This window comes from Acinetobacter gandensis, from assembly GCF_001678755.1.
GTDB lineage: Bacteria > Pseudomonadota > Gammaproteobacteria > Pseudomonadales > Moraxellaceae > Acinetobacter > Acinetobacter gandensis.
Window position 1 is genome coordinate 115,343 of record NZ_LZDS01000028.1, and the last position, 115,343, is coordinate 230,685.

Consider the following 115,343-nt stretch of genomic DNA (forward strand, 5'->3'; position numbering starts at 1 on the left):
TTTTAAATTTTTACAATCACCGTTTGGATACCATAGATAATACTCACCGGCGGTATTTACACTTTCTTTGATGTAAGGATAGATTTGGAGATATTCATTTCCATTCCAAGAAGATGGGCTATCAATTAATGGTAATAAGGCAATTTTATCTTTATGTAATTTGAATGGGTCGGCTATACCTATTTCCCAATTACACCATCTTGATGCCAATGCTTCATTTGTTGCTAACAAAATAAATTTATCATTTAAACAAACAATCTGATTTTTGATCTTTGTTGCTGTAATTCCATTTGTCTGTTCAGGCATTGTTTCATCTGCCCAATCTACATATATGCTCATTCCTAAATTTTCAAAAAATACTTTTGCGACTTGTACAAATTCTTTGTCTTTATGTGAATGGGATAAAAAAATACTCGTCGTAGAGTCAGATTTAGTAAACTTTCTGCTTTCATTCAAGAATTCTGAATCCAACATACCTGATTGATTACGAGTTACGGTTTTAAATCTATTTTTGGTGAACATATTATGATTGATTTTTAAGAATTTATTTTATCCATTTTATACAAATTTTATGATGAATTAAATTAAGAATGAAAGATTTTTCTAACAAAAAGACTAAATAACAGATCTTTTAAAAGGTCTCTAAATTGGTTATCATTTAGCTATTGTTTGCATATCTAGGACATTGACCAATATGAACAATATTATTCATTCACGCTTTGTCGCAAGTGTTTCCGACCTTAAAAAGAATCCCATGGAAGTCGTAAACAATGGCTTTGGCGAAGCAGTTGCCATCTTAAATCGTAACAATCCAGCATTCTATTGTGTCCCCGCGGACATGTATGAACGCTTAATGGATTTAATTGAAGACAAAGAACTGCTTAAACTTGCTGAAGAAGCGCAAACAGAAGAAACCGTAAAGGTAAGCCTAAATGACCTACGAGCTCGAGTTCACAAAAACCGCGCTTAAAAATTTGAAAGTGCAAATTTTAAACTTAAAATCATGTTTTTAAACATTACTTAGCACTTTATGTGGTTTTGTTTGAGACGCAAAAGCTTTCTCCAAAACATGCCGATGGATAAAACGTAGCTTATCTTTAACTTTTTCACTGAGTTTAAATGGATAGGCATCTTCCAGCCCCATACTGCGGTTTAGAGCATTTAAATTAAAAGTCAGTGTTTGCCAATTTTCTAAAATATGCTCAAAGTCGCTGCCACCAATGGGGCATTCTTTAAAGTCCATCGAATTTAAAGTTGTACCATTACCTTCAACACGCAAACCTGCATAGTAAGCGGTTTCTAAAGTATCCATCATGTGTAAATAATGCGACCAAGTTTCAGCCCAATCTTCCCAAGGGTGTGTTGTGGCATAACTGCTGATAAATGAATCTTGCCAATGATCGGGTGGGCCTTCTTCATAGTGTTTTTTTAAAGCCATGCCATAGTCTTGACGTTCATCACCAAAGTAGGCGCGAAATTCATCTAAAAGTTCAGGATGCAACTGCGACATAATGTCGAAATAATGATGCCCACTTTCATGACGAAAATGCCCTAAAAGTGTACGATAGTTTTCACCCATTTTGACCCGAGTCGTTTCTCTATAGACCACATCGGCTTCACTGGCATTCAAAGTAATAATGCCCTTGGTATGCCCCGTCATCACAGGTTTACCGTCAATTGGCATTAAAAAATCATAACGCAGTCCAAATCTGTCTTGAGCATCCCGTTTGGGCAGCGGCATCATATTCATGCGTTGTGCTAAATATAAAAAACGGCGTTTGGCTTTTTCTATGCGACGCCAATAAATTAAATTTTCTTCTATATCCAACTGTGGAATGGTGTGCGTGAGCTGGCAAGACTCACAATAATCTTCAGGATCATCGGCAGCCAACACCCAATTACATGCATCAAAATGTGTATGGTTATAACAAGGCTTATAAAGCTGAGGTGTGACGTCAAGTGCTAAAGAACATTGTGGGGAAATGGCTTGCCATAAATGGCTTTCGATGGGTTTAAAGCAGAGCATATTTCTTAAAGAAGATACATAACCGAGCAACGCATGGCAGTGTTCACATTCGCTGTGCTCAAAAAATATCTGATGATCGCAGTTCGCACATGTAAAGTATTTCATGGTCAATCCTTCGATTTTTTAAGAATGTGCATCACGTTTAAATTTTGCGCTGTCTCAGCGTGCTTCGCAATATAGCATAGGTGTTCAAATTGTTAAGCCTGAATATTTGGCTAGCTAAACATCTGCATGGATGACTAGTTCATGGATGAATAGAAACTACGAATACTTTTAGCGCCAATACAGCGCATCAAATGTAAATTCGCACATTTATTCAGCATAAAAATTCCATTTAAAAAGATAAAGCACTGATTTTTACCTTTCTCATGTTGGCACGCATTCTGCATTTTATTGTCTAGGTAATACAAATTTTAAGATTCGTATTATTTCAATACATGAAATAGGAGATGCACATGAACGCTGCTCATAACAAACAAAAAGCATTGCATCCGTTTAAACGGTTCCTGATTGAACTTTTTAGCGTGCGTGCAGGTCTATACATCAAACAGGATCACAAATTCGGAGAATAAACGTGCCTAAACAAAAATTGGCACGAATCAGTGTGACGGTGCCAGAAATCACTTTAAGTGCTTTGGATCAAAAAATTGTTGATCAACATTATGAGAGTCGTTCACAGGCCATTGTTGACATGATTAATAAGCATTTAATTGCGGAGCAGGCCATTTTAAACGAAGTCATGGTTGGCACATTAACACTGCTATACGACGCAGCATTTAAGCCCCTACGAACGCATTTACTCGATTTACAGCAGCAGTTTCTAACTCAAGTCATTAGCTCCTTACATATCCAACTAGCTGATAACAAAGTCATGGAAGTCATGCTGATGCAAGGGAAAAGCACAGAACTCAGACAGATTAGTCAGCAATTTATTGTGCTTAAAGGCGTGATTAAAGGGCATTTAGAAATGATGGATGCCGTCATGCCGCCCATTCAACAGAATAACCAATGAAATACAGGAGTTGCCTGATGACAAAGCAATGGACGATTCAGGACTGGCGAGAAGCCTATCAATCGGGTCAGATTCAATTAGATGATCTTAAAGCCTATGTTGCAGAGTTGCCGAATGATGATCATGCATGGATCAGTATTGCGTCGGTTGAACAAATTCAAGAGCAAATAGTGGCTTTAAAAGTCCTTAATAATGAAGATTTGCCTTTATACGGTATTCCTTTCGCCGTGAAAGATAATATTGATGTTGCTGGCTTTTATACCACGGCAGCATGTAAAGAAGCCGAATATTTAGCCCAAAATGATGCAACAGTAGTTGAGAAACTTAAAGCCGCAGGTGCCATTGTTGTCGGTAAAACCAATCTTGATCAATTTGCGACGGGCTTGGTGGGAGTCCGTTCACCCTTTGGCGCAGTCAAAAACAGTTTTAATCCTGAATATATCAGTGGCGGTTCGAGTTCAGGATCTGCTGTAAGTGTGGCCAATGGTCAAGTGCCATTTTCACTTGGCACAGATACGGCAGGCTCTGGTCGCGTACCCGCAGGACATAACAATATTGTCGGTTTGAAACCAACAAAAGGTTGGTTTTCCACGACGGGGTTAATCCCTGCATGTCGAACTTTAGATGTTATTTCTATATTCGCCTTAAACGTGTCAGACGCATGGCAAGTTGCTCAAATTATGCAAGGTTTTGATACAATTGATGACTATTCACGGCAGCATCCGCGTACTGTGCCGACACAATTTTCTAAAGGCAAAATTGCAATACCGAAGCAACTCGAATTTTATGGTGATACAGCATCAGCTGATGCTTTTGCCTTAGCTATCTCACGCTTGGAAGAATTAGGTTATAGCGTTGAAGCCATTGATTTTAGTGCGTTTAATGAATTGGCAGCAGCTTTGTACAATGATGCGTGGGTGGCGGAGCGAACTCATGCGGTTGAAAGAATAGTAAAGCGTGAACATACGCATCCGGTTATAGCGAAAATTATTGCTCAAGCAGATGGTTTTGATGCTGTAGATACCATGCAAGCAGAATATAAGCGTGCAAATTTGGCACGAGTGATTAATCAATACTTAGCCCCATATGATGCCTTGATGGTGCCAACTGCGCCAACGATTTATAAAATTGCAGATGTTGAAGCTGATCCTTTGGTTAAAAATAGCCATATGGGGGCGTATACCAACTTTGTAAATTTTGCAGATTTATCAGCAATTGCAGTTCCGAATACGATACGTGACGATGGCTTACCAAGTGGCGTGACCTTTATTGCGTCAGCCTGGATGGATCAGGCTTTGGCGAATTTCGCACAAACTTGGCAAGCTGAAGTGAATTTACCTTTAGGCACATCCAATAAAAAAATTGAAATCCAGTCTCCACGTTCTGACATTTTGAGTTCATCAAATACTGTAAAGCTAGCGGTTGTTGGTGCGCATTTAACTGGTATGCCACTGAATTTTCAGCTTACAACACGCGGTGGAACATTATTAGAAAAGACCAAAACTGCTGCACATTACAAACTTTTTGCACTTAAAAACACCATACCACCAAAACCGGGCTTACAACGAATAGCCAAAGGTGGTCAAGCAATTGAAGTTGAAGTTTGGGATATCCCTGCGGCATGTTTCGGTGACATTGTTGCGGAAGTTCCAGCACCTCTAGGTATAGGCAATGTAGAACTTGCTGACGGTACTTGGGTGAAAGGCTTTATTTGCGAAGCTTATGCCTTAGAAAATGCCACAGATATTAGCCACTTTGGTAGTTGGCGCGACTATATCAAATCAATTCAAAGTACCAATACAAAATTCAAATGCAACTGCATAGGGGAAGTTATTCAATGATTAAGAAAGCCTGTTTATCAGCATCAATATGCTGCGCTATTTTCTTGAGTGGATGTGACAATACGGCCAAGATTCCTGAGCCAAGTGATAAAGCACAGGGGAGTCTGAATACTAAGCCGATTACTATTGGGTATAGTGATTGGCCGGGTTGGGTGGCTTGGCAAGTGGCAATTGAAAAAGGCTTTTTAAAAGAAGCAGGTGTCAACGTCGATTTTAAATGGTTCGATTATTCTGCCTCAATCAATGCTTTTTCAGCAAATCAGCTGGATGCAGTGTCTGTTTCGAACGGAGATAACTTGGTGATTGCTTCTGGTGGCACTAAAGGTATCATGATTATGGCAACCGATTATTCTGCCGGTAATGATGTGATTATTGCTAAAAATGGCATTAACTCTGTGGCGGATTTGAAAGGTAAATCGATTGCGGTTGAAAAAGGTTTGGTGGATCATTTGCTCTTAGCGACAGCTTTAGATGATGCCAAAATTCCTGCATCGGATGTGACGCTAGTCAACTCAATGACCAATGAACTTCCACAAGTTTTTAACAGTCCAGATGTAGCAGCAGTTGCTGTGTGGCAACCCGTGGCTAATCAAGCACTCAAAGCGGTGGCCGGTTCTAAAATTATTTATAGTTCAAAAGATAAGCCGGGGCTGATTTACGATACTTTGACCGTCAATATGACACATTTATCGACACATAAAGAAGAATGGAAAAAGATCATTCAAGTGTGGGATAAAACCGTGAAATTTATTAATGATCCTGCAACGCATGATGAAGCCGTCAAAATTATGGCCAACAAAGTCGGGGTTGATCCAAAAGCCTACGAGCAATTTATAGGTGGGACGCATTTATTAGATTTAGAAGCAAATAAAAAGGCTTTTACCAAAGGTACGGGCTTTGATTCTATTTATGGCTCAAGCTACCACGTCAATGAGTTCAACTTTAAAAATGGTGTTTACACCAACAAGGTGGATGTCGATGGTGTGATCTATCCTGAATTAGTATCAACTTTACCATAATGTTTTGAAGGCTTTTCCATGTGAAAAGCCTTTTTTTGTTTAGGGGGCCTGTATGTTTAAAAAATTATCTCTTTCTGTTTTGATTGCTTCAAGTTTATTACTGGTGGGTTGTAGTAAATCTTCAGACTCCACATCTGAAGCCAATACAACAAGTCAAAGTTCTGCACCAATTCGCATCGCTTATAGCGAATGGCCAGGTTCCCTGGCTTGGGAAGTTGCCAAATCCAAAGGTTGGTTTGAAGATGCAGGGCTTAATGTCCAACTTGAATGGTTCTCAGACTATAATGCATCCATTCAAGCCTTCTTAGCAGGCAAAATTGATGGAGCAAGTGTCGCAAATGGCGATAACTTTATGCTGTCATCGCAGGGGGTAAATGGCAGTATTATTTTGGTCAACAGTATGTCGACAGGTAATGACATTATCATTGCCAAGCCGGGGATTGAATCAGTTAAAGATCTTGCAGGCAAAACCGTTGCCTTTGAAAAAGGTTTGGTGAGTGAATTGTTCTTTACCACAGCCATGGAAAATGAAGGACAAGACCCTAGTAAAGTTAAAGTTGTGAATGCTGTAACCCAAGAACTGTCGCAAGTATTCAATACTCCAGGGATTGATGCGATTACGCTGTGGCATCCTTTCGGTTTACAAGCACTTAAAGCTGTTCCCGGTTCTAAAGTGATTTATGACTCGAGTAAAACACCGGGCCTTATTTATGATGTGTTGTCTGTAAACTTACCAAATATTGAAAAACGTAAAGATGATTGGACCAAATTGGTGGTGGTTTGGGACAAAGTCGTGAAATACCTTGAAGACCCTGCAACCCGTGCCGATGGCATTAAAATCATGGCAAATCGTGCTGATATTCAACCTGAACAGCTCGAAAATTTAATGGCCGGTACAACCTTACTTGATTTAGAGGATAACAAAAAAGTATTTACCAAAGGTGACGGTTTCGATTCACTGTATGGTTCATCTTATAACGTGAATGAATTTAATATGCGTGTCGGGATTTATTCAGACAGCCCTAAGGTTGAAAATACCATCTATCCACATTTAGTGAACAATGCCAAAGCTGAATAAATCTTTAATATAAAAAATGTAAAATAAAAAAGGGCTATTAAAGCCCTTTTTTATTGTGTTTAGTTTTTGGTAATGTTCTTAGGCTTTAATCACCCACATTTTTTCAACATCATGTGCGCTAATCCATAAGTGTTCACCGCATTGCGTCACAGCACCACTTCCAGTATCTGCGTCTGCAGTGATCTGTCTTATAATTTTACCCGAAATATAATCAATTTCGATTAAAAGTAAATGTGTCGTTCTTACCCACAGCCGATGATTCGAAGCAAAAATATCGCCACCATCACCACACGCTAATTCAGGTAGTTGAATCGTTTGGACACATTTACAGGTCACAGCATCAATTTTTGAGACTGTTCCATTTTTTTGATTCAAACTAAATACATATTGATTATTTGCAGTAATAAACCAAGGTGTTTCATCCACAGTTATGCAATGGGTCACTTGATTTAAAATGGGGTCGATACTCTGAATAGAAGCATGTTGGGTATTGCTCAGCCAAATTAAACCTGCGCCAAAACAGACATTGTATGAACCGGGTAAGACTTCAATATGCGTTTCAATACGACCGCTACAAGGGCTAATTTTGGTCAGTAAACCTTCTGCTGACATCACCCAAATGGCATCGTGAGAAGCGGCCAAACTAAATTCACCCGTTAAGTCAGCAAGTCCTGTCGGTATAATTGCTAAAATTTCATTACTGATTTGATCTATTTTATAAATGGACTGATTTTCAAGACTCGCCACCCAAACAGCTGAAAATGCACATACAGGAATGCCTGCAGCTTTAGGCACTGAAATTTCAGCCACGACGGCTTCATGCTGTGCACAGTATTTTTGCAAGACATCTTGATTGGTTGCCCAAATATAACGTCCATTACTGGCCATAAAATCCACAAAACCCGCAACTTGGCGGGTTTGTAAGGCAACCTGTTTTATGGAAAATTTATTAGAACCAATGACAGCAGCATTATTCATACATGTAGCTCCTGCATATTGAGCACTGCACGATAGCGCAGTTCGCCTTGACGTAATTTTTCAATTGCATCGTTGACTTTAGATACCGGAAACTCCTCAACCCAAGGTTGAATATGATGCCGTGCACAGAAATCGAGCAGTTGGTGCATCGCCAAAGGCGTACCTGTCGGTGAACCCGTAAGGCTAATTTGCTGGTCAATCAACTGAAAGCTTGAGATTTGAATTGGTGCTTCAACCAAACCGATCACATGAAATTTTCCTTCGGGTGCGAGCAAACGAATATAAGCTTCCCAATCTAAGGTTTGATTTACAGTATTGACAATAAGGTCAAAGGATTGCGGGGCGATGTCATTTAAATGGATTGAAGACAGAACTTGATCCGCGCCTAGTTTTTTTAATTCCTCAAACTTTGCAGGGTTTGAGCTAAATGCCGTGACTTTACAACCCCACGCCTTATAAAGTTGAACTGCAATATGGCCCAAACCACCAATACCAATCACTGCAACATGATGAATGCCTTGAATGCCATGTTGTAATAAGGGGCTAAATACAGTAAGTCCACCACAGAGCAAAGGACCTGCAGTTTTTAAATCCAGATCTTCAGGAATAGGAATGACCCAAGGGGCTTGTGCACGTACATGACTGGCAAAACCACCATGACGTCCAACAATGGTCGCTTCAGATTGTTTACAAAGATGTGACTTGGCAGATAAACAAGGATGACAGGTTTGACAATTGCCTGATTGCCAGCCTAAACCCACGGTTTGTCCTAATGTTAAATGTGTAACAGTAGAACCAAGTTTTGAAATACGTCCAATCACTTCATGACCGGGTACAAAAGGATATTGTGTTTGTTGCCAATCATTATCCAACATCGAAAGGTCTGAGTGGCATAAACCACAGTAAATCACCTCAATTTCAATCTCATCTGCTTTAAGTTCTTCAAACTCAAACTGATAAGGCTGAAGTGCTTGTTTAGGCGAATATGCTGCATAAGCAGAAACAGGCATTTATTATTCTCCCAAGTCATCGTAATTATGTTTCCCAAAATGAACATTGGGACCTGTGAGTTGAATCTCGCCACGTTTGACCATTTCACGCATATAGACAAAGCCTTGCGCACTGACCTCAAATAAATGTTGTCCTGCAATCACGGGTGGGTATTTTTCTAATGCTTCAGCTGTTGCAAATTGAGGGAGTGGTTTAATTTCCACATCATAGTCACAGGCAAAGAACAGTGGAAATGAATAACGCTCATCACGAACTTTACGGACACGGTGTGACGTTGCTGTAAAACGACCACCACTTAAGGCTTCAATCATGTCGCCAATATTCACCACAAAAGTATCTTCAATCGGTGGTGCATCAATCCATTCACCTTTTGAGTTTACGACTTCAAGCCCAGGTGCGGTTGGTAGTAAAATGGTAAACAGCTCCATGTCTGTATGTGCGCCAAATCCCAAAATGTCTTCAGCGTCGAGATCATGTGGATAATGCATTAAACGTAATTGGGAGGTTGGGCGAGTCACTAAACGATTTAGCGCATCGGGTTCAAGTTGCAGTGCCAGCTCAAAACCACGCAATAGCACACGTCCGAGTGCAATTACATCGGCATAATAAGTACTAATATCTTCTTTAAAATTCGGTAAGTCTGCCCAAACGTTTGAACCATGCATGGGTTTATTGGCAATCACATCGGGGTCGTTATCAGGTAAATCCCAACTCAGATCAAAGGCTTCTTTATTGTCTGTTTTGTTTGGAAGATCAGCTAAATCAGGACGGTCGATTGCTTCCACACGCTCTTCACCCGGTGGCACATAACCACGGTGTTTAATACCGAACTTGCCTGCGTAATATTGCATTTTTTCTTCAAGTGGTAAGGCAAAAAATGCTTTGGCTTGCGCTTGTAATGCTTCAATATGTGCTTTGGGAATTCGATGACCTTTAATATATAAGAAACCTACATGCTCGGCTGCTTTGCCAAGCACATGCGCGACACGTTGTTGATTATTAGGGTCAGCACTATATAACCCTGAAATATCAATCACAGGAATTTCACTAAAATCTTTCTCAATACTTTGAATGCTCATATTACCCCCAAATATAGACACACCTGTTGTGGAAAATTTCGCGTGCCTAAGGACTTAAATTAATTCATGTTAAATTTCGGTACTGTTTGAAAATACATTAATAATGATGATGCCTAGCACCATAAAGGACAGGCCAATCAAGGCAGCATTATCAAGTTGCTGTTTATAGAAAACCCAACCAATACATGAAATTAGAATGATGCCTGCACCAGACCAAAGGGCATAGGTAATGCCTACGGGAATGGTTTTCATAGTCAATGCCAAAAAGTAGATGGCAACCAAATAACCCAATACTGTGATGCTAGATGGAATCCACTGGGTAAAACCATTCGATGCCTTTAATGCTGAAGTTGCAATGACTTCAGCAACAATCGCAATCATCAAGTACATATATGCCATATTGTCCTCTTATTTTTGTGAGCTGACTTTGGTCATACGCGGAATGACTGGTAATTCTGCCAGTGCAGGATCTAGTTCGTCTTCATCAGCATGGACTAAATAATCCACACGCTGACGCAGTTTCTTAAACTCGGGTGTCAACATCACCTCAGCATCACGCGGGCGGGGTAAATCAACTTCAATAATTTCTTTAATTTCGCCGGGATTGGCTTTTAAGGCAACAATACGGTCTGCTAGCAAAATGGCTTCATCCATATCGTGGGTGACAAAAATAATCGTGATATCAATGTTTTGCCAAAGGTCCATTAAGTGGCGCTGCATTTTTTGGCGCGTATGTGGATCAAGTGCACCAAATGGTTCATCCATCAATAGAATTTTGGGTTCATTCACTAAAGCACGCGCAATCGCAACTCGTTGCTTCATCCCGCCCGAAAGTTCATGCGGATATTGATTTTCGTATTTTTCCAAACCAATAATATTGATCCATTCACGTGCATGGGCTTCGGCAGAGGCGTGACTTTGACCTTTCATTTTAGGCCCAAACATCACGTTGTCTTTCACTGTTTTCCATGGAAATAATGTATAGCCCTGAAACACCATGCCACGTTCTGGACTCGGCCCTAAAATGGGCTGACCGTCCACTAAAATTTCACCACTGGTATAAGGGTCTAGTCCTGCAACCACACGGCTAAATGTCGATTTACCACATCCAGATGGGCCTATGACACAAATAAACTCACGTTTATGAATTTTTAAATTTATAGCGTTCAAAATGGTGCGTTCAGTTTTGCCATGTTTAAACGATTGTGTGAGTTGTTTGGCTTCTAAAATGACAGAGCGTTGATAAATATTGTCAAAATATTCACGAGCATTAAATTCTGCGTTTTGAGAGTTGTTTTGCATTAGTTTGCTCCCGCTTTCCATCTAAATAGACGTTGACCTAGTTTCATTAAAATCACATCGCAAATTAAACCAATCACACCAATAATGAGGATGGCTGCGAACACATTGTCAAAGTGCTGATAACGCGCTTGTTGAGTAATAAACCATGTAATGCCTGAGGTACTGCCGATCAGTTCAGCGACAATTAAATATGTCCATGCCCAACCTAAAAGCACTCGCAAATTACGGTAAATTTCAGGCAACGCCGCAGGAATAACCACGTGAAATAGGCTTTTTAGTTTATTGGTACCGAGGGTAAAACCAGCTTCAATCAGACTGTGGTCAACCAAGCGTGTGGTATTTGCAATAATCAGGATCTGTTGGAACAGCGTACCAATCACAATAATGGCTATCTTCGGTGCATCATTAATACCCAAAATCGCCACGGCAAGTGCGCCAAAAGCTGGGGCAGGTAAGTAACGAAAAAACTCTACGAAGGGCTCAACTAATTGAGAAATTTTATTGGAGAAACCACATAGAATACCTAAAGGTAAACCCACAATTGATGAGATAAAAAAAGCAGTAAATACCAATTTAATACTGTGCCAAAGACTCTCATGAAACCAAGGTGCATTGGCTTGAACAGGTGCAGTGGTAAATGCAGTGACTAAAGCTTTTGCAACTTCATGCGGTGCAGGTAAATAAATTGGATTAACCAAAATGCCTTGCGGTGGTGCTTGACCTGTATCGACAGCATTTTGTGCTTCAGCATAAAAAGTGGCTTTATCTACGCGACTGTCGACTTGTAAAAAAGGCACACTACCTGAATCTGTGATTTTAACCTGGGGATGCCAAATAAATGGTAAATAGCTGACAGCACACCAAATGAAGATGGGAATTAAAAAAGACCCTAAGCCAAGCAACACTTTGTTTTTTGGACTAAGTTCGCGTGCAACGTAGCTCATATATGCCGCCCCTCAATATTACAATTTATATAAAACGTAATACTGTTTAAGCAAAATGAATGCCAAAGATGCAGAGGCGATAATTAATAATTTTAATTTTATTAATTAAAACAATCTCTTATTTTTTGAATGTCATTGAATTTAAAATACTGAAGGAAACGACCCTCCCTAAAAAATAGCAAACTCGCAATCAGACAGTGCAAGACCGCTTCAATATGTTAGTGCCTTCTAAGAAAAGCGTGATGGCTTAGTTTCTCTTGACTCAAAAGCAGTTCTTGTTTCATCCAATCAACAAATTTAAGCATCATTGGAGAAACATCTTGGCTAGAGTGAATTAAGTAATATTTACGTGCACCTTCTAGGGGCTGCGTTGATGCCAATACCAATTCATTTTTTTGCAGTTCAGACTCAATTAACATTTTGGGAATGAGTGCCATACCCATGGCATGGGTAGCAGCAACAGCCAACATTGAAAACAATTCATGTCGTTGACCTAAGTAAGATTTTTCATGCTGAATTTTTTGCGCTTGAAACCATTCTTGCCAAATGGTTGGTCGTGTTGTTTGTTGCAATAAGGGTAATTGTACCAATTGTTCAGGCGTAAGTTGATAGGCATTGTTTGAAACAGGTTTTGCTTCAGGGAAATAGCGTTGAATTAACTTTGGAGAACACACAGGCACAATACTTTCATTCATTAAAAAATGTGCTTGTATGCCAGGCCAATGTTGAATTTGCTGTTCAGTACCTGCAAATATTGCGGCATCATAAATATTGTCATTAAACAAAAAAGGCTTGGTACTGGTTTCTAAATGTAAGGTAATTTCTGGGTATTGCTCATTTAAACGATTAAGTTTGGGAAGAAGCCAACGGGTCGCAAAAGTAGGGACGACCCCAATTTTAAGTGTACCGCCCAAACCTTTATGTGCCATCACATCACTGGTGCATTTTTCTAAACCTGTAAGGTATGGCTTAATGCTTTTTACGTATTGTTTACCTGCTTCCGTGAGCTCTACGCCATGTCGAGCGCGGTTAAATACGCTTAAACCTAAAAAATCTTCGAGTTGTTGAATTTGTCGTGATACTGCACTTTGGGTCATGAACAGTTCTTGTGCTGCGTGCGTATAGCTCAGATGACGTGCGGATGCCTCAAAACAAAGCAGACTTTGTAAACTCGGTATATTTCTGCGCACGAAATCAATCCTGTGGTTTTATTGATCTCTTTACATTGCCATAGCGTACATCTACGCATATTCGACCATGGTCTTAATATATGCGAATACTACATTTTAGGGTGTGTAAAAGTTGATTTTAGTCACTTTTTTGAACCTAGTTATGCGTAATGTGCATATCTGTATGCAAATTACTCGTTTGATTGATTCCATTTTCAGCCCTAGCATCGAGTAAAACAAACAGAACTCATTCATGCAGAGGAAGCTATGAATCAAATGGTAAATACGAAAAAAGTGACAAAAGCACAATTTAACTGGAAAGATCCATTTCTGTTGGAATTACAATTAAGCGAAGAAGAACGCATGATTCGCGATACAGCGCATGCGTATTGCCAAGACCGTTTACAACCACGTGTACTTGATCAATTCCGTCATGAAAAAACTGATCCTGCTATTTTCCGTGAAATGGGCGAACTTGGCTTACTGGGTCCAACAATTCCTGAGCAATATGGTGGTGCAGGATTAAATTATGTTAGTTATGGTTTAGTGGCACGTGAAATTGAATATGTTGATTCAGGCTATCGCTCAATGGCAAGCGTACAAAGTTCTTTGGTGATGGTACCAATTAATGAATTTGGTTCAGAAGAACAAAAACAAAAATATTTACCAAAATTAGCGACAGGTGAATACATTGGTTGCTTTGGTTTAACAGAACCTGATCATGGCTCTGACCCCGGTAGTATGATTAGTCGTGCTAAAAAGGTCGATGGCGGCTATCGCTTAACAGGCGCAAAAATGTGGATTACCAATAGCCCAATTGCGGATGTATTTGTGGTGTGGGCTAAAGAAGTTTCCGCGGAAGGTAATGTTGGTGATATTCGTGGCTTTATTTTAGAAAAAGGCTGGGAAGGGCTATCTGCACCTGCGATACACGGTAAAGTTGGCTTACGCGCATCTATTACTGGTGAAATCGTTATGGACAATGTATTTGTCCCTGAAGAAAACGCTTTCCCTGAAGTACGTGGTTTAAAAGGGCCATTTACCTGTTTAAACAGCGCACGTTATGGCATTGCTTGGGGTGCAATGGGGGCTGCAGAATTTTGCTGGCACACTGCACATCAATACACCATGGACCGTAAACAATTTGGCCGCCCATTAGCTGCAAATCAATTGATTCAAAAGAAATTGGCAGATATGCAAACTGAAATTGCGCTGGGTTTACAGGCAGCTTTACGCTTCGGTCGTATGAAAGATGAAGGTATTGCAGCTGTTGAAGGCACTTCACTGATTAAACGTAATAATTGCGGTAAAGCCTTGGATATTGCGCGTGTGGCACGAGACATGATGGGCGGTAATGGCATTTCAGACGAATTTGGTGTGGCACGTCATTTGGTCAATCTTGAAGTCGTAAACACCTATGAAGGTACGCATGATGTGCATGCTTTAATCTTAGGGCGCGCTCAAACTGGAATTGCCGCATTTGGTAATTAATCCAGCTTTATAACCCATAAGTCATATTGAAATGAGTGCTCATATCAGAGCACTCTCGGCAAATATTGCTTGAAAATTATATTAATCGATAAAGGATTCATCGTGAAACACTCTTGTAAAGCTGTGCAGTAGGCCTCTGAGTTGAGATAAAAATAAGAAAATTAGGCAAATGTGCAGACATAGGAATGCCGATGACTCATTTGGGAAAATGAGGAACAAGGAACATGAATAACGATATGCAACACGGAGCAGGAACGCTCAAATTGCCGTCTAACGTCGGCACAATGCATCGTATTACCAGTAATACATGGAAAATGGCTTTTATTTTTGCCTTTATTTCCTTAGTGATTGATGGCGTGGATATTATGTTGCTGTCTTTTAGTCTTACAAGTCTAAAAGCAGAATTTGGTTTATCTACTTTTCAAGCAGGTATGCTTGGTAGTTCATCACTTGCTGGTATGGCTTTAGGTGGTATTTCAGGTGGTTGGGCCTGTGATAAATATGGTCGGGTAAAAACGATTGCATGGTCAGTGGTGTTTTTCTCCATCATGACGTGTATTTTGGGTTTCACTCAAAGTTATGAACAGTTTTTAATTCTCCGTTTTATTGGTGCTTTTGGTCTGGGTTCACTGTATATGGCGTGTAATACCCTGATGGCTGAATATGTACCAACCAAGTACCGTACAACCGTATTGGGTACACTTCAAACGGGGCAAACCGTTGGTTATATCGTGGCGACCTTAATGGCAGGTGCGATTATTCCAGATCATGGCTGGCGCATGTTGTTTTATGTGACCATTATTCCTGCGGCATTTGCGCTGTTCTTCATGCGTTTTGTCCCAGAGCCGAAGTCATGGCAAGAAGCGAAAATTGAGCAAATTAAACGTCGTGAACTTGGTGCTGAAACCTTGCAAACTGATCAGACTACAGTTAGCCAAGCACCTTCAGAGAGTATTTATAAGCGAATTTTTGGTCATACTAATCACCGTAAAATGTTCTTATTGTGGATGTCGACAGCTGCATTTTTACAGTTTGGCTATTATGGCGTAAACAATTGGATGCCGACCTATTTAGAAACCGAACTGAGCATGAACTTTAAAGCCATGACCGGTTATATGGTCGGTGCATATACCGCAATGATTTTGGGTAAAATCCTAGCAGGTTATGCCGCGGATAAATTTGGACGCCGTATTACCTTTGTATTTGGTACTGTGGCAACGGCAGCATTTTTACCAATCATCATTTTCTATAACACGCCAAGTAACATTGCATATTTATTGGTGACCTTTGGCTTCTTGTACGGCATTCCATACGGTGTCAATGCAACCTATATGGCAGAAAGCTTCTCAACAGATGTTCGTGGTACTGCAATTGGCGGTGCATATAACATGGGACGCTTGGGCGCAGCCATTGCACCAGCAACCATTGGTTTCATTGCGGCAGGTGGATCATTCACCATGGCATTTATTGTGATGGGCGCAGCGTACTTTATTGCTGGTGTAATCCCAGGCTTCTTTATCCGTGAACGTCAGTTCGATCCGCAGCAGGCAACACTTTCATCTGATGCTGAAAAAGAAAAACTGGCAGCAATGGATGTTAATGCCACTGAAAGTGATGCTAAAGAAGCAAAACCAGCCACCGCGAAATAAAAAAATAATGAAGTAATCAGTATGTGCCATCGCAGCTCAGTGATGGCACAGAAGGAGTAGAAAATGGGTGCATTAAAAGGAATACGTGTACTAGATTTAAGCCGTGTATTAGCAGGGCCATGGTGCGGGCAAATATTGGCGGATTTAGGTGCTGAAGTTATTAAAATTGAACGCCCCCAAGTCGGTGATGATACACGTATGTGGGGCCCACCTTGGATGCCAAATCAGCAAGGACAGGCAACAAAAGAATCGGGCTACTATCAATGTGCGAATCGGAACAAATATTCTGTAGCGATTGATATTGCCAGCGATGAAGGACAAGCCTTAGTTCGGGAAATTGCAATGACTGCAGATGTAGTCATTGAAAACTACAAAGCAGGATCATTAGTAAAATATGGTTTGGATTATGCGTCACTGAGTGCGCTAAATCCAAATTTGGTTTATTGTTCGATTACAGGCTTTGGTCAAGATGGTCCACGTGCCGAAGAACCAGGCTATGATTTTATTATTCAAGGTATGTCAGGTTTAATGAGTATCACAGGTGAATCTGACGATGTGGTTGGCGGTGGTGCACAAAAGGTGGGCGTTGCTGTCGTTGATATTCAAACAGGTTTATATTCTACTATCGCGATTCAAGCAGCGTTATTGGCAAGACAGCATACTGGACGTGGGCAGTATATTGATATGTCATTGCTAGATGTACAGGTCGCAGCTTTGGCCAATCAAGGTATGAATTATTTAACCTCTGGCCACTCGCCAAAACGAATGGGTAATAAACACCCCAATATTGTGCCTTATCAAACATTTAAAGCCAAAGATAAAGAATTTATTATTGCTTGCGGGAACGACAAACAGTTTAAGGATCTCTGCATTGCAATTGGCTATGCTGAATTATTAGAAGATACACGTTTTCTACGCAATCAAGACCGAGTTAAACATCGAGAGATACTAATACCGTTACTCTCCAACTTTTTCTTGCAGAAAAATGCTCAGGACTGGGTCAGTGCAATACATGCTGTGAAAGTACCTGTTGGTGTAATCAACTCAATAGAAGATGCACTGGCAGAACCACAAATTCAGCATCGTGAAATGGTGGTGAATATTCCACATGCACTTAACCCTGAATTTAAAGTGATTGGTTCACCGATGAAACTCTCAGATACACCGGTTGAATATCGTCATGCTCCGCCGCAGTTGGGTGAACATACTACGCAAATTTTATCGCGTTATCGCAATGCACATGAATTAGATGCTTTAAGAGTTAAGGGTATTATCGATATGCATGTTGCTTAAATATGTTCACTATTTAAAATATTGCTAACTTAAATATTGCATTGTGAAGCTTATGTCTCAGTTTTGACCGAAGGACTCCAATACTTCGGTCTTTTTTTAATTCTAAGATTTAAACGAAAATGCGATTTATGCTGCAAGCAGGTCTTTTGCTGCCTGACGGTGTTTTACCAATAGTTCTTCTAAATCAAGATTGACCAATTGCTGAGCTTTTACGACCCATTTTCCGTTGACCATGACATGTTCAGCTCGGTCTGCACCACAAAGCAACAACGCCGCAATTGGATCATGTGTACCAGAGAAACGGATATCATCTAAACGGTACATTGCGAGGTCAGCTTGAAAGCCTTCTGCGATTTGACCTAAATGTTTCTCACGGCCTAATAATTGTGCTGAGCCTTGGGTCGCCCATTTTAAGGCCAGTTCAGGCGTGATAACTTCTGCACCATATTTCAAGCGTTGCAAATACATGGCTTGGCGTGCTTCTAATATTAAGTTTGATGCGTCACCTGAGGCTGAACCATCGACACCTAAGCCAATAGTACTGCCAGCATGCATTAAATCTAATGTTGGGCAGATCCCTGAAGCAAGACGCATATTGGAATGTGGGCAGTGACAAATACCAACCTGTGCCTGACCTAATCGTTGAATTTCATCTGCATTAAAATGAATACCATGCGCAAGCCAAGTTCGTGAATTTAGCCAGCCTACGCTTTCTAAATAATCAACGGTACGCATACCAAACATTTCTAAGCAAAAATTTTCTTCATCTAGTGTTTCTGCCAAATGTGTATGTAGTCGAACATCCAGTTCATCAGCCAATTTTGCACTTTCACGCATAATGTTAGGTGTGACTGAAAAAGGGGAACATGGCGCGAGTGCAATATTGATCATCGCATCATCAGTCCGTTGATGATAGCGATGAATGAGACGTTCAGAATCTTTCAAAATGCTATCCATATCTTGCACGGTATGCTGTGGCGGAAGCCCACCAGCATCTTCACCTAAACTCATCGAGCCTCGAGTGAGCATGACACGTAGACCTAGATCTTTTGATGCTTCAACTTGTACGTCAATGGCATGGCTTAATTGGTTCGGAAAGAGATAATGATGATCGGCAGCAAAGGTACAGCCTGAGAGCAGTAATTCTGACAATGCAACTTGCGTGGCCAAATGCAACTGTTCAGGGTTCAGTTTTGCCCAAACGGGATACAAAGTTTTTAACCACGGAAATAATGGTGCATTTACCACAGGTGCCCAAGCACGGGTAAGGGTTTGATAAAAATGATGATGGCTGTTGATCAGGCCTGGCAATATTACTAAATCTTTTGCATCAAAAACTTCGTCATAGGGTAGAGTTGGCAAAGCATTGAGAGCAACTAGTTCTATAATTTTGCCATCTGATATGAGTATGCCACCACGGGCATCATGTTCATTTGCGGTAAATACCGCCAGTGGATTTTTAATCCAAATACAACGCATAACTGTCTCTTTATGTTCAATATCCATCGTATTTGAGCAATATCCATACCATGCAAAACTATATAAAGCTTTTTTGCAAAATTTAGCAGAGTTTTAATTCTTATAAAGATGTTATTAAACAATAACTTATATTTGGCACTATGTAGGTGTTCTAATTTTTAGAAAAAACAATACAAAACTAAGCAATAGACGAAACAGTTAAATCCGCCTATTTATTGATTATCAGGCGAATACTGATTAGGCACTTATTTAGAGGTATGAGATCAATATTAAAGAATATAGATAATATTTCTATAAAATAATATCTTCTTTTACGTAATTAAATTGTGTTTAGTTGTTATATAAAGGTTTTTCTTTAAATATTTCATTTAAATAACGCGTATTTAATATGATTTAAATTATCAAACTTTGCATATATGAAATGGTTTAAATTGATATTACTGTGGGGAATAAAATGAGTTTTAAATTAAATAAATTTGTCAAAACACTTCTAGTATTTTCTACAGTGAGTTTTGTTGGGATTAGTTCATCCTATGCCGTCGAAAAAGCAGCCTTTGTTTATTTAGGGCCTACTAGTGATCACGGTTGGTCATACTCACACGAACAAGGTCGTATCAAGGCGGATAAAGCTTTGGCAGGCAAATTTAAAACCTCTTATCTTGAAAATGTACCTGAAACTGCTGATGCAGAACGCGTCATTCGTAACTTGGCACAGCAAGGTAATAAAGTGATTTTTGGTACGTCTTTTGGCTATATGAACTCGATGGAAAAAGTAGCCAAACAATTTCCAAATACTGTTTTTATGCATGCTACAGGCTATAAGCAAGGTAAAAACTTAGGGGTATATGAACTGCGAACGTATGAAGGTGCATACATGTTGGGTGTGGTCGCAGGTCAAAAAACCAAGACCAATACCATTGGGGTCGTGGCTTCATTTCCAATCCCAGAAGTTGTGCGTAACATCAATGCCTATACCTTGGGTGCACAAAGTGTAAATCCTAAAATTAAAACCAAAGTCATTTGGGCAAATACATGGTTTAACCCGGGCAAAGAGCGTGAAGCAGCAATGGCGCTGATTGCACAAAAAGCGGATGTATTAATGCAAAATACAGACTCACCAGCAGTCGTCCAAGCTGCTGAACAAAAAGGGGTTTATGCTTTTGGTTGGAACTCAGATATGAGTAAATTTGGACCCAAAGCTCATTTAGCCGCAGCTGTTTTACACTGGGAAAAAATCTATGAACCTGTAATGAAACAGGTTAATGCAAAAACGTGGAAACCCTCAGCGATTAAATACGGTGTAAAACAAAGTGCAGTCAATATTGAAAACTTTGGGCCAAGTAGTACTGCGGCAATGAAGAGCAAAGCGCTATCCGTTCGAGATGCATTGCATAAAGGGACAATTCATCCATTTGCAGGCCCAATTTATAAACAAGATGGTAGTTTATTGGTAGCTAAGGGCAAAACTTTGACCGATATAGATCTGTCTAAAATGAACTATTACGTAAAAGGTGTCGAAGGTGCTTTACCTAAGTAATCACTATTTTTTAACTCACTATTCAATATGATTCACCATGAGTTTTATGCAGTATCAGCATAAAACTCTCTCATAAATATAGACTAAGGTTTAGCGGTGTTATGAGTATTCCAGTTATTGATTTAGCCACAGCATTGGCACCAGAATCCAAAAATATTCAAGCGGTTGTGCATCAACTCCATCAAGCTGCAACCAGCTCTGGATTTTTTTATGTTAAGAACCATGGCATAGCAAAAGAAATTATTGAACGACAATTTGCGCTTGCTGAAGAAATTTTTAACTTACCTCTGAGTACTAAACTCAAATACGATCAGAGCTTGAATGCTAGCCATCTTGGTTTTGAACAATTGGCAGCTCAGAAATCTGACTACATCGGCAAGCCCGATATTAAAGAAGGTTTTTACTGCGGCAAAAATTATCCTAAAGATCATCCCTATGTTTTAGCGAAATATCAAGGCTATGGTATTAACCAGTGGCCGAGTGCAGAAGTTCCTGCGATGGAACAATATTGTCAGGAATATATCGAGCAATTCAGTGGTTTAGCACAGCGCATCATGCAATTACTGGCGTTGTCATTGTCACTAGATGAACAATATTTTGATGAATGCTGCCATGATCCGATGATCACACTAAAAATGCTCTGTTACCCGCCACATCCAGTCGATGCAGATGAATATAGCTACGGTGTTGGTGCACATACCGATTGGGGATCAATCACAATTTTAGCGCAAGACACATGTGGTGGATTGGAAGTCTGCTTACCTGATGGGACTTGGGTAGCAGCGCCACCCATTGATGGCACGTTTATTGTGAATTTAGGCGATCTGATTCCGCGTTGGAGCAATGATTTATTTAAATCTAATCCACATCGTGTTCGTAATTTATTTTCTAAAGGTCAGTCTAGGTATTCGATTCCATTCTTTTTTGGTCCGAACTATATGACGCCAATTAATGCGCTTCCCGGCACTGTAAAAGTAGGCGAACAGTATCGCTATACGCCTTGCACTGCTGGCGAGCATATGGAGCAAATGTACCAACGCGCTTATGACTTAAGCCAAGAAGAGCAAAAAGGTGTCGAGGCTTTGACAGTTTGAAATGAATTTTAAGTTACCTTTTATAGGCCCTACATTAAGCTCGGTAGGGCTTTTTTTATTTCAAATAAATAGAAAAAATGATCCAAAATAAAGCAATTTTTATTTAAATATGCACACCAATAAAACTCTTTAATCAAATAAAAATAATCTAAGAATTAAAATTAGATAATGATAAAAAGTTTAATAATGAAAATAACTAAATAGCGATAAAATAATTTAAAAAACATTTTAAATGCATGATGTTCTAATTTTTTATAAAGATTGGAATGAAACTTGCTAATCCATAGAAAGCGTTAAAGAAATTAAACCAGTATTCCTATTTTATTTAAAGTGATTAATAGAAATGCAAGATTGCAAGTGGAGCAATAATATGCAAAAGAAAACCAATCTCGTGACTCAATTAAAAAAGATTGCGGTTGTACTGAGTACAGTCGGTCTATTTGGTGCGGGTTTAGTATCGACGACTCAAGCCGCAGATAAAGCAGCATTTGTCTATATTGGTCCAACAAGTGACCATGGTTGGACTTATTCACATGATCAGGGGCGTATCAAAGCAGAAAAAGCTTTGGCTGGAAAATATAAGACTTCACATATTGAAAATGTACCTGAAACTGCCGATGCAGAGCGTGTGATTCGTAATTTAGCGCAGCAAGGGAACAAAGTTATTTTCGGTACTTCTTTCGGTTATATGAACCAAATGGAAAAAGTCGCGAAGCAATTTCCCAATACCGTATTCATGCATGCAACTGGGTATAAGCAGGGTAAAAACTTAGGTGTATATGACGTTCGAACTTATGAAGGTGCTTATATGCTCGGAGTTGTTGCAGGTCAACAAACCAAGAGCAATACGCTTGGCGTAGTTGGTTCGTTCCCAATTCCAGAAGTGATCCGAAACATTAATGCCTATACTCGCGGTGCGCAAAGTGTAAATCCAAAGATTAAAACCAAAGTTATTTGGGTCAATTCATGGTTTAACCCTGGTAAAGAACGTGATGCAGCACTGGCATTAATTTCACAAAAAGCGGATGTGTTAATGCAGAACACCGATTCACCCGCTGTTGTCCAAGCCGCTCAGCAAAAAGGCGTCTGGGCCTTTGGTTGGGACTCAGACATGAGTAAATTTGGACCGAAAGCACAGCTGGCTGCTTCAGTACTACATTGGGAAAAAATTTACACTCCTGTAATGCAGCAAGTGGTCAATAAAACTTGGAAACCAAGTGCAATTTGGTACGGGGTCAAACAAGACGCTGTAAAAATTGAAGCATTTGCACCATTTCTAGCACCAGCAGTGAAACAAAAAGCTATCAACGTACAAACTGCAATTCATAAAGGAACATTGCACCCATTTACTGGGCCTGTATACAAACAAGATGGGAGTTTAGCTTTAGCTCAAGGGAAAACCATGTCGGATGCAGACTTAAGCAAAATGAATTACTACGTTAAAGGCGTAGAGGGCTCGCTGCCTAAATAATTTTAGTCAAATCATCTATCTGGCTAAGGCCTAAAAGGGCTTTAGCTATTCATCCTAGTTTTAGTTGAAGAGAGCTTAAGTTATGAATGCATTTCAAGAACACGCAAACGAACTGGAACGAGCGGGGCTAAGCCCTAGTATTCCACGTCTTGAGCTTGTCAATATTTGCAAAAGTTATAACTCACTAAAAGCCAATCACCAAATACATTTGAAAGTCCATCCGGGGCAAATACACGCCATTTTAGGTGAAAATGGTGCAGGCAAAAGTACCTTAATGAAGATCATTTATGGTGCGACCAAGTCAGATGAAGGTCAAATGATTTGGAATGGAAAAGAAGTACAAATCGACAGTCCATCTTCTGCACGCAAACTAGGCATCGGGATGGTATATCAGCATTTTTCTTTATTTGAAACCTTAACTGTCGCAGAAAATATTTTATTAGGTCTAGACGAAAAAGTTGATTTAAAGCAGTTACATGAACGAATCATTCAAGTTTCAGAACAATATGGTTTAAGTGTAGATCCACGTCGTGAAGTATTTTCTTTGTCGGTAGGTGAAAGACAACGCGTTGAGATTATTCGCTGCCTACTGCAAAACCCCTCACTATTAATTTTGGATGAACCGACCTCCGTACTCACTCCGCAAGCCGTCCAGCAACTTTTTAAGACCCTCAGATTATTGGCTTCACAAGGTGTTTCAATTTTATATATCAGCCATAAATTACATGAAATTAAGTCTCTATGTGATGAAGCAACTATTTTGCGAAATGGCGAAGTCACTGGACATGTATATCCGAAAGAGCAATCCACCAGTGATTTAGCACGATTGATGATTGGCCGTGAGTTACCAACTTATGTACACGCAGACTTTAACGGAAATAAAGAAAAATTATTGAGTGTTGAACATTTAGATTTTCATTCAGACGATCCATTTGGTGTATCGCTAAGTGATATTCAACTGGATTTATATGGTGGTGAAATTGTCGGTATTGCAGGTATTTCAGGGAATGGTCAAGCAGAGTTGCTGTCTTTACTTTCAGGTGAAGAAGCGACTAAACAGGGTGTTATACGACTGAAGAGTGAAGATATTTCTAAACAAAGTGCTGGTTTACGTCGTGACTTAGGGTTGGGCTTTGTGCCAGAAGAACGTTTGGGACGTGGTGCAGTACCCAATATGAGTTTGTCACAAAATGCCTTATTAACGGCATTCCGTAAGGGGCTCACAAAATTTGGCCTAATTAATTTTGATAAATCACGTGATTTTGCTGAGTTATGTATAGAAAAGTTTGGGGTAAAAGCTTCAGGTGCAAATGCTGAAGCACGCTCATTATCAGGTGGTAACTTACAAAAATTTATTGTTGGACGTGAAATCTTACAACACCCCAAAGTACTCATAGTGTCACAACCGACTTGGGGGGTGGATGTAGGTGCAGCAATGTTTATTCGACAGACCTTAATCGACTTATCACGTCAAGGAGTTGCCATTTTAGTGATTTCAGAAGAGTTAGAAGAATTATTTGAAATCTCTGATCGAATCTGTGTTCTAGCGGCAGGAAAGCTCTCTCAACCAATGAAAACCTCAGAAACCAATGCAGAACAAATTGGTTTATTGATGTCTGGCATTACATCTCCCACTCAACTGAATCAAAAACTAACGCTTAATCAGGCACATGCCTAGCAATGAAAAGGTGACACCATGCATTTATTAGAACCTAGAGAGCATCCCTCTCAAATAATGAAATGGCTTTCTCCCATCATTGCTTTATTGGCAATGTTGGTGGTAGGCAGCTTACTATTTTTAGCCTTGGGCGTAGACCCGCTCAATGCTTTATATATCTTCTTTATAGAGCCATTAACCTCCATTTACAGTTTAAGTGAATTAGCAATTAAGGCATCACCATTGATCCTGATTGCATTAGGGTTAGCTATTGGTTTTCGTGCCAAATTATTCAACATTGGTGCAGAAGGTCAGCTCACTATGGGAGCAATATTTGGCGGTGGTATTGCCATTTTATTTCATGAACAAATCGGGTGGTTGATTCTACCATTGATGATCGTGATGGGAGCTATTGGTGGGGCATTATGGGGGCTCATTCCAGCACTGTTAAAAACGCATTTTAATGCCGAAGAAACACTGACAACATTGATGATGAACTACGTGGCGCTTTTTGTATTGCTGTATCTCGTTAATGGTCCTTGGCGTGATCCAGATGGTATGAATTTTCCTCAATCTGTCATGTTTTCAGAGAGTGCAACATTGCCTTTAATTTGGGAAGGCACTCGCGTCAATGCTTCAATTTTTCTTACGTTTTTTGCCGTAGCGTTGTTTTGGATATTTGTTCGAAAAAGTTTGACAGCCTATAAATTGGAAGTGAGTGGTCAAGCACCATTAGCAGCAAAATATGCCGGTTTTTCTTCTAAAAAGGCAATTTGGTTAAGTCTAGGTTTGTCAGGTTTGATGGCTGGTATGGCAGGTATTTGTGAAGTGGCGGGGCCAATTGGGCAATTAAATCCAAATATCTCCCCAGGCTATGGCTATGCAGCAATTATCGTGGCGTATTTAGGTCGTTTAAATCCTATTGGAATTGTGCTTTCAGGCTTTTTAATGGCGCTCATTTATCTTGGCGGTGAAATGGCGCAAATGCAGTTGCAATTACCTGTGGCTATTACCGGTATTTTCCAAGGTTTATTACTGTTTTTCCTTTTAGCATCGGATGCTTTGATTGAAAACCGTTATCGGTTTGCCCGGAAGAAAACCAAAAGTATAACTAATGCACAAACAACTACAGCTTAAATTGAGGGATAAAATATGAGTATTGAAATGACCGCAATTTTAGCGGGAACCATTGCAGCAGCAACACCTTTAATATTTGCAGGTTTAGGTGAGTTGGTCGCAGAACGCACAGGCGTTATCAACCTCGGGGTTGAAGGCATGATGTTAGTTGGTGCAATCGCAGGATTTGCTTTCGCTGCACAATACGATGCAAGTGTTGCCAGTGCTTTATTGGTTGGCGGTATAGCTGGAACACTCATGGCACTGATTTTCGCATTTTTTACCTTGTCTCTTAGTACCAACCAATCCGCTTGTGGTTTGGCTCTAACCATCTTTGGTATCGGTATTTCAGCATTTATCGGGCAGAACTATGTCAGCATGGCTTTGCCAGGACTTGAAGGCATAAATATTCCGCTGATAAGTGAAATTCCTGTATTGGGGCCAATTTTATTTCAGCATAACTATGTGGTGTATTTATCCATGTTGGCCTTTGTAGTGATTTGGTGGGTATTAACAAAAACACGTCTAGGTTTATTACTCAAAGCTGTCGGTGAGTCACCTGAAAGCGCACATGCAATGGGTTATAACGTGCTGGCCATTCGATATTGCGCAGTTCTATTTGGTGGTGCGATGGCAGGCGTTGGTGGTGCATTTTTATCGACTGTATATACCCCAATGTGGATTGAAAATATGGTCGCAGGGCGTGGTTGGATTGCAATTGCACTTGTAGTATTTGCGACATGGAAACCTACACGTTTAATGTTGGGTGCATATCTATTTGGTGGTGTGACAATTTTACAATTCCATGCTCAAGCGTTGGGTCTAAACGTACCAAATGAGCTGCTTTCAGCCTTACCTTATGTCGCAACGATTGTGGTACTGGTGTTGATTTCACGAAACAAAAAACATCTAAAACTCAATTTACCCGCATCTTTGGGTAAAACCTTTAGCCCTTAAGCATGCTTGATACATTGAATGAGGAATCGAAAATGAAAATTATTAGTGCAGCTCATGTATTAACCATGAATAAGAATTTGGAATATATTGCAGATGGTGCAGTACTGGTCAATGGGCAGACGATTGCAGCTATTGATAAACGCGAAAAACTGATCCAGCAATATCCACATGTGGAACATGCGCATCACCCTAATGGACTGTTAATGCCAGGCTTAATCAACACGCATTGTCATTCGGGTTTGTTACGCGGTACTGCGGAAGGTTTGCCAGTTTGGGATTGGTTACAACAGTTTATTGATCCGATGCATCGGGTATTGCTACCTGAAGATGCAAAAATCGCATCCTATCTTTGCTATGCAGAAGCATTACTTTCTGGAACTACCACTATCGTTGATATGTGGCGCTATATGGATGGCAGTGCAGAAGCCGCAAAACAACTTGGTATACGTGCAGTCTTAGTGCCTTATGTCGCGGAACATCCTGATCATAATTATTTTGAAACATTAAAGACCAATGAAGCACTAATTCAACGTTGGCATGAACAAGCCAATGGAAGAATTAATGTATGGGTGGGCTTAGAACATTTATTTTATGCGGAACAATCTGCTTTAGCACGCATTCAAAATATGTGTCAGGATTATCAAACAGGCTTTCATACGCACAGTAATGAAAGTCAATTTGATGTACAGGAAAATCTAAAACGCTATGGCATGCGTCCAATACAGACTTTAGAAAAGTTGGGGATGTTTGATGTACCCAAATGCTTATTGGCGCATTGCGTTTGGTTAGACGACGATGAAATCAGTTTGCTTAAACACTACCAAGTTGGAGTTGCACATAATCCAATTTCTAATATGAAACTCGCATCCGGTGCTGCACCTATTACTAAAATGTTGGCGCAGGGTGTTGCTGTTGGTTTAGGAACTGATGGGGAAAAAGAAAATAATAATTTAGATATGTTTGAAGAAATGAAAACTGCTTCTTTATTGGCGAAATTTTCTAATCTCGATGCAGCAGCTTTAGATTCATGGTCTATCTGTCAAATGGCAACACAACTCGGCGCAAAAGCATTAGGTATGCAGCAGCAAATTGGCTCTTTAGAAGTGGGCAAGCAAGCTGACTTAATTGTTGTTGATGCGGCTACACCACGAATGACACCACTGATTGATGATGGTCAATTGTTTAATTTGCACACTAACTTAGTTCATGCTGTACAGGGTCAAGATGTTGTGATGACTATGGTTGCAGGACGAACTGTGGTGCAAAATGGAAAGCTTGTGCATGCAGATCTTCAGCAATTAATTGATCAAGTAAATGTTGCAGCACCAGCATTATTTAAAAGACGTGCTGATTGGCTAAGTTTAAGAGGAACTTCAATCAACGAATTACAGCGTGTCTAATGTTATGCATAGAAAAAGCCCGAATTAATTCGGGCTTTTGAGCTATCTATCCAATTTTATACCGCGACAAACTTTAATACTGCTTGGTTAAATGCCTCTGGTTGTTCAATATTTGAGATGTGAGAGGCATTAATTTCAAATAATTGAGCCTTGCTAATACGATCTAACATGTATTGACCATCTTCAACGGTGGTCACAGGGTCTTGCTGACCTGCAATAATTAATACAGGAACTTCAATAGATGCAAGTTCTTCACGTACATCCGCTTTAGCCAAAGCTTCACAGCAACTTGCATAACCTTCTGGGCTGCCAGCACCAAGGTCGTTACTTAAAGATTGTACAATCGCTGTGTTGCTTTGGATAAAGGGTTCAGTAAACCAACGAGAAGCCGCAGTATCTGCAATTGGTTTTAGACCTTGTTCACGTACTAAAGCTGCACGCTCATTCCATGCCTGTGCTTGACCAATTTTTGCAGCAGTGTTGCAGACGATCACGTGATTAAAATGGTCTGGGTGGTGTATTGCAAGCCATTGACCAGTTAAGCCGCCCATAGAAATTCCACAAAATGACGCTTTTTTAATATTTAAATGATCTAATAATTGAATGACATCTGTACCTAATTGATCGATGCTATAAGGGCCTTGTGGTGCTGAAGACGCACCGTGACCACGTGTGTCATAGCAAACTACATAATAGTCTTTTTGCAATGCTGCAATTTGCAGTTGCCACATTGAATATTTTGTACCCAACGAATTGGAAAACACAATTGCAGGATGGTTGGTATCACCGAAGGTTTGATAATTGATTTCAGCATCCTGAGATGTAAATTTAGGCATTTGAAAATCCTCGATTTTGTATTTTTAAATTCCTCCCTTTCTTAAAGGTGAGGAGTTAACCCCGCAAGAGGAGGGATTCCTTAAACTCTTTCAATAATCAAGGCAATGCCTTGTCCCACGCCGATACACATTGAACACAGCGCATATCGACCGCCAATTTGTTCCAACTGATTGAGTGCTGTAGTAACCAAACGTGCACCTGAAGCACCAAGTGGATGACCAATTGCGATTGCACCACCATTAGGGTTGACGTGTTTCGCACCATCTTCTAAACCCAAATCACGAGTTACCGCAATTGCTTGTGCTGCAAAGGCTTCATTCAGTTCAATAACATCCATTTGCTCAAGTGAGAGACCTGTTTGAGCCAATAGTTTTTTAATAGCAGGCGCTGGCCCAAAGCCCATAATACGCGGTTCAACACCAACCACTGTCGCCCCAATAATTTTGGCACGAGGTTTTAGGTCATACTTGGTTACTGCATCATCTGATGCAATTAACAGAGCAGCTGCACCATCATTAATGCCTGAGGCATTACCCGCAGTTACCGTACCATCGGCTTTGACAACTGGCTTAAGTTTATTTAACGCTTCTAATGTTGTTGATGCACGTGGATGCTCGTCAGTATCTACAACAATTGGTTCACCTTTACGCTGTGGGATGGTCACCGCAATGATTTCTTTCGCGAAGAAACCTTTTGCTTGCGCAGCGGCTGTACGTTGCTGGCTTGCTAAAGCAAATTGATCTTGATCGGCACGGTTAATATTAAACTGTTCAGCCACGTTTTCAGCTGTTTGCGGCATACTTTCAACACCGTATAACTCTTTGAGTTTTGGGTTAATAAAACGCCAGCCCATGGTGGTGTCTTCAAGTTTTTGGCTACGGCCATATGCGGTTTCAGATTTGCCCATGACAAAAGGGGCACGAGACATGCTTTCAACACCGCCAGCAATGATTAAATCAGCTTCGCCAGCTTTAATTGCACGTGCTGCAATTGCGACAGCATCAAGTGATGAACCACAAAGACGATTCACTGTGGTAGCAGGGACTTGGTATGGAACACCTGCCAATAGTGCTGACATTCGACCTACATTACGATTGTCTTCACCAGCTTGGTTAGCGCAACCGTAAATGACATCATCCACATCTGAAAAGTTCACAGACGAGTTACGTTCCATGAGCGCTTTGATTGGTACAGCGCCTAGGTCATCGGCACGAATAGGTGCTAAACCACCTGCATAACGACCAAATGGGGTGCGGATAGCATCGATGATATATGCGTTTTTCATATGTATTCTCTTCTTTATAAAGTTCCCTCTCCTGATAGGAGAGGGTTAGGGAGAGGTAGATTTAATTTTGCCCTCATCCTAGCCTTCTCCCAGAGGGAGAAGGAACTTAAGACACATTTTAAAAATGTTTTATAAGGCGATTTGAAGCTATCAATGGGTCGCATCAATCAGCGTTGCACCCGTCATCGACTGTAATTCTTCAAACGACAAGCCGTCCACTTTCTCAATCACTTTCATACCGTCATTAGTGACATCAATCACACACAGGTCTGTATAAATACGATCTACGCATTTCAGACCTGTCGCTGGATAGGTCAGCTCAGCCACAATCTTCGGTTCACCTTTTTTAGTAACATGATCAGTCGTGATAAATACTTTCTTTGCGCCAACAGCTAAGTCCATAGCACCACCGACTGCAGGAATCGCATCTGGTGCGCCAGTATGCCAGTTGGCAAGGTCACCATTTTCAGCGACTTGGAAAGCACCTAAAACAGCAATATCAAGATGACCTCCACGCATCATGGCAAAAGAGTCACCATGATGGAAAAAACAGCCGCCCGTCAGCATGGTAACGAATTCTTTGCCAGCGTTAATCAACTCAGGATCTTCTTGGCCTGCTTCCGGAGGAGGTCCGAAAGCTAAAAGTCCATTTTCAGAATGTAAAAAAACATCTTTATCTGAAGGTAAGTAATTAGAAATCTTAGTTGGTAAACCAATTCCGAGGTTGACATAAGCACCATCTGGAATGTCTTGGGCAACACGCTCAGCAATTTGGTCACGGCTTAATTTGGTATAGCTCATTTTTATACTCCTTTCGTGATTTAAGCAGATTGCTCAAGTGGTTTAGTACCCACAGCAACGATATGTTGAACAAATATTCCCGGAGTAATAATGTGCTCAGGATCTAGCGCACCGAGTACAACCACTTCCGCGACCTGTGCAATCGTGATATCTGCTGCCATTGCCATAATTGGACCAAAATTACGCGCAGATTTGTTGTAAACCAAGTTACCCCAACGATCGCCTTGATGTGCTTTGATTAAAGCAAAATCAGCTTTGATTGGATTTTCTAAAACAAAGTCTTTACCTTCATAATTTAGTGTAGGTTTACCTTCCGCCAGTAAAGTACCAAAACCAGTAGGCGTATAAATCGGCCCTAATCCCATGCCGGCAGCTTGAATACGGCAAGCCAAGTTACCTTGAGGCACAAGTTCAAGTTCAATCTTTCCAGCGCGGTACAGTTCATCAAATACCCACGAGTCTGACTGACGAGGGAAAGAGCAAATAATCTTACGAACAGCACCAGCTTTTAACAGCTTAGCCAGGCCATAATCGCCATTGCCTGCATTGTTGTTCACAATCACTAAATCTTTAATTCCAAGTTCAATCAAACCATCGATGAGCTCTGCAGGTTGACCTGCAGTACCAAAGCCACCAATCATAATGGTTGAACCATCTTTAATTTGGGAGAGCACTTCTGTCATAGAAGTTATACTTTTATCGATCATATGAATGTCCTATTAAAATCCTAAATTGATAATTCTTAGCTATTGGTGCGCTGAGTAGATGGTTGGGTGCCTGTATCTTGTCTCGGTTTATTTAGGAGCAAGTGTGCAATTACGCCGATGCAAATGCCCCAAAATACTGAACTCAGTCCTAAGAAATGCATTCCTGAAGCCGTTGCTAAAAATGTAATTAAGGCTGCGTCACGGTTCGCTTCATTTTTCATCGCAACTGAAATATTGGTCGCAATTGCACCTAATAGCGCTAAGCCAGCCAAAGCGGCAATCAACTCTTTCGGTAACAGGCTAAAAAGCATGACAATACTGCCTGCGAATAATCCACCTAAAATATAAAAAATACCGTTGGCAATACCTGCGATATAACGTTTCTCTTTTAGCTCATGCGCATCTTTACCCATGCACAATGCAGCGGTAATCGAAGCTAAAACAATAGTGATACCCCCTACACAAGCCACAGCTAAAGAGGCAATACTGGTCGCACTAATAATCGGTTTGGCTGGCGTGTCATATCCGCTTAATTTCATAATGGCCATGCCGGGCAAGAACTGTCCTGATAGGCTAACTAAAATGAGGGGAATGGCTAAGTTAAGTGTTGAACTCCAAGTCCACTCAGGGCGAATAAACTGTGGGATGGCCAATTGAAAATTCACACTTACTGGGTTTATTTTGCCTAATAGCAAACTGAGTAAAACACCTGAAAGTAGCACCCAAATCATGGCATATCGTGGTGTTAATCGTTTAGCAATCAGAAAAACGAACAGCATTCCAAATACAATCATTGGCATGCTATCAGTGGCAGTAAAAAGCCCTAAACCAAACTGAAATAAAATCCCAGCCATCATGCCCGCAGCAACATCTTGAGGAATCCATTTCAACAGTTTGTCGAAATATCCTGTGATGCCAATTAAAAAAATTACCACAGCAGAGGTGATATAGGCCGCAACGGCTTCGTTGAGGGAAATATGTGGAAACAATGTGACTAATAATGCTGTACCCGGTGCAGACCATGCCGTAATAACTGGGGTTTTATAGCGAATGGACAGATAAATCCCAGCAACCGCGGCACCAATGGAAATGCCCCAAATCCATGAAATCATCATGGTTGTAGACACTTGTGCTTTTTGTGCAGCCTGAAAGAAAATGATCAGTGGGCCTGAATAGGAAATCAGTACGGCCAGAAATCCTGCGACCGTAGCTGAAATTGACCAGTCTTCTTTTAAAGTTTTAAACAGGGTAGCCATTGGTAATGCCTCCATGCGACTCATTCAATGATCCTGCGTGTGAAAATAAATAGGTAATTCGATTAAGAAATGCTGATTAGACTTAGCCTTGATCACCACCACCAACGGGAACAACCGTGCCAGTCATATACGATGAATCGTCAGAAGCAAGGAACAAAATTGCATTCACTTGCTCTTGGATCGTACCGTAGCGACCAAGGAATGTTCGATCGATTGTTTGATCGACAACTTCCTGCATCCAATTTTTTTCATTCTCTGACAATGGAGCTGCATTACGTGGTACTTTGCGTGGTGGTGCTTCAGTACCGCCTGTTGCAACAGCATTAACACGGATACCATCTTTTGCATGTTCAAAGGCAAGGGCAGTGGTCAGACCATTTACACCACCTTTTGATGCAGAATATGGCACTCGGTTAATACCGCGTGTCGCAATTGAAGAGACATTAACAATCGTACCTTGCTGATTTTTAATCATTTCAGGCAATACAGCACGGCAGCACCACATGGTTGGAAAGAGTGAACGATTCACTTCTTTGATGATTTCCTCTTCCGTAAATTCCTGAAAAGGTTTCATCCAAATCGCACCACCAACGTTATTAATGAGTGCATCGACACGGCCATAACTTTGCAATGCTTTTGCGACAACAGCTTGAGCGCCTGCAAAGGTTTCAAGATCTGCTTGAATGGTGACAGCATTGCCACCCGCAGCTTGAATTTCAGCTAAGACTTCATTGACGTAGTCTGAACGATCGGCAAGCACAGCCTGAGCACCTTCGGCAGCGACTTGTAGCGCCACGCCACGACCAATACCTTGTGCTGCACCTGTGACAATGACGACTTTATTTAAAAAGCGTTGTTGATTTTGCATGAAAATTTCTCCCTAAATGATTTAAAAAACTGTTTAAAGCCATTAATTCGCAGAGAATTTTTCAAATAAGAAGTTGGCAGGTTTTACACCTTCGGTATCTAACCAACCACGCACTGCTTCAACCATTGGTACAGGGCCGCATAAGTAAATATCGACATCACCATTGTTCAGCCAGTCTTTTTCAACATGACCAGTCACGTAGCCTTTACGCGCATGTGATGATTCAGCGTGAGCAACCACAGTACGGTATTCAAACCATGGCAGTTTATTTTGTAGTTCATCTAATTTTTCTTTAGCCACAATGTCAAAGTCATTGGTTACGCCAAATACTAAACGTACAGGATGATCTGCACCTTTTTCTTCAAGGACTTGTAGCATTGACATAAATGGCGCAATACCTGTACCACCAGCCAACATCACCACTGGACGCACAACATTACGAAGATAGAAACTGCCAAAAGGGCCTCTAAAGGTCATTTTGTCACCAGCTTGCGCATTGGCACTAAGGAACGTACTCATTTTGCCTTCAGGTACATTACGCACCACAAAGCCTGTTAAGCGGTTGCCGGGTTTTGAGCTAAATGAATAAGAGCGCGTTTCTTCAGTCCCTGGAATACCAACATTAACGTATTGACCTGCTAGGAAATTAATATCAGGTTGACCTTCATCCAATTGAATATCAAAAGTAATAGTTGAATCTGAAAGGTTTTCAACACGTGAAAGCGTGCCTTGGAATTCATGAATTTCAGTTTTGCATACATCTGAAGTTGCACTGATTTGGAAAACGGAATCAGAACTTGGACGACACTGGCATGCTAAAATATAACCTTGTTCTGCTTCCTCAGGGGTGAGTGCATCTTCAATATAGGATTCTTCAGGCATGTCGTAAGTACCAGACTCACAAAATGCACGACACGTCCCGCATGCACCATCACGGCAGTCTAGCGGAATATTGATTTTTTGGCGGTAAGCTGCGTCAGATAAAGTTTCACCTTGAACAACATTGATAAAACGCGTTACGCCATCTTCAAACTGAAGTGCTACATTATGATTAGACATGGCTGAATATCCTTTTTAAATCTTTTGAAACTTAGCCTTTCAGCCAAATATCCTTCTGGCCGAAAGGTGTACTGTATAGGTTCAGGTGGGCGACAAAGCCCAAATCTTAGAGGTGATAAATATCAATGACTTGATTGATATAATCGTTTTTAAGGACCACGTATTTACTCAGAATTTTTGGCTCATCACCTGAAAAATCAATTTCATAACGTGACATACCAAAGTAGCTATAGTTGGTCTTGTAACGGAAACTGAGCGTGTTCCAATTAAAACGAACTGTAACTTTGTCACCATCAAGCGCAATGATTTCGACATTGCTAATGTTATGGCTAGTACGTGTATCTGGCATGGTTGCTGAAGAGCGTTCAGTCTTAATACGGAATACACGATCTTCTAAACCCTGACGGTCTGGGTAATAAATTAGTGAAATTTCAGACTGTGGGTCTTCGGTTAAACGGTCATCGTCATCCCATGCTGGCATCCAAAATGATGCAGATGGGGCATAGCATTCCAACCATTCATCCCACTGTTCATCATCTAGAAAACGCGCTTCGCGATAAAGAAATTGAGATACTGCTTCAATGCTGACCGTATCTAATTGTGCCGTTGCATTCATGCGACATCTCCTTGTTCATTCGCGACCTGTTCCGCCAATTCCTTTTCTTCAGCAATGGCATGCTTCATGGTTTTTAACCAATATTGATGCTGTGCAAGGTATAAACCTTCATCTTCAGTTTTGATGCCACTCAATAATGGTTTAAGGCCAATTTCATTCGCTGCATCATCAGGTCCATGAATCCAATGTTTTGAACCACGGCACATATCGTTCCATTCCAACTCGATGCCTGCATAACCTGCTTGGCATGCACGGAATTCTTCTAAGTCATCCGGTGTTGCCATACCTGAAGCATTAAAGAAATCCTCATATTGACGGATACGACGTGCACGTGCTTCAGGCTCTTCACCCACAGGTGCGATGCAATAAATCGTTACTTCAGTTTTATTCACTGAAATTGGACGTAAAACACGGATTTGTGAACCGAATTGGTCCATCAAATAAACATTTGGATATAGGCAAAGGTTACGAGAGCGTTCGATCATCCATTTCGACATTGGTGCGCCAAACGCTTGAGTATATTCATCAGCTTTACTAAAGTTTGGACGGTCTTCTGGGTTGGCCCATTGAGTCCAAAGTAGCATGTGACCATGGTCAAAACCGTATGAACCACCGCCTTGTTTACCCCAAGAACCAGCACTCATGGCACGAATATTATCTGCGGCTTGTGCTTCTTTACGGTGTTGCGTGGTTGCAGCATAGTTCCAATGCACTGCTGATACGTGATAACCATCTGCACCATTTTCAGCGGTAAGTTTCCAGTTACCTTCATAAGTGTAAGTAGATGAACCGCGTAAAACTTCCAGTCCTTGGTCAGACTGGCCGACAATCATGTCAATAATCTTGGTGGTTTCACCTAAAAATTCTTCAAGGCTTGGAACATCTGGGTTTAAGCTACCAAACAAGAAACCTTTATAACTTTCAAAACGAGCGACTTTTTTAAGGTCATGTGAGCCGTCTTTATTAAAGCAATCTGAATATCCAGCTTCTGCTGGATCTTTTACTTTCAATAATTTGCCAGAGTTGTTAAAAGTCCAACCATGGAAAGGACATGTGTATGTCGCTTTGTTGCCTTTTTTATAACGGCATAATTGTGCACCACGATGTGAACATGCATTGATCATTGCATTTAATTCACCATTACGGTTACGTGCAATAATGATCGGTTGACGACCAATATGCGTGGTGTAGTAATCGTTATTGTTCGGAATTTGGCTCTCATGTGCCAGATATACCCAGTTACCTTCGAAGATGTATTTCATTTCAAGGTCAAACAAGGCGTGGTCTGTAAATACAGAGCGATGAAGCTTAAATTCGCCTGATTCAAAATCATCAACGAGAAGCTCATCAATTCGATCAAGATGGCTGGTATTAATTACTGGAATACGTGGCATGTCTGTTCTCCGACTGTCCATGAGGGGGAGATCCGCCGAAATTTCATATTTGTACTGAGAAACCTCGGCATCCTTATTTCAATTAAGCGCTTGCGCGGCGACGATCAACTTCAGTGTTCGGTGCAGCAGCTTGCTCTTTTACAAGCTCTACATTGAAAGTGATGTGTTTGAATGGTTGATTTAAACCACGACGTGCAATTTCAGCCTCATCAGTGATATCAACAGCCGTTGCAACAAGACCATCACGTGTAGCGAATGCAAAGTCATCCCAAAGATACTTATCGCCTTCGATGTTGAATTGTGTGGTGAGCTTGCGATAGCCAGGTGCAGAGATAAAGTAATGCACGTGTGAAGGGCGGTTACCGTGACGACCTAAACGATCTAGCACGTATTGCGTAGTACCTTCAGGTGGGCAGCCATAACCTACAGGCATAGTCGTTTGAGCGACATATTTACCGTCTTGATCAGATAAGATCGTACGGCGTAAGTTAAAGTCTGATTGAGACTTATCAAAGAATGAGTAGTTGCCTAAGCTGTTCGCATGCCAGATTTCAACTTTTGCACCTTCAATGATGTTGCCATTTGTATCTGTAACAGTCCCTTCAATAAACAATGTTGGGATTTTATCTGTTTCAGAGCCATCATCCATACGGGCAAAGCCTACTGATTCAGGTGCGCCTGCTACATATAATGGGCCTTCAATCGTACGTGGTGTACCACCAGTAATGCCTGCCTTGGCATCTGCTTCATCAGCACGTAAATCGAGGTAATGTTCAAGACCTAAACCTGCCGCCAATAAACCAAGTTCATTGGCTTGACCTGCATCGGTAAAGTATTCCAAACCTTTCCATAATTCTGTTTGTGAGATATCCAAATCTTCAATGGCTTGGAATAAATCACCTAATAAACGCACAACCACTTGTTGTACACGTTCATTGACTGGACCTGTCGCTGTGTCGACATTCATTTTTTTAACCAGTGCATCAATTTCTTGACGGTTCATACTATTTCTCCTTAAGTATGCTTATTCGTTTTGGTGGCTATTCAACCCAATCTATGAGATGAATTTGCTGCCACGATCCTTGTATTACCCTCTGTGCGTTTCAGCACAGGCAGTGGTTAAACTGCCTTATTTCTTAAATACTGTTGCTTAACGATCATCTTCACGAATTGAAGATGGGTGACGGTTAAGTGCCATCACTTCGATATTCATGTATGGATAAAGTGGAAGACCTTGCAAAATATTGTGCAGTTCTTCATTGCTTTCGACATCAAAAATACTGATGTTTGAATATTGACCTGTGATACGCCAAATATGTCGCCATTTGCCTTGATGCTGTAAGTCCTGAGAATAGGCTTTTTCTACAGCTTTAATTTCGTTGGCTTTTTCTACTGGCATATCCAGTGGAATGTTGACATCCATGCGGACTTGGAAAAGCATAAGAAACTCCTTGATTATTGACGACGTAGGTTGTCGATCTTGTCTTCATCTAGTGCAATGCCAAGTCCTACTGTTTTCGGAACAGCGAGTTCAAAGTTTTGATATTGCAAAGGTGTTTTCAAAATTTCTTCAGTTAATAACAGTGGGCCGAACAATTCAGTGCCATATGCCAAGCTGTCAAAGGTCGAGAAAGCATGTGCTGATGCAATTGTTCCTATTGGGCCTTCAAGCATGGTGCCACCATAAAGATCAATGCCTGCGAGCTTGGCAATTTTGCCGACTTCACAGCCTTCGATTAAGCCTCCAGACTGTGCAACTTTGACGGCAAATACTGATGCTGCATTCCGTTTTGCTAATTGATATGCGCTGCTCGGGCCTATAAGAGATTCATCAGCCATAATGGCAATATCAAATCTGCGGGTTAAACGTTGCATAGCATCAATGTTGTCAATTGCGCAGGGCTGTTCAATTAAATCCACACCACCATCTTGTAGCGCTTGTATTCCTTTAATTGCATTTAATTCAGACCATGTACGGTTGACATCGACACGAATTGAAACGTCTTCACCCAAAGCCTTTTTAATTGCAAGTACATGTTCAACATCAGCTTCAACAGCACGTGAGCCAATTTTCAGTTTGAAGATGTTGTGACGTTTTGCTGCAATCATTTTTTGTGCTTCTGCGATATCTTTTTCGGTATCACCTGAAGCCAGCACCCACAGAACAGGGACGCTATCACGTAAACGGCCACCTAATAATTCACTTACTGGAATACTGAGTCGCTGAGCCTGTATATCCAATAAAGCAGTTTGAATTGCACATTTCGCAAAACGGTTACCATTAATGTTTTTTTGAATGGCTTTTAAGGTTTGTGCGACATTTAAGCCTTTAAGGCTTTTTAACAAGGGTGCAAAATAAGTTTCAATATTGGTTTTGACACTTTCGGGACTTTCTTCTGCATAACCTAAACCACCAATTGTGGTGGCTTCGCCCCAGCCAATAAAACCGTCTTCGCTTACCACTTTAACCAAAACCAAAGTTTGGGTTTGCATGGTTGCAACAGCCATTTTGTGTGGGCGGATGGTCGGGATTTCGACCAATATTGTTTCTATTGATTTGTACATGTTCACTCTTCGCAAACTTGCGTTCTGTATCTCTTGTGATATACCTTAAAAGAATAAAATCTTCAGGTCGAAGATCAAATTTGCATTTTTTTATACTTTAAAGGTATGTTTAGTCATGGAACTGAGACATTTAAGATACTTCGTTGCCGTTGTAGAAGAGCAAAGTTTTACCAAGGCAGCAGAAAAATTGTTTATAGCTCAACCACCTCTGAGCAGACAGATTCAAAACTTAGAACAAGAACTTGGTATACAACTTTTTGAGCGAGGCAGTCGACCGCTTAAGACTACGGAAGCAGGCCAATTTTTTTATCTACACGCTCTCAAACTTTTGTCTAATGCTGAAGAAATAAAGTCGATGACTAAGCGAATTGGCATGACAGAAAGAACCGTGACCATCGGTTTTGTGAGCTCTTTATTGTTTGGCTTATTGTCCAATATTGTTTATTTGTTCAAACAGCAGCATCCGCATCTTAAAATAGAGATGGAGGAAATGGCGACAACGGAGCAAATTCAAGCGCTAAAAGAAGGGCGTATTGATGTGGGTTTTGGCCGTTTACGTATTTCAGATCCAGCCGTAAAGCGTGTACTACTACGGGAAGAACGCTTAGTTGCCGCTGTGCATGCGAGTCATCCTTTAGCGCAAAAGACTGAAGGCGTGTACTTAGCCGATTTAATAGACCAACAATTGTTTTTATACCCCAATGTAAACAAACCAAATTTCTCTACCCAAGTGCGAGGTATCTTTTCTGAATATGGTTTAGAACCGAAAAAAATTCGTGAAGTCCGTGAATTACAATTGGCCCTAGGCTTTGTTGCTGCAAGTGAAGGGATTTGCATCACGCCAATGAGTGCGCAAAGTATTCGACTTACACATCTGACTTATCTCCCCATTCTAGACGAGTCTGCAATCAGCCCGATTTTCATGGCAGTACGTAATATGGATGAAAGTGAAGATATTCGTGCACTGTTTGATAGTGTTTATCAAGTATATGATTTAGAAGCAATTCCTTATGATCGATCAGTGTTCTAATTTTATATTCCTAAACTAAAGATTAATCAGTCTATGAATGAGACACTTTAAACTGCGTATTTTACCGTTTATCTGTAATACAGACACAAATAGAGAATAAAATAGTGCCGTAATTTGACAAATAAATGACATCAAATCAAAAGCGTATTTCAGCGACAACTTTTTAGGTATACAAACATGCCTAATCGGTTTTGGACATTAAGCACCGACTTATTCATTGTGAAAAGCGAATTTTACAAGCTTCACAATTTGGAGGTGGGCGATGCAAAACCAGAAAATTAATATTAATACCTTGGTGGATGAAGCCAAATTTACGCCATTTCATTGGGGTGTCTTAATTTGGTGTTTAATGATCATCATTTTTGATGGCTATGATTTGGTAATCTATGGTGTAGCACTACCATTATTGATGCAGGAATGGGCGCTAACGGCAGTGCAAGCTGGTCTGCTTGCCAGCACTGCGTTATTTGGCATGATGTTTGGTGCCATGTGTTTTGGTACTTTGTCTGACAAAATAGGTCGTAAAAAAACCATTATGATTTGCGTCGGAATCTTCAGTGGTTTTACCTTCTGTGGTGCATTTGCCAATACACCTGTTGAATTTGGTATTTTACGTTTCCTTGCAGGTTTGGGTATTGGTGGGGTTATGCCCAATGTCGTGGCATTGATGACTGAATACGCACCGAAACGGATTCGCAGTACATTGGTTGCTTTGATGTTTAGTGGTTATGCCATTGGTGGTATGGCATCTGCATTATTAGGTGCATGGTTAGTTCCAGTATATGGCTGGAAGATCATGTTCTATATCGCCATTATTCCATGCTTAGCACTGCCATTAATTTGGAAGTTCTTACCTGAATCATTGATGTATTTAACATCTAAACAGCAAACTGAAAATACGCGTAATATCGTTTCAAAAATTGCACCTGAGCAAGTGCTAACGAGCGACACTGAATTTGTTTTAAATGAAGTTGCGGAAGACGATAAAGCACCATTAAAAGCACTATTTCAACAAGGTCGTAGTTTCAGTACATTTATGTTCTGGATTGCCTTTTTCATGTGCTTATTAATGGTCTATGCACTAGGAAGCTGGCTGCCTAAACTTATGATTCAAGCGGGCTATTCGCTTGGCGCAAGTATGATTTTTCTTTTTGCACTCAATATTGGTGGCATGATCGGTGCGATTGGTGGTGGTGCCTTGGCAGATCGTTTCCATATTAAGAAAGTGCTGAGCATTATGTTTATGTGTGGTGCTTTAGCGTTGATTCTCCTTGGCTTTAATAGTCCACAAATCGTGTTGTACAGCTTAATTGCCGTTGCGGGTGCAGCAACTATTGGTTCACAAATTCTACTGTATACCTTTGTCGCACAATATTATCCAACCACTGTACGCTCTACAGGTATGGGTTGGGCATCAGGTGTAGGTCGTATTGGCGCAATTGTTGGCCCAGTACTTACAGGTGCATTGCTCACTATGAATTTGCCACATCAAATGAATTTCCTCGTAATTGCAGTTCCAGGTGTTATTGCAGCATTGGCAATTTTTTTGGTGAACTTACAAGCATCTGTGGAAGGTTCATCACAGACTAAGATACTGAACATCAAAGCTCAAACTATCAAAAATACTGCGAACTAATTTAACTGAATGATTCAAATTAAATGAGTTTGTTGTAAGTCGACAATAATACTATCAACAAAATTAAAACTTTCTCGGCCCTTATCAAGGATATAAGGGCCATAGAGAAACGTGTATCAAAAAAATGGAAAGGGCAAAGCCCGATAGAGGTCAGGATGAATACTCAAATTGCACAATTGACGCGTAAAACTTTTATGATCAAACCATTAATATTAGCTTGTGTAGTATTAGCGCCGGTATGGACACATGCTGCGGTTAGTGAAGCTGAAGTTGAACAGCTACGTGAAGAAGTTAAGAATTTAAAAGCTATGATGCAACAGTATGTTGAACAGCAAAATCATGTATCTAATCAGTTAGTAGAAATTAAACAGACTACCCTTAAGCCTGTTCAACAAGCTGCAGCTATTCAAACAATAACTCAAACATCGAGTCAGGGTTTAAAGACTAAATCAGGTGCAGAATTTAGCTTATATGGTAATGTCCGTGCAGATGCCTCTTATCAAGCTGAGGGAGGAAGTTTGTCACGGTTATATAACCAAATAAATTCAGTACCTCTACAAGGCAATGCAGAAAGTTCTGACCGCCTAAAAGCAACTTTAGCCGCGACCCGTTTAGGTTTAGATTTTAAAACGCCAACTCAAATGGGTGATGTCGGTGGCAAGCTGGAAGTCGATTTTTTAGGTGTGAATGATGGCTTACGTATTCGTCATGCATATTTAACCTATGGAGATTGGCTCGTTGGACAAACATGGTCTAATTTTGCTGTGCCAGATTATATGCCTGAAACTATTGATGCTTTAGGGTATGTGGGCGGAGCGGTCAAGCGTACACCGCAATTGCGTTATACCCATAATCTGTCAACTGAAACGAATGTGGTCTTGGCTGCGGAGGATTCGAAAGATGACAGTTCTAATATGCGCTTGCCTGCACTAACAGCACGTTTGAATCATAAGTTTAACGATACTTTGAGTTTTAGCGCACGTGCAATGGGCGCAGAAAAGAAAACTGATGCGGATACAGAGACTGCATGGGGTGTTGGGCTTGGTGCTAAGTTAAATTTAACTGATAAGACAGTTTTAAAAACCGATTATTACCATGTGAAAGGCGACAGCAGTTTTGTTTCTTGGACCAACCAAGGTTTTGTTACCAATGCGGATAAAGACATTATTGCCACCAATGAGTTTGATTCCATTACCATAGGCTTAACACAACAGCTTTCGGCGCAATGGCGTGGCACTTTAGGCTATGGCTATATGAAAGCGGATAATAATGCTGACTATATCAACGCATTAGCCGATAAAACCAAAGCCAATAAGAACTTGTGGCAAGCATGGGCAAATGTATTCTACAGCCCAGTGAAGCCAATCAGTATAGGTTTAGAATACGTATATGGCGAGCGTGAAGCTTTTGGCGCCGCACCGAATGGCAGCACAAAGGGTGAAGATAACCGTGTTAACGCAGTCATGATGTATAACTTCTAAGTATGTAGTATTTGTCAGTACGCTTTTAAATCTGTATTAGCTAGATATTGGTTTATTTAAAAAAAAAGCCAAGCCATCATCAGGTTTGGCTTTTTTAATGCCGATCATCTTTATTTTTATTCATTTATCAGTTGGTTCAATGATACGGTAACAGGAGCTATAGCATGCTGAATTTTTTATTTAACGATTTTGATACTAATCAGAAAAATATTTTTGACCAAAAATTATAGCTATACGATTTATTTCATTTAACAAATAGCCTAGATAAACATATTTAAAATAGGCTATCAGTAAAAATTATAAATTTTGAAATATTTTGATACATACATGCTGAGAAAACACACTACAATCCTTGCCGTTAATACAGTTTCACTTAGCAGACATAATCATGGATGTACCTCAATTTTCTCATAATCATAAAATGCCGCTTTCCGTTTTAAGCTTAATGATACTGTCAGCCTTGGCACATCAAAAAAGTGATGCAGCGACTGCGGGATTATCTGAAAATGTCTTGCCAGAGATCACTGTGCATGTGGCTAAAATCTCTACATCGGCTCAAAAGAAAAAAGAATTAGAAAAATTGAGTGGGGCAACCAATTATATTGCCAAAGAATCACTACAAAGTGTCATTAAAAGCAATAATGCAGATTTGTTTGAAAATCAACCGGGGATATATGCAGCATCTTCAGGCAATGAAGGGGTCAAGTTGTCTATTCGTGGCTCTGGCATTAACCGTGCACCGGGCGCCCATGCTTCGGGACTGTATGTGACTTTAGACGATATTCCATTTACCGGGCCTGGTGGTACGCCGTATGAATTGCTCGAACCACTTTGGGTTGACCATGTTGAGGTATTACGTGGTGCCAATGGTTTAGAGCGTGGGGGTTTAAGTCTGGGTGGCACGATTAATTATGCAACGCCTATCGGTAAAGACGCGGCAAAACTGCAACTGCATCATGAAATGGGCAGTCGTGGTTATCAAAAAAGTGCCATAAGCTCAGGTCAGCAGATTGGAGATTTGGATTATTTTATTTCTCTAACCTATGGTGAAAATAACGGTTATCAAGATCATTCTTCAAGTCAGAGTAAGGGCATTGCAACCAATGTCGGTTATCAAGTGTATGACAATGTTGATACCCGATTTTATCTGCGTTATCGAGAAACCGATCATCAAACACCGGGACGTCTTACTCAAAAGCAAATTCAAGAAGATCCAACTCAAGCAGTGGCCAGTAATATTGATTTAAATAACCATCGTCCGCAGCCGGGAAGTTTATGGCTGGCAAATAAAACCAATGTAAACTTGGAAAATGGCGATCTGTTGCAATTGGCTTTGGCCTATCACCATTATCCAATGGATTTACAGGAAGGCTATTACAATACTGATGTCGATTATGATGATGTCAGTACTTTAATCAATTATAAGTTTCAGCGTGAATTCTGGGCAAAGGAGAGCCAAAACACGATTGGCTTTCGGACGACCACTCATTTACCAGCAGGCACAGTCATCGAACGTCAGCGCGTAAATATTGGAAATTATCCTGCGGGAACAGAAACACGCCATTACACCTATCAAGGCGGGGATTATGTACTACATGCTAGTAATGCCTTGGCACTCAACTCACAACTTTGGTTAGATAGCCGCTTAGCCTTGGCCTATACCCATCGTGAAAGTGAAGTCACTTGGCCGGTTCAAAGTGAAAAAGAAAATAATCGCGAGTGGAATCTTTTACCGTCACTTGGTGTGCGTTATCAATACACGCTAGACACGCAATTGTTTGCAAATATCAGTCGTAGTTTAGAAGCGCCGCATCCTTGGTCGTTAATTTGGGGATCGGATCATTATTTTGTAGATCAAGGACCAGCAACGGGACGACAAAGCGCACCGACTCATTTAAATACGCAAACAGCTAATACAATTGAGCTGGGAGGACGGGGGCAAAGCTTAGTTGGCGCATGGAATGTGGCTTATTACTATGCAAAAGTTAAAAATGAACTTTTAGCGGTGGAAATTGCTACAGATCCAAAACAGATTATTGCTGAAAGCAATGCATCCGATACGGTTCATCAAGGTGTAGAAATTGGCTTAGACAGTCCATTATGGCAAAACGACGCATTGGGCAAGCTTAATCTGAAGCAGTCGTATACCTATAACGATTTTCACTATAAAAATGATGCAGTGTTTCATAATAATGAATTAGCTGGTATTCCAAAGCATATTTACCAAGCAGAACTGCGTTATCAACATCCCTTAGGTTTCTATGCAGGGCTAAATACCATATATGCCTCTAAAGCACCGACAGATTATGCTAATAGTTTTTATGTAGACAGTTGGCAAACGTGGGGCGCAACACTCGGTTATACACAACCTGAAAAGTCATATTTGGCCTGGTTGGATTTTAGAAATATCAGCGACAAAAAGTATGCATCGACCATTACACCGGGATATAACGATAATGGAAATGATCCTGCTCGTATGACACCGGGAGATGGTTTTGGCGTATATGCGGGGCTAACTTATAATTTTCATTGATGTTGGTGATTGAATTTTTTTCTATACCATCACTATAAGCTAAAGGGAGAACTAGATTCTCCCTTTAGCTTATAAATGACTTTTTCAAGTGCTTTAAATCTTTAACTGTGATGCCCAAGTCGCTTCAATTCAATAAATTATTCAATGAAACTTGTTAAATAAAATATCCGAATAAAGATAAAAGATTATTAACTTACATCCTGAATGCGTCGCCAAGGTTTCGCTTCTTCTATTTCATAAGCCAATTCAATCAACGTTTTTTCATCACCAATATTTGCAGAAATTTGCATACTAATCGGCAAGCCATCAATTGCTGTTTGTCCCATCGGGATTGACATGCCCGGTGCACCAACTACGTTTTGAATCGGGGTAAAAGTCACGTAGTTCTGTATACGTTCAAATAACTGATCAAATGGCAGTTGTGGCGACAAATAGCCAATCTTTGGTGTGGTATGGGCAAGAACAGGAGATAACAGCACATCATAATGCTGAAAAAGATCTCGGTATTGCTGCTGCATTTTCTTTAAACGATAGATAAATAGCGGGGTTTTATAAAAATTCTTCTTATATAAGTTAGAAAGACCGAGCGTTAAGTTATCTAATTCTTTCCGATTAAACTCGGGGCCAAAGACTTTCTTACCAAAGGTTGTCAGCATAAACGAAAGGAAGCCCCAATACTCACTAAAGTCGTTCACAAAGCTTACTGAGATAGGTAGGGCTAACTCTTCCACATGGTGACCCAAATTTTGTAGTAATTCACCGGTATTCTTTAGGGTTTGCGTAGTTTCAGTATCAATAACACCTGTAATGGATTGAGGGACTAAGCCTATACGCAGACGACGCTTGGATGGCCCATGAATTAAGCCGATGCGCGGAAGTACTTTATTATAATAACTTGATTCCATACCTGCATAAAAATGGGCTGTGTCACGCACACTTCGGGTGACCACACCTTCACTAATGATATTGATTGGTAAAGATCGAGCTGCGTCACTGTCATAAGTACGACCGCGACTCGGTTTTAGACCAATTAGCCCACAACATGCCGCAGGAATACGAATCGATCCACCACCGTCATTGGCATGAGCAATCGGAACGACACCCGCAGCAACGAGAGCTGCAGAACCGCCAGATGATGCACCACAGGAATAATCTGTATGCCAAGGATTATAAGTCGCCGTGCCATCCTTATATTCCGTACTGGCATTAAGTCCAAACTCTGGTAGTTTGGATTTACCCAGTACCACAAAACCTTGATCTAGTAATTGTTGACTAATTTTTGGGTTATTCGCTGCTGCACGTGCGTGTACAGCTACAGAACCATGATTCGATGGCAGTCCCTGATAATCTAGATTATCTTTAAAGAAAAATGGAACGCCTGCAAATGTTCCATGCTCAATATAAGTCTTATTATTTAAAGCCTGTTCAAAACAATCTAACTCAATGGCATTTAAGCTCGGATTAACAAATTGTGCACGTTGAATGGCTGCTTCTGTTATTTCTTGGACGGAAGCTTGTTTTGTTTGAATAAGTTGTGCGATTGCTACGGCATCTAGGTCAGACAGCACATCATTGCGAAAGGCATGTATACGCTTATTTGAGTTATCTTCCATGAAAATTCAACCTATTTTTTTGTTTTATAATATAAATGTGAAATGAGTGTAGCAGTAAATATCCTTATATAAGGCTGTTATAGTGCCAAACAATATTGATCTGATCTTAATCATGACAATGTAAATTGTCAATTAAATCAAAGGAAGTAGCTTGCAAAAATTACGTAGCTTCAAAGGTACCTATGCTATGAAGCAGGGTATCTACAGCTTGTTGGAACTGTTCATTCCATTCAAATGAACAATTCAAGCGTAAGCATTGGCTCTTTTGCTCTGATACATTAAACAATTGGCCTGGAGAAATGCCAATATTTTGTTGAATAAGTTGCTCATAGACTTGCATGCTACTGACAGATTCAGGCAGTTTTAACCAAAGAAAATAACCACCGGGATAATAGTGTAATTTACAGCCTTTGGGTAAATGACTTTCAATATAGCGATAAAACTGTAATTTATTTTGTTGTAGGCTCTTACGCAAAATGCGCAAATGTTTTTCATAATGATAATTCGAAATGAAATCAACCAAGGCATTTTGCAGTAAAGCATTGACTGAAATCGTACTCATGAGTTGTAAATGTTGAATATGCTGAGAATACTTACCGGCATAAACCCAACCAACGCGAAAAGCTGCTCCTAAAGTTTTAGAAAAAGAAGAGCAGTGCAGTACCAAATTATTTTGATCATAGTATTTCATTGGTAATGGTTTTTGTTGACCGAAGTACATTTCTTCATAGACATCATCTTCAATCAAGTGGACTTGATATTGATGTAATAACTCCGCAATTTTCAGTTTAATTTCTTCATTGACAGTAAAGCCAATCGGATTATGCGCATTTAGCATTAACCAACAGACTTTTACAGGATAGGTTTTCAAGATGTGTTCAAAAGCTTCCAAGTCAAAACCATGCTGTGGATGCTCAGGAATTGTAACGACTTTGAGCCCTAAACGTTCTGCAGCCTGTAATGCACCATAAAAAATATTCTGTTGCAGCACAATATAATCACCAGGACAGGCTATCGCTTGTAATGAAAGATTGAGTGCATCCATGCATCCTGATGTAATGACAATGTCATCTGCATCAGTTGGAATACCTTGCATGCAGTAGCGCTGCGCGATTAGCTTTCTTAAAAATAAATTACCTGGTGGTAAATTATCTATCGCATCATAGCTTTTTTTGTTACGGGCGATTTGCCCCATAATTTGCGTGAGTTTTTTAGAAAATACCAAATCCTGTGAGGGAAATGCAGAGCCTAAAGGAACAATATGTTCGCCTTGGATTGACTTTAAATATTGAAAGACCAGCGAGTTAATTTCTACTTTAGAATTAAGTGAAACAATTAAAGGACGTGCTAATTCAACATCAACAATAGTATTTGATACATAATATCCGGATTTTTCCCGTGCATAGATTAAGCCACGTGACTCTAACTCTTGATACGCATTCATTACTGTAATTAAGCTAAAACCTGAAATCTGTACTTGTTCACGAAGCGATGGTAATTTTTCGTGCGCTTTTAACGTTCCATTTTCAATTAAATGGCGTATTTGCTTTGCAAGTTGTTCAGATTTATACATGGCTGTATGTGCTTCATATGTTTGTTATAAATATATCAAGAAAAATTCAATAGAAATAAAATTTATATAACAGTTGATGCCATAACTATTAAAAATAGCAAATTATCTGTGTATTCATCTTCAATTTTAGTCGCTGTTATAGCTTTTAATTCGATTTCTGTATCTAGTTTTATCTAGCGACAACGCCATAATTCATTAGTGTTTTGTCTTGAAATGGAGCTTTAAATGTTTGTAGCCAGTGAATTAACCGTATTAAACCAATTACTGGTGGATCAACCCATTTCAGATGCTGTAATGAAGCGTTTAAAACAAGAAAATAGTCACATTGAAGCGACTTTATTGAGAACAAGGGTTTTGAGGCAAGTCGAGCAGGTGGGTTATATCGCAATTAATCAGGAAAATTTGCAAGTAAAAGCTGAAAATATGGCCTATTTATTTGCACCTGTGATATTGGCCAATTTAAACCAAAAAGTGATGTATAATACGCCAAAAACGATTGAAAATACTGCAATTTTGGGTCGCTATTATAATGCTGAAACATTGATTGAAAATATTAAAATTGATGACTTATTGGACAGTTTGGGATTGTATATTCAACTTGATCCTACTGAGTTTAATGAAGTTGATTATTTTTACTATAATTTAATCAATAGCTTATCTAACTCAAAAGTATCTAAAGTGATTTGTATAAGTCGTTTAAGTATTAACCAAGATAATATCAAACAATTAGAACACGCTTTAAATGTACAAATACAAGTACTGCATCCAGAAATTGAAGCTATTAATTTTGATTTAAATAAAATCAATATGTTGAAACTGTTATTTAAGAATAAAGATAACGAGCATGCAGAGTTATGCCAAAAGTATTCTTTTATTAATGCTAAGTTATTAGAGTTATTAGGTTTATATCAATTCAAACAAGCTCAGACACTTATTGAAGATATGTTTTATTCCGAGCATATTTTTGAGAAATTATCTGTCTATGGTGAATATATGCAAACACGTATTCAGCATATTAAGAGCTTATAAAACTGTGTAGTAAGTTAAAAAAGCAGTTATAAATTAACTGCTTTTTTAATAATTGAATTTCTAAGTCTTACGGTAGATATGAGTTATCTGCACCAACTACAAAGGCTACACCAATACAAAACAATAGCGCGTAGATCCCGAACCAAATAATGGCACGTTTGAAGGCTTTATCAGAAATTTCACTGTCAGCATATTTTTGCTGTTTTTTCGGTTCTTGATCACTCATAAGATTTACTCGAAATACCTAATGGTTGTAGGTGATTATTCATGGTTCTTTGAATGAGGGATAGATACAAAAAAAAGATAAATTTCTATAACAGTTATAGTTCTGTATACATGGAATAAATAAGTAAATATGTTGTTAATGAATAATTAAAAACGTTAGATCAAAGGTAAGTCTTAAACGATAAATCTATATAAGGCGTAGAGAATGAATTGTTTGTATATGAAATAAATGCAATGGTTGCTTGAGCAACATGTAGCGTAAGTTAGTTGTAGATTTTAAATTGAACCGTACCGGGTTTGTCGGAGACTTTTTTATTTAAGTTAGGCCACCTGACCTAACGGGTTAATCTTATCATAGTACATTGCTTCAAACTCAAAAGGCGATACATAACCCAGTGCACTGTGTACACGCTTTTTGTTGAACCAATCTACCCAATTTAATGTCGCAAGTTGTACATCCGCTAAACCTTGCCAATCTGCTTTTAAATATTCAATCACTTCTGTTTTGTATAAGCCATTCACCGTTTCAGCCAAAGCATTATCGTATGAATCACCTGTCGTACCGACTGATGCTCGTAAATTTGCTGCTTCTAAACGATTGGTATAGCGAATAGAAAGATATTGAACACCTCTATCTGAATGATGAATCACATTCTTAGGCATACCTCGATCGTGCAATGCTTGCTCCAATGCATCGAGCACCATATCTGTATTCATCCGTGTAGATACTTTCCATCCAACAATTGCTCGTGAGAACACGTCAATAACAAATGCGGTATATACCCAGCCTGAATGAGTTTGAATATAGGTAAAGTCACCCACCCATAGTTGGTTTGGATGATCAGCATTAAAATTACGTTTCACTAAATCATCTGCCCGTTTTTGGTCATCTCGGTTACGGGTGGTTTGTTTATTCTTACCACGCCAAACACCTTGTATACCTAGCTTTTGCATCAATCGAGCAACTGTACAACGTGCAATCACATAGCCTTCACGTTTCAGTTGTTGCCAGACCTTACGCACACCGTATCGACCTGAACTTTCTTTCCAAATTCGCTTAATCTCCTCAGCATGATGCAAGTCATGTAAATCTCGCTTTGCTCGATGTTCTGGATTTTCGCAGAGATCTAGAGTCCGGTAATAGGTTGAAGGTGCGATCGGTAAAATTCTACAAATCGCCTCGACTCCGTACAGCTCTTTATTATTATGGATAAAATCCACCATTATTTGTGTGGGCGGTCGAGCTCCGCCTGGGCGAAAAAAGCGGCTGCTTTACGTAGAATCTCATTGGCGCGTTGCAGTTCTTTATTTTCGCGTTCCAGTTGTTTGATACGTTCTTGGTCTGAAAGCTGCTGTACTTTAACTGGATTTTGTTTATCTAAATATTTTTGATACCAAACACGTAGTGTTTCAGGAGTACAACCCTTGCGCAGTATACTGCTCAGGGAGCAATAGCGGTGATCGCAGCCCAATTCGATGGATAATCTTTTTCAGATTCAATCAATAATTGAACCGCTCTTTCTCTGATTTCAGGGGTATATTTTAATTTTGTCATCGGGATAGTCTCTCAGAATATTGACTCTCCGACAAACCCGGTACGGTTCAGGCTGCCTGAGAAGCATCGCTTCGCAAGGGAATGGAAGATCACGCCACTAGGTTTACCTCGCCGATGCCATGCTTCATCTAATGCCTTAATTACTAAATGTTGGTCTGCTTGGGCCGACATAGACCAACCAATCACTCGATGAGCATACAGATCAAGAACAACTGCAAGATAAGCCCATGTTTTAACTGTCCAAATATAGGTAATGTCACTGCTCCATACATGATTAGTATGAACAGGTTTATAGGCTATTTGCAAAATGAGATTGAGTAATTTAATTATTCAACCTCATTTTGCAAATAGCCAAGTAAAATAGCTTAATAACCCTATAATCTAAACATATATTTTATCAATTTTATACTTCCCCTCATTCATCTATACATGATCAACGCTGAAGCATTTTAGATCGTTGTCCTATTTCATTTCTCTTCCTTATTCACTTAATACTTTGCAAGCAAAGCCTTACAAATTTCTCGTTTCTCTGGCTCTGAAAGTTGATGCGATAGAAGTCCTTCAATGGTGAAAACCGCGATTTTTACTCTTGTCTCAATAAGATCATGTGCAATCTCCAATGTCTGTAGCTCTAACCGCAGCAATCCTTCGACCAAGAGATGAAATTTTTCATGCCACTCTCGTAGTTCTGTGGAAAACTTTATTCTTGCATGTACTGTACTGACTAAGCGATTCGCTAATTGAAGCTGCTCAACGACCCAAATTAAACGCTCAGTAGGATCTTGCGTCGACTGCAAGATATATGCATTCAAATGCTTGGTTAACTCAGCATTTAGAATACTAACTAAAAGTTCATCTTTATTTTTGAAATACCAATAAATGGTATTGGGTGCAACCTGCGCTTCATGTGCAATACGATTGATTGAAGTCGCGTCATAGCCTTCGTTTAGAAATAAATCACGCGCAGCATGGATGATCTCTTCTTGTTTTTCTTCACGATCCTGTACGCGCTTATTACGAGCCATTAAATTTCTCACTCTTATAAAAAAGTTGAATTGCGAGTACCAAAACAATTCAAAGACCACATCGTAAATTTTTCTTGAATGTGATTCAAGAATATCGTTAAAATGAGTGATCTTGAATGCCATTCAAGAAAATTAAACAACAAGAATGCTGCACTGAGGATGAATGAAAATAAACGTATTCCTCTGGTGTACTTTTAAATAAAAACAAGATGGAACGTTGTCATCGTTATATCTGAGATTAGGTCAAATTCTATGTCGAACCGTAAATATCCCGATACATCTAATATTCAAAAATCTATCCTTAAATCTACATTTGTAACGGATGGCATTCCATGCTCTGCAACACTTCATGTTCCTGTAAAGATTGAAGACAAAGCATTGCCTGCCATTTTGATGGTCGGAGGTTGGGGGAGTGTACAAGGTGCTTTAACAACCTCTTTTATCAATCACTTTGTGGCGGATGGTTATGCCGTGATGGAGTTTGATTACCCAGGCTGGGGCTTAAGTGGAGGCTTGCCACGACAAGATATTAATCCGTGGCGACGTGTAAAAACGGTGAATAGTGCATTAGCACATTTAAAAAATTTACCCCAAGTTAATGCACATCATATTATCGTTTGGGGCACATCATTTGGTGGAGGTCATGTTGTCGATCTGGTTTCACAACATCCAGACTTGAAGGGTGCGATTATTCAAGTACCGATGTTGGATGGCGTCAGTACGGTGCGTTCAGTTCCCGTTAAGCAAATGCTGAAATTTTTAAGCTATGGTGTGGCTGATTCTGTCAAACCGGGTACTCGAATTTGTATACCGACCATCTCTGAAAAAGGAGCATTTGGGTCGATGGATCGTGATGGGGCTTGGAATGCGTTGCAGCTGGCACTGAATGCACATGATCAAAAATATGATAATCGTGTGACTGCACGTTCTCTGTTAACCATGGGCTTTTACCGTCCTTGGAAACGCTTAAAGGATGTCAAAGTTCCCATGCTCATTATTGGCGCAACACAAGATACTGTTGCGCCATTTGTCGCGGAAAAAATAGAAAAAGTAAATAATCCATTACTTAAAGTTATTGAAATGGAAGCAGATCATTTTGATCCTTACTTCGAACCATATTTTCCAAAAAATCTGCAATATCAATTAGATTTCTTAAAGAGCCTAAATGAATAGTCCATATCCCGATAAAAATATAAGACATATATAAGTCCTAAAGATCATGCTATAGCAGTAGATAATTAAAGAAGCCTAATGCTGTATTGCGCTTCTTTAATTTAATTTTTGAGTAATTTTTTTAATTCTAGCCGTCGTTAATATCATTGATCTAAAATATGTAGTAAGTACGCAGCTTTGGATTGAGTTATGCGTTGATCACAGATTTCTTGCAAGACCGACAATCGTTTAAGTTCTTTATCCGACATAGACACCAACATATCAAACCGTCCGCTAAGGAAATTGCAAAAGCGCATATTCTAAAAGCGGACATTTTTACTTTGGAGAAACCGGACATTTCTATTTTGGAATTACAAATACATTTCGTATAATGTATATTATGTTAAATAGCTTGTTCAAGACTGTGGCCTATACAAACCATCTGTTGCCACAGCTCTACATCGTGAAGATAAAAAGAAATATTTACAAATGCTAGAAAAAATTGACCCACTATTAGAGAACATTGTTCATGGCAAATTGATATTGAATAACGTTGAAGACGATATTTTATGACTTCTAAAGGTGCTGATAATTTAAAACAAGAATTACAGTTATCAGGATTTAAGTGCGATTAAAATGAAACTTAGAGCCGCCATGCTCACAGTATAAACAATTCTCTCAACTGAAACATTTCCAGAAGATTGAACGTCCAACCCTCTCAATTTCAACTCGCTCAGGTTATAATGATGACCTCCCCAAATACGATTGATCTATTATGAGCAGCTCCAATGACCCTTTACATGGCAAAAAACTAGCTGACATTTTGGATGAATTGTTGGACTACTACGGTGGCTTTGAAGGTTTAAGTCGTAAAATTGAAATTAGATGTTTTTGTATAGATCCAAGCGTTAAATCATCATTGCGATTCTTACGTACCACTCCATGGGCACGTGAAAAAGTAGAAAGCTTATATTTATATGTTTTACGCCAAAAAGCCAAACAAGAATCATTTAATAACAACTAATTTAGTAGGTCTATTTATACCTGTGGTGGTCAGCCACCACCTTTTTATTTTTTAGTCGATGCTGAATTGTTCTAAAATTTTAAGTCCTACCAAACAACAATCATATGTTCTGTTACTGATCTGTCAGCAGCAAAAATATTGAATATTTGATTTCTAATTCATTTATCCTGCATCTACAATTCATATGTTTATAAAATTTTATGGCTGTCTGGCTTGCATCAGATAAAGAATAATGGATTAAATTTTAATCAGCCTTGTTTTTAATCAAAAAAAAAAGATATTGATTGAATATTATCTTATTTATTTTTGATTTTTTTATTTGTTAGCTTAGCCCCACTGATAAATATATACGGAAAATGGCATGTCTAAACGACAAATCAAACTTGGGGCATTTATTCCGACAACATCGCAGCATGTAGCAGGATGGCGCTTACCCTCTTCTCGTCCAGAAGAAATGTTGAATATTGATTATGCCATTGAACTTGCGCAAACCGCTGAACGTGGTCTTTTTGATGCTTATTTCCTAGCAGATGGTTTGTCTACATCTTGGAGCCACGGCGCATCGAAGTATGAAAAAAGCCTGAGTTATAATGACAAAATGGCCGGATTTGAACCCTTAACCTTGTTCTCTGCATTGTCTGCGGTTACTAAACATATTGGTTTTATTGCAACAGCATCAACCACGTATGAAGAACCCTATTTATTGGCTCGAAAATATGCATCTCTTGATCATATCAGTAAAGGTCGTGCTGCTTGGAATGTGGTGACGACCTGCTCTGAAGTCACTGCACGCAACTTTGGTATGCAAAAACATCCAGACCCGGCCACACGTTATGCACGTGCAGATGAATTCATTGAGGTGACTCAAAAACTTTGGGATTCATGGGAGGATGATGCATTCGTCTGTGATAAAAACAGTGGACAATTCCTAGATCCAAAAAAGAAACATGAACCTTTGCATACGGGTCAATTTTTTAATGTACAAGGCTCATTGAATGTTCCTCGCTCTCCGCAGGGTTATCCTGTGATTGTGCAAGCAGGTCAATCCGAAGAAGGACGAGAACTTGCAGCAAAACATGCTGATGTAGTCTTTACCGTACAGCAACAACTTGAAAGTGCACAAGATTTTTATCGTGATGTAAAACAGCGTTTAAAAAAATATAATCGCGATGCAGATGATCTTAAGATCATGCCGGGTGTATCTATTTTTGTCGCTAAAACAGAACAAGAAGCGCAAGCCAAATATGATTTCCTCAATAGTCTTATCCATCCCGATGTAGGTATTGGGTTACTCTCTGGCTTAGCAGGAAATATTGATCTGAGCCAATTTGATTTAGATGCACCATTTCCACAACTCGACCATGCAACCATCAACAGTCGTCAACAACTGATGATTGAAATTGCACATGAACATAATTTTAGTATTCGTCAATTTTATGAGTTTGTTGCATCTGCACGTGGTCATTGGACATTAATTGGCACAACTGAACAAATTGTCGATCAACTTCAGCTTTGGTTTGAAAATGAAGCTGCGGATGGGTTCAACGTATTACCGCCAAGTACGCCTGCGGGATTAGATGATTTTGTCGAATTTATTGTCCCTGAGCTGCAACGTCGTGGTTTATTCCGTACCGCATACGAAGGAAAAACCTTGCGTGAAAATCTCGGACTAAAACGCCCAGAAAATCAGTATATAAAAATAATTTGCTGACTTCAGCAGCCTCTTAAGTTTGTCTATATGTGACTCCTATCATTTTAGTGGAATTTTATGTACTCAATTAAAAAGTCTCTTTTGCTCGCCCTCTCGGTGATGAGCTTCACGCTCACGGGTTGCCAAAAAGAAAATACCAACCCGAATGCAGCATCTAATCCAGACGCTAAAGCCGAAACAGCGCTCAAAACCTTGTCTATTGGTTATCAAAAAGCCTCGATCAATGTTGTGATTGCCAAAGAAAATAAACTGCTCGAACAAGCCTTTCCAAATTTAGACATTAAATGGTACGAATTTCCGGGTGGCCCTCAAATTTTGGAAGCATTGGCTGTGGGTTCAGTGGATATTGGGACAACCGGTGATACTCCGCCAGTTTATGCACAAGCAGGTGGTAAAACCCTGAACTATATTGCCTATGAAACTGCGAAGCCCAATTCATCTGCAATTTTAATACCGCAGAACTCAACGATCAAAACGCTCAGTGATTTAAAAAATAAACGCGTCGCGGTTTTACGAGGCTCAAGCTCACATTACCTGTTGGTACGTGCTTTACAAAAAGCCAATCTTACATGGTCAGATATTAAACCTATTTGGCTAAGTCCTGCAGATGCACGTGCAGCCTTTCAAAAAGGTGCGATTGATGCATGGGCCATTTGGGATCCCTACTATGCTGCGGCTGAATTAGAAGATCATGCCAAAGTACTCACCACAGGTGTCGATTTAAGTCCGAACTATACGTTTTATTTGGGCTCAAATGAGATTTTGAAAAATCACCCCAATGAGATCAAGCGCATCTTAAAGCAACTCGGTGAAACGGATACATGGGTGTGGTCACATCAGCCTGAAACCATCAAACTCATTGCACAAAGTACTGGGCTTTCTGAACAAGTCAGTCAAAAATTCCTTGAACGTCGTCCCAATCCATCACATGTGCAATTTGTAACGCCACAGGTGATTCAAGATCAGCAACAGTTAGCAGATACTTTTTCTAATCTTAAAATCATCCCTAAAGCCATTGATATTCAACAAGCAGCTTGGTCACCGAACTAAGTGATCTAACGATTGTCACTCTATCGACAAAGCTACAATTTAAATGCCTTGAAATGAAATGAAGATTTCTTTCAAGGTAGACAAATAAGGACAATGTTTTGACTCAAAGTGTTTCATTTATCGGTTTAGGTGCCATGGGTTGGCATATGGCATCACATTTACCTAAACTCGGTATAAACGTACAGGTGTGGAATCGCACCGAACAAAAAGCACATGCACATGCAGCACAATTTGCTACACGAGCCGTTTCAATTCAACAGGCGGTACAAGCCGATATTATTATTTCTTGCTTGCCCACCAGTGCAGATATTGAAGCATTAATTGCACAGCATCCACCAAAATCGGGTGCGATATGGGTGGACTGCACCAGTGGCGTTCCCGACTCAGCAAAGAAACTCGCAGACACTTTAAAAAATATGGGTGCGGCATATTTAGATGCACCTGTATCGGGTCAAACCATTGGCGCTGAACGTGGCACCTTAACGGTCATGGTCGGCGGTGATGCTGATGCATTTGCCATTGCACGCCCGATTATTCAAGCCTTTGCCGATTTAATTGAATATGTAGGTGAAAGTCGTGCTGGTTTCACTGTAAAAGCAGTGAATAATACCTTGATGGCGACACATCTTTGGGCATTGGCTGAAGGATTGAGCATTCTTAAAGCGCAACAGGTTGATTTAAATAGCGCACTGAGTTGTATTAATCACTCAAGTGGGCAAAGTGGAATTTCACAAAATATTATGGCGCAGCGTGTACTCAGTCGTGAATTTCCAAAAACTTTTGCCCTAGACTTATTACAAAAAGATATCGGGATTGCATCTGATCTGATGCATCAACAATCTTTGCAGCTAAATCTGTTAAAACTGGTTCAACAACAATTTAATCGTGTTGAAAAATCACAAGCACAGCAACTTGATTTTTCAGCTGCGGTGCAAAGCTTAGAACAAGATACACAGCTTACCTTGCAAGCTTAAAATAAACAGCCGAAGTAGCTGCTTTGGCTGTTTTAAACTTAAAACCAAGGCAGAATACGCCTTATAGTTTATGATTTGACGATGTTCTGCGTAGAAGTACGGCGTATTGAGTATTTTCGTAGCTAGTGCTATTTCAAGCAATATTATAAAGTGGATAAAAGATCGTTTACTCATACTAAGCACGGTGTATCATTTATGCTAATGTTTTTAAAACTCGCATAGTTGTTTATTAATGAAATCTATATTGACTTATTTTAGTCAAGTTCATAGCGTCACTACATTCCCAGAATTAATCGAAACACCCTTCCAAGGCAAGACCAATGCACTTTGTTGGACACGTGATCTACAAGGTGATTTTCAGGAAATTATTAAAAAATTAGAACTAACAGACAATATTACAGAATTATCAGCAGATGATCTTTTGCTGCTGTCTTTAACAACACAAGGATGTATCGCAAGAGATACTATCTTAAGCGATATGCAGCTTTTAACTGATATTGGTGCCTTGCCATCACTCAACCTCATTAAGCATTATGAGCGTGATAATGAATTAGATTTTATTTCGACCGATGTCTATTCGTTTCACGTAGATCGCTCACCCATCGCAACTGATACCTTCTTATGTACTTATTATGGTGCAGCGAGTGACATTCTACCGAATGATCAAGTTCAGCAGAAAATACAAATACCTGAAATACGAAATCAGTTGTTCAATTTATATGATGGCCCCGAAACAGGTTTTGACAGTTTTTTAGAAGAATATTTCTTTGATTTGCATTACCAGGCCAATGATAATGCTGTTCCAATCAATTTAGGCACAGGTCACTTATGGCGTTTAGCCGTCGATCATCCTACACAACAAGTGCTGCCTTGTGTGCATCGTGCACCGGTTGAAAACGATCAACTACGTTTACTTTTAATTTGTTAGTTCTATCAAATACTTAAAATGACATTTTATTCATGATCGGTAAAATGACTACCTTTTAAATTTAGGCAAGGTTTTAAAACATTGCCTTGCCTAAATAGTACATGCCTAACTTATACTGACCAAATACTTCCATTTTCAGCGTTGTTTTGTCGGCGCTTCGCTTGAATATAAAAACGTATAAAAATCACTGCAAAAACAAAAGCCGTAATATCAATCCACCACAAATAAGATGAAGATGCCCAAAGACCGATATTAGGTAGCATTAATGCAATGATAGAGGTCAGTGGTAATGCACAAAGAATAAGCGCAGTCAGCATGAGTAACTGAGGTAAAGCCTTTGCCGCACCAACGATAAAGCAGTAAACCAGTGTCAAAATAAAGACGATATAGTAACTGTATATAAACCAATGGTTTAGACTGGTTAATTCTGAGGATATGACATATCCCCAACGCCCAATCAACATGCTGCTAAAAACAGCAATCATACAGCCTAAACATGCTCCAACAGTTAAATTCGCAATAGCCTTAACATCTTTGCGTTGCTTAATTGTTCTTGTATCTGTTGGTTTTTGACGTTTAATACGTGATTCAATCCAAAGTAGATTTCCAGAATAAAATAAAAATGCCCCCCCTAGACCTAAAATCAAATAAAGCCAGCGGGTTAAGTCTCCACCATAATTACCAAAGTGCAAACTAAACATTGAGCGGATTACTTGATCTGCCGGCGTTGCATGGGTATTTAAATTACTGGTACTTAAAGGCTTATTTAAATATGGATTGAAAACGACCACATCAAAACGATCACCCCTCAGCATTTGATCTGCACTATACAGATTAGCCCGTGCCGATGCTTTTTCAGGTTGATCAAGGTTGTTAAAACTAATCGAACTGACCTGATATTCAGGCATTTGCTTTTGCATCTTTTCTAAAAGTTTCTCAACATTTAACGTCGCTACAGGCTCTACGATTTTCACAGCAGGTGGTCGCTGAAATAAAGACTTCCCCTTACCTGTTAATGTTCCAATGGCATCATAGAACACATCATGGAAGGCAAATGAAATCACAGTAACACTAATAATAATATGAAAAGGCAAACTGGTTATACCAACCACATTATGCGCATCTAGCCAAAATCTTTTTTTGTTCTTACCCGCTCGAATAGCAAAATAATCTTTAACCAAGGTCGGTAATAATACAATCAGTCCAGTCATTAACGCCAAGAAGTACAGCACACAAATGACCGCCATCACATACATTCCCAATGTATGATGACCTAAAGTACCTGGTATACCCGCCGTTTCATGTAACTGCTCGATTAACCATCCCATTTTAGACAGGTTTTCTTGTTCAACCTGTAAACGGCCATCGGCATCGAAGCTTGCCAGCATCTGCTCTTGATATGTATCAAAGTCATGGTCATCTTGCCCTTTTTGAGCAACGGCTTGGGCTTGCCATTGCATAGGTGCATAATGAAATTCCTTAGAATCAAAGTTCAGTTGAAAACTTTTTAGAGTTTCAGGATGTTTCGCTTGTACCTGCTGAATCAAAGGGTCATATTGCTGTGCAGTAATCGGTACCAGTTGTTGTTGCGGTGGTGTTGCCCAACGACTTAAATCATGTTGGAACATGCTCAGTCCACCTGCAAAAAAACAGATGAATAAGAAAATGCCTGAGCAGATACCAACCCATGTATGGAGGGTCTTGGCGTGGCGAATAATATCAGTACGTACTTTCATCTTAAAACCCCCGCATCCAACGCAGTACAGCATAAGTAAATAGATTTAGCAGCGTATAAATTAGAATGGCTTGCCATCCTTTGGGTATGAAATAGGCAATAAAACAAACAGGTAACCAAATCCAAGGAATAGACCACATACCAAATTGTGGCGCTAAGGCCGGACTTAAATTTTGCATCGCCCAGATTGTAATAATTGAAGCGCATAGCACGGCAAAGCTTAACCCCAAGCAAAAGCCTGCAAAAGATTTCGACCACCAATCAGGCTGGATTTTCTGTTGAAAGAGTGAATTCATGAGTGTGATTTTTTTATCATTAAAGAAATAAATGGAAAAAATGACCAGACGATGAGCATGGTTAACAGCCACATAAATATCGCGACTAATTTTGGTACAGAAATTAAAAATAAGATTAGTGCAAGGATGATCGCCCCTAACCCAAACCAACGATATATTGAAGTGAGTGGCCTTTTTAATATAATTTGATTTGGATGTGTACAGTACATCAGAGCACTTCCAAGCAAGACAAAGAAAAATGCAATAAATTTCAAAATGTACACCCTACAATTGTGATCTAATGTCCAGTTCTATACTTATGACTTAATTCATTCTAATGACTTTATGTCGTCGTCATTTTTAAAATGACAATGCCCAATCCTATATATTTAGATAGGATTGGGCAATTTTGCTTATATATAATATTGTTTATTCAAGATAAAATGTTTTTAACGGCGGGTAACCATTAAACTCCACCGAAGCGTATGAGGTGGTATAAGCACCGGTACTCAGCCAATATAACCGATCGCCCATGACCAAATCCTGTGGTAAAGGATAGGCAATCTTTTCATACATAATATCGGTCGAATCGCAGGTCGGCCCCGCCAAAACGACATTTGATTTTGGAGCATCATTATGCATTTTAGGTGTATAGATTGGATATTTAATCATCTCACCTAAGGTTTCAATCAAACCATTAAACACACCCACATCGGTATAAATCCATCGTTTTTCATCCTGTTCTGATTTATTGGCAATCAGTACAATTTCAGAGACCAATACCCCTGCATCTCCAACTAAGGAACGGCCTGGTTCTAAAAATAGCGTAACTTTACGATCAAAACATTCATCGATATAGCATTGAATGCGGTTTGCATAATCTTGAATGCTGTCAATATCAGCCAAATAACGTGCTGGAAAACCACCACCAGCATTAATTAATTCAAGTTGAATACCGTGTTGATGTTCCAGCGTATCAAATACGTCCTTAACCGTATTTAATGCCGTCCGCCAAACGGTGACATCATTTTGCTGACTCCCCACATGGAAAGACACCCCATAAGGCTGTAAACCTAATTGCTCGGCTTTGACCATTAGATCAATCGCCATTTGGGTATCACATCCGAACTTACGTGATAATGGCCAATCTGAAGTTGTACCCGATTCAACTAATACACGGACAAAGACACGTGAATTTGGTGCATGCTGTGCGATTTGTTCTAAGTCTGCTTGCGCGTCAGTGACAAAGAGTCGAATACCCTTGTCATAAGCATATTTCACATCAGCAGCTTTCTTAATGGTATTCCCAAATGAAATCCGGTCAGGTGAAATACCACAAGCCAATACACGGTCAAGTTCATATATGGATGCGATATCAAAACTAGAATCAAGTTTATCTAAGCGCTGAATAATTTCAGTACTTGGATTAGCTTTAACCGCATAGAAGATATTCGCCATCGGAAAACTTTGCTGAAGTTCTTGGTATTTATATTCAACGCGATCTAAATCAACCACTAAAAATGGACTGGGTTTATTCGCTGCAAAGTTCTGAATCTTTTGCCATTGTTGTGAAGAATAATAATTGTCTAACTGCATGGAATATCCACTCACGTTACAAACTGAGGAACGAAAATGGCCGTGGCTATGGTATTGGCTGGGGCCGTTTATGTAGTGCTTAATCACTAAGATTCATCACTACGGGGCAATTTTTTTTAAGCAGCGACACGTTTTAGACGATGCTGCCATTCTTCTAGCGTTGGCTCTTCAACTAAATCTTGAAACTCGACGCTGATACCTTGTTCACGCCATTGACCGACCAAAGTCATTAAACTCATCGAATCCAATCCGAGCATAAATAAGTTATCGTCGTTTTGAATTTCAGTGGCATCAATGCCTAATTGTTTCGCTACAGTTTGACGTAAATCTTCTAAATTCACAGTGAGTATGCTCATCGAACAATCTCCGTGCTAAGAGGCGCTTTTAATTCATGGAGAACAGTTGTAGTATCAACGACTTTGGCACAACGTCCTGTTGCATATTTCAAAGCCATTTCATGTTCTTCTTGACTAAAATCTGCCAATGCATCTCCAACTAAGAAGGCTTGCATATCCAACATGAATGCTTCTGCAGCAGTCAGTAAACAACCGATATGTGCATAAACACCACAAATCACAAGTTGGTCACGCCCTGCTTCTTTAATACGTTGCTCAAAATCACTCTTTTTAAATGCGCTGTAACGCCATTTAGTCAATACCGTATCTTGCTCAGCAGGCTGTAGACTTGGAATAATTTGTACAATATTTGGGTCTGCTGCCAAACCTTTACCCCAAAAATCAGTCAATAACTGACGATGTTCAGTGCTTTGATCACCCGGTTGTGCGGTGTAATACACAGGAATCCCTTGCGCATGGCATTCATCAATGAGCTGACGGCAATGCTTTAAAAGTTCAGGAATAGGTGCTTGGGTTTGGTCATAAAAATCTAAGAAATACTGTTGTAGATCATGTACCAAAAGTACAGCGCGGCTTGGGTCCAGTGTCCAATTCACTTTATTGGTTGGAAAGTTTTGCGCTTGTGGCATTGGATAACTTGCGATACGTGGAATAGCCATGTGTTTACCTATCTATAATTTTATAAAGTGTGTTATGCAACTAAGCGTTGTCTTAAGGCTTTTTTGTCAATTTTACCGAGTGCGGTATACGGCATGTCTTCAACAAATTCGATACGATCTGGAATTTTGTAAGTTGCTAAACCATAATGCTGAACATATTGACGTAATTGCATCATAAGACGCGTTGGACTTGGGTCAGTAGTATCAGTGCGCCATTGAATATAGGCACAGCTTTTCTCACCCAACATCTGATCAGGCATAGATACCAATGCAGACTGAATAATTTGAGGATGCTGATTCAGTACTTGTTCTACTTCCTCTGTAGCAATTTTTTCACCACCACGGTTAATTTGGTCTTTGCTGCGACCTTCAACAATGATGTTTCCTTCTGCATTGATACGGACTAAATCACCTGTTCGGTAAAAACCATCTGTTGTAAAAGCATTACGGTTGTGTTCCGGAACATTAAAATAGCCGCGGATGGTATAAGGGCCACGTGTTAACAAATGACCCACCTCACCCTGAGGCAGCTCACGATCTTCATCATCGACAACTTTAATTTCGTCGTCGGCACTAATACGGCTGCCTTGTGTAGAAATGATCTGTTCAATGTCATCGTTATAACGTGTGTAATTCACTAAACCTTCAGCCATACCAAACACTTGTTGCAAACGACACTGATATTGTTCAATTAATTGACGTGCCAAAGCATCTGCGAGACGAGCACCTCCAACTTGTAGCACCTCTAACTGTGAAAAAATATTTTCCGCGCCCTTAGACACTGCCTCTACCCATGCAGCTGCTAAGGCAGGTACCAATGCTACATGTGAAACCTTGTGCTGTTTAATTAAAGCAAAACATGCTGCTGCAGTTGGGTCCTGCGACAGCACCAAAGTCCCGCCTGTATAAAATAGCCCTAATGAACCGGCTGAACTCATACTGAAATTATGCGCCACAGGTAAGACCATCAACATTTTTGTGGTTTGATTCAGCTCACAAATGTCGGCACTGGCGCGAACACTATATAAATAGTCATCATGGGTCCGTGGAATAAGCTTAGGCGTACCCGTACTGCCACCTGATAGTTGGAAAAAAGCGACATGACGTGCTGTTAAGTTAGGCGGAACGACGCGCTGTTGTTGATATTTGGATAAATCAGGCCACGTGGTAAACCCGCTTAATTCACCCGAAGTCCCAACAACCAACACTTGCTGCAAACTTTCACAGCGTTGTTTACATTCTAATGCCAATTTACGGTAATCAAACCCCATAAAGCGATCTGCACAGATATACAATTTCGCTTGGGTTTGACCAATAAAATGACTCACTTCAGCATGGCGGTGTGCAGGTAAACTCATAATAGGTCGCATACCGATGCGTAAAGCACCAAAATATGCAATGAAAAATTCAGCAATATTAGGAAGTTGAATCACCACACTATCGCCAATTTGATAGCCTTGCTTACTTAAATAAACTGCAAATTCATCAATATGTTGTTGTAGCTGCGCATAACTAAAATGACGCTCTCCACAAATAATGGCTGTGTTTTGTGCATATTTTTCAGCACATTCAATAAAAAAATCACTTAAGGTTTGGCCAAACCAATAGCCCTTCGCAATATATTTTTCAACAAAATCTTCAGGATATTGAACAATCCCTTCCCAAAGTTTTTGTTCTAACAGTGTTTGTTCAGACATGATTAGACCTTAGCGATACGTCAATTGATCTGCATTTAAGCCAAGTGCATTGAGCATGGTCTTAAATTTGGCAATTGTTTCATTCAACTCACTGGTCGGTTGTGAAGCTTCGACGATGCCTGCTCCCGCGTATAAGCGTGCAGAATGTTCAAAAATACGACCACAGCGTACATTGACAGCCCAAGCACCATTTCCGCGTGCATCACTCCAACCCATCGTTCCGGCAAATAAATTACGCTGAAATGGCTCTAACTCTGAGATGAGTTGACGTGCTAAAGGTGCAGGTTGGCCACAGACTGCTGGTGTTGGATGTAAAATTGATGCGAGATCAAAAACATGCATTTCAGGATCTTTCAATGTCCCTTGAATAGGCGTAGCCAAATGCCACACCGTACTGGTCTTAATTAAAGATGGCGACTTTGGAATACTTAAGCTCTCACACAGGGGTGATAATTGATCAGCAATTGCTTCAATCACTACAGCATGTTCATGTTGATCTTTTGCTGATGCAAGTAAACGCTGTGCTTGTTCCTGATCTTCTGCCACATCCGCACAACGTGCCAGTGTTCCGGCAACTGGATTGCTAAATACAAATTGATTTTGCTTTGCGACTAAAAGTTCTGGACTCGCACCCATGAACCAACCTTGTTCTTTTGGGTCTTGTGCAAATGCAAAGGTATAACCTTCAGGGTTGGTTTTGAATAATTGATAAAACAGTTCTTCAATCTGAATTTTTTGTTCACTTTGTAAATCAATTGCACGTGCTAAAACTGCTTTTTCAAGTTCTGTGCTTTTCATCAAAGCCACAAGTTTTGCAACGCCATCAACATAGTCTGCTTGTGGAGGAATCAGTGTGGCTTGAACTTGTGAGAGTCGTTCAAGAGGCTCTGTTAAATCTAGTCCTTCAGTGACATAGGTATTTTTTGCTTCCGCAATCGACATTTCTGGCAAATCACGATTATCGAAAGGCAAACTGCCAACTAAAATCAGTTCAGCATTCCCCGTTGCTTGAATTTTTTGTTGCAATCTTTGTTTAGCATGTTTTAACCAAGTTTGTTGTTGTTCAACAAAACCTAAGTTTGTATCACGTTCAAATTGAATCGATTCAACAAGTTTTTTACTCGAAATCGTCCCCGTCGGTGTTGCAAATACAAAACCTGCAACATCCGCTTCAATTAAGTCGTCCTTGGTTATTCCAATCATGTTTTTAAATACTGATGGTTCTACTGGCAACATATTTGCTCTCACATCTTTCAATTATGTTTTTTTACCGTTCAGCCCTACTGCCATTTCAGCTAAAGTAGTTGAACGCCACCACTATAATGATTATTATTCTCAAGTAGAAATGACAATCGTTACGTTTTGTTAACATATTCAAGGATTCTTAAATGTCCACATTATTTATTGTGACCGGTGCTGCACGTGGCATTGGCGCAGTGGTGGTAAAAAAATTACTTCAGCAAGATCATAAAGTCATCGGTATCGATCTCAATCCCGACCTTCTTAGCTGGGAAATCATTGAGCAGTTAAATAGCGCCGAAAAACAAAAATTTCATGCTATTTCTCATGACATTTCTAAAACAAACTCCCTGATTGAAAAAATCCAAAACTCTCCATGGTCAGAGCAACCGATTACAGGTTTGGTTAATGCCGCAGGTATTCTTGAAATGGGAAGTTTGCTCGAAACAACTCAAGGCCAATGGGAACACAATTTGGCCGTAAACTTTATGGGACCTGCATTATTGTCTCAGTGGGTAGCCAAACAAATGCTGCCACGTCATGCAGGCTCAATTGTGAGCATTAGCTCAAATGCGGCGTTAGTACCGCGCATGAATATGGGACTGTATGCAACAACCAAAGCAACAGTTAGCCATTTCTTTAAAAACTTAGCACTTGAATTGGCACCGCACGGTATCCGCTGCAATTTGGTATTACCCGGCTCAACCCTCACCCAAATGCAAAAACAACTTTGGACAGATGATCAACCACCCGCAGGTATTGTTGAAGGCAATCTTGAACAATACCGGAGTGGCATTCCGCTGAAAAAAATTGCAGAACCTGAAGATGTTGCCAACGCAATTTTGTTTTTACTCTCAGATCAAGCAAAACAGATAACTATGCATGAATTGGTAGTCGATGGTGGTGCAACACTCGGTGTTTAAAGGAATTTCACCAAACTGCCAGAATTAATCTGGCAGTTTTTTTTGTATATTTAATTGACCGGCTTTGAGCTTAGGTTGGTCCAACCATGTGCGAAGCATATGCATAAAGTCATGCCAATATTCGCCTAATGATTCAACATTGTAGAGTTCTTTATGACCATCAACCGCAAGGTATAAACGTTCAATGCCGTTGACAAATTTATTGGTAATTGCAATGTCAAAGTCTTCGATTGGCCCCGCAGAAATGGACGTTTTGCTTAAGTGACAGCCTTCAAATTGCTCAGGCAATGGATATGGAATCCAATTCACAATGGGCCCAAATAGAATATTTTCGTATGGATCGAATCCCTCTAGTTCAAAACGCATTTGCTCAAAGTAGCTGTTTTGATGTGGACGAATTTCATTAAATCGCTGTGCGAGCAATCTTACAGTTTCAGTTAAATTGTCTTGATCTGTAGCAGCAAGACGTAAAGGTAAAATATTCATCACAAGACATGGCGTACGCATCGCCGCAGTACCCAAACGTGACATAAAGGGCACACCAAAGCATTGTTGTGCATCGCCTGATTGTTTCACTAGATAGCTCATCATGACGGCCATCACCACCATGGCACTTGGCAATTTAAGCTCAGCAGCCAATGTATTCATTTTTTGTTGGGTATCCCAATCAATGACATCTTCATAGCGAGGCCCTTGATAGAACGGTTGTTTTAATTTGCGTTTTAATCTTTTCTTAGGTGCCAGTTCATTGGAAAAATTATCACGCCAAAATTTTAAGTCTTTCTCTGCTTTAGCTGATTCTAAATAGCGATGCTCATCCGCTAAGAACTTCTCGAAATGATCAAAAGCCTTATTTTGTAGCGCTGTTCCGTTTTTCAAAGATTGGTAATAGTCGAGGAAGCGATTAATCATTAGGCCATAAGCATAACCATCTAAAGCTACATGATGCGCTCTAAAGAACAGCCCGTATTTTTGCTCACCTAAATTGGCAAAAATATAGTCATATAAATGCCCGACACTTAAATCGAATGGCGGTTCAACTGCTTGATCAGCCCAATCTAATATTCCTTGAGCATCTAAATGTGATAAATCAACAAATTGAGGCGCTCTGAGTGCAACATCATCTACACGGTAAACTTTGCCATCTTTTTCTAATGCACGCCAATGTAAAGCCTTAGCTTCCTTTAAGGTTAGTTCAATTGCTTGATGAAATAATTCTCGATTTAATGGGCCATCAATCACCAACCATTCTGCGGTGTGAAATGGGTAACTGCCATGATAATGATGTCCCTTCCACATACTGTGTTGTGCACGAGTTAAAGGAGCTAAAGAATCCATTGTTTGCATGAGTTATACCGTAGATCAAACAATTTTTATAAAGAAGTATAAAAATCTAAATGTATTTATAGAAAAGCACCGACGACACTAATTGGGTCGCGCAGAAATACTAAGTATAATCATTATCATTTGCAAATAGTTTTTATTTACATTACATTTAAACCACAGAATGCTCTGTTTTACACGTATACAGCCCCCTCTTTTCACTCAAAATAGCAGAATAATCATGGCTCAAAATTCACTCCCATTGCCACGTTATATCTCTGTACAGTCGTCAGAGAAAATTACACCTCATCTACAGCGGGTCTATTTTTCTAGTGAAGATTTTTCGGATTTTCCTAAGAATCAAAATGGCGCACATATAAAATTCTTTTTTCCAGAACAGCCTGAATTAAAACCCATTTTACCGAGCCGAAATGAACAAGGAAAAGTCGTTTGGCCGAATGGAGACAAGCCCATCACACGTACCTATACGATTCGTCATTTTTTAGAAAATGAACAATTGTTGGTTGTGGACTTTGTTCGTCATACAGAATTTGGTATTGCTGCTAACTGGGCAAAACAAGCACAACCAGGCCAAATTTTAGGTCTAGCTGGGCCTGGAGGACGCGCACGATTTAACCCTGAAGCAAATTACTGGGTGTTTATTGGCGATTTGTCAGCACTGCCGATGATTGCAGCATCTGTAGAGCTACTTCCTGAGCATGCACAAGGGGAAGTTTGGATTGAAATTGAAGCTGAAAATGACCGTATTGAACTTATTCATCCTAAAGCTGTCAATATAAATTGGCTGATCAATCAAACCAATATTGAAACTCAAATTGAAGATGCAATGCAACGATTGAACTGGCTTGACTCCAATATTTCTGTGAGCTTGGCGGGTGAAAATACACGTGTAGTTTCACTCCGTCATTTATTTAGAAATAAGTTTGGCGTTAATAAAGCCAACATGTATGCCGTGCCATATTGGAAAGTTGGTCAAACCGAAGAAGGCTACCATCAGGAACGCCATCAAGTGATGGATGAAGAATAGCTTTGTATTTACGCGAAAATATTCATTTGATTTCTCATATCTAAGTGGCATTAGCCAAATCTGAATATTTTTAAAGGGATATCTATAAAGCAGGTTATGTTGTGAATCTAAAATTTGAAATTATTTTTATTATCATTGTCACAGGCACCGTAACTTTAGTGGTGACGCAATTAATGATGAAATATTCATGACACTAAAGACTTAAATGTTGTGATTATTGAAATTTAAAAGCCCACAAAATGTGGGCTATACACTTGCTGAATAATTAGTAATTAGTAATTAGTAATTAATAATTAAAGAAAACCTTTCACCAAGAAAAAGCATCCGACGCAAACCAGTAACACAGCAAAGCATTTCTTAAGTACTGCTGGTGATAAGGCATGCGCTGCTTTTGCACCAAATTTCGCAGTAAAGAAACTCATGATACTAATACCTAAAAATGCATAGATATGAATATAGCCAATGGTATTTGGCACATTCACTTCAGCTTTCATACCAAATAGCATAAAGCCTAAAGCGCCAGCTATTGCGATTGGTAAACCACATGCAGCAGAGGTTCCGACTGCTTTTTGCATGACCACGCCATAATGAGTCAAATATGGAACGGTTAAACTACCACCGCCAATACCAAAAATGGCGGAAGCGATGCCAATCCCTGCTCCAGCACCCATTTGCGCTGAAGTCGTAGGTAAAGTTTTTGTACTGTCGACCGTTTTTTTTTGAGCCCATAAACATATTGTATGCAACCCAAAGTAAAAATAGACCGACTATAAATTGTAAATACACAGCAGAAAGCCAACCTGCAATACCTGCCCCGAAGAAACAACCAATCGCCATACCCGGTGCAAGATTTTTAAATAACGGCCACATGATACCGCCCTTTTTATTGTGCGCCATCAATGAACTGATTGAGGTCACCACAATAGTGGCTAATGATGTCCCTAATGCTAAATGCATCACAACATCAGGGTTATAGCCCATTTGGCTAAACACGATAAATAATAATGGGACAATAATGGTGCCGCCACCCACGCCAAACAGCCCAGCAGCAAAACCCGCCAATGCGCCAATGACTAAAAATATAATTAATTCCACGAGAGATGATCTTGATATATTGAGTTAAAAATTTAAAGAAAAGGGTTAAGCAAGTTCAGTTTCACCCACCTGATGATAAGCACGATTAAAGTAAACCAAGGCCTGATCTTCTTCATTCTTTTGAATTGCAACAATTGGACAAATGAAAATAGTATGTGTCCCCACTTCTTGTATTTGTTCAATTTCACAATCAAAACTCACCAAGGCATCTGTTAATACAGGTGCACCCGTTTCAAGCTCAGTCCAATTACCTAAAGCAAAGCGCTCGTCTGAACTCAGTTTTGACGCGAATGCATTAGAAAGTTGTTCATGCTGCGCACCTAAGACGTTAACCGTTAAAATTTTGTTTTCCACAAAGTTGGTATGTGAGCGCGATGCTTTATTCATACACACCAATAAAGTCGGTGGTGTATCAGTCACGCTGCACACTGCAGATGCGGTAAAGCCATGACGACCTGATGCACCCATTGTAGTGACAACATTCACTGCACTTGTTAATGATGACATTGCATTTTTAAAGTCGATTGCTTCAACCATGATGAGGTTCCAAAATTTAAACGGTTTTGCCTAAAGGTATTACTGAAAACAGTGCAATGCAGCAAGAACTGGCTTGCCACATTACATCGAATAGAATTTACATATTTGCGTGATATTTTATATGAAGCATATTCTTATATAACATCACCTATGCGCGACAATTAGCGTGCAAGTTCTTGGCGAATAATATCTGCACCAGCACTTAAAGCATTTAATTTACCACGTGCTACTTCACGACCCAGTGGTGCCATACCACAGTTGGTTGACGGATAGAGTTTATCTGCATCTACAAACTGAAGAGCTTTACGCAATGTGTTTGCCACTTCCTCTGGTGTTTCAATCACATTGGTTGCCACATCAATTGCACCGACCATGACTTTTTTACCACGGATCAATTCAATTAAATCCATCGGTACACGTGAGTTTTGACATTCAAGCGATACGATATCAATTTTAGACTGCTGTAGTTTCGGGAAGGCTTCTTCATATTGGCGCCATTCTGAACCGAGTGTCTTTTTCCAGTCTGTATTTGCTTTAATACCGTAACCATAGCAAATGTGTACCGCAGTTTCACATTTTAGACCTTCTAATGCACGCTCTAAAGTGGCAACACCCCAGTCATTTACTTCATCAAAGAATACGTTAAATGCAGGCTCATCAAATTGAATGATATCTACACCAGCAGCTTCCAACTCACGTGCTTCTTGGTTCAGGATTTTCGCAAATTCCCAGGCCAATTTTTCACGACTCTTGTAATGACCGTCATAAAGCGTATCAATCATAGTCATTGGACCAGGTAAGGCCCATTTAATCGGCTGATCTGTCAATGAACGTAGAAATTTTGCATCTTCAACAAAAACTGGTTTTTGACGAGATACAGCACCCACTACAGACGGTACGCTCGCATCATAACGGTCACGGATTTTTACGGTTTCACGTTTTTCAAAATCTACGCCATCCAAATGCTCAATGAACGTGGTCACAAAGTGCTGACGGGTTTGCTCGCCGTCACTGACAATATCAATGCCTGCTTGCTGTTGCTCATGCAAAGCCAAGCGTAATGCGTCTTTTTTTCCGTCCAAAAGCTCTTGATCTTGCAATTTCCAAGGTGACCAAAGCTTTTCAGGTTCTGCAAGCCAAGATGGTTTCGGTAAGCTGCCTGCTGTTGATGTCGGTAATAGCTGTTTTGGGTGTACAAGGGCCATGTCTAATCTTCTTTCTCTAAATTCGTTAATCTGGTATCTAAGTTAAGCAGCGTTTGCATTTTCCACTGTGAAGTTGGCAGCCCATTGTTCAAGCACTTCTTTATATGGCTTGATAAAGTTTTCTTCAGTCCATTTACCCTGTTTAACCGCCAGTTGACCACGTTCAACACGGTCATAGACAATACGAGTCAATGAATAATCCTGGAAATTTAAACTTGGTTGATACACTAAACCTGCTGTTGCATTGGTATTGTAAATTTCTGGACGGTAGATTTTTTGGAAGCTTTCCATGGTGCTAATTGCACTGATTAATTCGAAATCTGTATAGTCACTTAACAAGTTATTTGCAGAATAGAATGCCAATGGTGCAGTCGCATTTTCAGGTTTGAAATAACGAACGCTTAACCCCATTTTTGCGAAATAATCGTCTGTACGTGAATAGTCATCATTGGTGTATTCCACGCCTAAAATTGGGTGAACATTCGCAGTGCGATAATACGTTTTAGTGGTTGAAATACTCAGGCAAATGACTGGCTGTTTTTTAAATTCAGCTTTGAATACATCTGAATTAACAAGGTGTTGGTAAAGTTTACCGTGTAAATCACCAAAGTCTTCAGGCTTTTCATTGAACTTACAACCCAATGCGGGCAATACCACGCTGAAATCATAATCACGTACATAAGATGAAAAGCTATTACCAATCATCCCCTCAATACGTTGATTGGTTTTATGATCGATGATGATACTTTTCAAAGTTTCAATAAATGGGAAAGTTTGGCCATTACCTTCTATATCGAGTTCAGCAGAAATAATGTCAATTTCAAGTGAATAACGGTCCGCATTTGGGTTGTCACATTTCGCTAAAGTGTTAAAGCGATTATTGATCATTGCCAATGTACGACGTAGGTTTTCTTCACGGTGCTCACCACGTGCTAAGTTGGCAAAGTTCGTAGTCAGGCGTGTGCTGTCAGCTGGTTGATAGTTTTCATCAAAACGAATACGTTTAATTGAACATGCAAATTTTTGACTCATGGGAGTGTCTACCTAAAATTTCGTTAATTAGAATTTCTGTATGCAGTAATTTATACGTGAAAGTTAAGATGAATAAAAATGATTTAATTTAAACCAAAGATGAGTAAAATTCACTTAAAGAATCCAACTCAATACCAATCTTAAATATATTTATATTTTTCAATTACTTATATATAAATTAGAAAACTTTAATAATTTAGTATGAGCGAAAAATGGTGTTTTTTATGTAAAAAAGCCACATACAAAGCTGTATGTGGCTCATGTTAACGTTAAATTTTCTTCATGTTTTGTTCAAATTAAGCATCAATTTATTCACTTAATGAATTTTTGAAAGTTTAAACACTTAAAAATTAATTTATGAATCATTTAAAACAGGTTTCACTAATTTTTGTGCATCTGCATTCTTAGACTTGATCATATCAGGCCTTAAAAATGATGATGCAATGATAGCTACGATTGCAAAACCAATAATGTAGTAAATAATCAGATGTGGGCTGCCCCCGCCAATACTCAACAACTTTGTAGCGATTAATGGTGCAAGGCCACCACCTAATACACCTGCAAATTGTACTGAGATCGAAATACCGCTATAGCGAATCTCCGCAGGAAATTGACGTGCAAAGAGCTGTGACTGTGGTGCATACATCAATGGGAAAACCAAACCGATGCCAATTACAATTGCAGCCCAAACCAAAGTTGGATCTTTGGTATTTAACATGGCAAAAAATGGATAGCTATATAGAGCTAACACACACAGACCAAATCGAAACATATTGCGTTGACCAACTTTATCTGAAAAATGCCCAAAGATTGGTGTGACCACCATAATCACTGCGGCACCACAGATTGTTGCGAACAAAATATCTTGGCGCGGAATTTCAAGTTGTGTCGTTGTATAAGCCAATGCAAATGTAGATGCCAAATAGAACCATGCGTTTTCTGCTGCACGTGATAGCACAATAGTCACGAGTTCTTTCGGGTGCTTTTTAAAGACTTGTAGCGCTGGTACTTTAACGTGCTCAGCCTTCTCTTTCACTTTTTCAAAGTCTGGAGATTCAGGAACTTTCACACGGATATACCAACCCACCGCTAAAAGCACAATACTTGCTAAGAATGGTAAACGCCAACCCCAACTAAATAATGCTTCTTCAGGTAGCATCGAAACCAAACCTAAAGCCACTGATGCTAAGAGTAATCCACCACCAGTACTTGCCTGAGGTAAGCTTCCCCAGAAGCCCTTACTGCCTTGAGGTGCATGTTCAACTGCCATTAATACTGCGCCGCCCCATTCACCACCCATGGCCATGCCTTGGACAAAACGAAGAATAATCAAACACACCGTTGCCCAATAGCCAATGCTTTCAAAGGTTGGTAATAGTCCAATCATAACTGTAGGAATTCCCATCAGCATGAGCGTGACAAGCAGCATGGATTTTCGGCCAATTTTATCCCCAAAATGACCAAATACTATGCCACCCAGCGGTCTACCAATAAAACCAACTGCATATGTCGCAAAAGCTGCTAAGACGCCCGTTAGTGGATCTAAATTTGGGAAAAACAGCTTGTTAAAAATCAGCGCGGCCGCTGCACCGTAAATAAAAAAGTCATACCATTCAATGGTGGTTCCCACCATGCTAGAAATACCGGCTAAGCGGTGTGAGGACTTCTTGTCCTGAGGATGATTTTGTTGAATATCCTGCATCACTATGTTCCTTATATCGATCTTTTTGAGTTTTGATTTGATTTATCCATACTGGGTAAGTTGAATAAATTTAAGATTTCCTTTTTACATCTCCCGACGAAATTAAAATGAACCGTTGCTTTAAGATGCAGAGAAATTCTCAATTTCCTTTCTCTGCGCATACTTGAAATACGTTTAAACTTTTTTTCTGGGTATGGTGATCATTCAGTTAAAATTTAAATAATTTCAGCCAAAATTTGATCTAATGCTGGATTATGTTGTTGCCACTTTGGCTGTTTATCTTTATCAACAATCAACGCACGAACACCTTCTATAATGTCGCCATGATCAAACCAAAGATCTTGTAAATGACGTTCAACTTGCATGCATTGCTGTAAAGACATGCTACGACCTGCCAGTTGTAGTTTTAGACTAATATGTTTGGCAATCGGTGAACGCTGTTGCAAAGTATTTAATGTTTTGCTCGCCCAAGCTTGATTGATCGTGTCTTGTTCCTGTTCTAAACTTTGCTCAATTTCGGACACATCTGCATAAGCAAAATGCTTACTAATGTTTTGGGCATTTTGTCGTAAATCACTTTCGGCTGGATGCGTGATGTAACGTGCAATCACTTGTTCTATATTTTGTTGAGTGAGAGGGCTTGTTTGCACTAAGGCCTGTTCTAAAGCTGCAAACTTCTCACTCGGCACATGGTAATCAATCAAATCTAAATAAAGCGCATCACTACTCGATATCTGATCACCCGTCGTTGCCAAATACACGCCAATATCATCTAAGCGAGATAAAAAATGTGTAGCAGCAACATCTGGGAAAAATCCAATTGCAGTTTCAGGCATTGCAAAGCGTGACTTTTCACTACTCACCAAAATGTGACAGGCTTGCGCTAAACCGAAACCTCCACCTAAAACATAACCATCTAACAACACAACAACTGGTTTTATATAGCTACGCAATGCGTTGAGCATGTCGTATTCTGCTTGAAAATAGGTTTTATGATCATCCGTACCATTTTGATAGCAATCGTATAAGTAACGAATGTCGCCACCTGCGCAGAAGGCTTTAGGACTATTTGATTTAATTAGTACTGCTTGAATTTCATCATCATGTTGCCATAGTTTCAGTTGCGTTCGTATGCCATTAATCATCTCAATCGTCAAAGCATTTAAATTGGAAACCCGATCTAAAATAATCGTACCCAAAGCTCCTTGGCGCTGAATGATTAAATTATTTTCCTTGCTCATGTCTGCACATCCTTATTGATTTTTAAAGTTAGCTGGACGTTTTTCTACAAAGGCTTGCATACCTTCTTTTTGGTCTAATGTGGCAAATACCGAATGAAATGTACGACGTTCAAAACGAAGGCCTTCAGCAAGGCTCACTTCAAAGGCACGGTTAATCGATTCTTTAATCATCATGGTGGCAACCAAAGACTTTTCTGCAATTTTTTCAGCTGCAGCCAAAGTCTCAGCCAATAATTCCTCTTTGGTAAAAACACGCGCAACCAGCCCACTTTGTTCCGCCTCGAGTGCTCCCATTTGACGTGCGGTTAAACACATTTCCATGGCTTTAGCTTTACCAATCGCAAGGGTTAAGCGCTGTGTCCCACCAATGCCTGGCAGTACGCCTAAAGTAACTTCAGGTAAACCAAATTTGGCGTTGTCTGCACAGTAAATGAAGTCACACATTAAAGCCAATTCACAGCCACCACCTAGAGCATAGCCACTGACTGCGGCAATGAGAGGTTTGCGACGCTGTGCAATGCGATCGGCCAAATGAAAGAAATCATCAAAATAAATATTGGGAAAATTCAGCCCTGCCATTTCCTTAATATCCGCACCCGCAGCAAAAGCCTTTTCAGAGCCTGCTAATATCATGCAGCCAATCGTTGAGTCTTTTTCTAAATCGTCCAGTGCAAGATTCACGTCACTGATTAACTGCGTATTTAATGCATTGAGTGCTTTGGGGCGATTTAAAGTGATCAATCCCACACCATTTTTTTTCTCTAGTAATATTGTTTCAAATTGCATTAGGTCGCCCTTTTTATTGATCTGGTGCTTTGTTTCTGTCTCTAATATTTAAACGACTATTTTTATAAACTCCGCGCAATCACTAAACGCTGAATATCACTGGTGCCTTCATAAATTTGACAAATACGCGCATCGCGGTAAATGCGTTCAATTGGAAAATCTTTTAAATACCCATAGCCACCAAAGACTTGTAGTGCTGCTGAACACACACGTTCCGCCATTTCAGATGAAAAAAGTTTGGCCATAGAGGCTTCATTCAAACAGGGCTGTCCTGCTTCTTTTAAACGTGCAGCGTGATGAACCAATTGACGTGCAGCTTCAATTTCTGTTGCCATGCTGGCTAAGCGAAATGCTACTGCTTGATGCTCAAAAATAGGTTTACCAAAGGTGATGCGCTCTTTGGCATAGCTGGTTGCTTCTTCTAAAGCCGCACGAGCTAAACCGACGGCTTGAGCAGCTATTCCAATTCGACCACCCTCTAAGTTTGATAAGGCAATTTTTAAGCCTTCACCTTCTTTGCCAAGCATCATACTGTGTGGTATACGCACATCAGTTAATGCAATTTGGCAGGTGTCCGAGGCATGTAAACCAAGTTTTTCTTCAGTACGAATAACTTCATAACCTGGTGTGTCACGTGGCACGATAAAAGCGCTCATGCCTTTTTTACCGGCACTCGGATCTGTCACCGCAAAAACGATAATCACACCTGCATTATGACCGGAGGTAATAAATTGTTTTGCTCCATTAATGACCCAATCATCACCATCCTTCACTGCACGGGTTTTAATTGCAGCTGCATCAGAACCAGTATGAGGTTCTGTTAAAGCAAAAGCGCCAATCATTTTTCCTTGAGCTAAAGGAAGCAGATACTTCTGTTTTTGTTCTTCCGTGCCAAACTTAGCAATCGGAACACAGCCTACCGAGTTATGTACACTCATGATGGTTGAAGTTGCACCATCTGCCGCGGCAATTTCTTCTAGGGCCAAAACATAGGCTAAGTTACCCGTATCGGAGCCACCATATTGATCCGACACCAACATACCCAAAAAGCCTAATTCGCCCATTTGTGCCAATGCATTTTTTGGAAACGTACCATTTCGATCCCAATCACTTGCATTCGGTTTCACTTGTTCCTGTGCAAAACTACGCGCCATATCCTGAATCAGTAATTGTTCTTCTGTAAATTGCATTGCATATTCCCTTGTCTTTTATATCTTTAGCCTGATCTTTAACATAATTTTGAGCGTGTATTTATTTGTATATTACCCACTGTACATTCCGAAATTTCAACAATATATTCAATTGAACTTTCATCTAAAACCAAGTGCGTAATTAACCTGCCGCATTTTAAAATGGCATAGCTAAACTGATGTGCTTGCGGCCTGTTGCTTAGCAATCTCTTGATTACGCAATAAGAAACGTTGAATTTTGCCACTTGGCGTTTTCGGTAACTCCGATACGAATTCGACTTGGCGTGGATATGCATGTGCAGATAAGCGTTTTTTCACAAATTGCCCTAATTGTTCTGCGAGTTCTTCGCTTGCGTGTTGACCTTCAGCCAAAATAACAAAGGCTTTCACAATCTCAGTACGCTCAGGATCTGGCACACCAATAACCGCAGCTTCCACCACAGCTTCATGCTCGAGTAAGGCACTTTCTACATCAAATGGCCCAATTCGATAGCCCGAAGTTGTAATGACATCATCACTACGTCCTACAAAGCTCATGCTGCCATCTTCATTCAGTTCTGCTGTATCACCCGTCAAATAGTAATTTTTGATGAACGGTGATTTTCGACTTTCTTTATAGCCTCCAAACCACATCATTGGCGATTGCTCGATATCGACAGCCAAAATACCCGGTGTGTTTGCAGTCAATTCATTGCCTTGTTCATCGACCACAGCAACGCGATAACCTGGACTAGCAAAGCCCGCTGAACCTGCACGAATATCATGTTTTAAACCATGATGGTTGCAAACCACCATGCCGACTTCAGTTTGACCATAATGGTCAAAAATAGGCGCATCTAAAACCTGCTGAAACCAACGAAACACTTCTGGATTTAAGGGTTCGCCTGCGCTACTGACAACGCGAAACTTTCCTTTTAGCTGCGCCATTTGTGTTTGATCCGCTGCCATCATCATACGATATGCAGTCGGCGCTCCTGCCAAGTTATTAATTTCATAGTCATTTACAATTTGACAGAGGCTATCTGCACTGAATCCGCCTTCATAGAACAATGTCGCATGACCAAGCAATAGCGGTCCAGTAATGCCGTAGTACAAACCATAAGCCCAACCGGGATCGGCAATGTTCCAAAATGCATCGTCATCGCGTAAACCAATGGCATCTTGCATATAATGACCAAATGCAATGAGCGCTTTCAGTGGAACTTCTAAAGGTTTTGCAGGGCCTGTAGTACCCGATGTGAACATAAGTAAAAATGGCGCATCTATGCTTTGCATGACCAAATCACATTGATCTGACTCAGTATTTAGAACTTGCCAAAAATCTAAATCACTGGCTTCAACACCTAAACCTGCGATATCTGCAACCGTAATAATCTGTGGGCATTGCGCGACTTCATCGAGTTTGCTTCTGTTGCCAACATCTGTGATTACAAATTTGCTTTTTGCCAGCTGTAAACGGTGCTCAATCGCTTTAGGGCCAAAGGCAGTAAATAAAGGTTGATATACGGCACCAATCCGCCATGCCCCTAAAATAACCACCAACAATTCAACTGTGCGTGGCAATAAGCCCGATACACGATCACCTTGTTGCACGCCTTGAGCCTTTAAAAAATTGGCAAATTGGCTCGACCATTTTTTTAGCTGACTAAAGGTATATTGTTCTTTACGACCGTCTTTGCCTTGCCAATACAACGCAACTTTTTCACTGTCTGCTTCAGCATGACGATCACAACATTCATAACATGCGTTGAGTTGATGTAATGAACCGCTTAGCACTTGTTTTGCCGCTTCATTTAAATCAAAAACTGATGCCTTATTTTGATAATTCAACATATCCGTGACCTCTGCCAAATTTATTGTTATTGCTGACGCAGTTTAATTTTTTAAGTCCCATCCATTGAGACCTAAAGTTTAGGATCGAAACCCTAAACCTCTTTAGGAAGATATTGCTGAATAATGCTGGAAAAATCTAAGTGGGCATTGCCTTGTAAACAAAGCTGCTGATACATCTGTTGCACTAAACCACCTAATAAAATCGGTTGTTTCACTTGGCCAGCTGCTTCAATGGCAAGCCCTAAATCCTTTAACATCAGCTGTGTTGCAAACCCATCGGAATAACCACGGCCTGCAGGTGCATTGGCTGAAATTTCTGGCCAAGGATTACACACTTCTGAACTCCAGCAGCGGCCGCTTGAGCTATTTACCACACCTGCCAAAGCTTGCGGGTCAATACCAAGCTTGGCACCGAGTGCCATACCTTCTGCAACAGCCGCCATTGAAATACCCAAAATCAGGTTGTTACAGATTTTAGCGATTTGCCCTGCACCTACATCACCACAGTGCACAATGTTTTTACCCATGTGACTGAGTACTGATTTGGCCTTTTCAAACGTGGCATCATCTGACCCCACCATAAAGGTGAGCGTGCCGGCTTGAGCACCAATTGTGCCGCCCGAAACAGGGGCATCACAGACATCAATATTTCGTTCACGTCCTGCTTCGGCAATATCTTTGATGGTTTGTGGGTCAATGGTACTGCTATCAATACATAAGCTGCCGGCTTTAAGTACGGCAAGCACACCATTTTCCCCGAGATAAACCTCTTTCACATGCTTCGCCGCAGGCAACATGCTAATCACAATATCCGCCTCTTTTGCAGCTGCCTGTGGACTATCACAGACGATCCCGCCTGCTTCAGTAAAATGCGAAATTGCCACATCACTCAAGTCAAAACCATAAACCGTTAAACCCGCTTTGAGTAAGTTTTGGGCCATTTTACCGCCCATATTTCCTAAACCTATAAATGCAATATTCATCCTTGAACTCCTGATTTAACGTAGGTTAATGGTAGTATTTACACCTGTAGATTCATGGCTATCTTCAAACCAACGGCTGGTAATGGTTTTGGTTTGGGTATAAAACTGCACTGCTTGCTTACCATAAGGGCCTAAATCACCTAGTTTCGAACCACGTGAGCCGGTAAAACTAAAGAATGGAACTGGCACAGGAATTGGGATGTTAATACCGACTTGACCGATATCAATTTCATTTTGGAAAGTACGTGCCACTGCGCCACTTTGTGTAAACAAACCAACGCCATTACCAAATGGATTGGCATTAATCAACTCGATGGCTTGTTCCAATGTATCGACATGAATAATGGCTAAGACTGGCCCGAAAATTTCTTCTTTATAAATCCGCATATCGGTGGTGACTTGGTCAAAAATTGTTGCACCTACAAAATTGCCTTGTTCATAACCCTGCACAACAACATCACGGCCATCTAAAAGCAGCGTTGCACCTTGCTCAACACCGCTATTAATCAAATCTGTTACACGAGCCTTGGCACGCGATGAAATCACTGGGCCAATATCGGTATTTGGTTCATGCCCTGCATTGACCTTCAATGTTTTAGCTTTTTCGACCAGTTCACCAATCCACTCCTTACTTTCACCAACCATCACTGCAACAGACAAAGCCATGCAACGTTGACCTGCGGCACCAAAGGCAGCACCAACAAGTGCATTTAAGGTCTGCTCTTTATTTGCATCTGGCATCACAACGACATGATTTTTTGCACCCATCATCGACTGCACACGTTTACCATGCTGTCCTGCAAGGTTATACACATGCGTACCTACAGCAGTTGAGCCAACAAATGAAATCGCTTTAATATCTTGATGTGTGCATAAGCGGTCTACGACTTCTTTACCACCATGTACAACGTTTAGGACACCTGCAGGTATACCTGCTTCAACTGCAAGCTCAACCAACATCATGGTCGATAATGGATCTTGTTCAGATGGTTTAAGTACGAAGGTATTTCCACAAGCAATTGCCATAGGGAACATCCATAAAGGAATCATTGCCGGAAAGTTAAATGGAGTAATCCCTGCACAGACTCCTAATGGTTGCTGCAAGGTATAAGTATCGACACCACGAGCGACACCTTCGGTGTATTCACCCATTTGTAATGTACCAATCGAGCATGCATGTTCAACAACTTCTAGACCACGTTGAATATCACCTTCTGCATCTGCCAAGGTTTTGCCTTGCTCGGCAGTGAGTACCGCCGCAATTTTTTTCATATTGGCACGAATCAAATCTTGTAATTTCAGCATGATTCGCATGCGTACCTGAATTGGTGTAACACGCCAAGTTTTTAAGGCAGCTTGTGCTGCAGCAATTGCAGCATCGACTTCGTCCGTCGTTGCCATTGGTACACGACCAAGTACTTCCTGTGTCGCAGGATTCACAATGTCTTGCCAGTTTTGTGTTTTAGATTCAATAAATTGACCGTTAATTAATAATTTAGCCGTAGTCGACTGAATATTGGACATTGTGTTCATAACCTCTCCATGGGCACTATTTTTGTTGTTTCAGCATTGAAAATAGCTAAAAAGTCGTATTTTCAGGCTTGCTGTTTAAATTCAGACTAGCAAAGAAATTTTTGACCAGAAATAGAAATTCATGCACGATCAATGTGCAAATATGCACAGGGAAAATAATCAAAATGAAAGTGGATTGGGATCATTTGCAATATTTTTTGGTCTTGGCACGTGCTAAGACACTGACCAATGCAGCACGACTGATTGGGGTTGAACACAGCACGGTATCCCGTCGGATACAGGCTTTAGAACTAGCTTTAGGCACACCATTATTTAAACGTGAAGCAACTGGTTATGAACTGACTTTGGAAGGTTTGGCCTTAGTTCCACGAGTTGAACAAATGGAACAAGCCTTTATACAAATTGAAAAGCCTCATCAACCTTTGCAGGGTCGTGTGCGAATTGGCACACCTGAAGGTTTTGGCACAGCATTTTTAGCCAAACTATTGGCAGAATTGTCCAAGCAATATCCTCAACTCACGATTGATTTAATTCCCGTTCCGAAGATGATTAAGCTATCCCATCGCGAAGCTGACATTGTAATTTCCATTGATCGTCCTAAATCAGGCCCTTATATCATCACGCGTTTGACCGACTATTGTCTAAAAATTTATGGCAGTAAAAACTATTTAAATCAAACACAAGCTATTCATAAACTTGATGATTTAAAAAATCATCGCTTTGTAAACTACATTGATGATTTGGTTTATAGCCCTGAACTGTATTGTCTGGAGCGTATTCCGCTCGATTTAAATGCGAACTTCCGTAGTAGTAGTATTCTGGCACAACAGATTGCGGTCAGCTCAGGTGCCGGACTGGCAATTTTGCCCAAATTTTTAGCGGATGAAAACCAAGAACTTGAACAAGTCTTAGGTGAAAATGTACGCTTCATCCATACCTTTTGGATGCTCACTTTAGTCGATTTACAGCACGAACCCCGTATTAAGTTAGTTTGGGACTTTTTAAGAAAACAAGCTGACCTTTATCAACATATATTGATGGATTAAAGCGTAAAACAATATGTGAGATTCAACAGCAACCTCACCTTAATACTAAAAAGGATTAGTAAAATTAAAGGGATTATATCTACTAGATAGCTTTTTAATATCAGATGTAATCCCTAATTAATGATCAGTAATCCATTCCTCACTGTTTAGACAAATAGTCACAAACTTGCCAAATCAATAACATTGCTCAACACGAACTCTAAATTTCTACACGATTGGGCCTGCACATCATCAAAAATTGTATAAAAGATCCACAATATATACTTATTTATTTGCGAAGATTCCTCTTGAAAGTTGAACGACATGTTTACTTTCTTCATGGCATGTGTGAGCTGATCAGTAAGACGAACTCACACATCTCGTAACACGAAATAGAGGTTCTAAAATGATAAAAACAACTCTTAGTATTCTTGGTTTATCCTTGGTCTCAACCCTAGCACTCGCTGCTGATCCACTCAATGGAACAAAGTGGAAAACCATTGATGATAAAACCAAGCAACCTTTATCTGTTGTCCAATTTACCGAGACATCGAATGGCGTGCTTTCTGCAAAAATCGTTGATGTTTTCACACCGGGTGAAGCACAGAAATGCAGCAAATGTGTAGGTAAATATCAGAACAAACCTTTATTAGGTGCTCAGATTATTCATGGACTAAAAAATACCGGTAAAAACACCTACGATGGAGGTAAAATTACCGACCCTAAAAATGGTAAGACTTATAGCTTCAATGCCAAAATGTCGAATGATGGTCGTACCTTAAATGGACGTGGCTATATTGGTGTATCAGCTCTAGGTCGTAGCCAAACGTGGATTCGTGTGAACTAATCAGCTGAAAACGAAGCTCAAAATATTTTCTAAGTAAAAAGCGACTCAAAAGAGTCGCTTTTTTAGCAATAACGATTAAATTTCATATTTTAAACTGTATAGCGTTTGCTCAATCCCCACTCTGCCAAAATTCGGCGGTAAGTGGTTGATGAACGATCTGCCTCAAAATGTGCCTCCATTGAAATATCTAAAGGAAGTTCTTCTGGTTTTTGGCTTTCCACCATGTCCTGATCTTCAGCGAAGATTTGTGCATTGAAATCATAAACTGCCTGTAAGTCTCCTGTAGTATCAAAGTTACGAGTTAAGGGAACGAATAATCGCGTTTTATTGTGCGAAACTGGACAGCACGCATTTAAAATTTTAAGTAAGCCATTTTCAGGAAAGTCGATAGTCAAAATAGCTGAAAATGGTGGATAGACATCAAAAGTACGTTTCCATAAAAAATCATCTGGTGCTAAATGTTGTAAGCCATGCGGATAGTTACTGACATCACTCACATACTCTGTATGTAAGCCATAATCCGTTCGAACGGTCGAATATTTTTGTACCTTTGGATTTTCACGATCAGCAAAACTTTGGTTATGTACCCATGCAAAGTGCGCAACATCAATAAAGCCTTCAAGCTGACGGCCACTTGATCCAGCAATATCGACAAATGGAGGGAGAATTGACTGATGTTCTTCACTGTCCCACGTGTCTAAATCTGGAAAATTGGCTTTCGATACATCGCGGTTAAATAAACTGGTCCAAATTAGTCCGTATTTTTCTACAACTGGAAATTTGGTCAGTGAAAAACGATCTGAAATTTGTGTGAGCTCCGGTTGAGCAGGAATTTTTACGCACTTTCCTTCACCGTTATAGTGTAGGCCATGGTATGGGCAAATAATTTCTTCGCCTTTCACCCATCCTTTGGTTAATGGCACACCACGATGCGGGCAAATATCGCGTACCAGATGAATTTTTCCGCTTTCAGTTTTATACAAGGCCATTTTCACATCAAGTAATTGTACTTGTTGCGGTTGTTCTGAAACGTCCTGAGTGCGTGCAACTGGGTACCAATGCTGCGCTAAAATATTCCAATCGTTTGCATCAAATGAACTGCATTGTGGTTGGGTAAATAAATTCAGTACAGGAATCGCATTCATTTTTTAAATCTCTACATTCGCAATATTTGCAGAACTTTTCGCAATCTAAAAAGTGCTAATTCGTTCTTTTCTAAGTCAAAAATACGTTTGGATAGCATTTCTGTCTATTAGAATGATTTGCATACAATGTTCTGTTTTTTAGAACACAAATGTATAGTGAGTTGAAAAAATCAAAAGTTATGGCATGAAAATCGCTTAACAACGGATAAGTACTTTATAAACTGCCCGTGAGATTTAATAATTATATGTCGATTACCTTTTCCCGATTTTCTGAATATTTTATGGCTGTTGCCCGTACTGGCAGTTTACGTAAAGCCGCAGAACAGCTTTTTATTTCAGTGTCTGCTGTGCATCGGCAAATTGTACTGGCTGAAGAAGAGTTAGGCGTCGCTTTGTTTGAGCGTTTACCTCAGGGACTCAAGCTAACGTTGGCTGGTGAATTACTTTATGCCGATTTGCTTAAATGGCAAAAAGAATATCAACTGACTCGAACTCGATTTGATGAAATTCAAGGATTAAGTCGCGGCAATATTGAAATGGGTTTTATTGCTGCACTAAATGATGGTTTTGTCGTGGATTGTATTCAACGCATGGCTGAAAGCTATCCATGGATTAATCTCAATATTAGTATGAATAGCAGTGAAGAAATATCGAGAAAAATCATTGATGCAGAATTAGATTTTGGCATTATTTTAAATCCCAAAAGTCACAATCAATTAGAAATCTTATCCTTTATTGAAATTCCTTTAGGCTATGTTTTATCACCACATCACACCTTAGCCGGCATGGATAAAATCTATTTATCCGACACTTTAAATGAGCGTCATATCATGCCAAGTGAGCCCTTAGTCATCAGTGATTATGTACATACACTCTATAAACATCACAAATTTAATCCTATACAAAAGATAGAATGTAATGACATTAGAATGATAACGTCATTAATTCAACAACAATTAGGCATTGGCTTAATGTCATATATGGATGCATTGCCACTTTTAAACTCAAAAAAGATCGTATTTAAGCCCATTCGTGAAAAAGGTATGCATCGTTTAACCATTGCACTGTGCGTCGCTTCAAAACGTCAAACATCTCGTCTTTCACAAATAATGGTAAATTTATTGGTCGAAAAAATGGAAGAAATCAAATTGCAATTAAAGCAACTTCCTTAAACATTTAATCCTTTGCTCTTCAATCTAATGTTTCTTTATAGCTAAAAAAAGCCAGTGTGAATATTCACACTGGCTGCTGAAAGCTAACCTTTTAGTTTTACATTTCTTTTTGTGTCTTACAGCTTAGTCGAGTGGATTACCGACAATGTTACTAATAATTCCCTTCATAATATGATTGCCTTGTTCTTTGCGTAACTCTTCATACCACTCTCGGGTCACCGCTTCATCTTTCATATGTGTCACATCACAGCGCTTACGGGCACGAAGTACCAATTCATTGGCACGTTCATTACGCTTGTTCTGATAGCGACGTAAAGAATCTTGTAAACCTAAAGTGTTAATTTGCAATGAACGTGCCAAATAGATAGCATCTTCCATCGCTTGACAGCCGCCTTGACCAATATCAGGTGTTGTACTATGCGCTGCATCACCCACAATCACTACTCGACCTTTGTAAAAATCGGCAAATGGTTCGATATCGTGAATTTCTACACGATTGGTCTTTTGTACATCGACTGCATCAATTAACTTTTGGACATGCTCACACCATCCTTTAAAGTATTCTTTGAATAAAGCTTTGTATTGGCTACGATCATTTTCAAGACCAACTGGTAGTGGCACATCAAAAAAGAAATAAAAACGATTATTTGCCACTGGCATCAGTGAAACACGTTTGCCTTCACCTACAAAAGTTGTCCATTGATCTGCTGCTGCATAATCATCTGAGACATCAACGAGACCATTCCAATTGACATAGCCTGCATAGCGTCGTTCAACTTGCTCACCTAAAACATAGGCACGAGTAATTGAATGTGTACCGTCTGCACCGACCAATAGATCAGATTCGATTTTACCACCATCTGCAAATTGAATTTTTACACGCTCTCCTTCTTCAACAAAAGAAACCATTTTCTTAGCAAGATGGATATCTTCACGGCCAAATTCATCCATCAGCATATTTTGTAGTTCCGCACGTGATACCGGATATGGTCTTTGCCCGACCTCTTCAATCAATGGATAAAGACTAAACTGAGTCATCACATCGCCTGTCAAACCATCAATATAAGCAAGGTTATCCATTTTGCCGCCAAGCTTTTCAACTTGCTCTGTTAAGCCCAAATAATTCAGACATTTCACACCGTTAGACCATAACGAAATAGCAGCACCCACCGGTAAAATTTGTTCTGCCTGTTCATAGATGGTTACTTGGTGTCCGAATTTTTTTAGTGCGATGCCTGTAGTTAGACCCGCCATACCTGCACCAATAATTGTAATTTCCATCTATAACTCCCCTGTGTTTTATAAGTTTCTAAGTCATAAAATGCTAAAAGCGTGCCATTGTTTATAAAGCGCCCTGAAAAAAATCCAAAGTTGGCACACGCTGTGCATCTAAACGCGTGTAAATGCTTGTTTTTATCGTTTGTTAAATTTTTTGTAGCACGATAGCGCAAAGCATGAATTTTGAAAGAAAATAGCGAATGGATTTAATATATGGCGACTTTATTAGCACCCGATTTTGATATTCCTGCACAATTACAGACACTTACTAATTTGGCAGATGACCGTATTGGTGCAAAAATTATTGAATGTTCAGATGAATTTTTCGCAGAAGCAAAACGTATGCTTCAATTTGACGCGCCAATTTTTGTTGAAGATAAATTCGATGACCATGGTAAATGGATGGATGGTTGGGAAACGCGCCGTAAACGTCACACAGGTTATGACTGGGTCATCATCCAATTGGGCGTAGCTGGGCGTATTAAGGCTTTAGATATTGACACTACCTTCTTCACTGGGAATTACCCTGCTTCAGCTTCAGTTGAAGCCTGCTACGCCCCTGATGGCGATCTTGCTCAAGCTGAATGGTTGAACATTTTAGAGAACAATGTACTTGGCCCAAGTCAGCATCATGTTTTGCATATTACAGCTGACCAAGTTTTTACTCATGTGCGCTTAAATATTTTCCCTGATGGCGGTGTTGCTCGTTTTAAAGTGTATGGTGAAGTGAGCGTTCAACAGCAAGATCGCACTGCAACAATTGATTTAGTTGCCTTAGAAAATGGTGGACGTGTAATTGCTTATAGCGATGCACATTTTGGTCATCCACGTAATCTGATTAACCCAGGTCGCGGCATAAATATGGGCGATGGTTGGGAAACCAAACGTCGTCGTGCACCGGGCTTTGATTGGTGTATTTTGACTTTGGGTCAAACTGGTGCAATTGAAAAAATTGATATCGATACGGCACACTTTAAAGGCAACTTTCCAGCTCAAGTCTCGATTCAAGCGGTCTATGTTGAAGATGCAACCGATCCACAATTAATTCCACAAAGTATGTTCTGGCCATTTTTACTCGAAGCACAAGACATGCAAATGGATCATATTCATAGCTTTGTAAATGAAATTTTGCAACATGAAAAGATCTCGCATATTCGCATCAATATGATTCCAGATGGTGGTATCAGCCGTATTCGTATTTGGGGCAAAACCAAAAGCTAAATTGATAGCTTGAATACTTCCTACATCAAGAAGGATAAATGCTGAGGTTTTATCCTTCTTCTCCTGCACTTTATATAGACAATAAAAGAATTACACATGGTTCAAACAATTCAGCTACAGCCCCTGAGCATTGAAAACTTTGCCCCATTTGGCGAGGTTATTTGCATTGATGGACAGGATTTTTTTCATATCAATGATGCGCATACCGAGCGTTATCATGCCCTTGCAACCACTGAAATCATCGGTGAAGCGCATGCAGGGATTAGTATTTTTCGTAATATTAAACAAACAGAAATTCCTTTTTCGGTTTCGATGCTTGAGCGACATCCGAATGGCTCACAAGCTTTTATTCCGATGCATGGTCAGGCTTTTTTAATTGTGGTTGCGCCTGCATTGGATGATCACACCCCAGATATTTCAAAACTCTGTGCTTTTATTTCAGATGGCACACAAGGTGTTAATTACCGTGCAGGTACATGGCATCACCCTCTATTAACTTTAGAGGCACCAAGTAACTTTGCCGTGGTTGATCGTATTGGTACTGGACATAATTGTGATGTTTATCAGTTTAATGAAGTAATCAATATCGTGGCATAAAATTAAACTATCATTGAAATTGAAACCTTAATTTAAAATTGTCTCAGAAATTAAAAGCCCCATCCGTGAGGCTTTTCAGTCTTGTACAGTGTGTTGTGTAACGATGTAAGGTTTTACCGAATTAATTAGAAGTGGTATTTCACTAGCGCGCTAAGGTTATTTTCATCCTTGCCTTTAATATTATATTTATTATTCCAAACTGAATGCTCAACGCCTACATATAGGCGTGTATCTGGGGAAATATGTTGCCCCACATTCCATTTATATTGACTGGTCCAGTTCATCTCACTGGCTGAGCCTTTTTCCACAGTTGACCAATCTAGGAAAGCATCTGCTAAGAAAGATTCTGAGCCAATTTTAAATGGTATGGCATAAGTAAGCGTCATTTGATAGTCATCAGCTTTAGTATCATTATTCACTTTATATAAATTTAATTTTGCATATTGAAAATATGGCACATCAAAGTCAAAGCCAATACCATAGAGAAAATTATCCATGTTACTACCCGCTTCCCAAGTGGTTGCAAGCAATACATCTTTTACAGGGCCAAATTTAAGTTCTTTACCCGTTACTGCACCTAAACTCAATCGTGGTGATGCTTCGAAATAGGTTTGATCGCCATTGACGTCATTATGTGTACGGTCGGCAAAAATGAAGAAATCACCATATTTATGCTTTGACGCGTATTCAAATGTCACCGTGGTTTGTTTGTCTTCTTTTGCAATGAGTTGGTAGTCGGTGCCATATAAACCAGTAATGCTGAAGTCTTGCCAGATTGGGGCTGCAAAGATAGAGTTGGCTGAAATAGTGCATAGAATTGCAGCTGAAAGAGGCTTAAATTTCATTAAATTGTTTTTCCTAGCGATAAATACGTTTTGAGTAATTTATTTAGCAAAAACAAAGCCAATATTTGATTATTTAATAAAAAATCCCACATTAATGCGAGATTTTTTTATTTATTTTGAATAGCTTAGTGATGACTATCTATAACAACATTGCTGGTTTTATTCACTTCTCTACTTTTAAAAAAGTTTAGATGGTTAAACACGATATTTAATACTATGGCCATGAGGCAAGTTGAGCTAATACCTGAATGGAACAGGGTTTGTACCCATTTTGGGAAGTTCGCATAGAATGAGTGATCAATAATTGGAATCATACCTGCGGCAATTGCTGTCGCCACAATGATCAGATTCTTTTGCTCACTATAATCAATTTTAGCTAATGTACGAATACCACTTGCAGCCACTGTACCGAACAATACCAAACCTGCGCCACCTAATACCGGTACAGGAATAGCAGCAATTAAACGGCCCATAATCGGTAAAATACCCAATACAACTAAAATTAAGCCACCCGCTGCAACCACAAAACGGCTTTTTACACCGGTAATCGCGACCAATCCTACATTTTGTGCAAAAGCACTTTGCATAAATGAACCAAATATTGGTGCTGCTGCACTTGAAAGCATATCGGCACGTAGCCCGTTGGTAATACGATCAGCATCGACTTTGGTACCGACAATTTCACCGACAGCGATAATATCGGCCGTGGTTTCAGTCATGATCACCAATGTCACAATCAACATGGCAATAATGGCACTTAGTTCAAAGGTTGGCATACCAAAGGCAAAGAAACTTGGGAATTGAATCCAATTGCCATTTGCGACTTTCGAGAAATCGCCAAAGCCCATCGCATATGCCAACACTGTACCTAGCACAATTGCCAATAAGATGGATAAACGGCGAATTGTGGCGTTTCGAGTAATATTCAACACAATAACAATGGCTAAAGTTAAAAATGCCAAACTGATATTTTCAGCACTCCCCCAATCTGGCGCTTTGCTATTGCCACCCATCATCCAACGTACTGCAACAGGCAGCAATGACAAACCAATCACGGTTATCACGCAGCCCGTCACAATTGGTGGGAAAAAACGAATAATTTTTGAAAAATATGGCGCTAAAAAGAAACCGATTAATGAAGCAACAATAACCGCACCATATACGGCCGAAAGCCCACCACCTGCGGTGACGATGGCAATCATCGTTGCCACACCTGCAAAGGATACGCCTTGAACTAGGGGTAATTTTGCACCGATGTATTTCACACCGACCGTTTGTAAAATCGTGGCTAAACCACCGACAAATAATGCTGCTGCAATTAATAAACCAATTTGTGCAGGTTCTAGTCCTGCGGCTGTACCAATAATCAATGGCGGCGCAATAATACCGCCATACATCGTCAATACATGTTGTAAGCCATAAGCTAGGCTTTTCCCTGCACCTAAATATTCATGTTCTGGTGAAACTGTTTGATTTTGTTCTGTCATTTTTATATTCCCCGATCCGTTTTATGATGCTGTTTTTAGCTACCGCGATATGTTGAATAGGCAAAAGGGCTAATCAACAAAGGAATATGAAAATGCTGTGAGGCATCTTTTACCAAGAAATGAATCACTGCTTTTGGGAAAAAAGTTTCGGTATTAAGACTTTCAAAATAGTCCGCTGTGGCAAACTCTAAGCTATAGCTACCCGTAGAAAATTCGCTTAAACCAAAGTCGGTCACACGGCCATCTGCATTGGTTTGCCCTTCACCAAGTAACATACCGTCTGCATTGAATAATTTAATCAAGACATTGGCAGCAGGTTTCCCCAGATTTGTATCTAAAATATGTGAGCTGATCATGCACTTAGCTCCTGTTTTAATCTTAATAAGGCAATTTCAGCCAATTGATGATGGACAATACGCTTTTCAGTTTCTGGATCATTCAAAAGGCGGTACTGCAATGCTTGTAATACATCTTCACTGCTTAAGCCTGAAGCTTTAATTAAGAAGATATAGCCGTACTTTTTTTCATAAGCGATGTTGCCTTTGAGCAATGCCATTTGTGTTTCTTCATCGGCCGAAATAGCGGATTGTTCACGGTTGGAAAAATTCTTTTCTAATTCAGAAAGTTCAGCTTGGGCTTTTTTTTCACCAATACGCGGGTGATTGTCTAAAGCAGATTTAATTTCGTCCCATGACCATGTACGAGCGGCTTGAGCCGCATGTTCCAAAATACTATCTAAAGATGCATACGGACGCTGACTGAGCAGCTCGTTCGCCCAGCTTTCAATTTGCACACAGTGCTTTAAAAATGTTTTTACATCGGCTACGGATGTTTGATTAAATTCAACAAGTTGCACTATTAAATCGCCTAAAAATATTTAATGTTCGTTCAAAACATGTTTTGCAATATCAATGCCAATCCACTATTTTTTATACAAATTGCTTTTTATAGGCACAAAAAAAGAGGCGCTAAGCCTCTCTTTCTTCTTTATTTTTTCTTATTACGGTGCATGGTATTTTATCCAATGTTCTGCAATATCGGCACGACGACAAACCCATACTTTTTCATGTGATTGAACATAATCTAAGAATCTTTGTAGTGCTTTAAAGCGTCCTGGTCGCCCTAAAATACGACAGTGCATGCCAATAGATAGCATTTTTGGCGCAGTTTCACCTTCGGCATATAGCACGTCAAAGGCATCTTTAAGGTATTGATAAAATTGCTCACCACTATTAAAACCACCTGGCGAGCAAAACTTCATATCATTACTTTCAAGTGTATATGGAATAATTAAATGTGGACGTGTTACACCTTCTGCATTTGTCACTGTGCTCCAAAATGGTAAGTCATCGCCATAATAGTCACAGTCATATTTAATCTGTGGAAATTCGGCAAGTAACTTTCGCGTATTCGGGCTATCACGTCCGGTATACCAACCGATTGGTGTTTTACCAAATAGCGTTTCAAGCAAGCTAATAGCTTGATCCATATGTTGGCGTTCTTGTTCTATTGGCATATCTTGATAATGCAGCCAACGTTGCCCATGTGACACAACGTCATAATTAGCTGCTTTAATGGCTTCCACAATGTAGGGATTGCGTGCCAAAGCCATACCCACACCAAAAATGGTCATGGGAAGTTGGCGCTTTTGAAACTCTTGGTGAATGCGCCAAAAGCCCGCTCGTGAGCCATATTCGTACATGGAATCCATCGACATGTGTTTGTCTGGAAAACTGGCCGCGCCGATAATATCTGACAAAAACTGTTCTGAACCTGCATCACCATGTTCTACATGGTTTTCCCCACCTTCTTCATAGTTCAATACAAATTGAACCGCGACACGAGCGCCATTTGGCCATTCCACTTTGGGTGGTTCACCATGATAGCCGATCAGATCTCTGGAATAGTCTTGTTGTTGAATTTGGTCTATCAGGTCTTGCCCACGTAAATATGTTGCTGTCACATCCATTTCCTAATTTGTTATATCAAACAGTCAAAAATTAGAATGGATTAAGCAATTAGTGCGCCAAAAAGATTCTAGTTTTAATTAATGTTTTAAATATTCTCTAATCGAGGGTGTTTTGGAACTATCAATTTATAATTGCTTGATGATTTTCTTGCTTCAAAAACGCCTATTTTATGTCCACGGTTTTTTTCAATATTTCTAATAATTGTATGTATTTTTTCATTATCTTCTTTGGAAGAGTTGCAACCTAAAATTACACTTGTCAACCATTCAATAGGATAATTAAATTTTCTATTAACATCATTAATTGATTCAAAACCATTTCCTAATATTCTAAATTCAGACTCATATGACCAATCCATAGATTTTGTGTAAAGCATTTTATAAAGTTGCTTATCATCAAAATTTTCAATATTACCTTTAGGGAAATCATTAGAATATATTATTGGAAATGGAAGAAAATCGATTAAATTTAAAAGTTCCTTATTTTTTGGGAATCTAAGCTCAATTAAAAAACCTTTATGATAATTAGCATAATGTGACCACATCAAAATATTTAATGGATTATGATTTAAACAAATAACACCTATTCTCTTAAATCTTTCTTCGAAAAAAGATCCTTCTACGAAACTTTGGTCTAGCAATTTTTGTGATTTTTTTCGATAAAGTATTCGTTTAGCGGGACTACCAGTGAAACCTAAATTTTTTAAAATTTTATTATGAAAATACTTTGACGGTTGTTCTGCTAAAGAGAAATAACTATCAAAAGGATCATTAAAATTAGATGGAGAACTAAAATAGAGTGTAGATTCCTCTATGCTTTTTAAGTAGTAATCTTGAAAAGACATGTGTTTATATAAATAAAAATATTTTTCATCGTGATATTTAAAAGGATAATCTAAAATTAAATTTAACATTTTTAGCTCAATACAAAAATTAGTAAAACATCTGAAAATTATAATTATTTTTTTATTCCAACTACATTTGTAATATAGAGCAACACCCCTTCCTATGAAAGGGGTATTCTAGATTAAAACAAAAAATACCTCTGCGCCATCGGCAACACTTCCGCTGGCTCACAAGTCAAATGCACGCCATCTGCCCTTACTTCATAAATCTCAGGATCAACCTCCATCACAGGACAATAGGTATTTAACTTCATGTCTGCTTTCGAGATATTACGAGTCGCTTTACAAGGCGAAATTAACTTATTTAATTTCAGTTTTTCTGCAACGCCATCATCAATAGCGGCTTGCGATAAAAAAGTAATGCAAGTGTTATGTACGCCGCGTGGGTAAGCGCCAAACATGGGACGATAATGCACAGGCTGTGGCGTTGGAATTGAAGCGTTAATATCACCCATCGGCGCAGCTGCAATCATTCCGCCTTTAATAATCATTGAAGGCTTAACACCAAAAAATGCAGGCTTCCATAACACTATATCGGCCAATTTACCAACTTCAATCGAACCAACTTCATGGCTTAAACCATGGGTAATTGCTGGGTTAATTGTATACTTAGCAATATAGCGCTTTACACGATTGTTATCGTGATTTTGATTATCACCTTCGAGTGAACCACGCTGCACTTTCATTTTATGTGCCGTCTGCCAAGTGCGTAATATAACCTCACCGACACGCCCCATCGCTTGCGAGTCTGAAGACATCATGGCAATTGCGCCCATATCCTGCAAGATATCTTCTGCAGCAATAGTTTCACGGCGAATCCGACTTTCAGCAAAAGCAACATCTTCAGAAATTGCAGGGTCTAAATGGTGGCAAACCATCAACATATCTAAATGTTCATCAATGGTATTGACGGTATATGGACGTGTGGGATTGGTTGAAGATGGTAAAACATTGGGTTGACCAATTGCTTTTAAAATATCTGGTGCGTGACCACCGCCCGCACCCTCAGTATGGTAAGTGTGGATGGTCCGGTTTTTAAATGCTGCTAAGGTTTCTTCTAGAAAGCCACTTTCATTTAGTGTGTCTGTGTGAATTGCAACTTGTACATCGTATTGATCCGCCACACTTAGACAGTTATCAATCGCGGCTGGCGTCGATCCCCAGTCTTCATGCAATTTTAAACCCACCACACCGGCTTTGATTTGTTCAGCGATTGGTTCAGGCTGACTCAAGTTGCCCTTACCTAACAAACCAATGTTCATGGGTAAATCATCAATGGCTTGTAGCATGGTCGCAATATGCCATGGGCCTGGAGTTACTGTGGTTGCAGATGTTCCTGCGGCGGGGCCTGTACCACCACCAATCATTGTAGTTGTGCCTGACATTAGTGCTGTTTCAACTTGTTGTGGGCAAATCCAATGAATGTGAGTATCAATCCCTCCCGCCGTTAAGATTTGTCCTTCACCTGCGATGACTTCAGTTGCTGCACCTAAAGGAATTGTAATGTCAGGTTGAATATCAGGGTTACCTGCTTTACCTATTTTCCAGATACGACCATTTTTAAGTCCAACATCGGCTTTGACAATACCCCACCAATCGACAATTAAAGCATTGGTAATGACGGTATCAGCGACCTCATCAGACAATAATTGTGACTGCCCCATACCATCGCGAATGACCTTACCACCGCCAAATTTAACTTCTTCACCATAAGTCGTGAGGTCTTGTTCAACTTGAATAAACAATTCTGTATCAGCTAAGCGAACTCTATCACCTACTGTAGGGCCAAACATTTCCGCATAAGCACGGCGAGACATTTTCATTGATGTATTTCCTATTCTAGATTTTTTGGCTTTAGTAGCTTTTGCATCGGAATAAATTGAATACCCCATTTCTCCGTTAGCGCACCGACCACTTCAAATCCATATTTTTTATAAATATCGAGTGCATAATGACTTGAATTTATTGTGATTATATCGGGATCATTTTTGAATATTTCTTGCTCTAAAAAGTCCCACATTTGTCGACCATAACCTTGACCGTGATATTCAGCTTTTAAGAAATAATGCATGACATGAGATGGAGCGATATACGCCAAATTCCCAACGATTTCTTCATTAATTTCTGCCACAAAATAATGAATAAGTGGGTGTTGGAAGATGTTTTTCAACATATCAGGTTTAAAGCGTTCACGTCCTTCTTCAGTCACGACAACATAATCGACAAAAGGTTCAATAACAGCAGCGATGGCTTCAACATCATCAACAGTTGCTGGGCGTATTTTCATTATTAACATTTATTCTCTTATGCTTTTTCATGTACTTATTGAACTTATTACTAACAACAATTTAATTGTTCAACAAGACACTTGAGCATAAAAATAGTTAATCCAATTTACCCATAACACGCCCTGCAAACCCATACACTTCACGTTTACCTGCAAGTGCAACCAATTCAATATCTCGACTTTGCCCCGGTTCAAAACGAACCGCTGTTCCTGCAGCGATGTTGAGTCGATAGCCTCTGGCTTGTTCACGATTAAATTGCAAAGCATCGTTGGCTTCGGCAAAGTGAAAATGTGAGCCGACTTGAATTGGTCGATCGCCTGCATTAGCAACACGCATTTTCAGTGTTTCTCGTCCGACATTCATTTCAATGTCTGAATCAGGCGTAATAATTTCACCAGGAATCATGGCTTACTCCTTTTTATTAGACTATTGGTTGATGAACAGTCACCAGCTTTGAACCATCTGGAAAAGTAGCTTCGACTTGCACTTCTGCAATCATTTCTGCCACGCCATCCATGACATCATCACGATTCAACAAGGTTGTGCCGTAGTGCATTAACTCGCTCACGGACATGCCATCGCGTGCGCCCTCAAGCAGTGCTGCTGAAATAAATGCAATTGATTCTGGATAATTCAGTTTTAAACCACGCGCTTTGCGATGCTCTGCAACAAGGCCAGCAGTAAATATTAATAATTTATCTTTTTCAGTTGGATTAAGTTCCATAACAATTTCCTAATCTTCTAAAATGTAGAATGCAAAATGCGTGCAAATTCTTCTTTCGCTCTCGCACGTTTTAATTTTTAGTGTCCTAACCCAAAGGCAAAATGAACACTTAATCTATTAATCTTGCTAGACCTATCTACTTTCCAATGATGGCAAAACTTAAGTGCGCCAAATCCGTGGAAATTCTTCTGCTAGGTCATACCAATAGCGTCTTAAACGGGCACGGACTGCTGCAAAAGCATCATGGCATTCACGTACATCATCGCCTAAATAACGTGCACAAATCACATCATCTAACAGGGTTAAAGTCACGGCGATATTCATACGCATAATCAATTCACGGATTAATTCGATATGTTCAGCCAGTAATGTTGTTTGCCTTAAATGCGATGGTGCTACTGCCCAGAAACTTCCCATCACAGCATGTCCATTCATACCTAAACAGGATGTAAGCCACCGATCCTGCCCCTTAAAATTTAAACTATCTGCAACCAATAATTTGTCTGCACGATACAGCCTAAATTTGCTTTGGTATTGCCCTTGCTGAAAAATTTCACCACGTGCTTGTCGACCGATGACCAACATATCCCACCCAATAAAACTGGCCATTTCATCTAGATGAATATGTGTTTCAGAGTCAGCATTGGCACCATCAAAAAGCATGGTTTCTTGCGGTAACCATTCAAATGTCGCCTGTGCTGCGACATGTATATGAATATGCTGATAGGCTTGCTTACCATTGGTTTTGTACCATTTTCCTGCACCGGGCGTGGTAACTAACGCATGCGCATTCGCCTCAACTTTCATATCAAAAGTCAGATGGTCTCCGCCAGCAATTCCTGCTGGTGGATGCACAATAATGGCATGGCAAATACCAGTTTTTTCAGGCCACAACATCTTCTGAACGCGTACAGGCCCATGATGCTTGCGATGCTGTAATACGGTTCGATTTGACTGTGCTTGATAGGCAAAACCAAGTTCCAAACAGGCATACCACAGTTGGTTGTTATGCTGCTGTAGTACCGATTTAAGCTTTGTTTCGCTTAATGCCATATCATTCATTTGCATCTCCGTTTTTTGAGATGAATGAGGCATTAAGCCAAACCAATTACAGCAACAATAGCTGCCAGAGCGCCAATCATTTGCTTACCGTAAGGCACATATTTTTGAATAAATGCACCGACGAGCAAACCGAATCCGTATATAGATGCCATCGCTGTAACCATACCAACGACCAGTAAAACTGCCTGACCGCTTTGGCCAAGTTCCGTACCATGTGCGATGCCATGAAAACCTGCCAAAAGTGCAGCAATAAAAGGAACGGCTTTATTGGTTTTGGTCCAAAGAGCAACAGCCAATATAATTAACGACGCAATAATGCCGTTTTCAGCAATTGCTGTTGCTAAGTTGAATTGTGCACCGATCATAAAGCCGACAATCATTGCGGCAGATAAACCGAATAATCCGGCCCATTTCCAGCGCTGGTGGGCAGTCCATATCAATACGCCAAATGCTAACGCCATCATTAGATGATCAAGCCCTGTAAATGGGTGCAAAAAACCGCTGATAAAACTATTATGGCTATGCTCATGGCCTGGATGCGCCATTGCTGCCAAGGGAAAGAATGCCAACGATGTGATGGTAATTCTTTGCAATAATAACTTCATAGTGGATGCCCCTTATGCTTTAAACAAACCTTGTTTTTCAATAAAACTAATGATGTCATTTAAGCCATCTTTAGTTTTCATATTGGAAAATAGAAAAGGTTTTTCACCGCGCATACGTTTCGCGTCTTGATCCATCACATCCAAATTTGCTCCAACCATTGGCGCAAGGTCGGTTTTGTTGATAATTAATAAATCAGATTTGGTAATACCAGGGCCGCCTTTACGTGGAATTTTCTCTCCACCTGCAACATCAATAACATACAGGGTTAAATCTGAAAGTTCCGGGCTAAATGTTGCTGCCAAATTATCACCACCACTTTCAATAATGATCAGTTCAAGACCATCAAATTTTTCGCACAAGTCATCAATAGCCGCGAGGTTAATGGACGCATCCTCACGAATTGCGGTATGCGGGCAACCACCTGTTTCTACACCAACAATACGCTCATGTGACATCGCTTCATGGCGTGTTAAAAAGTTGGAATCTTCTTTGGTATAAATATCATTGGTCACCACCGCCATATTGTATTTTTCACGCAGTGCCTGACATAAATTTAAAGTCAGCGCTGTTTTACCTGAACCAACTGGACCGCCAATACCTACGCGTAATGGGCTACGTTCTGTCATGTGAAATGTCCTTTATTTTAAGATCTAAATAATCGCGAATATTGAGTTTCGTGTGCCATACTAAGCATGGCGTAATTAGGTAAGGCGCTACTGAGTTCAGCATCTTGCAGTGCTAAAGCACGTTCAATTGCCTCTGGAATCAGCCCATGCACATGCCATAAAATCCGTTGTCCACTCATCTGTCCAAGTGGTACAGTTTTCACGGCAGCCAACACCTGATTTTCAAGTACAGTAAAGGTATAAGCAGTCAAAACCTCTGCAACATCGAGTTCGAGTTGTCCACAAAGATGCGCATAGATGGGTACGAAACCAATCTGCTTTTTTAATTTCACAGGCTTTTTCAGCACATCACGAATCCACGCATTTAATGAAAATGCCAATTGCTGTGATTCAGCCAATAACTCTTTGCTTTCTCGACTTGCTCTATATAACTGCGCCCAGTATTCAAACTGCTCAGGCTGATCAAAAGATATTATTAGGCGTTTCAAAACGGGCAGCTCAAACCGTACCAAAAGCATTTCAAGCACTTCTTCAAAATAAGTAATGCTCGAGGTTTCATCAAAAATTAAGCTCTGATCAATCGCACTTTCTACCCCTTGAGAATAACAGTACGCCCCAATTGGTAGTGCCGTTGAGGACAAAGTCAACAGACTTAAAAGCTGTGAAGCATTAGGTGTGAACATGATGCAAAGCCTTAATTGGGCTTAATCTGTGATCATGCTGATGCTGTGCATAAGCACCGCTTTCAGGCTCAAATGGATGCATGGTTTCATATACCGTTAAACCAAGTCCAATTATCATTTCAGCCAATACATGATCTGGCTCAAAATACAGCGCCGTTGGGGTGAGCATTAAAGGCACGTGACGATTACCTAAGTGATAAGCTGCTTTTAATAAATCAAAGCTGCTTGGTGCTTCTACTTTCATGAGTTTTTCTGCTTTGGCATCGACACGCAGTACATCACCCTCTTGAGTTGCGATATATGAACCGTGCCTTAAAATGCCGGTACGGGGTAAATCTGCACCAATATCGTGCCCATTAGATAAAGTTGCACGAAAACGGCTCTTTTGTCGTGTATCAAATGTCAGTTCAACTACCGCGACATTTTCTTGTACGACATTACCCTCAAGTCTTTCCGTATAAATTTTCATAAATACCCAATCTCAATTTCTTTTATCGTGATTCGTGAACTAAATTGATGCTAAATTCAGCATTAAATGAATGATTTGCATTAAAATAATGCACTATTCATGCCAATCTTATTTTGCCAAGCGTTTTATTTTTGCCGTGTCTATCTAATTATTTTGAAATTTGCTTCGTGCAAGACATCTTAATTATTAAAAAATATGTGATTGCCGATAATTATTCAGATGGCCATAAAAAAATCCCCCATCGATGGAGGATTGTAGAAATAGAATTTATGCCAATCTAGCTAAGCATTAATACACATCTCGTCGGTAGTGACCGGCCTTACGTAAGGCATTAATTTGTTTAGCACCTAAAATTTCTACTAAAGCATCATCAATACCTTGGGCCATATTTAAACTACCACAGAGATAAATACATGCCCCTTGTTCAACCCAATGTTTAAATTCATTAGCATGCTTACGCAGCACATCTTGTACGTATTTTTCTGACGATTTATCACGAGAGAAAACGCGATTTATAGTCGTAATTTGACCTAAGCGTTGCCAAGTTTCTAAATCTTCACTAAATACGTGATCAAAAGTCGATTGTCGCTCACCATATATCAACCAGTTTTGATACTGTACATCGTCTATACGCTGTTTTAAATGCGCAAGCAAACCAGCAATACCTGAACCATTACCAATAAATATCGCAGGTCGAGCTTCCTTGCACAGATGAAAACTCTGATTACAGCGCACATAAGCATGAATACTTTGCCTCAATTTCAACCCTTGAGTTAACAAGCCTGAACCGAGTCCCAATTCAGCACCGTCTATCTCTTGTCGAACCACTAAATCAAGTTGACCTTCTGACTGAATGCTGGCAATCGAATATTCACGTACAGGTAATTGCTTAAAACCTTCTAACCACTCTGCTGTTTGTTGTTGTGGTAACTGGGCAGGTATGTCTCGTAAATTACGATCACGCAATTGCTCAATTTGTATAGCATTTAAATCAGGAAACTTAACTTGAAAGTCTTGTAAAATTTGATTGCTATTTTCACATTGAATTTCAACAATATCGCCCGATTGCCATGTCATAGTTGGGCTAACAGCAAAACAAAGATGGTACAAGGCATTACCCTGACTACCTTGGTTTAATAAATGGCGTGATTTAAGCTGTATCGCATGCCACTCACGCACAGGTGTACTCAAAGCAAAATCATGTTGGAACTGCTGTGCCAGCAGATTATTCCAATGCAGTAAATCATCTTGTGAAAGCTGATCAACAGTTACGAGATCAAACCAAGGTGTGGCCTTATGCTGTTGCAACATCTGGTTCAGTCGATGGCCAAACTCGCAAAAGTTAGCATATCGACGATCACCTAAAGCGAGAACAGCATAACTTTGATGAGCTAAATCAAGATTTTGTTTCAATATATGATGATCAAAATGTTGCGCTTGATCTGGTGCATCACCCTCACCATAAGTACTGACTACCCAAATCACACGCTTTGCAGTTTGTAATTGCTGAGTACTTAATTGCTCAATATTGAGTAATTGAACTTGCTCACCTGCTTCAGCCAATTGTGCAGCGGTTTGGATAGCGAGATGTTCAGACTGACCTGACTGGGTTGCATATACAATTAGCAAAGTATTTGCAGAAATTAACTTTAACTGATTCGCTCGAATGCGTTGTAGCGTTAAGACAACAATTGCAATCAGATAAAGAATCAATAACAGTGAAAAGAATATTAGCAATGTTGATACTGCTTGTGTCATCACAATGCACCTACACCGCTATCCAAATGAATAAGATCAATACTGCTAAACTTGCTGCTGTTAACAACAAATGTGTCAATAAACGCGATTTGATACTTAAGAACAAGATAAAACCTGCAATAGATAAAATTAGGATAGTGATGGCACTAATATCAATGAGCCAGCTCCATGCCGTCCCCGCATTTTTACCACGATGTAAATCATTGATAAGTGATACAGTAGAGGCAGGTTTACTGCTGACTTCAATTTCACCAGTATCGAGCATAGCCCAGACATCTGTAGAGCCTGCAGGACTTTCTAAGCGAATCATCACTTCACCATCCAGCACTTCACTACTTTGGAAGCGCCCAACTAACGTATGTTCTGCACGTACAAAGTTCAATATATCCGTACTTGGGTTTTCTTGTCCTTTAACCTTAGCAAGCAAGTCGGGTGTCATGCTGACAGTCACAGTATTTTCATCTTTTGCGGGTTCAAACCAATTTGGATTGTTCAGAAATAAACCCGTCAAAGCGAAAAACATTAATATCAGAAAAGCAAAAGCTGATAGCCAACCATGCACATAGCGTGCATAGCGATAAAAATCTCGACGTTGGTACACTTATATAAACCTTATTCCAACTCTATTAATGAACTTTTTGGAAGTTCAGATTTACAGCACCAATTTCAGCTTGTGCAGCTAAGCGTTGTTTACTTGCTTTGTTCCCAACATTCAAATTCATCGTTTGATAAGAATGGTCGCCGTGTTCACGTGTGGTTTCAATGTGGACAATATACTGCCCCGCAGCAACCGCGCGACCATTGTCATCCTTACCGTCCCAGGCAAGTTTGTAGTTACCAGGGTGACGTGATGGCTTCGCTACAGCATCTAAATTGGTCATTTGACGGCCGTAACGCTTCCACCAGACATAGTTTGAATTAATCCAACGCTCATCTTTACCCCATACGGCTAAAGTACGCACAATTTTTTTGTTGGCATCTGTCACCCAAACAGAAACGTAGGGCGCACGATATTTTTCAACATTAATTTTTGGAATAGTTAAATCAATGACAGCTTGATAACCTGCAGGCCACTTTGCAGATGAACCAGCCGCAACAGCGAGCATTTCAGGTGATTGGGCTTGCAGCAAATTATTCCAACCAGCTGATTGGAACGTATCGCCATTTGACAAGGTCATTTGTGCTTCATAACCAATTAAGCTTTCAATAAGCTCAATCCCTTCAGCAGGTGTCATAGCAGCTAAAGCTGTAGCTAACGCATCTGCATCTGCAGCACACTGACCAACAACCACACATTGTTCTACTTGCTGCAATGGCATGCCTGTTTTTGGATCGAGTAAATGGCTTTGACCTGCAAGTGTACGGTAACCTTTTCCTGAAAAAGCGACAGCTTGATCATTCAAGTTTAAAACTTGTGATGGCACGGCCAAATCGTAGTGGTTAAACGCATCTTGAACACCAATACTCCAGCCTTGCTTTTGCGGTGCATTTCCCCAAACACGAATATCACCACCAATATCAACCAATATTCCCGCAATTGCTGGAACTTTTTGACGCGCTGCAACTAAAGCACGGTCAATGATATAACCTTTAGCGTAGGCATCAGGCGCAATTTTGACATCTACATTTAACTGAATCGCAGACTTTTCTTGATTTATTTGAACCGCATCTGCTTGAAGTTCTTTGAGTACACCAGCACGTGTTTCATCATCGAGTTGTACAACACCCTGAGATTTTTCCCAAAGCGCAATCAATTGACCTAAACGTGCATCAAAAGCACCACATGTTTTATCACGCCATACTTCACATGCTGCAATCACTTCAATCAGTTCTGGTGAAGCATCATTTGCATGGCCAGTTTGATTTAAAAGCGAAATTTCACTGTCTGCGCGCCATACAGAAAGTTTTTGATCTAAAGCTGCAATTTCTTTTTGCATAATATCTAAAGCTAGATTTGCATCTTGCTTAGACACACCTGTAATAATGACATCGAGTGATGTACCGAGGATATGGTCACGATGGAATCGATGCGTTAACTGTGCTTCGTTTTCAGCAGGTATAGCTGACGCTGATTTATCAGCAGCGTTCGCTTGTAAAGGAGAGATCAGTGCCAGCGCCATAACCAATGGTGTGAGACGAAATGCCTTACGAAGTGGGTAAGATTTTTTTGCAGCAGAAGTCATACTGACTCTCCGAAATATTTTTTTGAATTATTATTGATAATGATTGTAGTTATCAAGTAGATTAAGTCGGATTATCTTAAATATTATTTCCTAAGAGTGCGGAAAATGAATAACTGGTTAAAAATTGCTTTACTAACCTCGCTTCCGGTTTTAAGCCATGCTCATACCATGAGTCCTTTTTTGCTGCCTGAAGTGTTTGATACCAATGCTGGGCAAAGCATTAGTTTCCAAAGTGCAATTACCATTGAGAAATTCTTTATTCCAGGTATTAACTTTAAAACCACTTATTTAGTTACTGAGCCAGATGGTCAACAAAAGCCTATCAATGCTGCTGTAACACTCAAACGTTTTAATATAGCTGAAATGGATATTCCTAAAGAAGGTACTTATCATATCCGTACTCAAGATGCTGTAGGTAATAGCGTAAAATATGCATTGGTTGATGGTCGTTGGTTGCGTGTTCGACCAGTACGTGCTCCAAGCCCTCAGCAAGCTGCTCGCCCTGCTGAGCCTACAAAAGCACCGATGGCAGCACCAGCAAATGTACAACCTCCTCGTATGATTGCTGCTGACCAAGTACCAGCAAATGCGCAAACTTTAGAAGTTACGAATAATTTCATTGCTGAAAGCTATATAACGAAAGGCAAACCATCGCCATTACCAAAATTAACCAACAAAGGTTTTGAAGTTAAGTTACTAACTCATCCAAGCGAGTTATACGAAGGTGAAAGCCTGAAATTACAAGTTTTGGTAGACGGTAAGCCTGTACCAAACTTAGAACTGGATGTATTCAAAGGCGCTAGCAGCTACGAGCCAAATGAAAAACGCGAAATGCCGCACGCGAAAACCAACGCGAAAGGTGAAGCTGAAATTAAATTTAGCGATGATGGTATTTACCTCATCACGGCATCTTATCCAGAAGCAAATCCAGACAATACCAAAAAGCCAGCACCTGCAAACTACACTTATGGTTTAACCATTCAAGTGAGTGAGTAAGTAATATTTAGGCTGTATACACAGATCTAAATCTGAATTAAAAAATACCACTTTAACCGTGAAATAATTTAAAGCGGTTACAGTGGTTTTTATTATTGCATGATCACTATAATCACAACAGTAAGCCTTTAATACGGCTGATGTGCTCTGTATTCATCAAGGCTCATTTTATTTTTAAAGTTACAATACGATGATAAATAACTGCGGTATCATTCACTCTCAATTTCACAATTAAAAATCAAACCCTCGAGCAATCATGTCCAAAAACCTCGCAACACTGATTGGTTTCAGTGCGATTCTTCAATGGTCTTCTATTGTAGGTCTATTGAAAAAAATCAGCTTCACACTTGGGCCTGACCTCTCGGTTTTGTTTATGTACAGCTTTAGCGCGGTCATTTTACTGCTGCTCTTTCGTATTCCTAACTTAAAACAGGTTCCTCGCAATTATCTATTTTTTGCAACGATTCTGTTTGTAGTCTATGAACTGTGTTTCTCTTATGCCATTGCATTAGCTCAAACGGCACAGCAAGCCATTGAAATTAGTCTGGTTAATTATTTATGGCCGAGTTTAACCATTGCAGCTTTAATTTTGTTTAAAGAACTTAAGTTTAATTTCTTTGTCATTATAGGTTTAGCAATCAGTTTAAGCGGAATAGTATTAATTCAAACTGGTAATGAAAGCTTTAACTGGGCAACTGTTTTTGCAAATGTGCAAATAAACCCAATAAGTTATATTTTGGCTTTTTTAGGCGCAAGTTTATGGGCACTCTATTGTGTAATCACCCGTAAATATAGCCAAGGTCATAACCCCATAGCATTTTTCTTTTTAGTCATTTCCTTTGTACTTTGGCTGAAAATGCTCGTTTTTCATGGTATTCCTGAAATTCCACATATTGATTTAAATACAGGCATATTAATGTTAATGGTTTCTACTGTCACAGCATTGGGTTATGCGGCATGGAATATCGGTATTATTAAGGGTAACATCACAATATTAGTCACGTTATCGTATTTTAGCCCTATTTTTTCATCGCTCATTTCCATGTTTATTCTACAGACAAATTTATCTTTAAGTTTTTGGCATGGTGCAATTTTAGTCACAGTCGGTTCATTAATTTGCTGGATTTCAACCAGTTGGCCTCAAATTAAAACCAAACTTCAACTACTTAAATCCGCACATTAGAAAAAAACTTCAATAATTCCATGTAATTTTAAAAAATAAAACTTATTAAAAATTTGCGATACATTTTTAAACCCAATAAATTATGGCTGCAATCACACAAGTAATATGTAAGATTTGTATAGGTGCAAAATACAGAAAATAGGCTGTACCACCTGTCATCCAAGCATTGATACATTTTGAGCAAGCGTGTGCAGCAAGGCCAATCATAACTGCATAGACCAATGTCATGTTTTCTATGCTGCCTTGCATGACGACAGTTGCCATTGCAGCATGAACTTCAAATAAAGATGCCAACAATGTACCAATAATCAATCCACTATCACCTAACAACAAATTAAGACCGTATACTGCTGCTTGGATTAATGTCAGGCTTATAGCAATAATAGCGGCTTGCTTTAAGCTAAACATACGAGTGTCATTAATTGATTCTGCATCTATATCATTTTGAAGTACAAGGTCTGGTGTATTTGGGGCTGCAATTTTAGGTAAATCTGTTGAATTGGAAAAATTAGACTTTTTAAGATTGGAAACATAAATATAGCCGGCAATCATTAAAATGGTGATACCCAATAGGCAAGGCAATAAGAGTAAAGTGAACCATTCTAGGCTGAGTCCAGCAACAATAATGAGTAATTGTAATAAGGTTGCCACACAAGAAAATAAGCCTGCCCCTGCATTTGATTTGGCATCGCCATGCCCCTGACGTACTTCCATTCCTAAACTTGCAATTGTCGCCGTGCTTGATACAAAACCAGATGCTACAGCAGATAAAATTAAGGCTTTATTTCGTGATAACAAGCGTTTGGCGATATGCGCTACTGACTGCACCACTAAAATTAAAATCAGCAATTTTAAAATAACATAAGGATTCAGAACTGCGCCCCATAAAGGTTTATTGGGCATGAGCGGTAACGCAATTAGTAACAGCGCCAATAAAAATAGCCCATCACGCAATTCATAATCTTTAATCCAATTGCCTGCAATACCGTGTAAATAAGGCTTTCCCATTAAAATTAATGTTAAAACTACGGCAAGACCAGCTGCGAGTGGAATCTGATACACACACAGTGCGCCTATAAAATAGGTCATAACAAACGCAAGTTCTGTGGTAGACCCAATATCCTGCTTTTGTTTGAATAATCCATAAATACTAAATGCGATAATGGCACATGCGCCAACGATGCCTACTGAAAGATGAATAAGAAAACACAGTGCTCCCAATAGCGCACAAATTGAAAAGGAACGAAGTCCAGCAAAACTCTGTTCTTTAACTTGATTATTATTACGTTGTCGTTCAAGCCCAATCAGTAAACCGCAGCCTAACGCCGCGCCCATAATACTGAGCAAATGCTGGAAAGATAAACTGATTAAAAGGCTATTCAATTTATTACTCCCTTAGGCAAATTCTTGTATATTTCACATTCAATATAATTCTAATCTTATGTAGCGAATATATAGCTCGAAATAAGAAACACTTTAAAGTTAAAGTACTTTTCTAAGCAGACTTAAAAGTTCTTGGCCCATTTACTAGAGTTCATTTAATAGTGCTGATGATAAAATGAAAAATAGCTATGAAACTTAAGCACTTCATTTATAAGCACTAACTATTGCTTCACATCTCAAATTGATCATACCCTGTGCGATAAATGATGTAAATTATTCATGCTATTTTGTGCAAAGTATTTATATATACAAATGCCAATGTACTTTGGAAAATTGGCATGTTCAAAGCTCAATAATATATTTTAAGCCCAAATTACCATAATGGCAGCAATCACAACCAAGCCAAGCCCCCAATGGTCTGTTCGTGCTAATTTTTCTTTAAAGAAATAGGCTGAAATCAGTAGACTAAATAAAATTTCAATCTGCCCTAGCGTTTTAACAATCGCGACGGTTTGCATGCTCATTGCCGTAAACCATCCCAAAGAAGCAAGGAAACTGCAAATACTCACGCGGAACGTCAAACCAAGGCGTTGCCACATAGCAACTAAGGTTGATCGGCTAAAAATACTCAAATAAAGCAACATAATAAAGCATTGAAAACCAATAATACTAAGTAATACCCATGCTGCACGTTGAATAACAGGTAGTGTTGATAATTCTAAACTTGCTTCACGTACCAATAAGGATGTCACGGCAAAACTTAAACCACTGCCAATACCAATACATAAAGTTGAAATAGAGATTTTCTGTTTTTGATTGCCTTTGCTGAGTAAAAATACGGCAAGACCACCAATAGCCACACCACCCCAGCCCATTAAACTTAAATGCTCTGCGAGAAAAATTACACCCACTATTGCCGCAAGAATCGCTTCACTTTTCGCAAGTCCAACACCAATAGCATAATTTTTTTGTTTAAATAGCAAAACCATTAATATGGTTGCCAAAATTTGGCTTAACCCTGCTATAACAATATAAATCCAAAATTGAGTCGTAAATGATGTTTCAACTGAAATAGGTTGCTGTTGATATAAAAAATATAAATATAATCCAGCAAGAGGTAATCCAAATATAAAGCGCGCTAAAGTTACGCCATACACATCGACCGTTGTACTTAATTGCTTTTGAAAAGCATTACGCCAAGACTGCATAAAGGCAGCCATTAAAGTAAATAAAATCCAAGTGGGAAACATATATATTTAAAAAAAGTCAAAGCCTTTCAAATGTACGCGCATCCTAGATTGAATGCGAGTTTATCTCGTACTTAATTGATTGAAGAATTTTTATTAGTATTTCAAGAATAAATTATCAATTGTATCTTTGCCGGATAAAAAATTAAAGAAACCGATCTAAGGATTGTGCATAAAAAAGACCGTAATATTGACTCAATATTACGGTCTCGTTGAAACTTATTGCTCAATTAGCTGTCCATGAGTACAGAACCAAACTGTTCACGTAAATCCTTTTTCAGCATTTTTCCTGTGCCACTCAGGGGAATTGCATCCACAAAAATGACTTTGTCTGGCACCTGCCATTTCGCTACTTTATCGGCATAGTAATCCAAAATTTCAGTATCAGATAAATCGACATCTGGCTTTTTAATCGCAATTAAAATTGGACGTTCATCCCATTTTGGATGTGTCGCAGCAATCACAGCCGCCATTGCAATTTTTGGATGTCCCATCGCTAAGTTTTCTAGATCGACAGATGAAATCCATTCACCACCTGACTTAATCAAATCTTTAGAACGATCACTAATTTTCAAGAAACCATCTTCATTTAGTGTTGCAATATCACCAGTATCGAACCAACCGTCTGAAGTTAATGCAGATTCGGTTTTTCCAAAGTAGTTATTGATAATCCAATGACCTTGGATTTGTAAGTTACCCGTTGTTTCGCCATCACGAGTGACTTCATTGGTGCCATTTTCTTCATCGGTAATGCGTAAATCGACACCAAATGGTGGACGACCTTGTGAAAGACGTACTTGAAGTTTTTCTTCATCAGATAAATGTTGATGTTTCGCTTTAAATTGGTTTGCTGAACCCAGTGGACTAGTTTCGGTCATTCCCCAAGCATGAATGGTTTCACAGCCAAATTGCTCTTTAAATACTTTTAGCATTGCTGGTGGACAAGCTGAGCCGCCAACAACATTTCGCGTTAAGCTTTCAAGTTTACTTCCAGCTTGCTGCGCTGCATTGATCAAGCCTTGCCAAATTGTTGGCACACCTAAAGCCACTGAAACCTGATATTGATCAATCATTTGAGTCAGGCTTGCACCATCAAGGCCTGGGCCAGGCAATACCAAGGTACAGCCCACCATAGCCGCGGCATAAGGCGTACCCCATGCATTTACATGGAACATTGGCACAACAGGCATCATAATATCGCGTGCAGAAACATTCAGTGAGTCTGGCATACTAATGGCATAACTGTGCAGTACGGTTGAACGGTGACTATAGAGAACACCTTTCGGATTACCTGTAGTACCTGAAGTATAACACAATGAGCTTGCAGACAATTCATCAAGTTCAGGCCAATCAAAGTTAGCATTTTGTTGCGCGATTAACTCATCATAAAACTTAATTTCAGGAAAATCCTGTGAAATTGCTTCATCAACAGCATCTAAACAAATATAGTGTTCAACCGATTTTAAAAGTGGTTTAACCGCTTTAACTAGAGGTAAAAAAGTTTTATCAAATAAAATGACGCGATCAGATGCGTCATTAATAATAAAAATAAGTTGTTCTGGGAACAAACGTGGATTAATAGTATGACAGACGTAACCACTGCCTGAAATGGCATACCAAGACTCTAAATGGCGGTGATTATTCCATGCAATGGTTGCAATACGATCACTAAAATTTAAACCAAATGATGCTAAAACATTTGCAAAGCGCTTAGAGTTTTCATGAACTTTGCCCCAAGTGGTTTCCGTAATTGTGGTATCGGTATTCTTCGAAATTACCAAACTATCTGCATGGTAACGACCCGCATGTTCAATCATGCTGCTAATTAAAAGCGGTTTAAACATCATATTGCCAAGCATTCATTGCTCCCGATCTTATCCATAATTACATTGTTCTAATGCTGCAAATCTATGCAGAACTTTTATCAGCAACCTTTCCTAATTCTATAAAACGACAACATTCTTTAATTAGGAAACGTCACGGTTCACAGCCGATATGAAGTGCACACCTGAAACTGCTCATTATGTTTTTAACCTGAATTTATACGATAAGCTACTAATATTTTTATCTAATTGTTACCGTACTTTTATAGAGAAATGTTATGTATTTTAATTTTATTTATTCTTTAATACATCAATTAATGTAGAGATTTAACAGATTAAATCAGCCTCTAATAAAAAGCCCAGTGTCATTCACTGGGCTCAAGACCATCTGATTTAAAGGATTAAAGTACTTCAAATTCAATACGGCGGTTTTTCTTTCGACCTTCAGGGGTTGCATTATCAGCGACTGGTTTATTCGATCCCATGCCTTCCGTACTTAAACTAGCCGCGGCAATATTTTTTGAAATCAGATAATCTTTTACTGCATTTGCTCTTTGCTGACTCAAACTCAAGTTTTTCTCTGCATTACCTGAACTATCTGTATGACCAATAATTCTTACTTTTTTACCACCCACACGATTCAACGCAACCGCCATCTCATCCAAAATTTGAACACCTGACGCAGCTAAAATGGCACTGCCAGATTCGAATTCAATAATTCGATTACGTAGTGCTGCATCAATAATCGCTTGCTCTGCTTGGTTAACTGAAAGCTGCGCATTTAAACGAAATGGTGGCACAACTAAAGATTGAAATTTGCTTGTCGTGGGCTGAATATCATTTTGATTGGACATTTTCCCACTCAAATCGACCTGTGTTCCGCGGACAGTAAGCTTACCCTGTTTCACCTTTTTCAAATCATCATTAATAATCTGACTTACGCTGTTACCCCAGCCATTTGGTGCAGTTACCGCACGAACCTGAATTTTATCAACGACATTTTCTTGACCGTAAGTCAGATACGCCTTATTTAAAATTTCTTGTTTAGTAGCTTCATTTGGAACTGCACCCTCAATCACGATTGGTTGAGCCCAAAGCAAACTTGAAATACCCAAGGCACACAATGCAACACATAATTTGGGTAACTTAAAATTTATTCTCTGCATGGTTATTCTTCTATAAAAGTCTGTCTAAAAAGTTTGATGCCATGAATCAGACTAATCTGACGTTCACTTAAAGATTGCTCAAGTACAGCTAGCCCAGCATTTTGCTCTAAATATGGATCAATCCAACGCGCATCAAT

General features: G+C 39.8%; 105 protein-coding genes, 3 pseudogenes and 1 other annotated feature (2 of these 109 running past the window's edge). Of the genes and pseudogenes, 36 read left to right on the forward strand and 72 right to left on the reverse strand.

The window, feature by feature from the left end; genetic code table 11:
* Nucleotides 1-522, reverse strand: the 5' portion of a protein-coding gene (locus A9J31_RS12850; protein ID WP_067766618.1) for a toll/interleukin-1 receptor domain-containing protein. Its footprint begins 18 nt before the window's first position; the window shows 522 of its 540 coding nt (coding positions 1-522); the start codon lies at nucleotides 520-522; its stop codon lies off the left edge, out of view.
* A 172-nt stretch (nucleotides 523-694) separates the two neighbouring features.
* Between A9J31_RS12850 and A9J31_RS12855 the strand changes: the two genes are divergently transcribed.
* Nucleotides 695-970, forward strand: coding sequence for a type II toxin-antitoxin system Phd/YefM family antitoxin (locus tag A9J31_RS12855; RefSeq protein WP_067766621.1), 276 nt, complete (start codon nucleotides 695-697; stop codon nucleotides 968-970).
* Between the two features lie 39 nt (nucleotides 971-1,009).
* Here the strand turns inward: A9J31_RS12855 and A9J31_RS12860 are convergent, their stop codons facing one another.
* The gene (locus A9J31_RS12860) at nucleotides 1,010-2,131 is read right to left on the reverse strand and encodes a zinc-binding metallopeptidase family protein (protein ID WP_067766624.1); all 1,122 of its coding nucleotides are present in this window, start codon (nucleotides 2,129-2,131) and stop codon (nucleotides 1,010-1,012) included.
* Between the two features lie 350 nt (nucleotides 2,132-2,481).
* On the opposite strand from A9J31_RS12860, the gene A9J31_RS15970 reads away from it, so the two are divergent.
* From A9J31_RS15970 to A9J31_RS12880, 5 genes are read left to right on the forward strand one after another with little or no spacing between them, the layout of a single operon-like run.
* Entirely contained in the window at nucleotides 2,482-2,598 is a 117-nt protein-coding gene (locus A9J31_RS15970) for a hypothetical protein (RefSeq protein ID WP_425394351.1), read from the forward strand.
* Nucleotides 2,599-2,600: 2 nt separating this feature from the next.
* Nucleotides 2,601-3,038 (forward strand): CopG family ribbon-helix-helix protein, encoded by a 438-nt coding sequence (locus tag A9J31_RS12865; RefSeq protein ID WP_067766627.1) that lies wholly within the window; start codon nucleotides 2,601-2,603, stop codon nucleotides 3,036-3,038.
* Nucleotides 3,039-3,055: 17 nt separating this feature from the next.
* Complete coding sequence (gene atzF, locus A9J31_RS12870) at nucleotides 3,056-4,879, forward strand: allophanate hydrolase (protein ID WP_067766630.1); 1,824 nt, start codon at nucleotides 3,056-3,058, stop codon at nucleotides 4,877-4,879.
* Nucleotides 4,876-5,898 (forward strand): ABC transporter substrate-binding protein, encoded by a 1,023-nt coding sequence (locus A9J31_RS12875; RefSeq protein WP_067766634.1) that lies wholly within the window; start codon nucleotides 4,876-4,878, stop codon nucleotides 5,896-5,898. Before atzF ends, A9J31_RS12875 begins: the two co-directional genes overlap by 4 nt.
* A 52-nt stretch (nucleotides 5,899-5,950) precedes the next feature.
* The gene (locus A9J31_RS12880; RefSeq protein ID WP_067766637.1) at nucleotides 5,951-6,976 is read left to right on the forward strand and encodes an ABC transporter substrate-binding protein; all 1,026 of its coding nucleotides are present in this window, start codon (nucleotides 5,951-5,953) and stop codon (nucleotides 6,974-6,976) included.
* A 78-nt stretch (nucleotides 6,977-7,054) separates the two neighbouring features.
* Here the strand turns inward: A9J31_RS12880 and A9J31_RS12885 are convergent, their stop codons facing one another.
* The 7 genes from A9J31_RS12885 to A9J31_RS12915 form a co-directional block, all read right to left on the reverse strand.
* Nucleotides 7,055-7,954, reverse strand: a complete 900-nt coding sequence (locus A9J31_RS12885) for an NHL repeat-containing protein (protein WP_067766640.1) — start codon at nucleotides 7,952-7,954, stop codon at nucleotides 7,055-7,057.
* Nucleotides 7,951-8,964: an NADPH-dependent aldehyde reductase Ahr gene (ahr, locus tag A9J31_RS12890; RefSeq protein ID WP_067766643.1), complete on the reverse strand. Its 1,014-nt coding sequence runs from the start codon at nucleotides 8,962-8,964 to the stop codon at nucleotides 7,951-7,953. The genes A9J31_RS12885 and ahr overlap by 4 nt, the downstream gene beginning before the upstream one ends.
* Nucleotides 8,965-8,967: 3 nt before the next feature.
* Nucleotides 8,968-10,044 (reverse strand): isopenicillin N synthase family dioxygenase, encoded by a 1,077-nt coding sequence (locus A9J31_RS12895; RefSeq protein ID WP_067766646.1) that lies wholly within the window; start codon nucleotides 10,042-10,044, stop codon nucleotides 8,968-8,970.
* A 69-nt stretch (nucleotides 10,045-10,113) separates the two neighbouring features.
* Entirely contained in the window at nucleotides 10,114-10,443 is a 330-nt protein-coding gene (locus A9J31_RS12900) for a DMT family transporter (protein ID WP_067766649.1), read from the reverse strand.
* A gap of 9 nt (nucleotides 10,444-10,452) precedes the next feature.
* Nucleotides 10,453-11,346, reverse strand: coding sequence for an ABC transporter ATP-binding protein (locus tag A9J31_RS12905; protein WP_067766652.1), 894 nt, complete (start codon nucleotides 11,344-11,346; stop codon nucleotides 10,453-10,455).
* Nucleotides 11,346-12,290: an ABC transporter permease gene (locus A9J31_RS12910; RefSeq protein WP_067766655.1), complete on the reverse strand. Its 945-nt coding sequence runs from the start codon at nucleotides 12,288-12,290 to the stop codon at nucleotides 11,346-11,348. The genes A9J31_RS12905 and A9J31_RS12910 overlap by 1 nt, the downstream gene beginning before the upstream one ends.
* A 218-nt stretch (nucleotides 12,291-12,508) precedes the next feature.
* The gene (locus tag A9J31_RS12915; RefSeq protein WP_067766658.1) at nucleotides 12,509-13,480 is read right to left on the reverse strand and encodes a LysR substrate-binding domain-containing protein; all 972 of its coding nucleotides are present in this window, start codon (nucleotides 13,478-13,480) and stop codon (nucleotides 12,509-12,511) included.
* A gap of 246 nt (nucleotides 13,481-13,726) precedes the next feature.
* Between A9J31_RS12915 and A9J31_RS12920 the strand changes: the two genes are divergently transcribed.
* From A9J31_RS12920 to A9J31_RS12930, 3 genes are all read left to right on the forward strand, one after another.
* On the forward strand, nucleotides 13,727-14,950 hold the full coding sequence (locus tag A9J31_RS12920) for an acyl-CoA dehydrogenase (RefSeq protein ID WP_067766661.1): 1,224 nt from the start codon (nucleotides 13,727-13,729) through the stop codon (nucleotides 14,948-14,950).
* Between the two features lie 224 nt (nucleotides 14,951-15,174).
* Nucleotides 15,175-16,599: an MFS transporter gene (locus tag A9J31_RS12925; protein ID WP_067766664.1), complete on the forward strand. Its 1,425-nt coding sequence runs from the start codon at nucleotides 15,175-15,177 to the stop codon at nucleotides 16,597-16,599.
* Between the two features lie 63 nt (nucleotides 16,600-16,662).
* A complete protein-coding gene (locus A9J31_RS12930) occupies nucleotides 16,663-17,892 on the forward strand; it encodes a CaiB/BaiF CoA transferase family protein (RefSeq protein ID WP_067766667.1) in 1,230 nt (409 codons plus the stop codon).
* Between the two features lie 126 nt (nucleotides 17,893-18,018).
* Here A9J31_RS12930 and A9J31_RS12935 read toward each other — a convergent pair whose 3' ends face one another.
* The gene (locus tag A9J31_RS12935; protein WP_067767005.1) at nucleotides 18,019-19,371 is read right to left on the reverse strand and encodes an 8-oxoguanine deaminase; all 1,353 of its coding nucleotides are present in this window, start codon (nucleotides 19,369-19,371) and stop codon (nucleotides 18,019-18,021) included.
* A gap of 442 nt (nucleotides 19,372-19,813) precedes the next feature.
* Between A9J31_RS12935 and A9J31_RS12940 the strand changes: the two genes are divergently transcribed.
* The 7 genes from A9J31_RS12940 (at nucleotide 19,814) to A9J31_RS12970 (ending at nucleotide 28,603) form a co-directional block, all read left to right on the forward strand.
* A complete protein-coding gene (locus A9J31_RS12940; RefSeq protein ID WP_425394352.1) occupies nucleotides 19,814-20,908 on the forward strand; it encodes a BMP family ABC transporter substrate-binding protein in 1,095 nt (364 codons plus the stop codon).
* A 101-nt stretch (nucleotides 20,909-21,009) separates the two neighbouring features.
* Nucleotides 21,010-22,002 carry an isopenicillin N synthase family dioxygenase gene (locus A9J31_RS12945; RefSeq protein WP_067766673.1) on the forward strand — a complete coding sequence of 331 codons (993 nt, stop codon included), beginning with the start codon at nucleotides 21,010-21,012 and terminating at the stop codon, nucleotides 22,000-22,002.
* Between the two features lie 370 nt (nucleotides 22,003-22,372).
* The gene (locus tag A9J31_RS12950) at nucleotides 22,373-23,473 is read left to right on the forward strand and encodes a BMP family ABC transporter substrate-binding protein (RefSeq protein ID WP_067766675.1); all 1,101 of its coding nucleotides are present in this window, start codon (nucleotides 22,373-22,375) and stop codon (nucleotides 23,471-23,473) included.
* An 82-nt stretch (nucleotides 23,474-23,555) separates the two neighbouring features.
* Nucleotides 23,556-25,151, forward strand: coding sequence for an ABC transporter ATP-binding protein (locus tag A9J31_RS12955; protein WP_067766680.1), 1,596 nt, complete (start codon nucleotides 23,556-23,558; stop codon nucleotides 25,149-25,151).
* An 18-nt stretch (nucleotides 25,152-25,169) separates the two neighbouring features.
* Nucleotides 25,170-26,267, forward strand: coding sequence for an ABC transporter permease (locus A9J31_RS12960; protein WP_067766683.1), 1,098 nt, complete (start codon nucleotides 25,170-25,172; stop codon nucleotides 26,265-26,267).
* Between the two features lie 15 nt (nucleotides 26,268-26,282).
* Nucleotides 26,283-27,203 carry an ABC transporter permease gene (locus tag A9J31_RS12965; protein ID WP_067766686.1) on the forward strand — a complete coding sequence of 307 codons (921 nt, stop codon included), beginning with the start codon at nucleotides 26,283-26,285 and terminating at the stop codon, nucleotides 27,201-27,203.
* A gap of 32 nt (nucleotides 27,204-27,235) precedes the next feature.
* Complete coding sequence (locus A9J31_RS12970) at nucleotides 27,236-28,603, forward strand: amidohydrolase family protein (RefSeq protein WP_067767008.1); 1,368 nt, start codon at nucleotides 27,236-27,238, stop codon at nucleotides 28,601-28,603.
* A 56-nt stretch (nucleotides 28,604-28,659) separates the two neighbouring features.
* Here the strand turns inward: A9J31_RS12970 and pcaD are convergent, their stop codons facing one another.
* From pcaD to A9J31_RS13030, 12 genes are all read right to left on the reverse strand, one after another.
* A complete protein-coding gene (gene pcaD, locus A9J31_RS12975) occupies nucleotides 28,660-29,439 on the reverse strand; it encodes a 3-oxoadipate enol-lactonase (protein ID WP_067766689.1) in 780 nt (259 codons plus the stop codon).
* 80 nt (nucleotides 29,440-29,519) lie between these two features.
* On the reverse strand, nucleotides 29,520-30,725 hold the full coding sequence (gene pcaF, locus A9J31_RS12980) for a 3-oxoadipyl-CoA thiolase (protein WP_067766692.1): 1,206 nt from the start codon (nucleotides 30,723-30,725) through the stop codon (nucleotides 29,520-29,522).
* A gap of 150 nt (nucleotides 30,726-30,875) precedes the next feature.
* Nucleotides 30,876-31,526, reverse strand: a complete 651-nt coding sequence (locus tag A9J31_RS12985; protein ID WP_067766695.1) for a 3-oxoacid CoA-transferase subunit B — start codon at nucleotides 31,524-31,526, stop codon at nucleotides 30,876-30,878.
* A 20-nt stretch (nucleotides 31,527-31,546) separates the two neighbouring features.
* Complete coding sequence (locus tag A9J31_RS12990; RefSeq protein ID WP_067766698.1) at nucleotides 31,547-32,233, reverse strand: 3-oxoacid CoA-transferase subunit A; 687 nt, start codon at nucleotides 32,231-32,233, stop codon at nucleotides 31,547-31,549.
* Nucleotides 32,234-32,268: 35 nt separating this feature from the next.
* Nucleotides 32,269-33,489, reverse strand: coding sequence for a benzoate/H(+) symporter BenE (benE, locus tag A9J31_RS12995; protein WP_067767011.1), 1,221 nt, complete (start codon nucleotides 33,487-33,489; stop codon nucleotides 32,269-32,271).
* Between the two features lie 82 nt (nucleotides 33,490-33,571).
* Nucleotides 33,572-34,357: a benzoate diol dehydrogenase BenD gene (benD, locus tag A9J31_RS13000; protein WP_067766701.1), complete on the reverse strand. Its 786-nt coding sequence runs from the start codon at nucleotides 34,355-34,357 to the stop codon at nucleotides 33,572-33,574.
* A gap of 42 nt (nucleotides 34,358-34,399) precedes the next feature.
* Complete coding sequence (benC, locus tag A9J31_RS13005) at nucleotides 34,400-35,416, reverse strand: benzoate 1,2-dioxygenase electron transfer component BenC (RefSeq protein ID WP_067766704.1); 1,017 nt, start codon at nucleotides 35,414-35,416, stop codon at nucleotides 34,400-34,402.
* A gap of 106 nt (nucleotides 35,417-35,522) precedes the next feature.
* The gene (benB, locus tag A9J31_RS13010; protein WP_067766707.1) at nucleotides 35,523-36,032 is read right to left on the reverse strand and encodes a benzoate 1,2-dioxygenase small subunit; all 510 of its coding nucleotides are present in this window, start codon (nucleotides 36,030-36,032) and stop codon (nucleotides 35,523-35,525) included.
* Nucleotides 36,029-37,426: a benzoate 1,2-dioxygenase large subunit gene (gene benA / locus A9J31_RS13015; RefSeq protein ID WP_067766710.1), complete on the reverse strand. Its 1,398-nt coding sequence runs from the start codon at nucleotides 37,424-37,426 to the stop codon at nucleotides 36,029-36,031. Before benA ends, benB begins: the two co-directional genes overlap by 4 nt.
* An 82-nt stretch (nucleotides 37,427-37,508) precedes the next feature.
* Nucleotides 37,509-38,429 (reverse strand): catechol 1,2-dioxygenase, encoded by a 921-nt coding sequence (catA, locus tag A9J31_RS13020; protein WP_067766713.1) that lies wholly within the window; start codon nucleotides 38,427-38,429, stop codon nucleotides 37,509-37,511.
* Between the two features lie 147 nt (nucleotides 38,430-38,576).
* Complete coding sequence (catC, locus tag A9J31_RS13025; RefSeq protein ID WP_067766716.1) at nucleotides 38,577-38,867, reverse strand: muconolactone Delta-isomerase; 291 nt, start codon at nucleotides 38,865-38,867, stop codon at nucleotides 38,577-38,579.
* Nucleotides 38,868-38,881: 14 nt separating this feature from the next.
* Complete coding sequence (locus A9J31_RS13030) at nucleotides 38,882-39,991, reverse strand: muconate/chloromuconate family cycloisomerase (protein WP_067766718.1); 1,110 nt, start codon at nucleotides 39,989-39,991, stop codon at nucleotides 38,882-38,884.
* A 115-nt stretch (nucleotides 39,992-40,106) separates the two neighbouring features.
* Between A9J31_RS13030 and A9J31_RS13035 the strand changes: the two genes are divergently transcribed.
* The 4 genes from A9J31_RS13035 (at nucleotide 40,107) to A9J31_RS13050 (ending at nucleotide 46,671) form a co-directional block, all read left to right on the forward strand.
* A complete protein-coding gene (locus A9J31_RS13035; protein WP_067766721.1) occupies nucleotides 40,107-41,021 on the forward strand; it encodes a LysR family transcriptional regulator in 915 nt (304 codons plus the stop codon).
* A 262-nt stretch (nucleotides 41,022-41,283) separates the two neighbouring features.
* On the forward strand, nucleotides 41,284-42,657 hold the full coding sequence (locus A9J31_RS13040; RefSeq protein ID WP_067766724.1) for an MFS transporter: 1,374 nt from the start codon (nucleotides 41,284-41,286) through the stop codon (nucleotides 42,655-42,657).
* A gap of 155 nt (nucleotides 42,658-42,812) precedes the next feature.
* Nucleotides 42,813-44,138, forward strand: a complete 1,326-nt coding sequence (locus A9J31_RS13045; protein ID WP_067766727.1) for a DcaP family trimeric outer membrane transporter — start codon at nucleotides 42,813-42,815, stop codon at nucleotides 44,136-44,138.
* A gap of 388 nt (nucleotides 44,139-44,526) precedes the next feature.
* Nucleotides 44,527-46,671, forward strand: coding sequence for a TonB-dependent receptor family protein (locus tag A9J31_RS13050; RefSeq protein WP_245668235.1), 2,145 nt, complete (start codon nucleotides 44,527-44,529; stop codon nucleotides 46,669-46,671).
* 188 nt (nucleotides 46,672-46,859) lie between these two features.
* On the opposite strand, the gene A9J31_RS13055 is transcribed toward A9J31_RS13050, so the two are convergent.
* A complete protein-coding gene (locus tag A9J31_RS13055) occupies nucleotides 46,860-48,284 on the reverse strand; it encodes an amidase (RefSeq protein WP_067766730.1) in 1,425 nt (474 codons plus the stop codon).
* 160 nt (nucleotides 48,285-48,444) lie between these two features.
* Nucleotides 48,445-49,857 (reverse strand): aminotransferase-like domain-containing protein, encoded by a 1,413-nt coding sequence (locus tag A9J31_RS13060; RefSeq protein WP_067766733.1) that lies wholly within the window; start codon nucleotides 49,855-49,857, stop codon nucleotides 48,445-48,447.
* 225 nt (nucleotides 49,858-50,082) lie between these two features.
* Between A9J31_RS13060 and A9J31_RS13065 the strand changes: the two genes are divergently transcribed.
* Nucleotides 50,083-50,886, forward strand: a complete 804-nt coding sequence (locus A9J31_RS13065) for a hypothetical protein (RefSeq protein ID WP_067766736.1) — start codon at nucleotides 50,083-50,085, stop codon at nucleotides 50,884-50,886.
* Nucleotides 50,887-50,953: 67 nt separating this feature from the next.
* On the opposite strand, the gene A9J31_RS15725 is transcribed toward A9J31_RS13065, so the two are convergent.
* From A9J31_RS15725 to A9J31_RS13080, 4 genes and pseudogenes are all read right to left on the reverse strand, one after another.
* On the reverse strand, nucleotides 50,954-51,112 hold the full coding sequence (locus A9J31_RS15725; protein WP_167348724.1) for a hypothetical protein: 159 nt from the start codon (nucleotides 51,110-51,112) through the stop codon (nucleotides 50,954-50,956).
* 320 nt (nucleotides 51,113-51,432) lie between these two features.
* Nucleotides 51,433-52,666, reverse strand: a pseudogene (locus tag A9J31_RS13070) (IS3 family transposase).
* Nucleotides 52,261-52,377, reverse strand: a sequence feature (AL1L pseudoknot). (Overlaps the previous pseudogene by 117 nt.)
* A 78-nt stretch (nucleotides 52,667-52,744) precedes the next feature.
* Nucleotides 52,745-52,942 (reverse strand): annotated as a pseudogene (locus tag A9J31_RS15485) (DDE-type integrase/transposase/recombinase); the annotation flags it as partial.
* A 212-nt stretch (nucleotides 52,943-53,154) separates the two neighbouring features.
* Entirely contained in the window at nucleotides 53,155-53,691 is a 537-nt protein-coding gene (locus tag A9J31_RS13080; RefSeq protein WP_067766742.1) for a TetR/AcrR family transcriptional regulator, read from the reverse strand.
* A 252-nt stretch (nucleotides 53,692-53,943) separates the two neighbouring features.
* On the opposite strand from A9J31_RS13080, the gene A9J31_RS13085 reads away from it, so the two are divergent.
* The 6 genes from A9J31_RS13085 to A9J31_RS13110 all read left to right on the forward strand — a co-directional run bounded on the left by A9J31_RS13085 (nucleotide 53,944) and on the right by A9J31_RS13110 (nucleotide 60,530).
* Complete coding sequence (locus A9J31_RS13085) at nucleotides 53,944-54,864, forward strand: alpha/beta hydrolase (protein WP_067766745.1); 921 nt, start codon at nucleotides 53,944-53,946, stop codon at nucleotides 54,862-54,864.
* 754 nt (nucleotides 54,865-55,618) lie between these two features.
* Entirely contained in the window at nucleotides 55,619-55,867 is a 249-nt protein-coding gene (locus A9J31_RS13090; RefSeq protein WP_067766748.1) for a VF530 family protein, read from the forward strand.
* A gap of 361 nt (nucleotides 55,868-56,228) precedes the next feature.
* A complete protein-coding gene (locus A9J31_RS13095) occupies nucleotides 56,229-57,578 on the forward strand; it encodes an LLM class flavin-dependent oxidoreductase (protein ID WP_067766751.1) in 1,350 nt (449 codons plus the stop codon).
* Between the two features lie 57 nt (nucleotides 57,579-57,635).
* Nucleotides 57,636-58,628 (forward strand): sulfonate ABC transporter substrate-binding protein, encoded by a 993-nt coding sequence (locus A9J31_RS13100; protein ID WP_081410330.1) that lies wholly within the window; start codon nucleotides 57,636-57,638, stop codon nucleotides 58,626-58,628.
* Between the two features lie 98 nt (nucleotides 58,629-58,726).
* Nucleotides 58,727-59,602 carry an NAD(P)-dependent oxidoreductase gene (locus A9J31_RS13105; protein ID WP_081410331.1) on the forward strand — a complete coding sequence of 292 codons (876 nt, stop codon included), beginning with the start codon at nucleotides 58,727-58,729 and terminating at the stop codon, nucleotides 59,600-59,602.
* A 232-nt stretch (nucleotides 59,603-59,834) separates the two neighbouring features.
* The gene (locus tag A9J31_RS13110) at nucleotides 59,835-60,530 is read left to right on the forward strand and encodes a DUF1826 domain-containing protein (RefSeq protein ID WP_067766754.1); all 696 of its coding nucleotides are present in this window, start codon (nucleotides 59,835-59,837) and stop codon (nucleotides 60,528-60,530) included.
* 110 nt (nucleotides 60,531-60,640) lie between these two features.
* Here A9J31_RS13110 and A9J31_RS13115 read toward each other — a convergent pair whose 3' ends face one another.
* The 7 genes from A9J31_RS13115 to A9J31_RS13145 form a co-directional block, all read right to left on the reverse strand.
* Nucleotides 60,641-62,266: a PepSY-associated TM helix domain-containing protein gene (locus A9J31_RS13115; RefSeq protein WP_067766757.1), complete on the reverse strand. Its 1,626-nt coding sequence runs from the start codon at nucleotides 62,264-62,266 to the stop codon at nucleotides 60,641-60,643.
* A gap of 1 nt (nucleotide 62,267) precedes the next feature.
* Nucleotides 62,268-62,561 carry a hypothetical protein gene (locus A9J31_RS13120; protein WP_067767023.1) on the reverse strand — a complete coding sequence of 98 codons (294 nt, stop codon included), beginning with the start codon at nucleotides 62,559-62,561 and terminating at the stop codon, nucleotides 62,268-62,270.
* 408 nt (nucleotides 62,562-62,969) lie between these two features.
* Nucleotides 62,970-64,136, reverse strand: coding sequence for a type III PLP-dependent enzyme (locus A9J31_RS13125; protein WP_067766760.1), 1,167 nt, complete (start codon nucleotides 64,134-64,136; stop codon nucleotides 62,970-62,972).
* Nucleotides 64,137-64,252: 116 nt separating this feature from the next.
* Nucleotides 64,253-64,492, reverse strand: coding sequence for a phosphopantetheine-binding protein (locus tag A9J31_RS13130; protein ID WP_067766762.1), 240 nt, complete (start codon nucleotides 64,490-64,492; stop codon nucleotides 64,253-64,255).
* The gene (locus A9J31_RS13135) at nucleotides 64,489-65,151 is read right to left on the reverse strand and encodes an isochorismatase family protein (protein ID WP_067766765.1); all 663 of its coding nucleotides are present in this window, start codon (nucleotides 65,149-65,151) and stop codon (nucleotides 64,489-64,491) included. Before A9J31_RS13135 ends, A9J31_RS13130 begins: the two co-directional genes overlap by 4 nt.
* 32 nt (nucleotides 65,152-65,183) lie before the next feature.
* Entirely contained in the window at nucleotides 65,184-66,848 is a 1,665-nt protein-coding gene (locus A9J31_RS13140) for a (2,3-dihydroxybenzoyl)adenylate synthase (RefSeq protein ID WP_067766768.1), read from the reverse strand.
* 9 nt (nucleotides 66,849-66,857) lie between these two features.
* Nucleotides 66,858-68,084 carry an isochorismate synthase gene (locus tag A9J31_RS13145; protein WP_067766771.1) on the reverse strand — a complete coding sequence of 409 codons (1,227 nt, stop codon included), beginning with the start codon at nucleotides 68,082-68,084 and terminating at the stop codon, nucleotides 66,858-66,860.
* A 152-nt stretch (nucleotides 68,085-68,236) separates the two neighbouring features.
* Here A9J31_RS13145 and A9J31_RS13150 point away from each other — a divergent pair, with 152 nt between their 5' ends.
* Nucleotides 68,237-69,010, forward strand: a complete 774-nt coding sequence (locus tag A9J31_RS13150; protein WP_067766774.1) for an SDR family oxidoreductase — start codon at nucleotides 68,237-68,239, stop codon at nucleotides 69,008-69,010.
* A 24-nt stretch (nucleotides 69,011-69,034) separates the two neighbouring features.
* On the opposite strand, the gene A9J31_RS13155 is transcribed toward A9J31_RS13150, so the two are convergent.
* Nucleotides 69,035-70,357, reverse strand: a complete 1,323-nt coding sequence (locus A9J31_RS13155; protein ID WP_067766777.1) for a condensation domain-containing protein — start codon at nucleotides 70,355-70,357, stop codon at nucleotides 69,035-69,037.
* Between the two features lie 217 nt (nucleotides 70,358-70,574).
* Here A9J31_RS13155 and A9J31_RS13160 point away from each other — a divergent pair, with 217 nt between their 5' ends.
* The gene (locus A9J31_RS13160; RefSeq protein WP_067766780.1) at nucleotides 70,575-71,381 is read left to right on the forward strand and encodes a siderophore-interacting protein; all 807 of its coding nucleotides are present in this window, start codon (nucleotides 70,575-70,577) and stop codon (nucleotides 71,379-71,381) included.
* 293 nt (nucleotides 71,382-71,674) lie between these two features.
* Here the strand turns inward: A9J31_RS13160 and A9J31_RS13165 are convergent.
* The 11 genes and pseudogenes from A9J31_RS13165 to A9J31_RS13215 form a co-directional block, all read right to left on the reverse strand.
* Nucleotides 71,675-72,476, reverse strand: a pseudogene (locus A9J31_RS13165) (sulfite exporter TauE/SafE family protein).
* A gap of 45 nt (nucleotides 72,477-72,521) precedes the next feature.
* The gene (locus A9J31_RS13170) at nucleotides 72,522-73,013 is read right to left on the reverse strand and encodes a flavin reductase (RefSeq protein ID WP_067766783.1); all 492 of its coding nucleotides are present in this window, start codon (nucleotides 73,011-73,013) and stop codon (nucleotides 72,522-72,524) included.
* A gap of 161 nt (nucleotides 73,014-73,174) precedes the next feature.
* Nucleotides 73,175-74,218, reverse strand: a complete 1,044-nt coding sequence (locus tag A9J31_RS13175) for a methionine synthase (RefSeq protein ID WP_067766786.1) — start codon at nucleotides 74,216-74,218, stop codon at nucleotides 73,175-73,177.
* Between the two features lie 42 nt (nucleotides 74,219-74,260).
* On the reverse strand, nucleotides 74,261-75,250 hold the full coding sequence (locus A9J31_RS13180) for a putative oxygenase MesX (protein WP_067766789.1): 990 nt from the start codon (nucleotides 75,248-75,250) through the stop codon (nucleotides 74,261-74,263).
* A gap of 355 nt (nucleotides 75,251-75,605) precedes the next feature.
* Nucleotides 75,606-76,952, reverse strand: a complete 1,347-nt coding sequence (locus A9J31_RS13185; protein ID WP_067766792.1) for an MFS transporter — start codon at nucleotides 76,950-76,952, stop codon at nucleotides 75,606-75,608.
* A 215-nt stretch (nucleotides 76,953-77,167) separates the two neighbouring features.
* Nucleotides 77,168-78,193, reverse strand: coding sequence for an enoyl-CoA hydratase/isomerase family protein (locus tag A9J31_RS13190; RefSeq protein WP_067766795.1), 1,026 nt, complete (start codon nucleotides 78,191-78,193; stop codon nucleotides 77,168-77,170).
* Between the two features lie 12 nt (nucleotides 78,194-78,205).
* Nucleotides 78,206-78,979 carry an enoyl-CoA hydratase gene (locus A9J31_RS13195; protein WP_067766798.1) on the reverse strand — a complete coding sequence of 258 codons (774 nt, stop codon included), beginning with the start codon at nucleotides 78,977-78,979 and terminating at the stop codon, nucleotides 78,206-78,208.
* A 62-nt stretch (nucleotides 78,980-79,041) separates the two neighbouring features.
* Complete coding sequence (locus tag A9J31_RS13200; protein WP_067766801.1) at nucleotides 79,042-80,169, reverse strand: acyl-CoA dehydrogenase family protein; 1,128 nt, start codon at nucleotides 80,167-80,169, stop codon at nucleotides 79,042-79,044.
* A gap of 171 nt (nucleotides 80,170-80,340) precedes the next feature.
* A complete protein-coding gene (locus tag A9J31_RS13205; protein WP_067766804.1) occupies nucleotides 80,341-82,002 on the reverse strand; it encodes an AMP-binding protein in 1,662 nt (553 codons plus the stop codon).
* Between the two features lie 92 nt (nucleotides 82,003-82,094).
* Nucleotides 82,095-82,985, reverse strand: coding sequence for a 3-hydroxyisobutyrate dehydrogenase (gene mmsB, locus A9J31_RS13210; RefSeq protein WP_067766806.1), 891 nt, complete (start codon nucleotides 82,983-82,985; stop codon nucleotides 82,095-82,097).
* A 15-nt stretch (nucleotides 82,986-83,000) separates the two neighbouring features.
* Complete coding sequence (locus tag A9J31_RS13215) at nucleotides 83,001-84,518, reverse strand: CoA-acylating methylmalonate-semialdehyde dehydrogenase (RefSeq protein ID WP_067766809.1); 1,518 nt, start codon at nucleotides 84,516-84,518, stop codon at nucleotides 83,001-83,003.
* A gap of 164 nt (nucleotides 84,519-84,682) precedes the next feature.
* Between A9J31_RS13215 and A9J31_RS13220 the strand changes: the two genes are divergently transcribed.
* Together A9J31_RS13220 and A9J31_RS13225 are read left to right on the forward strand one after the other, a co-directional pair.
* Entirely contained in the window at nucleotides 84,683-85,564 is an 882-nt protein-coding gene (locus A9J31_RS13220; protein WP_067766812.1) for a LysR family transcriptional regulator, read from the forward strand.
* A 385-nt stretch (nucleotides 85,565-85,949) separates the two neighbouring features.
* Nucleotides 85,950-86,390, forward strand: a complete 441-nt coding sequence (locus A9J31_RS13225) for a DUF2147 domain-containing protein (RefSeq protein ID WP_067766815.1) — start codon at nucleotides 85,950-85,952, stop codon at nucleotides 86,388-86,390.
* Nucleotides 86,391-86,479: 89 nt separating this feature from the next.
* On the opposite strand, the gene A9J31_RS13230 is transcribed toward A9J31_RS13225, so the two are convergent.
* The gene (locus A9J31_RS13230) at nucleotides 86,480-87,535 is read right to left on the reverse strand and encodes an aromatic ring-hydroxylating oxygenase subunit alpha (RefSeq protein WP_005090794.1); all 1,056 of its coding nucleotides are present in this window, start codon (nucleotides 87,533-87,535) and stop codon (nucleotides 86,480-86,482) included.
* Nucleotides 87,536-87,780: 245 nt separating this feature from the next.
* On the opposite strand from A9J31_RS13230, the gene A9J31_RS13235 reads away from it, so the two are divergent.
* A complete protein-coding gene (locus A9J31_RS13235; RefSeq protein WP_067766818.1) occupies nucleotides 87,781-88,707 on the forward strand; it encodes a LysR family transcriptional regulator in 927 nt (308 codons plus the stop codon).
* A 123-nt stretch (nucleotides 88,708-88,830) separates the two neighbouring features.
* Here A9J31_RS13235 and hpxO read toward each other — a convergent pair whose 3' ends face one another.
* Nucleotides 88,831-89,988 (reverse strand): FAD-dependent urate hydroxylase HpxO, encoded by a 1,158-nt coding sequence (hpxO, locus tag A9J31_RS13240; protein ID WP_067766821.1) that lies wholly within the window; start codon nucleotides 89,986-89,988, stop codon nucleotides 88,831-88,833.
* Nucleotides 89,989-90,198: 210 nt separating this feature from the next.
* Here hpxO and alc point away from each other — a divergent pair, with 210 nt between their 5' ends.
* A complete protein-coding gene (gene alc, locus A9J31_RS13245; RefSeq protein ID WP_067766824.1) occupies nucleotides 90,199-91,206 on the forward strand; it encodes an allantoicase in 1,008 nt (335 codons plus the stop codon).
* Between the two features lie 96 nt (nucleotides 91,207-91,302).
* On the forward strand, nucleotides 91,303-91,803 hold the full coding sequence (locus A9J31_RS13250; protein ID WP_067766827.1) for an ureidoglycolate lyase: 501 nt from the start codon (nucleotides 91,303-91,305) through the stop codon (nucleotides 91,801-91,803).
* A gap of 125 nt (nucleotides 91,804-91,928) precedes the next feature.
* On the opposite strand, the gene A9J31_RS13255 is transcribed toward A9J31_RS13250, so the two are convergent.
* From A9J31_RS13255 to A9J31_RS13340, 18 genes are all read right to left on the reverse strand, one after another.
* Entirely contained in the window at nucleotides 91,929-92,648 is a 720-nt protein-coding gene (locus A9J31_RS13255; RefSeq protein ID WP_067766830.1) for an outer membrane protein OmpK, read from the reverse strand.
* A 125-nt stretch (nucleotides 92,649-92,773) separates the two neighbouring features.
* Nucleotides 92,774-94,135 (reverse strand): nucleobase:cation symporter-2 family protein, encoded by a 1,362-nt coding sequence (locus A9J31_RS13260; RefSeq protein WP_067766833.1) that lies wholly within the window; start codon nucleotides 94,133-94,135, stop codon nucleotides 92,774-92,776.
* A gap of 35 nt (nucleotides 94,136-94,170) precedes the next feature.
* A complete protein-coding gene (uraH, locus tag A9J31_RS13265; RefSeq protein WP_000625767.1) occupies nucleotides 94,171-94,491 on the reverse strand; it encodes a hydroxyisourate hydrolase in 321 nt (106 codons plus the stop codon).
* On the reverse strand, nucleotides 94,488-94,991 hold the full coding sequence (gene uraD, locus A9J31_RS13270; RefSeq protein ID WP_067766836.1) for a 2-oxo-4-hydroxy-4-carboxy-5-ureidoimidazoline decarboxylase: 504 nt from the start codon (nucleotides 94,989-94,991) through the stop codon (nucleotides 94,488-94,490). The genes uraH and uraD overlap by 4 nt, the downstream gene beginning before the upstream one ends.
* A 144-nt stretch (nucleotides 94,992-95,135) precedes the next feature.
* Nucleotides 95,136-96,098, reverse strand: coding sequence for an allantoinase PuuE (gene puuE / locus A9J31_RS13275; protein ID WP_067767026.1), 963 nt, complete (start codon nucleotides 96,096-96,098; stop codon nucleotides 95,136-95,138).
* A gap of 92 nt (nucleotides 96,099-96,190) precedes the next feature.
* On the reverse strand, nucleotides 96,191-97,018 hold the full coding sequence (locus A9J31_RS13280; RefSeq protein ID WP_067766839.1) for a DUF2971 domain-containing protein: 828 nt from the start codon (nucleotides 97,016-97,018) through the stop codon (nucleotides 96,191-96,193).
* A gap of 113 nt (nucleotides 97,019-97,131) precedes the next feature.
* Nucleotides 97,132-98,832, reverse strand: coding sequence for an urease subunit alpha (gene ureC / locus A9J31_RS13285; RefSeq protein ID WP_067766842.1), 1,701 nt, complete (start codon nucleotides 98,830-98,832; stop codon nucleotides 97,132-97,134).
* A gap of 11 nt (nucleotides 98,833-98,843) precedes the next feature.
* Nucleotides 98,844-99,305 (reverse strand): GNAT family N-acetyltransferase, encoded by a 462-nt coding sequence (locus tag A9J31_RS13290; RefSeq protein ID WP_067766845.1) that lies wholly within the window; start codon nucleotides 99,303-99,305, stop codon nucleotides 98,844-98,846.
* Nucleotides 99,306-99,393: 88 nt separating this feature from the next.
* Nucleotides 99,394-99,702, reverse strand: a complete 309-nt coding sequence (locus A9J31_RS13295) for an urease subunit beta (RefSeq protein ID WP_004778077.1) — start codon at nucleotides 99,700-99,702, stop codon at nucleotides 99,394-99,396.
* 16 nt (nucleotides 99,703-99,718) lie between these two features.
* Complete coding sequence (gene ureA / locus A9J31_RS13300) at nucleotides 99,719-100,021, reverse strand: urease subunit gamma (protein ID WP_067766849.1); 303 nt, start codon at nucleotides 100,019-100,021, stop codon at nucleotides 99,719-99,721.
* Between the two features lie 159 nt (nucleotides 100,022-100,180).
* Complete coding sequence (locus A9J31_RS13305) at nucleotides 100,181-101,083, reverse strand: urease accessory protein UreD (RefSeq protein ID WP_081410337.1); 903 nt, start codon at nucleotides 101,081-101,083, stop codon at nucleotides 100,181-100,183.
* Between the two features lie 32 nt (nucleotides 101,084-101,115).
* Entirely contained in the window at nucleotides 101,116-101,688 is a 573-nt protein-coding gene (locus tag A9J31_RS13310; RefSeq protein ID WP_067766852.1) for a HupE/UreJ family protein, read from the reverse strand.
* Nucleotides 101,689-101,700: 12 nt separating this feature from the next.
* Complete coding sequence (gene ureG, locus A9J31_RS13315) at nucleotides 101,701-102,315, reverse strand: urease accessory protein UreG (protein ID WP_067766855.1); 615 nt, start codon at nucleotides 102,313-102,315, stop codon at nucleotides 101,701-101,703.
* 17 nt (nucleotides 102,316-102,332) lie between these two features.
* Complete coding sequence (locus tag A9J31_RS13320) at nucleotides 102,333-102,998, reverse strand: urease accessory protein UreF (protein WP_004778087.1); 666 nt, start codon at nucleotides 102,996-102,998, stop codon at nucleotides 102,333-102,335.
* A complete protein-coding gene (gene ureE / locus A9J31_RS13325) occupies nucleotides 102,985-103,467 on the reverse strand; it encodes an urease accessory protein UreE (protein WP_067766858.1) in 483 nt (160 codons plus the stop codon). Before ureE ends, A9J31_RS13320 begins: the two co-directional genes overlap by 14 nt.
* Nucleotides 103,468-103,755: 288 nt before the next feature.
* Nucleotides 103,756-105,225, reverse strand: coding sequence for an NADPH cytochrome P450 oxidoreductase family protein (locus A9J31_RS13330; protein WP_067766861.1), 1,470 nt, complete (start codon nucleotides 105,223-105,225; stop codon nucleotides 103,756-103,758).
* Between the two features lie 10 nt (nucleotides 105,226-105,235).
* On the reverse strand, nucleotides 105,236-105,826 hold the full coding sequence (locus tag A9J31_RS13335) for a PepSY-associated TM helix domain-containing protein (RefSeq protein ID WP_067766865.1): 591 nt from the start codon (nucleotides 105,824-105,826) through the stop codon (nucleotides 105,236-105,238).
* 25 nt (nucleotides 105,827-105,851) lie between these two features.
* Nucleotides 105,852-107,408 (reverse strand): DUF2271 domain-containing protein, encoded by a 1,557-nt coding sequence (locus tag A9J31_RS13340; protein ID WP_067766868.1) that lies wholly within the window; start codon nucleotides 107,406-107,408, stop codon nucleotides 105,852-105,854.
* Nucleotides 107,409-107,513: 105 nt separating this feature from the next.
* Here A9J31_RS13340 and A9J31_RS13345 point away from each other — a divergent pair, with 105 nt between their 5' ends.
* On the forward strand, nucleotides 107,514-108,404 hold the full coding sequence (locus A9J31_RS13345) for a DUF4198 domain-containing protein (protein WP_067766871.1): 891 nt from the start codon (nucleotides 107,514-107,516) through the stop codon (nucleotides 108,402-108,404).
* A gap of 256 nt (nucleotides 108,405-108,660) precedes the next feature.
* A complete protein-coding gene (gene yddG, locus A9J31_RS13350) occupies nucleotides 108,661-109,587 on the forward strand; it encodes an aromatic amino acid DMT transporter YddG (protein ID WP_067766874.1) in 927 nt (308 codons plus the stop codon).
* 66 nt (nucleotides 109,588-109,653) lie between these two features.
* Here the strand turns inward: yddG and A9J31_RS13355 are convergent, their stop codons facing one another.
* The 5 genes from A9J31_RS13355 to tagF all read right to left on the reverse strand — a co-directional run.
* Complete coding sequence (locus A9J31_RS13355) at nucleotides 109,654-110,970, reverse strand: MgtC/SapB family protein (protein ID WP_067766877.1); 1,317 nt, start codon at nucleotides 110,968-110,970, stop codon at nucleotides 109,654-109,656.
* Nucleotides 110,971-111,332: 362 nt separating this feature from the next.
* Nucleotides 111,333-112,220 carry a DMT family transporter gene (locus A9J31_RS13360; RefSeq protein ID WP_067766880.1) on the reverse strand — a complete coding sequence of 296 codons (888 nt, stop codon included), beginning with the start codon at nucleotides 112,218-112,220 and terminating at the stop codon, nucleotides 111,333-111,335.
* Between the two features lie 227 nt (nucleotides 112,221-112,447).
* On the reverse strand, nucleotides 112,448-114,076 hold the full coding sequence (locus A9J31_RS13365; RefSeq protein WP_067766883.1) for a long-chain-fatty-acid--CoA ligase: 1,629 nt from the start codon (nucleotides 114,074-114,076) through the stop codon (nucleotides 112,448-112,450).
* Between the two features lie 365 nt (nucleotides 114,077-114,441).
* Complete coding sequence (locus A9J31_RS13370; RefSeq protein WP_067766886.1) at nucleotides 114,442-115,206, reverse strand: OmpA family protein; 765 nt, start codon at nucleotides 115,204-115,206, stop codon at nucleotides 114,442-114,444.
* A 2-nt stretch (nucleotides 115,207-115,208) separates the two neighbouring features.
* Nucleotides 115,209-115,343, reverse strand: partial view of a type VI secretion system-associated protein TagF gene (gene tagF / locus A9J31_RS13375; protein WP_067766889.1) — the 3' end only. Its footprint extends 825 nt past the window's final position; only the last 135 of its 960 coding nucleotides appear in the window; its start codon lies off the right edge, out of view — the gene reads right to left on this strand; it ends in the stop codon at nucleotides 115,209-115,211.

Coding starts and splice junctions, on each gene's coding strand:
- hpxO (WP_067766821.1), bottom strand. CDS start 89,988: ATGGAAATTACAATTATTGGTGCAGGTATGGCGGGTCTAACTACAGGC.
- A9J31_RS13175 (WP_067766786.1), bottom strand. CDS start 74,218: ATGGCCCTTGTACACCCAAAACAGCTATTACCGACATCAACAGCAGGC.
- A9J31_RS12955 (WP_067766680.1), top strand. CDS start 23,556: ATGAATGCATTTCAAGAACACGCAAACGAACTGGAACGAGCGGGGCTA.
- A9J31_RS13280 (WP_067766839.1), bottom strand. CDS start 97,018: ATGTTAAATTTAATTTTAGATTATCCTTTTAAATATCACGATGAAAAA.
- benB (WP_067766707.1), bottom strand. CDS start 36,032: ATGAATGCAACGGCACAATTAGATACGGTCAGCATTGAAGCAGTATCT.
- A9J31_RS12880 (WP_067766637.1), top strand. CDS start 5,951: ATGTTTAAAAAATTATCTCTTTCTGTTTTGATTGCTTCAAGTTTATTA.
- ureA (WP_067766849.1), bottom strand. CDS start 100,021: ATGGAACTTAATCCAACTGAAAAAGATAAATTATTAATATTTACTGCT.
- A9J31_RS12990 (WP_067766698.1), bottom strand. CDS start 32,233: ATGATCGATAAAAGTATAACTTCTATGACAGAAGTGCTCTCCCAAATT.
- A9J31_RS13160 (WP_067766780.1), top strand. CDS start 70,575: ATGGCTCAAAATTCACTCCCATTGCCACGTTATATCTCTGTACAGTCG.
- A9J31_RS12985 (WP_067766695.1), bottom strand. CDS start 31,526: ATGAGCTATACCAAATTAAGCCGTGACCAAATTGCTGAGCGTGTTGCC.
- A9J31_RS13050 (WP_245668235.1), top strand. CDS start 44,527: ATGGATGTACCTCAATTTTCTCATAATCATAAAATGCCGCTTTCCGTT.
- A9J31_RS13180 (WP_067766789.1), bottom strand. CDS start 75,250: ATGAGTCAAAAATTTGCATGTTCAATTAAACGTATTCGTTTTGATGAA.
- A9J31_RS13235 (WP_067766818.1), top strand. CDS start 87,781: ATGTCGATTACCTTTTCCCGATTTTCTGAATATTTTATGGCTGTTGCC.
- A9J31_RS15970 (WP_425394351.1), top strand. CDS start 2,482: ATGAACGCTGCTCATAACAAACAAAAAGCATTGCATCCGTTTAAACGG.
- A9J31_RS13115 (WP_067766757.1), bottom strand. CDS start 62,266: ATGAAAGTACGTACTGATATTATTCGCCACGCCAAGACCCTCCATACA.
- A9J31_RS13065 (WP_067766736.1), top strand. CDS start 50,083: ATGTTTGTAGCCAGTGAATTAACCGTATTAAACCAATTACTGGTGGAT.
- A9J31_RS13135 (WP_067766765.1), bottom strand. CDS start 65,151: ATGGCTATTCCACGTATCGCAAGTTATCCAATGCCACAAGCGCAAAAC.
- mmsB (WP_067766806.1), bottom strand. CDS start 82,985: ATGAATATTGCATTTATAGGTTTAGGAAATATGGGCGGTAAAATGGCC.
- A9J31_RS12950 (WP_067766675.1), top strand. CDS start 22,373: ATGCAAAAGAAAACCAATCTCGTGACTCAATTAAAAAAGATTGCGGTT.
- uraH (WP_000625767.1), bottom strand. CDS start 94,491: ATGATCAGCTCACATATTTTAGATACAAATCTGGGGAAACCTGCTGCC.
- A9J31_RS12885 (WP_067766640.1), bottom strand. CDS start 7,954: ATGAATAATGCTGCTGTCATTGGTTCTAATAAATTTTCCATAAAACAG.
- A9J31_RS13035 (WP_067766721.1), top strand. CDS start 40,107: ATGGAACTGAGACATTTAAGATACTTCGTTGCCGTTGTAGAAGAGCAA.
- benC (WP_067766704.1), bottom strand. CDS start 35,416: ATGTCTAATCATAATGTAGCACTTCAGTTTGAAGATGGCGTAACGCGT.
- A9J31_RS12965 (WP_067766686.1), top strand. CDS start 26,283: ATGAGTATTGAAATGACCGCAATTTTAGCGGGAACCATTGCAGCAGCA.
- A9J31_RS13230 (WP_005090794.1), bottom strand. CDS start 87,535: ATGAATGCGATTCCTGTACTGAATTTATTTACCCAACCACAATGCAGT.
- A9J31_RS13100 (WP_081410330.1), top strand. CDS start 57,636: ATGTACTCAATTAAAAAGTCTCTTTTGCTCGCCCTCTCGGTGATGAGC.
- A9J31_RS13360 (WP_067766880.1), bottom strand. CDS start 112,220: ATGTTTCCCACTTGGATTTTATTTACTTTAATGGCTGCCTTTATGCAG.
- pcaF (WP_067766692.1), bottom strand. CDS start 30,725: ATGAAAAACGCATATATCATCGATGCTATCCGCACCCCATTTGGTCGT.
- A9J31_RS13365 (WP_067766883.1), bottom strand. CDS start 114,076: ATGCTTGGCAATATGATGTTTAAACCGCTTTTAATTAGCAGCATGATT.
- A9J31_RS12935 (WP_067767005.1), bottom strand. CDS start 19,371: ATGCGTTGTATTTGGATTAAAAATCCACTGGCGGTATTTACCGCAAAT.
- A9J31_RS12925 (WP_067766664.1), top strand. CDS start 15,175: ATGAATAACGATATGCAACACGGAGCAGGAACGCTCAAATTGCCGTCT.
- A9J31_RS13340 (WP_067766868.1), bottom strand. CDS start 107,408: ATGACTTCTGCTGCAAAAAAATCTTACCCACTTCGTAAGGCATTTCGT.
- A9J31_RS13055 (WP_067766730.1), bottom strand. CDS start 48,284: ATGGAAGATAACTCAAATAAGCGTATACATGCCTTTCGCAATGATGTG.
- ureC (WP_067766842.1), bottom strand. CDS start 98,832: ATGAAAATGTCTCGCCGTGCTTATGCGGAAATGTTTGGCCCTACAGTA.
- A9J31_RS13370 (WP_067766886.1), bottom strand. CDS start 115,206: ATGCAGAGAATAAATTTTAAGTTACCCAAATTATGTGTTGCATTGTGT.
- A9J31_RS13220 (WP_067766812.1), top strand. CDS start 84,683: ATGAAAGTGGATTGGGATCATTTGCAATATTTTTTGGTCTTGGCACGT.
- A9J31_RS13150 (WP_067766774.1), top strand. CDS start 68,237: ATGTCCACATTATTTATTGTGACCGGTGCTGCACGTGGCATTGGCGCA.
- A9J31_RS13260 (WP_067766833.1), bottom strand. CDS start 94,135: ATGACAGAACAAAATCAAACAGTTTCACCAGAACATGAATATTTAGGT.
- catA (WP_067766713.1), bottom strand. CDS start 38,429: ATGAACCGTCAAGAAATTGATGCACTGGTTAAAAAAATGAATGTCGAC.
- A9J31_RS15725 (WP_167348724.1), bottom strand. CDS start 51,112: ATGAGTGATCAAGAACCGAAAAAACAGCAAAAATATGCTGACAGTGAA.
- A9J31_RS12910 (WP_067766655.1), bottom strand. CDS start 12,290: ATGAGCTACGTTGCACGCGAACTTAGTCCAAAAAACAAAGTGTTGCTT.
- A9J31_RS13190 (WP_067766795.1), bottom strand. CDS start 78,193: ATGAGCAAGGAAAATAATTTAATCATTCAGCGCCAAGGAGCTTTGGGT.
- A9J31_RS13290 (WP_067766845.1), bottom strand. CDS start 99,305: ATGTTAATAATGAAAATACGCCCAGCAACTGTTGATGATGTTGAAGCC.
- A9J31_RS12875 (WP_067766634.1), top strand. CDS start 4,876: ATGATTAAGAAAGCCTGTTTATCAGCATCAATATGCTGCGCTATTTTC.
- A9J31_RS13090 (WP_067766748.1), top strand. CDS start 55,619: ATGAGCAGCTCCAATGACCCTTTACATGGCAAAAAACTAGCTGACATT.
- A9J31_RS13295 (WP_004778077.1), bottom strand. CDS start 99,702: ATGATTCCTGGTGAAATTATTACGCCTGATTCAGACATTGAAATGAAT.
- A9J31_RS12945 (WP_067766673.1), top strand. CDS start 21,010: ATGAGTATTCCAGTTATTGATTTAGCCACAGCATTGGCACCAGAATCC.
- A9J31_RS12905 (WP_067766652.1), bottom strand. CDS start 11,346: ATGCAAAACAACTCTCAAAACGCAGAATTTAATGCTCGTGAATATTTT.
- ureG (WP_067766855.1), bottom strand. CDS start 102,315: ATGACAGAACGTAGCCCATTACGCGTAGGTATTGGCGGTCCAGTTGGT.
- A9J31_RS13185 (WP_067766792.1), bottom strand. CDS start 76,952: ATGCAGGATATTCAACAAAATCATCCTCAGGACAAGAAGTCCTCACAC.
- A9J31_RS13170 (WP_067766783.1), bottom strand. CDS start 73,013: ATGGTTGAAGCAATCGACTTTAAAAATGCAATGTCATCATTAACAAGT.
- alc (WP_067766824.1), top strand. CDS start 90,199: ATGGCGACTTTATTAGCACCCGATTTTGATATTCCTGCACAATTACAG.
- A9J31_RS13080 (WP_067766742.1), bottom strand. CDS start 53,691: ATGGCTCGTAATAAGCGCGTACAGGATCGTGAAGAAAAACAAGAAGAG.
- A9J31_RS12900 (WP_067766649.1), bottom strand. CDS start 10,443: ATGGCATATATGTACTTGATGATTGCGATTGTTGCTGAAGTCATTGCA.
- benE (WP_067767011.1), bottom strand. CDS start 33,489: ATGGCTACCCTGTTTAAAACTTTAAAAGAAGACTGGTCAATTTCAGCT.
- A9J31_RS13345 (WP_067766871.1), top strand. CDS start 107,514: ATGAATAACTGGTTAAAAATTGCTTTACTAACCTCGCTTCCGGTTTTA.
- A9J31_RS13330 (WP_067766861.1), bottom strand. CDS start 105,225: ATGACACAAGCAGTATCAACATTGCTAATATTCTTTTCACTGTTATTG.
- A9J31_RS13215 (WP_067766809.1), bottom strand. CDS start 84,518: ATGAACACAATGTCCAATATTCAGTCGACTACGGCTAAATTATTAATT.
- benA (WP_067766710.1), bottom strand. CDS start 37,426: ATGCCACGTATTCCAGTAATTAATACCAGCCATCTTGATCGAATTGAT.
- A9J31_RS13195 (WP_067766798.1), bottom strand. CDS start 78,979: ATGCAATTTGAAACAATATTACTAGAGAAAAAAAATGGTGTGGGATTG.
- A9J31_RS12930 (WP_067766667.1), top strand. CDS start 16,663: ATGGGTGCATTAAAAGGAATACGTGTACTAGATTTAAGCCGTGTATTA.
- ureE (WP_067766858.1), bottom strand. CDS start 103,467: ATGAAAATTTATACGGAAAGACTTGAGGGTAATGTCGTACAAGAAAAT.
- A9J31_RS13030 (WP_067766718.1), bottom strand. CDS start 39,991: ATGTACAAATCAATAGAAACAATATTGGTCGAAATCCCGACCATCCGC.
- benD (WP_067766701.1), bottom strand. CDS start 34,357: ATGCAAAATCAACAACGCTTTTTAAATAAAGTCGTCATTGTCACAGGT.
- catC (WP_067766716.1), bottom strand. CDS start 38,867: ATGCTTTTCCAAGTCCGCATGGATGTCAACATTCCACTGGATATGCCA.
- A9J31_RS13205 (WP_067766804.1), bottom strand. CDS start 82,002: ATGTTGAATTATCAAAATAAGGCATCAGTTTTTGATTTAAATGAAGCG.
- A9J31_RS13320 (WP_004778087.1), bottom strand. CDS start 102,998: ATGTTCACACCTAATGCTTCACAGCTTTTAAGTCTGTTGACTTTGTCC.
- pcaD (WP_067766689.1), bottom strand. CDS start 29,439: ATGCCTAAATTTACATCTCAGGATGCTGAAATCAATTATCAAACCTTC.
- A9J31_RS13250 (WP_067766827.1), top strand. CDS start 91,303: ATGGTTCAAACAATTCAGCTACAGCCCCTGAGCATTGAAAACTTTGCC.
- A9J31_RS13255 (WP_067766830.1), bottom strand. CDS start 92,648: ATGAAATTTAAGCCTCTTTCAGCTGCAATTCTATGCACTATTTCAGCC.
- A9J31_RS13095 (WP_067766751.1), top strand. CDS start 56,229: ATGTCTAAACGACAAATCAAACTTGGGGCATTTATTCCGACAACATCG.
- A9J31_RS13040 (WP_067766724.1), top strand. CDS start 41,284: ATGCAAAACCAGAAAATTAATATTAATACCTTGGTGGATGAAGCCAAA.
- A9J31_RS12855 (WP_067766621.1), top strand. CDS start 695: ATGAACAATATTATTCATTCACGCTTTGTCGCAAGTGTTTCCGACCTT.
- A9J31_RS13140 (WP_067766768.1), bottom strand. CDS start 66,848: ATGTCTGAACAAACACTGTTAGAACAAAAACTTTGGGAAGGGATTGTT.
- A9J31_RS12920 (WP_067766661.1), top strand. CDS start 13,727: ATGAATCAAATGGTAAATACGAAAAAAGTGACAAAAGCACAATTTAAC.
- A9J31_RS13125 (WP_067766760.1), bottom strand. CDS start 64,136: ATGCAGTTAGACAATTATTATTCTTCACAACAATGGCAAAAGATTCAG.
- A9J31_RS13085 (WP_067766745.1), top strand. CDS start 53,944: ATGTCGAACCGTAAATATCCCGATACATCTAATATTCAAAAATCTATC.
- A9J31_RS13110 (WP_067766754.1), top strand. CDS start 59,835: ATGAAATCTATATTGACTTATTTTAGTCAAGTTCATAGCGTCACTACA.
- A9J31_RS13145 (WP_067766771.1), bottom strand. CDS start 68,084: ATGTTGCCAGTAGAACCATCAGTATTTAAAAACATGATTGGAATAACC.
- A9J31_RS13225 (WP_067766815.1), top strand. CDS start 85,950: ATGATAAAAACAACTCTTAGTATTCTTGGTTTATCCTTGGTCTCAACC.
- A9J31_RS13310 (WP_067766852.1), bottom strand. CDS start 101,688: ATGAAGTTATTATTGCAAAGAATTACCATCACATCGTTGGCATTCTTT.
- atzF (WP_067766630.1), top strand. CDS start 3,056: ATGACAAAGCAATGGACGATTCAGGACTGGCGAGAAGCCTATCAATCG.
- A9J31_RS13120 (WP_067767023.1), bottom strand. CDS start 62,561: ATGAATTCACTCTTTCAACAGAAAATCCAGCCTGATTGGTGGTCGAAA.
- A9J31_RS13130 (WP_067766762.1), bottom strand. CDS start 64,492: ATGAGCATACTCACTGTGAATTTAGAAGATTTACGTCAAACTGTAGCG.
- A9J31_RS12970 (WP_067767008.1), top strand. CDS start 27,236: ATGAAAATTATTAGTGCAGCTCATGTATTAACCATGAATAAGAATTTG.
- A9J31_RS13200 (WP_067766801.1), bottom strand. CDS start 80,169: ATGCAATTTACAGAAGAACAATTACTGATTCAGGATATGGCGCGTAGT.
- A9J31_RS13060 (WP_067766733.1), bottom strand. CDS start 49,857: ATGTATAAATCTGAACAACTTGCAAAGCAAATACGCCATTTAATTGAA.
- A9J31_RS13045 (WP_067766727.1), top strand. CDS start 42,813: ATGAATACTCAAATTGCACAATTGACGCGTAAAACTTTTATGATCAAA.
- yddG (WP_067766874.1), top strand. CDS start 108,661: ATGTCCAAAAACCTCGCAACACTGATTGGTTTCAGTGCGATTCTTCAA.
- A9J31_RS13155 (WP_067766777.1), bottom strand. CDS start 70,357: ATGCAAACAATGGATTCTTTAGCTCCTTTAACTCGTGCACAACACAGT.
- A9J31_RS12895 (WP_067766646.1), bottom strand. CDS start 10,044: ATGAGCATTCAAAGTATTGAGAAAGATTTTAGTGAAATTCCTGTGATT.
- A9J31_RS12960 (WP_067766683.1), top strand. CDS start 25,170: ATGCATTTATTAGAACCTAGAGAGCATCCCTCTCAAATAATGAAATGG.
- A9J31_RS13305 (WP_081410337.1), bottom strand. CDS start 101,083: ATGAATGATATGGCATTAAGCGAAACAAAGCTTAAATCGGTACTACAG.
- A9J31_RS12860 (WP_067766624.1), bottom strand. CDS start 2,131: ATGAAATACTTTACATGTGCGAACTGCGATCATCAGATATTTTTTGAG.
- ahr (WP_067766643.1), bottom strand. CDS start 8,964: ATGCCTGTTTCTGCTTATGCAGCATATTCGCCTAAACAAGCACTTCAG.